This window comes from Bacteriovorax sp. As-1 (assembly GCF_058446905.1).
On record NZ_CP184341.1, the window covers coordinates 851499 to 966841 of the forward strand.

The following is a 115343-nucleotide window of genomic DNA, read 5'->3' on the forward strand; positions in this document are numbered from 1 at the left end:
GAATTTTAAGATGAGGAAACTTTGATTTATCGGCCGAATACTTCTCAAGCATCGTTAAGATGGCCGATGGCACACCCACAATCGTATTGATGTTAAACTCTTCGATGATTTTTAAAATCTGCACATGATCAGTTTGCCCGGCGATCGGGTATTGCGTGATTTTCTTTTTTGCAGAAGGAATAAACTGCAGCGAATCTTTAATAAAAAGAAAAGAAGCGTATAAGTCCCCTACATAAAAAAGATTCCCTACTCTATCTCCATGCTCGAGAATCCCTTCGCTCATTCCATGGCCAAAGGACTCGGTATAAGCGATCCATTCCTGGTGAGTGAAATAGGAGTACTTTGGAGCACCGGTGCTTCCGCCACTCTTAAACACAATCCCATCCGGTTGATCATCAGTCACCACTCTTGTTTTCCAAAACTCGACCTGATCAATGATTGGGAGATCTGATAATTTATCTGAATGAACATTTTTATAGAGTTCCTTATAATAAGGAGAATGTTTTTTAGCATGTTCTACAATTTCTTTTAATGTCCATTTTTGCATATTAAATCCTGTGATCAATTACGCTTCTTAATTTTCCAGTGCTGCTGCTAAAAGTAAGGTCCTTTCGTTCCACGACCTGAACTTCAAAATCTAAAACTAAGTCTTCTTTCACAACAAGTCTTAGATCGCTATACTCGTCCATAAAAGTTTTCAACAAGCTCTCAGGAGTCTGCGATGCTTTAAAAAGGTTTTCAATTTTAATAATGACTTTTTCTTTTTTCAGTCCTTCACCTGCGTGAAGATGAAGTTGGATAGAGCCTTCATAGTCAAACTTATCAATTAAGATCTTTTGAAACTTTTGATAACTTAAAAAAGTTGTCCCGATTCTAAAAACATCTCCATGGCGTCCCATAAGTTCAAAACGAGTTCCCATGCGACCACATTCACAAGGGCCACTTAACTCTCTTCCCACGTCGCCAATGGCATAACGTTCAATTCTTTGCCCATGACGAACTTTTGAAGTGAAAAGAAGTCTTCCAATCTCACCTTTTTTAACCGGAACATCGGCCTCAAGGTCCACGATTTCCATGTCATGAAGTTTTTCATGTAAATGATGAACTCCCCCTGTGGCGAATTCACATTGGTACCCAAGAGGGCCGGCATCAACAGAGCCGTAACTAGCTGAGCGGATAATTTCTACTCCGTATTCACGCTTTAAGTATGTTCTTTGCGCTTCACTAAAATGCTCACCGCCATAAAAAATCTTTTTAATCCCGCGGTATTTTTTTAGCTCTTCATGGTTTTCTTTAAAAAGCTGAATAAAGTACGAAGGCATTCCTAAAAGTGTATCGACTTTATTTCTAATAATCGTTTTTCCAACTAGAGCAAAGTCAGTGCTTGCTCCCATTGGAAAATGAACGGCGTGAAGTTTTTCTAAAATGGTAAAGAAGCTGGTAAAGCCACCATATAAAGACCCGGCATAAAAGAGATTCATGCATCTATCTGTCACTGGGTTTAATCCAGCAGCATAAAGACCTTCGGAAGCAAGCTCCATCTGACGGTGATAATCTTCGTAGGTGAAAACTGAAAGCTTCGGTTCTCCAGAGCTTCCTCCACTATAAAAGAAAAGGTCCGAGTAACGGTCTTCTACTTTTTGGTTTTGGAAATCTGCTTTTTCCATAATTGGAGTTGTTCTAACTGGGTTCATCCCTTTTTGATCTTCAAAAGAGCTCTTATTTTTCATCATGACTGCTTTTTTTGAGTCATGGAAATTAATTCTTTGACAGTAGCGCTCTAGAGCATAAACCCCGTCATGAGGCTCACCAATATAACTGTCAGTCATCTCTCCAATCGCTCTGATTCTTTGAACACCGGCCATATAAAGATCGCGAGAAAGCGCTTCAACTTCAAAGGCATCAGCAGCAATCCCTGCTGTTTGCAAATACATTTTAAGTGGTCTTAAATGACTAATGATTAAATGTCTTGGCATTGGTTTAAGCCAGATCGTTCTAAAAAGTGGCGAGGAGTTGAGAGCGGGAGTGTCTTCAACATAAATACGCCAGTCATGATTTTTTGATTCTACAAGATGACTTCTGCCTTTAATCGACTTAAGTCTCACCTGCTCTTTTGTGACTGTAAGCTCTGCCGTTTCCTGAACTCCAGGAAGAACTCGCTTCATTTTCGGAGACACTTCATTTAAGGCCTTCTCCAGATTTTTTGCCAGCTCTTTTAACTCACTAAAGTCAGCATCTTCTACAAAAACGCACTGAGGACTTGAGCAGGCCATCTGTTCATTGAGACAGATTTCATAAGCTAGGCTTTTATAAACTTCAGAATCTTGTTTTTTTGATTTAGCGATATAAGAAAAAGAAATCTTGTGACCCCATTCAACGATACGGGCACCGCGAGGAGAGATTTCTTTTACACTTTGAACACTCTCCTCTCCTCCCCAAACTGAAATAACATCAGCAAGTGAAAGAACACTTTTCAAGTAATCTTTTTCTTTCGAACTAATTTTAGCGACATAAACATAATCTTTAATCGTGCCAGTCGTATCGAGTTTGCAAAGGGTCTCATAAAAAAGAGCGGCAAAAGCACTATCTCTTCTGGCAAGTTTTAAGATATTAACGTTTCCACTTAGAAGCCCCTCCATGACACCCAAAACACCAAGAAGTGGTGAGTTATTAGGTGTTACATGGACCAATGTTCCCAATGGATACCAGGCCTCAAAATGATTTTCTCTGGCATCCTGTCTTTTTAGTTCGAATGGGTGCTCGCTGCCTAATTCTCTTTTTAGTTTTATGCGAAGCTGGTCGACACTTAAAAAATCAATCAGTCCATCCATTGAAGCTTTCACTTCGTCTTTTGTGATGTCTTCTCTACTTTCTAAATCTTTTAATAATGCCTTATAGAGAGTGCCTTCTGCTTTAAGTTCTTCTTGCATTTTCTTAACCACATCAAACAGCACATAGTGTGACAGCGGTGGTTTTGCCCAAAAAAGTGAATTCTCAAAGTGCTTATTAATCTCATTTTTAAATTGATCGTCGGAAACAATTTGTCCGGCCCAAAGATTTGCACTCATTATGACGCCTTCCCTTTTAAAAGTTCAGAGGCCGCTAGTGCACAACTTTTATTCTTAGACACTCCTGCCCTTCCGTGGATTTTAAAATATGGTGTCTCCATCCCGCACTTGCATTTCTCATGGAGAGAGGCCATATCCCCCATAATCACCGAGTGAGCAGGCATGCTGGTAATGTAAGGAGAAACAAAATGCAGAAACCCTTTTTGGTTAAAACCTAATGGTTTTAGCGTTTCAACATCGCGGATAAAAACACGCGACCATATAGGAACATGGAATTCATGCTGTGAGCATTCTACATAAGGAATACAGTGCTCAACTGAACCAAACCCGTCGCGAAGCCTATCGTTAGGAATGCCCAGCATCTCTTCTGCTAATTCATATAAGTCATTTTTTTCAATTTGCTTATCTGCATTTCCTTTCCAACCTCCTCCCAGAAAGACCATTGAGTCTTTGTGGAACTTTAAAGGCGGAAGCCCTAACTTTTTCATGCGCTCTAAAGCAAAGTAAAAGAAGGCCGGAAAACCAAAAAGCCTGACAGGAAGTCCTTGCTCTGCAAATCTTCTAAAAGCATCAATTGTCCCAAAACAATCAAACTCGTGTCCACCACTTCCTGTTAGTTTTAAAGCAGTAAAAACTTCATTAATCGGAGCGTATTTGCAAAGAAAGTTATCCGTGTAGGCCGTTCCTAGTTTTGAACTTGCTTCTGTCTGATAACTAAAAAGAACGTAATTGCATTTTTGCGTCTCGCTCACCCAACCGTATTTTTCAAAAATCCAGTCTACCATCCTTTGAGCTGAGCGAATCGTCCATTCGTCAAAAAAGATTTGAGACTTCTGCCCTGTCGTTCCCGAAGAAGTCAGGTGTAAAAACACTTCTGAAGGCGGCACTGATAAAATCTCATTTCCTTTAAAGAAATGTGCCCACAGGTGTGGAATCTTCAGACAGTCATCAAGTGTTTTAATATCTTCAGGCCTAAATTTCTGCGAGTGACTTAAGTCGCGGTAGAAATCACTCTTTTCAATATGCCAGGCCGAAATCTCTTTCATGGCCTTGATAAAATCATCATCACTTTTTTTAAATCCACTGTACGGATCACTTTGATCGCACAGGGACTGAACACTTTTTAATTTATCGCTGTTTGGGACTCTAAGTTTATTTTGTTCCATAAATAACCTCGATAGTATCCAGGTTCACCTGCTTCCAGGTATCCACATACTGATCAATAAAAGGTTTAAACTGAGAAATAACGGCCATTCCTCTAAAGTTTAAAGGTTCCATTGTTCTACTTAAAACGATGTAGTCTTCAAACTTGCCGTCTACTTCTCTCATCGCCGGGTACAGGGCACTTGGAACGAACTGACCGGCCAGCAGAGGTTCAATAAATTGTGTGAGTTTTACGTTGATAAGAACTTCAATGTAAGACACCCCGATATCATCGAGCTGCATGTAAAGACTCGTTAAACTCCCCGCAAGTTCAGAAATAGGTTTTGTTGCTTTAATCAAGGTGCAGTAACCATCGCGTTTACTAAAATAAGCAAAAATCTCAATTCTCCCCTTCTTGTCCGCAATCAGCATATTAGGTGTGTGAAAAGGAAAGAAGCGATCCTTTGGATCAGGAAATGTTTCCAGGAATTTTCTATATACATAGTGGGGTGCGCGGATGATTTCAAAGTCCCAGGCTTCTGTTGTCGATGGAACTTCTACTGTTGTTAGTGGTACGCCCGCTGGAATCGATAAATCTGGAACGATATTTTGAAGGATGTTATACATGGGGATCAATGACTGCGAGACTTCTTTTGTTGGTACTCGTTTTTCCAAAAGTCCTTTTCTAAATTTGGCAAAAAGAGTCACTGTTTCATACTGACTCAAACGGTGAGCATTGGGAAAAATCCCTAATGGCAGGTATTGGTTTTTAATAAAGACTCTTTGAGGCCCAACTGTGTTAGTTCTAGTTGTGGCATAAAGAGAATTGAGTTCACTCTCCTTTTCCAGGAAATGCTCTCCTACATAAACCACCAGGTGATTCCCAATCTTATTCTTTTGAAAGTTTGGATGAACGACAAGACCCACAAGCTTTCCAATTTTATTTTCTTTATCAATCTCGGTAATTAGCGCCCCTGTAATCACTTTCTGATTGAGGTCGCGGGCCACAAGCACCATATGAGTGTCGTGGTTTTGAATCGAGCGCGATAAAAGTTCCGGGTCTGTCCCGTAAGAGATAGGATACTTTCTCCCATAAACCGCGCGATAAAGGTTGATGATTTCATCAACATCGCCGATCACTGCTCTTTCAATCACTTCATTGTTTCCAAACGTCATACATTCTCACTTGATGGTTTAGTCTTTAAAAAACTCGGCATAAAAAACGCAATCAGCATGGTCAAGAGACCGCAGATTAAAGCAAACTTTGGAACTTCTACCACTGGGAGTAAAACTCCTGAGATAGCAAAAGAAAGTGGCATAGAAGCGGCAGAAATAATATTGACTGCCACCATAATCGAAGGCACTTCGCTTTCTTTAAGTGATGTCTGGAAATAAGTTAAGACCTGAACGTTTAAGAATGTGCTCAGTACCCCGATTAAAAATAAGAGTAAGGATGCTTCCCCTGTGGTTTTAGAGAATGAGAAGACCTGAAAGAAAAGACCAAATAAGAAACAAATTATCGCAATCATTCCGATACGTTTTTCTTCTCTCACAGTAAAAGCGCTTAGAGATAAGAACATTCCCGTTAAAAAGGCCCCGACTCCCATAGCTCCTTCAATCATGGCCAAGTCACTTCCGTTGCCCTTAAAAACATTCTCAACATACCAAGGGATCATAACCATAATCGGAGTAAAAACGACGTTGATGAAAAGAAAGCTCATCAGCATTTTTGCAATAGCTGGGTATTTTTTTAAGACGACCATTGGCCCCATCACCTCTGCATCCTCCGAGGCCTTCTCTTCTGTCTTGATAAGTTTTACCATTCCTTGCAAAAGCGCTGCTATGATAAAACTCACAGCATTGATAAGAATCAAAACCTTGATATCAAAAATGTTAAGTAAGAAAATGGAACAAGCGGCCCCTAAAATATTTGAAATTGAAAAGCTGGTGTCTAACAAAGCATTGAGTGGAGCAATTTTTTCGTCTTCAACTAAAAGTGGCGGCAGCGATAGAATCGCCGGGTTAAAAACACTCGAGCCTATTCCTACTAAAAAAGAGGCTGCAAATAAAAACATCAAAAAGGCATTACTCTTTTCAGGAACAGTAAACAAGGCGCCGAAAAGCGCGAGTAAAACAGCTCCCCTAAAATATTCAGAGACGATGACTGTTTTTAAAATTCCAAATCGCCCGATGAGCTTGGAAGAATAAAACGACATGAAGATGTGTGGTAAAAAACTCACCGCTAAAAACCATGGAACGATATTGATCGAATACATGGTGGTGAGATACCAGACGAGTCCAATGGACATCATCTTGTCACAGACGGTTGATAAAAGTTGAGAGAGAAAAACGACGAATGCATTCTTTTCTCTAAGGATTCCAAGTTTTTGATTTGTCATAATCCTATTTTAAGTTATCCCTTAAAATCTGCTTGGAAGAGGACAAAAATTCTCTAAAACTAATTTAGTCAATTAAGGCAAGAACCCTCTCGGCCAGATTATGGGCCACAAGGGGTTTAGGAATGAAGCCAGAGACCCTATTATCCAGGGAATTCTCAGAACCAACTGGCCCAGTGGCCACTAGTTTAGTCCCCTGTGAGTACTCATAGAGTCTTTCTAGGTCTGCCGGGTGATTGTCCAGGTCGAAAATGATCAGGTTAGGTTTGAGGTCATCAATCAAGTAAAAGTTCTCGTTCAAGGTTTCAACAGTATAGACTTCTGCCTTTTTAGCTCGCAGTGCCAACTCCATCATTGAACGCAAAAACTTTTCTTTTTCGATATAAAAAACTCTCTTTACCATGGGAGCATTCTCTTGTTAGTCTTGGTAAATGTCAAACCAAGTTCGCGTCATTGATTCATTATCTGGCACCAGCCTCTTCGAAACAACCATCGATAAAATTAACGATGCTTATGCCTTTGCTATGCAAATGGAAGAAGCGGGATTAGATATCGAAGTGGTGGCTCCAGGCCTTGCCGAAACTTTGATCCGCTCACTTGGCGCTGACGACACAGAGATCAAAGCTTATCAGCAGAGCCTGCAAGACGAGATCGATGAACACGAAGACTCGGACTACGGCTGCGCAATTTGCCCTCCGAGCCCCCATAAATGAGCTCCCCTCTAGAAAATAGAGGCGAACAATTTAACCTGGATGATTACCTGCGCGCGCAGGAAAAAACCCGTCAGGTCGTTGCTAGTTTTGCTAAAAAAATCACTCCAGGTATGACTGAAAAAGAAGGTCGCACACTTCTAGAAAGTATGATGGATGATTCAGGCCTTGAAAAAAGATGGCACCCAACAAAATTCCGAGCCGGCCCAAACACCACAAAAAACTTCCGTGATAATTCTGACGACTACACCATTGTCGAAGATGATGTTTTCTTTGCTGATATCGGCCCGGTTTACTACAACCACGAAGGCGATTTCGGAGAGACTTTTACTATTGGACACGATCCAAAGCATAAACACCTTGCTCAGAGTGCAAAGGCCATTTTCTACACCACTCAAAAAGTGTGGAGAGAGCAAAAGTTAACGGGCAAAGAGCTTTATGCTTTCGCTCAAAATGAAGCTAAAAAATTAAACCTGAGACTCAATAGCAATATGTACGGCCATAGACTTGGCGACTTCCCTCACGCTGTCCATTCAAAAGAAAAATTAGGTAATATTGATTTTTCCCCAACACCCACATTATGGGTACTGGAGATTCATGTGATCGATGATGAAATCGGTCGCGGTGCTTTTTTCGAAGATATTTTACTTTAAGAAACAAGAATAAGCGTCTTTCATTTCTTCCATATTTAAATCAACCCAACACTGAATTGTTGAAACGAAAGAAACACACTTCCCCCCCATTGCACAGTCAGTAATTGGTAGGTCTCTTTTTTCTTGAATCGTATTAAAAAGTTCATTCAGGTAACGACCTTCCTGAATTTTTGTTCCTTTCCCGTTCATCTCTAAAACTGCATCAGTGAAACACTTTACACTTGGAAGTCCTGCTGTTGGAAGATCCGGATAAGCTGAATCCCTAGATAAATAGTCGCATCTTACGTTAGAAACTTTTAGTTCAAAAATCCCAGGAGAAATTTCTTTTTGTTTGAATCCTTGGTCAACAAAAGTCGCCATAATTAAACGAGGTAGTCTTGCAACAACAGAGTCTTCATCATTTGACTTAAGCCAAACACCACTCTCTCCTGCCATTACAGTATTTGCCATTAATAAAATACTAAAAAGTAATGCCTTCATGTGTGTGCTCCTAAGCTTTAAATTCAAATAAAAAGATTTCGCGGTCTACTTGTTTCGGAGTGAATTTCGCATTCACTCTCATCGTCTGCATTTCTTCCGGATAGCCAAGCTCTCTCATCGAAGAAACAAATTTCTGGATATAGGCCCTTCCCGGGTCAGAAAGAATAATTTTTCCTCCAGGATTTAAAAAGGCAATCAAGGCCTGGGCCACTTGAAGAGGGTGCTGGCTTTCATAAAGAATGTCAGAGCCCAAAACGAGATCAAATGTGCCGAGGTTATTTTTCGTGCGCTCAATTTCAGAACGCCAGTTCATCTCTTCGTATTGAAACTTAACTTGGTTATCAATTTGGTTTTTTTCTAAGAAAAGTGGCACATCAGCATGAAAATCTGTCGCAATGACATCGGCCCCAAATCTTGAAGCCACAAAGCTTGGCAATGCCAGACCACATCCGATCTCCAGGATTTTTTTCCCTTCACACATCTCTGGTGTTAGAAACTGGCTTAAGCCAATCCCCGCCTCCCAAAGAACTCCAAAATAAGGGCAGTGCTCTTCAGCTAAAGATTGGTCTTGGTCATCTTCACCGAAGTGCGCGCACAAAATATCAATGCTCTCATCCAAATCGCGAATTGTCGTCATATTCAGATCGAGAACTGACATATTTTTTGTTGGATAAATGTAACCGAAGTGACTTTTCATATTTTAGTAGTTCATGAAAAGTTCAGCACGAGAGTCTGCCATTCCCGGGAAACTCACTTTTACGATACACCCAGAAAGATCAGCTCCCGGAGTCCATGTTACCTGGATTTCCCAAGTTCTTTTATAAGTTTTGCTTTCGATATTGTATCCTGAGTGTAGAAGAAGAGTTTGCTTGTATTCACACTCAAAGTTACTCCACTGTTTTACTAATGTGAACTTTGGCTCGGCCTTTCCATCTTTGCTGTTTGTTTCTAAAGTTAAAGAAATAACGTCTTTTTTAGCAACATCTACCAGGATTTCTTTTCCAGGTCTTAATTGTGCGTATTCAGTGTTGTAAGCAAAAGCACTGATAGAGCTTAAGAATAGTGCAGACGCAATCATCTTTTTCATAGATTACCCTTAGTAAATGAAGTCGATTTATTTTGGGCGTTTAAACCATAAATTGCCCGCATTTGTCTGCTCTCCATGAAAAAAATACTCATTCAGAGGCATCCCCCGTGAAAGAATTTCACCCCCTAGGACAAGAATTTTGAATTTTAGTATAAGACCCCCACATTCACACAATGTCAAAAGGGGACTCTCAAATGAAAACAACTTTACTAGCTGCACTTTTTTTAATGTCAGCAAGCGCTTTCGCTGATTTCTCAGGCAAAATCATTGGGCAACAAGATGAAAATGCCCAGGACAAAGTCTTCTCTCAAGGGAACATGGAAAGACTTCACCGCGGTTCAAAGGAAATCATCCTTACTTTCGATGATGGTCCAACTGCTGCTGTTACTCCAAAAATTCTTGATACTCTAAAAGAATATGGCGTAAAAGCGACTTTCTTTGTTATCGCCAACAACGCTAAAGACCACCCAGCTATCATGAAAAGAATCTTAGCTGAAGGCCACATTGTAGCTAACCACTCTCTTGATCACCACGCACTAAAAGACCTTTCATTCTTCTCTTGGAAAAGAACTGTTAAGAAAGAAGTTCTTGATGCCCACACTATCTTAGCTCCATATATGTCTAACGGTAAAAACTTCTATTTCAGAGCGCCGGAAGGAGCATGGGATGATAAGTTTGCTGATCTTCTAAACAAAGAAGAAGTTGGAAGACAATACATTGGACCAATCCTTTGGGACATCGGTGGTGAAGTTGAATTAAAAGACGGACAATATGTGCAAGCGGCTGACTGGGCCTGCTGGAGCAAGAAGATGACAATCGATGAGTGTCTATCTGGATATATGTATGAATCTCGTAAGACAAAAGGTGGAGTTGTGTTGATGCACGATCTTCGTCCTCAATCAGCAGAAATGCTAGCGAAGTACATCCCTCAGTTAATCAGCGAAGGTTTCACTTTTGGAACTCTTGATGATATCAACTGGGATGCTAGAAACGGCAAATAAACTCTCTTGAAGACGTTTATCCTATGCCTCTTATTTTCTTTTAATGTCAAAGCAGAATTGCAGGCCCCAGAATATGGGTCCTGCAATTTTTATCTCTCACTAGAGAAAACTATTCCTTGCGGTCCGGCCGGTTATGCCAAAGATTTTGGTTACTTTTATTGCGAACAATTCTTAAAAGCAAAAGCTTACCGTTTCTCAGTAAGAGGAAAAGATTTTTTAGCCAAAAATGCTTTTTGTCTTCAGGATGAGATCTACCGCTCTTATATGGACAATCCTCATTTAAGCTGCCAGCAAATTGAATCCAGGGCTTTTAAGGATCATGTGAACTGTTACACTGAATCTGACTTTTGTGAATTATCAATCTCCGACAAAGTCATTCTAACTAACATTATAAAAAAACAACTTCCTTTAAAAATCGCAAGAGATCAGATCAAAGAAGTTTTAAAAAGATGTCGTCAGCAATAAAAAAGGCCCTCTAGGGGGCCTTTTGCAACTAAGGGTCTACTGCATTCGAACAATCTTTTGGATCAAATGATGGAACTGGAGGTGCAATAGGAGGTCGGCAAATATTATTCACACATGATCCTTTTACCAAGGTTGGCGGACATCTGAGCACACACATAGGTGAACCATCTGCCCCAACTCCAGTTCTTACAACCTTACAAACGGTCACATACTCCAATTTACAAAATTCATTGGAAATACATGTTTCACCAGCTGGCTTTGAACATGATTGCTGCGAATTATGTTCAGCACAAGTTAAACTGCCTCCACTATTTCCTTTGCAGCATAGAGTTTGTCATTGGTAATCACTTCCGCACTGATCCCCAATTTCAGCATTGCCAAAAATTTCTTCCAGGCCTGCAGATGCTGTTGATATTAATAAAAAACTAAAAAAAATTAATATGAGTACTTTCAACTTGATGTTCCTTAATTTTTACTAAACACGCACCCAAGTTTTTTTGTATAACTGTCAGGATCCGCAAATTTTACAGTCACAATTTTTCTACTTCCTTTTACCAATGGGTCTTGCACATCACTGAATGGGAAGTAGAAGTAAATCGTTTCTGTCTCTATTTGATCTTCATACTCCAGTCTTTTTTTCTGACCGTCTCTAATGTAAAAACCATATTTCATGATATTTTTTTCAGCAACCTGAAGCTTTGCCACAATAGTTCTATTTTCATTTGGTGTGACAAGCCTCTGAGGCTCCATCTCCCCTAAGTACAACCCTTCTGTTTCCCCTGTATACTCTGTAATTATTTTTAACACGGGTGAAATAAAGAAGTTGTTGGTCGAAGGCCAATAGTAGCTATTTGTATAAGTATCCAGAAATGGTCTTACAACGTAACCAAAACTGTTGCCATTGAATCTATATCTAAAAAAGAGGTCTGATTGATAATTCACACCTATCTCCTTTAAGACTCTTTCCTGAATTATTCTATCAATCTGCATTTTACCTGATGAATCGCTCTGGAAGCGCGAATCAAATCTGCTATAGACGGGAAAAATATTAGAAATCAAATCTAAACGTGGAAACTCGATAGAGTCTATTTCTCCATAAAGTTGAGCATCATGACAGAAGTAAAAAGGATTACCCTAAATAGGCTCTGGCATAACTTCATTTAAATAGTAAAAAAATTGTCTCGCGTATGATGTGATTTCCACACCTCCGTTCTCAGGACTATATTTCCCGGCCTTTGATATGCACGAGTACTGCTGAACAGGGAGCATTTAAGTAAACCTGATCCACCATTGCCAGCATCATCACCACCCTTGGCAAATACAGTGGAAGGATTTAAAGCCATTAAGATTAATCCAATATAAATAGACTTCATTAAACATCCCCTTTTGTTGACTTGCTCAAAGGAATTAAATGAACGCCCAGATTGTACACTCTGGTCTTCTCACCTTCTCCTAAAAACTCCGCCATTCTTTTTCTAAACTTCATGATCTCTTTTTTAGCTTCAGGGATACGCTCCTCATTTATCGCGACAGTAATGGAAGTGATATCTCTTTCTAAAAGAGGATCCTTTTCTAAAGACTCAATTGATTTTTCTAAAATTTGTTTTTGAAAATGCCTGATGCCTGCTGAAGCAATATCAGTGCTGGTTGAAAGATGAGTTGAAGTCCTGAATAATTTCCCTTCTTCATCTCTATCTAAAATCCCTAAACGAAGCAGGCGCTCAACCGCCATCTTGGCCTCTAGTTCAGTGATCGAAAGCATTTTCGCAATCCACTTAGGGTCTTCCTGAAATGATTGCATAAAAAGAAGTTGGGTAATACCGTAGTGGTACCACTCCTTCATGGCATTAAAACAATCAATGCTTAGTTCTTTTTCGTGTCTATCAGTCTTCTCTTCATCAGATTGCGGGTCAGTGAAAAAAGAGTAAAGCGTTTCTCTTTCAATCGGCCCCATGTGAAGTGCATCTGCGATTCTCGTTGCCAGATTGAAAGTCATCTTCCTTTTTCCAGAAAGAACTCTTGAAAGAACCGCCGGACTCACATCCACCATCTTGGCAAAAGCGCGAAGAGAGAATTGCGGATTTTTTTTCGTTTTCTCGGCCAGTAAATTTTCTAACCATAATTGTGAGTGGCTAGTCTCAATTGTATTTGTTTCCATGAATCCATTATCGTTGGGTTTGGAAAATTTAAAAGACTTTTGGTAACAAAGTGTTGCTTTGTGGCAACATCCGACAAAGGCAATCTGGAAACAAGGCGACAAAAAAACTTGGGTTACACTGCGTTGCCGCAAAAGATGTCAGTAAAAAAAATTTCCAACACCAAACGCATTATCAGCAAGTTCTAAAGATAAACAAATTTACCCCTAAAGATTTAGGATGCCTTACCACGCTTGTAGTGTTACTAACCTCCCACTGTTTTAATGAACGAGGAGATTCCATTGAAAACGTTATTCGCAATGATTTTCGCACTAAGTGCGCTTACAGTTTCTGCACAAGACATGGCAGGGGCAACTCTGGGAACAACAAGACCAGTTGATGTCGACGTGACATTCACAACAAAAACTTTTGAAACACAACCATGGACGAAAGAATTCCGTTACGTTGTTGTTGTTAACAAGGCCAATACAGGCAAAGACGCCCAGACTATTAAAGTGTTCGAGTATGGCCAGTTAATCAGAGAAGAAAAAATCTCTACAGGTAGAGATGAGTTCGAAAGAAAAGGTGAACACCACTCCAAAGCAGACTCATGGACTGTGACTCCAACTGGATACTACACTCCAACCTTCCTAAGCAAAGACCACAGGTCTTCAGCTTACGGTGGAAGATTCTCATGGCTAACAGGTGGGACTAAAATGCCATTTGCTATCTTCTTTAACGGTGGCATCGCTCTTCACGAAGCTCCAAAAGGAACAGAAGGAATGTTAGGTAAAAAAGCTTCTGGTGGATGTGTTCGTCTTCCAAGCTCACTAGCTTCTGATTTGTTCTACCGCATTCAGGAAACTGAAGGGGCAAAAAACCCTCGCTTCAACGTAAATGGAACTGCGATGCTAGACGCTCAAGGAAACCAAATGTACGCAACGAAGTCAGCGTTTTCTGCTCTGATCGTTGTTCAAAATAAAGTTATCGACTAACAAGCTACAAAACCCTCCAAAGGTTTAGCACACACACTAAAAGGCCCTTATTTTAAGTAGTAAAATAAGGGCTTTTTTTGTCTTTAATATCAATCCCTTACCCACTCCATAATCTTTCAATAGTTCTGCCTTATTCTTGTTTCAACGGAGGATGAGATATGAAATCAACAATGCTCTTTGCTTTAAGTTTATGCCTGTCAATTGCAATCGCCGGTGAACGCGGTCAGAGAGGACCTGGCGGCGGACCACAACTCACAGACGCTCAAAAAAGCTGTTTAGAAGGAAAAATCGGCGCACCTGGAAGCGGAAATAGACCATCACGTGAAGCTATGGAAGCGGCCTTCAGTGCCTGCGGAGTGGAAAAACCTAAGGGGCCACCTCCTGGGGGGCGTGGTCAGGAACAGAAATCTGATAGTGAGTAATTAAATTTTTAAGTACACAGGGGGCCTATGAATGTGAGGTCCTTTGTCTCTTCAATACAAGTAGGGTTGTGTTGGGGGGATTAAGAGGGTCTACTTCTCTAGGCCCTCTTTTTTTATGAGTGGAATCTGCTCGGTTGAACTTATAAAAATTGGTTCAGTGTTTTTAATCTGCAAAAGAAGTAAAAACAGTCCACTGGACTGTTTTTTCAACCGAGTCTACTAGGCCCTCTTTTTTTATGAGTGGAATCTGCTCGGTTCACCCGAGCGATTTACTATTTTTGTTTACTAGCCGATTAGCTGGGAATGAAAACAACACCAGCTTTGCTCGTTTTAACTCTGCTTTTCTCGGCCTGCTCGTCTCCAATACATATGGATCGCGGACCTGCGGCAAAACCAGAAAGCTGCAAAGAAATCCTCACTCCATTTTTAGCTCCTTCCCGCTTCAATGCTGAAACTTTTAATAAGCGGCTTCAACTAGAAACAACGACAGATCAGCTCTCAGATTTTTTCTTCGCTTTTCGTGCCATTGATCTCAACACACTTAACGATGAAGAAATTCGCTCAATGCGTGCGATTTATCTCTTTAGTCAGGATGATAAAGATCTTCGCGATGACTTGATTACAGAGTTTGTAAAAACTGTTAAAGGTGAGCCAGTTGATTTAAAAAATAAAAACTGGGACCGCTTCCTTTCTCATAAAAAGAAAATTGATAAGTACCGTGCTAAGCAAATTGCAGCTTCAAAATCAGCTGCTGAAAAAATGAATCTTGAAAAGAAGATTGCTCTCTATGAGAAGCTTTATATGAGTTGTAAATCTCACTTACAAAAAAAGCCAACTCCGGCCGATCTTCGCCTTTCTAAAAAACTGACCTGGGCATTAACGGCCGGTTCAATGACCTCGACAGCTGTCACTTATGCTTACACTCACAAGGATGAAGAAAAAGATTCAAAGTGGATGAAGGGAATGTATTTCGAACTCGCCCTTTCCGGGATTTTCACTTATGTCGGTGGAACGTTCGTGACTTCTAATCCAAGACTTAATCCATGGACGGTGCGCGCACCACTTACCTACTTCAATGCTGCCGTTGCCGACCTTGGGCCATCTGGAGCTTACTCGTATTTTTTCAATGACGACAATGCAGAAATGCAGAAGAAATTTGAAACAATGAAGAATGATCCAAAACTGGCAGAAGAAGTTGCTGAACTTCTGCACTATGCTCAGGAAAATGGGCTCTTTGAAAAACATCTTGAAGCGACTGAAAAACTCTTCAAACAAAAACCGCATTCAAAAATGACTATGGAAGAAATCAAGGCGTCAATTGATATCGATCAAATTGACCTAGAAGAAAGCCGTGAGCTTCTCTTTGAAGCAATGGCCGAAAAAGAATATCAAGACAATTCCGGAACTCTACAGACAGGAGACTCTGGCCTTGACCGCTACACTTTCCATCGCCTTTGGACTCTGGGAAGCGTGCCTTACAACATCGGATTTGCCCTTTTAATGCACAATCAGATGTGCATGACTCCAAACCCTAAGGTGGGATTTGCCAAGGCCGTAGGGACCTATTTTGCAGGTCAGCTGCTTTCAGATGTGATTTATTATAAGACGAGACAGAAGACGATTAATCAGTAGGCAAAAAAAAGGCCCGGATTGCTCCGGGCCAATTCATTCTCAAAGTTGGGTTAAAACCTTTTCGAATTACATGTCTTTTTTGAACTTATCAGCAAGAGTAGCGGCCTTTACTTTTTCAGTAGACTTGTACTCTCCACCGTGAGCTGCAGCTTTCATTGATAGAGCGATTTTCTTCGCTTCTTTATCAACTGAAATTACCATAGCTTTTGGCTTGTCACCTTTCTTAATTACGTCAGATGGTTTTTCAACTCTTTCTTCAGATAGTTCAGAAATGTGGATTAGACCTTCGATACCAGTTTCTAGTTCTACGAAAGCTCCGAAGTCAGTTACGCGAACAACTTCTGCTTCAACAACTGTTCCAACTGGGAAACGAGATTCAATTTTCTTCCATGGATCTTCCTCTAGTTGTTTAAGACCTAGAGAGAATTTTTGGTTTTCTTTATCAACAGCTAGAACCATTGCTTCTACTTGTTGACCTTCTTTGAACTCTTCACCAAGGTTGATGTTTTTCTTTGTCCAAGAGATATCAGAAACGTGGATTAATGCATCCATTTCTTCACCTAGGTCAACGAATACACCGAAGTCAACGATAGATTTTACTTTACCTTTAACTTTGTCACCTACTTTGAACTTAGCAACTAGAGCATCCCATGGGTTTGCTTGAAGTTGTTTTAGTCCAAGAGAAATTCTCTTGTTCTCAACATCTACGTCTAGAACTTGAGCTTCGATTCTCTCACCAGCATTGAAGTGCTTAGTTGGGTTTTTAATTTTGTTTGTCCAAGACATTTCTGATACGTGGATTAATCCTTCGATACCATCGTCTAGTTCAATGAATACACCGTAGTCTTTAACAGATACGATTTCACCAGCAACCTTAGTTCCTGGGATGTATTTTGTTCTAGCTTCTTCCCATGGGTTAGCTTGAACTTGTTTTAGACCAAGAGATACTCTTTCCTTATCTGTATCGAACTTAAGAATCTTAACTTCGATTTCATCCCCGATATTAAGGATGTTAGATGGGTGCTTAACTCTTCCCCATGACATATCTGTAATGTGAAGAAGTCCGTCAATACCACCAAGATCGATGAATGCACCGTAATCAGTGATGTTCTTAACGATACCTTTAACAACCATTCCTTCTTCGATTTGAGAAAGAATTTCACCGCGCATTTTTCCACGCTCTTCAGCAAGGATTGCACGACGAGAAAGAACAATGTTCCCTCTTTTCTTGTTGAACTTGATAACTTTGAATTCCATTGTTTTACCAATGTACTTATCAAGGTAACGAGTTGGACGGATGTCAATTTGTGATCCTGGAAGGAACGCCTTAACACCGATATCAACAGATAGACCGCCTTTTACTTTTGCGATTACTGTACCAGTTAATGGTTCACCAGATTCGCAAGCAGCAGAAATGCGATCCCATGCTTTTAGGATTTCTGCTTTGTCTTTAGAAAGAATTAGGTTCCCCATGTGAGATTCTAATTTTTCTAGGTAAACTTCGATTTTATCACCTGATTTAATTTTCAGTGATCCATCGTAGTTTTGGAATTCTTTCACCGATACAAGACCTTCTTGCTTGTAACCGATGTCGACAGTAACGTAATCTTGACCGATGTTGATGATTGTTCCCATGAACACTTCACCTTCTTCAAAATTTTTCGTTGTTGCCGTGTCTAGTAGCTTACTAAAATCAGTTTCTTTCTTTGTTTCGATGTCTTCACCAATGACGACGTCGTAACCTTTCATCCAACTTGCTTTTAGTTCCTGTTTTTGAGCCATAAATACCTCGAGAGAGTTTTTTTACCTATTAAAAATAGGCCCCAGCTTCTGCTTTAAAAAAGAGTTACTAGATTTGAAGGGCAAATATACTAGGTTTCCCTATGTAAGTCGAATGAATTATTGAATTTCACCGAAGAGGGTGCGGTGAGTCTAACCCCCACCGCAGATGAGTGAAGTAACTTATTGAAATTAAAACCTATTTTTTCTTATTTTGAGTGAAGATAAACCACTTTGGACGATTCCACGTCGTCTTAAGCATTTCGATATCAGAGAAAACGGCCTCGCGTTTTTTGTCGTTACCATCTAAGAATACCACCAAGTCGTACTGTTGTTTATCTGTTCCATACGTTTCAGTGAATTCCTTAATAATGTTATTCGGAGTCACCACTGGTCTTCCCATGGTCGTTGTCACTGGGAAGTAGAGCCCATTTTTTTCTTTTGTCGGCTGATATGTATAGTAGATCAGTTCCGAACAAACGACTGTTGAGTCTGTTCTGAAGTCGAAGTTAAAATCGTAAGGACGGCCCTGGTATTTCAGCGACGTCAAAAGTCCTTTGGCCATATCTAAATTTGAAAGTCGCGGGCGGATGACGGCAAGCGAGTCCGCATTTGCAGAATGCTCTAGACTGGTGAAAACCACCCCTTCACTCATCGCTTCCAGGACACGGTAGTCGTGTTTTGTTTCGTCCTTACCTAAACTTTCTTGATAAGCTTCTTTATGTCGATTAGCTAAAAGCTCTTCAAAACTTCCACTTTCAATTCCTTCAGCTTTTACCCATTCGATAACTTCCGGGTCTTGCTCTAGGTAAGCGCGCTCTTCCGGACGCCCAATATAAAGAGCAGCGTGCGGCCAGAATCCAGGTAGACCGATATTTGATAAATACCATTCACGTCGTTCAATCAGGACATCTCCCGCTCTTAATTTAGCGTGGATGATTTTAATTTGTTCCTGGTTGATTAAGAATTCATTCCCGCGAGCGACTCGTTCATCACCCATCCATTCAGAGATATTCTTCTGAAGAGGAAAATAGACTTTAAAGAGTAAGTGGGCCGTAATTCTACCGGCATTTTTCATTGTATATAGGAAGCCTTTATAGCGGTTGAATTTTCCAATGTACTCTTCGTCTTTTTCAATTCCTAAACTCAGAGGAGAAACACTCACTTTATTTGTTAATCCCTGAATTCTGTAATCTGAATACTCTGTGAATTTTTTAATATTGAGGTATTCAAACTTAAAGCGGGCAAAAGTTCTCGATTCAAGTCCTAATTCTGCAAAGGATTCATTCAAAACTTTGTCAGTTGTTGGGATTGTTCTCATCGCACGGATAAAGGCAATCGCACTTCTGTATTGGGCCAGGTAAGCCGCGTACTGAATTGTGAAGTAATCATCTTTTAAGAACTCATCATCTTTGATTTCTTTTTCATAAGAAGATAATTTATCGATAATCAGGTTTAGTTGTAAGTGCGAATAAAGCAATTGCCCCCATGCTTCGCGAAGCATCTGGCGTTCATCATTGGTTAATGAAGAAATGCGGGCCTTCTGGCGCATTTTCTGGAAAAGCTCTCCGTTTTGAACATTGTCAGTTAACGTCACAAGACGATCGCGGTTTTCCATAGTCAGTTTTGTGTAGTGATCAATAAAGGTGCGTTCTCTAAACTCATCCGCACTGGCCATAAAAGGCAGTGCCAATACTGTTAAAAGAATAAATGAACAGATGTTTTTAAGAGACATAACAACCTCTAAGGAAAACCTATTTCCAGAGGAGAAATGCAAAAAAAAGGCCTGCTAAATAGGGTTTACTTTCAAGAGTTTAGGAAGATAGGAGTGTCTATTTTTTAGACAGTGTTTACTCTTCGCTCTACTTCTTCCTGAAAAGACGAACCCTTCTCTGTACCGATTTTGAATAGAGACTCATTAGTTGGGATTTATAACTCTTGTACGAATGTTCGCGCTCGATGAAATATTTGTAGAGTCTGGTTTTCTCTCTATAAACTGCACGACCGAGAATCATCTTCTCCCATTTATCGCGCAGCTCTCGTGCATCGAAGAGCTTATAAGTCTCTCCGACGCCTTCATACTCTTCGATTAAGTCTTTGCTACAAAAGTTGCGAGTCAAGACTGCCGGCACTTCGTGAATAAGAGCAGAAATTGCATGGTCTTCAATCAATTCGTCCGGTGAATTGCTCACCCATAAATCAAGGCGTGAGATGACTCCCACAATATCCTGAGTTGTAACGAAAAGAACATCTTCCTGCAGATCTTGCTCCTGAATGTCTCTCATTAAATTAGGTAGCAGAGACATACTTTGGAAATCCACCGGTGAAATCAACACCAGCTTACTTCTTTTTCCACCCGGCTCTTTTTGGTTAATAACTTTTAAGGCCGCTAGGATTGGAGTGATGTGTTTATGGTCATTCAGTCCCGGAGAAACATAAGTTCCGGCGAGGAAATAGTCTTTATAAAGTTCGAAGTTTACCGCGATTTGGAGGGGGTTAATCGCCTCTTCATACTTGATCCCCAATCCAAAATACTCGATCTTCTTTAAAGGAAGGCCCAGGTTTCCAAGGGCATCTTGCAATAGGTTTTTATTGGCAAGAATCAATGAATCAATGCGCGAGATTAGAGGTCTGTACCAAAAACGCTGAAGAGGTTTGTCGATACTATGATCCTGAGTCACAACAAGCGCTGTGATGTTTTGTCTTTTAAGCTGGAAAGAAAGTGAACATAAAACTGTGAAGTCGTAACAGTGAACGATATCAATGTGACTTTTCTTAAAGGCCTGGCCCAAAGTTAAATGCTTATGAAAGCGCAGGAAGCGATTAATAAAATGTGGTTTATAAGGAATAATTTCGATCTCTAAATGCTTTGCCACTTTTGCCGCAAAAGAGTCTTCGTACGTGTAGAGATAAACGTTATACCCATGCCCTTTTGCTTGAATGATATCGCGAAAAGCGAAGCGCTCCTTCGTATTCCAGGCCTTGCTGGGCAGGACGTAAAGAATATTTCTGGAGTACTTATTCTTCAATTACTGAACCTTGATTCCCGGTTTGTATTCTACCAGTTCCCCATAGACTGATCCAATTTTGATCTTGGCCTGGAACTTTAGCAGTTTTCTTTCAGGATCATTTCCATACCAGAAGATAATGTCACCGCTCTTTTTAAGAACCCCTGGAAAGTTTGTTTCTGCTCTTATCTTAATGGCCCTCACTTCTTTGTCTGCGACATTGATAGTGTCTTCACCCATAACTTCAACTTTTAAAAGCCAGAATTTCCCACGCGTCACCACAGGGAATTCATAGATGTCACCTTTGTTTAAAGGAAGACCTCTTACAAGCTGGAGTGCAGAGAAAGAATCCTGAGATAGGCTTGGAATAGGTGCATTGATCTTCTCATCTTTATTTGATCCTTCCTTTACACGTTTATACCAGTGGTACGTCATCATCTTTTGGAAATCAAAGAGCTGAAGGTCATCAACATTTTGTTTTTTCTCTCTTTGAATCAGTGAATATTTCATTGGAAGAAAAGATTCTTTTTCAACATAGCTGTCTAGTCTATCGTCCAGCCAGTAGAAGTAGCGATAAGAATCACTTGATTTAAAGCGAGCGTAAAAATGGAAAGCTTGTTTATTATTAAGCGAGACAACTTCCTTAGAAAGAATCGTAATATAACCAGCAGTCACCCCAAGGTAGCTGATGGCCATAATGGATTGTTCCCCTTGATAGAATACAGGTTTAAATTTGCTCCACACGCTTCTCGCTTTCGCATCATAGGCCTTATATTCTTCCGGGTAATCAACAGGTAGCACTGGATTTAGGTAATTGCTCGAAGCTACTTGAGTGGCCGGTTTCGCCACTGCTTTGACTTCTTTAGTTGCAGTTGATTCTTTTGAGTCAGATTCTTTGGCAACAGGAGTTTTAGTCTTTGAAGTTTTCCCTTTCGCTTTCTTTTGAGCTGCAGCCAGAGCTTCTGCTGCGACTCTTTCTTCTTCCGCTCTTTTTTGTTCTTCAAGTGATTGAGTTTTATAACTTTCGGCCTGTTCTATTTCTACATCAAATGCAGTCACCAGGTCTGAACCTTCAGGTTTTTGCAAAAGAACTGATTTCTCTTCTTCATAATTAGTCGCACAGCTGGTTACGGCCAGGCAACAAAGGAAAAATAAAGCTGATTTAAAATTCTTCATAACATTTACCCTAGTATAAATTTTGAAAGCACGAATCGATAACCTTTGTCGTTGCTTCCTCTCCACTTAAGAATTGGATATCAACTTCCAAAAATACAATCGTATCGTCCTCAATAATCTTTTTAATTCTCACCATGTCTTTTTCAGTCGTCACTAAAAGTGCATCTTCTGATTTAGCGTAAGATAAAAGAGCGTTGATCTCATCTGGCTTGAAGTAATGATGATCCGGGAACGATTCAGTCACAATAACTTCGGCCCCTAGTTCTTCAAGCAATTTATAAAATGATTGTGGATTGGCGACACCAGCGACACAAATCACTTTGCGTCCTTTAATGTCTTCAGCCTTTAACACCAACTCATTGGCCGCATTGTAAAAGCCGTTTGGCCTGAAGCCAACTTCTGCAAACTCAACTCCCACTGGAAGATGAGGCTGAAGGAATTTTTTCAGAGTTTTAATTTTTTCAGCAGAAACAACATCAGCTTTCCCAATGACAACCAGGTCAGCGTCTTTTAGACCTTGAAAACCTTCGCGCATATAACCTAACGGTGCGACACGGTAACGGAACATCGGCATTGTCGCATCAAAGAGAACAATGTTGAGTTTACGCTTAATCTTAATGTGTTGGTGACCGTCATCTAAAAGAACAACATCGGGTTCAACTTTTGGGAAATAAAAACTTAAGTTCTCACTACGCCTCTTCCCTACAACAATCGTAGCGTCTTCCAGTCTCCTCGCAAATAAAAGCGCTTCATCACCGTAATCCACAGGGTCTGGCGCCATCATTTTTCCTGACGTGATAAGCCCGCTGGAATTTTCCAGTTTGCCTTTATAACCACGCATAAGGATCATGACTCTTTTATTTCTCTTGTGAAGATACTCAGCAAGCCAAAGAGTGAAAGGAGTCTTCCCCGTTCCACCAAACGTCAGGTTGCCGATTGAAATGATAGGAACTTGAAATGATCTTTGTCTGAAAATTCCGTAGTCGTAACAAGCTCTACGAAAAAAATAAACCGATTCCCAAATCCAAGACAATGGAGATAACAAAAGTCTTTTAATGAGAGGTATCGATTTTTTTTCCATAAGAATTGTCTATTACATCGGCCATGTATTGTGGGACGCTCATGGGCTCACCACGGACTTGGTCTTTCGTTTGTTGAAGCCAGCTTAAAAGCTGCATATACTCGGTTTTATTATAATACCAAAACCTTAAATACGACACGATATTATAGGCGCTCACCTGATCCTGAAGGAACTCTGGAAAAACCGAACGATTCTGTACGATATTGGCAAGGCTGATAAACCAACGATAGCTCACCAGGTTCTCAAAAATAAATTGATTTAAGAGCGATGTTTTATAACAAACAATAGTCGGAAGTTCGTACAATGCACATGTCAATGTCACTGTCCCACTCGCGGCCAGAGAGAAATCGGCCTTTTTCAGAGCGACAGTCAGCTCTTCATTGCTAAACTCTTCATCAATAAATTCAGCATAAGGTTCAAAAAGCTCATTGGGCACAGAACTCGATTTTACAATCGAGACATGCAGAGGAATCTCCTTCTTTAAATGCCTGATAGATTCAATAAAGATAGGGAGTAGCTTTTCCACTTCAAACTTGCGCGACCCTGGTAAAAGAAGCAGGCGCACCGGAGAATGAAGCTCACTTTGTTTCTTAAAACTCAACAAGTCATTTTTATAAGTTGTCCACAGCGGGTGATCAACACTGATTACTCTCTGAACTCCCCTGTCTTGAAACCATTTTTTCTCAAAAGGGATGATGGTAAAAAGAGTATGAACCGAACGGGCAATCTTTTTAACTCTATACTCTTTCCAGGCCCAGGCCTGCGGGGCCACATAATATAAAACTTCTACGCCCAGCTTTTTGAGTTTGCCGGCAAGTTTCATATTGAATGACTGGAAATCAACCAAAATAGCGGTCTTGGTATTTCTTCTCTTAACTTCTTCAACGATGTGATTCATCGCCTTGTAGTAAAAAGGAATTTTCGTGATGACTTCACTGTAGCCCCACGAAGAAAAGTCATTTAAATGATAAAGAAGCTCTAAACCTTCGCGTTTTAATTCATCTCCCCCGACACCATAAAACCTGGTGCCAGGAGAAGACTTTTTTAACTCAGTAAAAAAACTTAGAGTATGCTCTTCGCCGGATTTTTCTCCAGCGATAATCAGGCACGACTTCTCACTCATTAAAGCATGACCTCAATATTTTTGCGGGCACTTTCTAAAACTTTATCAATGAGCCTTACAGCAGTCAGACCGTCTTCTAAAGAGATGATCGGAGCTTTTTTATTGGCAATTGAGTTGTAGAAATTCTTGTGCTCAAGAAGTAAGTGATCGCGTTTTTCATAGTTAGCTGTGTTGACGAATTCAGGTCCCACTTCTTTTCCAAGGGCCTCTGAAATTTCGTTTCTCATCAAGTCGACAAGAAGAGTCCCAGCGTGATTTGAAATCTCCAGCTCGCGCACTTCTTTGGTCTGATTACGACCTACAGTAATTGTGGCACGGTTTCCTGACTTGAATTTGAAGTTAGCTGTTACATAATCGTAGTGTGAAGTTCTCATTTTAAAGCCCATCGCCTCTACACTTACTGGCGTTTCACCAAAGAGGTAAACCAGAAGATCCAGGTCGTGGATCATTAAATCTTGAACAACATCTACGTCTGTCGCGCGGCCTTTAAAAGGGGCCACACGCTTTAAAGTGATGTGTGCTGGAGCATCGAAGAAATGTTTGTACTCGTTTTTTCTCTCCCACGCCTGGTGGAATCTCTCAGAGTGACCAACCTGTAGAATCACAGGGTGCGCCTTTAAAAGCTCCTGCAGTCTTAAGGCCTGTTCAGTTGTTTCCGTTACTGGTTTCTCACAGAAAACGTGTTTATTGTGATTTAAAAGATATTCAACGATTTCATAGTGAAATGATGTTGGCGTGACAACCACTCCGGCATCAATGTCGTTAATACATTTAGAAATATCGTCAACGATCGTCGCATTCGGGTGCGCTTTTTTAGCAGCTTCCTGCCCTGCCGGGAATTTTTCAACGATGTATTTTAATTCTGCGACCTCTGGAAAACTCTCCGCTTTTTGAGCGTGCCATTTTCCCAGGTGGCCATATCCAATTACTGCAATTCTAATTTTGCTCACAAAAATCCTTATGGGTTAAATGGCGCAATTCCGATTTCAGATTTTTTAATCTGATCAACCATCTCAATAACGACACGGTTGTCTTTGTATTCGGCCATTAATTCTGCATTTTCCACGAATGAACGAGGAGAAAGGTTTGAAGACTCAATTGTTCTTAGGAAATCGACAACTTCTGAAATTTCTTGTTTGCTGTATCCCTGGCGTTTCATACCAATGATGTTGATTCCTTTTAGGTGGGCGCGGTTCCCCATTGCCGTACAAAAAGAAGGAATATCGCGATCAAGTGCAGAAGCTCCACCGATGTAAGCTCCACGTCCTAATGAAACGAACTGCTGGATTTGAGTTCCACCGCCAATGATCACACGGTCTCCGATTTTTACGTGGCCTGCGAAGTTGGTCGAGTTAGCGATTGTACAGTTGTTTCCAACCACGACATCGTGACCTGCGTGAACGTAGGCCATGAAAAGGCAGTTATCGCCAATCTTAGTGATTTGGTTTTCTTTTAAAGTCCCGCGGTGAATTGAGCAGTACTCTCTAAAAGTATTGTTGTTTCCAATCACTGTGCGAGTTGGTTCACCTTTGTAAGAGTTATCCTGTGGAGGTGCTCCAATTGAACAGCCTTGAAAGAATTTATTGTTTTCTCCAATCGTTGTATGTCCATCAACCACAACATGAGAAAAAAGAACTGTATTAGCTCCGATTTCTACATTTGGTCCAACGATACAGAAAGGTCCGACCTGAACTGTCTCGTGAAGTTTTGCGTTTTTGTCTACGATTGCACTTGGGTGGATATTGCTCATAAACTATTCCTTGTTATTTATGCTTAAAGCATTTTGAGTGAAGCAAGAACCGTCGCTTCACTCATTAATTGGTCATTGTGATAAAGTTTACATTCGCTGGTGATCATCGGCCCTCTGATCTTCAGAGTTTTTGTCACTAGCTTTAAATCCATTTCAGGAAGAACTGGTTTTCTAAAACGTGCTTCATTGATTCCCAGAAGGGCCACATCCATTTTCATGTTGAATGGGTTTTCATTAACTAATAAAACTATGAAGCTCGTCGCTTGCGCCATCATTTCAACCTGAACAACTCCCGGAAGAATCGGGTAATCAGGAAAATGCCCGGCAAAAATCGCATGGTCTTTTTTCGTTCTGTAATGAGCGACAACTTCTGCATCCTGGATTTCTTTAATATCAAAAATCTTTCCTTGAATGATTTCTTTTCCTGGAACAACTACCGATTCAACAGAATCGATAAACAGGAATGGGTCTCTATGGGGAAGGATTTGTTTAACTTGTTCAGTAGTCAGTAACATTGAGCGTTCTCCTAATAACTATTCACTTTTATCTTTTGAGGAAGAAAGTGAGTGCTTTCTAATATAAGCGACACCTTTCATCCATTCTTTAATATTTCTCGCTGGGAATCCTCCCAGAACTTCTCCGTCTTCAACATTGTTGATGACACCAGCGCCTCCGGCAATTTGTACACCTTTACCAATCTTAAGACCATTGGCCGCTTTAGCGTCTCCACCAAAGACAGTATAGTCACCAATCGTTGTACTTCCACCAAGACCAGCTTGTCCACAAAGGATGACACCAGTTCCAAGCTTGCAGTTGTGTCCGATTTGAACCTGGTTATCAATCTTAGAGCCTTTTCCAATTTTTGTTGGAGAAAAAGTTCCTGAATCAATGCAAGTCGCTGCTCCAATCTCAACATCATCTTCGATAATCACACTTCCCATGTGCCACACTTTATGGTGAACACCTTTTGAGAAGTTGTATCCAAAACCATCCGCACCGATCACACAGTTAGCGTGAATGCGAACATTGTTGCCGATTTTTACATTTCTATAAACGGTCGTACCCGGGAATATTTCTGTTCCTTCTCCGATTGTCACACCAGACATCAAAGTAACACCTGAATGAATTTTTGCATTCTCAGCAATCGTCACGTTCTCGCCGAGAAAGGCCCCTTGAGCAATCCATACACTTGGGTGAATGGAAGCTGTTCCCATCTGACGGCCATCAACCATGTCGTTTGGATTTCCGATTTTTTCATCGTAAAAAGGCTTCGATAAAAAAGACATCGCCAGGTTTACATCAACAACAGTGGCCACCCACCATGCTTTTTGTTTGATAAGTTCTAATTGGTCCGGGCTGACTAAATCAAAAAATTTCTTCTCGATAATCACGCCAATGTGAAGAGCGTCTTCACTTTGAAGAAAGTCGGCCATGAAATTTTTATTTTTAATAAAATAGATATGACGAGGCAGATATTCTGTGGAATCGGTAATCCCTTCAACCGCGAGCGAGTCGTCGGATTGGGTGATTAATTGAAAGCTTTGCTCGAACTTAATTAGGTTTCCTAGTTTCATTAGGGACCCCTTACATAGTGAAGGGACCCGACAGTCAAATTTGCTATCGGGTCCCTTTCTTTATTTAAAAAAATTTACTTCTGACTATTTTGGGAATTTTTTGTTGTATGCTTTTACAACTTCATCAGTCAGGTCTTTTTCAGACTTAGCGTATAGGATTGGAGCAGTTGCTGCTTCATAAACCAGGTCTACGTCTGATGCTTTAGAAACTTCATCAACCACAGTCTTAACTCTTTCTAAGATTGGAGTTTTAAGTTTTTGCTCCATATCCTGGATTTCTTTTTGGAAACCAGCAGTTTTTTGTTGGATCGCGATGATCTTTTCCTGGATTTCTCTTTCTTTCTTAGCTTTTTCTTTATCGTTGATTACAGATGCCTTCTTTGAGTAGTCATCTTGTAGTTTTTTGATTGAATCTTCTTCTTTCTTTAAGATAGCTTGCTTCTCATCGAAAGATTTTTTTAGTTGGTCGCGTACAGCAACACCTTGGTTAACTGTGATTAGAACTTTTTGTACGTCAACTTTACCTACTGTAACTGCTGAAAAAGCAGAAGTTGTCATTACAAGGGCCAAAGTAGCAATAAGTGCTTTCATCGAATACTCCTTCATATTTTAGAATAATTGTCCTATATCAAAGTGGAATTGAGAACCTTGTTCTTTGAATTTTCCTGTTAATGGATAACCGAATTCAAAGCGCAGAACTCCGATTGGCGAGAACCATCTAAATCCAAATCCATAATCAGTATAAACCTTAACGTTTTTCAAGTCACCTGCATGCCCAGCATCAAAGAAAAGAACCCATTTTAGTCCGGCTTCTCTTGAAAGTGGATGCTGCAACTCGAAATTGGTAAACGACATGAACTGTCCACCCAGGTTGAAGTCTTGGACAACTCCATCTGTTCCTTTCATGCGTGCCGTTGGTCCGATATCTTCATATGAGTAACCGCGAAGGTTTCTCGATCCCCCAAGTGTGAACTTTTCAGTTCTTGGGATTTTTCTTGAATCAACCTGGTCGATTTTCCCCGCGTAGAAGCGCGTTCTGAAAATCAAATCACCAATAACTGGATAATAACCGCGGCCTTCAGCTTCGTTCTTTAACCATTTTTTGTCACCACCAACACCAGTGTATTCTGTTGAATAACTCAGGTAATACCCTTTTCTCGGGTCAGACCTGTCGTCGCGCTTGTCGTGTACAATAGATGTTTGGATAGAAGAGGCCAGACCATTTTCAAGTGCTTTATCAATTGTCGGGTCATCAACAGATTTAATTGTTGTGTCTTCCAATTTATATGTCACATAAAGGTTGGTAAACGTCATGATCGGGTAACCCACGCGAACGTTTAAGCCTTTTCTTCTTTCACTATATGAAGAAGATGTATCGTTATTAGAAACGAAAACCCCTCCACCAAGAAGCCATTTTGTATCTAAGAAATAAGGCTCAGTGAAATCGACACTGAAAGTGTTTGAAGACTTCGCCAGGTTTAAGCTAAAAGACAGGTTCTGCCCCATCCCTCTAAAGTTAGACTGAGTCACTGATGCCTGGAAGAATCCACCAGTTGCTGTTGAGTAACCAGCACCAAGAGAGATTTGCCCAGTGTTCTTTTCTTTTACAGAAACCTCTACATCGAGAACGTCTTCTTTATCTTTAGGAGAAACAGTGTTGAATACGATTGAATCCGGCTCGTAGAAACCTAAACGCTGAACATTTTCTCTCGATTGACGAAGAGCTGTTCCATTGAATTTCTGGCCTTCTTTAATTGTGATCTCGCGACGGATAACTTTATCGCGCGATTTTGGGTTCCCTTTAATTTTTACGCGTCCAAAGTAAGCGATCTTCCCTTTTTCGAATGAGAACTCAACGTCTACTTTATTTTCGCCCGGAACAACATTCAGGTTGCGGATTACGTTGGCAAACGCGTATCCTTCATCCTGGTACATTTCCGTTAGCATCTGAATATCTTTTCTTAGCGATTCTTCAGAGTAAGTTTCCTGCTCTTTTAGAACCATTTTCTCGTGAAGTTCATTCTCCGGGAAAAGTACTTCGCCCTGGAAAGTAATCTTATTAACAGTAAACTGAGGACCCTCAGTCATCTTCATCGTAATGAAGACCCATTTTTTATCTTCAGAGACAGTAATCTCAGGAGTTCCAATATTGATCTGAAGGTAACCTTTCATGCGATAGAAATACTTCAGGCGCTCAATATCGTTTTGAAAATTGATCTCTTTGAAATTCCCTGTTCCCGACATAAAAGAAAACAAGCTGTCTTCTTGAGTCTGAAGAATGCTCTTTAGCTCTTCGTCTTTAAAAGCAACGTTCCCAAGGAAGTTGATCTTTTTAACTTTAACTTTGTCGTATTCTTTAATGTTGAAAGTAAGCTCAGTGTTTTCATCGTTAATTTTCTTTTCCTGAAAATCAACTGAGGCCAGGAAATACCCTTTTTCTTCGTAGAATTTTAAAAGGCCCTGAACGTCACTCTTAATTGTCGTCGTATCAAGAATCGAGAAAACTTTTGATTTAACTTGTCCCTTCAGATCGTCGTCTGAAAGCCCGTCATTACCTTCGAAAGTGATTTTTGTAATGATTGGTTTTTCTTTTAGAACAAAACGAAGAACGTTTTGTCCGTTGTCGTTATCCTGATGAGCTTCAACGCTCTCAAAATATTTCATTGAATAGATTTTTTCTAAATCTTTTTTAAGTAGGTAATTGTCGAGAGTCATCCCCGGACGAGAACCAATTTTTTCTAAAACTGCTTCCTTTTCTACTTTTTTGATACCTTGAACGTCGATGCGATCAATCTTAAAAAGATCGATACGGGCGCCTAGGTCTTCGGCTGCATAAGAATGACCGATGAGTGAAAGGGTTAAAAAAAAGAATAACGAGATAAATCTCAGAGACATCAAATCTCCACTGTCCGATTAAAAAACTAAGTTATTAAAAGTAACAAGAAAAGCCGGTGGTGGAAAGTTCTTTTACTCTAAAAAGCGAGAGGGAGAAACTCATTGCGTTACAAGAACTCCATCCTTCATAAGAAGCTGATTGGAAAAGCTTTGTGCGATTTGTGGATCGTGAGTGACGACAACAAGTGTGGCCCCGAATTCACGCGCTAATGATCTCAATAGTTGGATAACCTTTTGCGAATTCTCCGAATCTAAATTTCCTGTTGGCTCGTCGCAAAGAAGTAGCTTTGGTTTTAATGACAATGCGCGAATGATATTGATTCGCTGTTGCTCTCCTCCCGAGAGTTCGTACGGGTATTTTTCCAAGCAGTGCTCAACTTGTAAAAGCTTTGCTAGCGAGATCGCTCTTTCTTTCACTTCATCCGTGTACACTCCACCAAGTCTTGCCGGCAGAAGGATGTTTTCTAAACAGTTCATTGAAGAAAGCAGAAAGTGAAACTGGAAAACAAATCCCACATAACGGTTGCGGTATAACGCCAGGTCTTCGTCGCTTAGTTCACTTAAGTTTTTCTGGTTAACAATCACCTTCCCTTCAGTCGGACGATCAAGTCCACCTAAAAGATATAGCAGTGTCGATTTTCCGGAACCAGAAGCTCCACGGATTAAATACTCTTCCCCGGCATTCATCGTCACAGTCACGTTATTTAAAGCATGAGACTTCGTATAGAATTTCTTCACGTTTTCAATTTTAATCATGATGTTTGAGCTCATACAAATTCCTGACGAAGACCTTCTAAGAGACTCTTTTTTCTTAGTTTGCGAAGAAGGTAGTATGTAATTAAAAGAATCCAGACCAAGGCCAGAGTAAAAACTAAGGCGTAGTCCTGCCACGATAAAAAGAGGTCAATTCTCGGCATGTGATAGACTTCTGCCGGAAGCTTAAAGAGTGGGACATTGAGAAGAAGAAACCTAAAGACCTGAACAAATACCATCGACAGAAGTGATGAGGCCACCCAAATAGCAAAGACAAACTTGAGCCATAAGTTATTCATCGCTTTTCTTGAAAGACCCAGGGCCTTAAATAAAAAAAGCTCTTTTGATTTTTTCTCATTGATAAAATAAATAAAGGCCAAAACGTTAAAAACAGAAATCACGACAATCAATTGCAGAATCAGGCTGATTAAAACCTTCTCCGCCTGAACAGCTTCAATTAAAGAAGAGAACTCTCTCCAATAAGGTTTAAAATAAAAATCCGGCTCAAACTTAAGTCTTAGGTCTGTGATTTTATCTTCAATTAATTTTAAATCGTTGTCCCCTACTTTGGGTGGGTGCTCTACATTAAGAGCAATGGTATTAACTTTTGAACCCAACCCTTGAATGCGTTGGATATCTTCCAGTCGCATATAAATCATGCGGGCGTCTTTTTGATAAACCCCATGAGTGATAATGCGCTCAACTTTAAAGCGCGAAAGGGCCGGCATATTTTTAAATTCAGTTCCACCTTTGCCGAAGGCCAGGACGATTTCATCCCCGATTGCAACGTGGTTGATGCGGGCAATTTCTGAACCAATAATGACTGACATAGGAGAGAGGTCAAGGGGAAGACCCACGACTTTACCATAAGAGGAATCGATCCCTTTAATTAAAACTCCACGCGACTCATCGTTAAAAACCATGAAGCTTTCAGTTTGCACTAAGGGAGAAAATTTTTTGATATCTTCTTCGTCGAGTTTTTCTTTAAGTCTATCTGTCACTAAGAAAAAACCATAGCGTGACTGCATCGTCACATCGCCGGCCGAGTTTCTCAGACCATGTCGAAGAGCGCGCTCAAATCCATCCATAATTCCGACAGTAGAAAGAATAACAGCAATAGAAAATGCCAACCCAATCCAAACTCCAATCAGGAATTTTTTGGTGGTTGGATGATCCAAAAAGAGCATCAAAAAAAGGCGAAAATTAGTGGACTTCACTCTTTGTCCCTTCTTCGACCGTCCATCTTAAAAACGCGTCGATGAAATCATCTAAGTCGCCTTCCAGGACTTTTTCCGCCTGAGAAGATTCAAAGTCTGTGCGGTGGTCTTTAACCAGCTTATAAGGGTGAAGAACGTAAGATCTGATCTGTGCTCCCCATGCGATATCTTTTTTATTGGCCTCAGCTTCTGCTTCTTTAATTCTTCTTTTTTCCATCTCTAGTTCATATAAACGAGAACGGAGTACTTTCATCGCCTGCGCTTTGTTTTGCAACTGTGATCTTTCGTTCTGACAAACAACGACGATGTTGGTTGGCAAGTGGGTAATACGAACAGCAGAGTCTGTCGTGTTTACACCCTGACCGCCCGATCCACCGGCACGGTAAACGTCGATACGTAAATCCTTATCCAGGATTTCAATTTCAATCGTGTCATCAATTTCCGCTGAAACGAAAAGTGAAGCAAACGATGTATGTCTTCTTCCTGCTGAATCAAATGGAGAGAGACGAACAAGCCTATGAACTCCGGATTCAGATTTTAAAAGACCAAAAGCGTATGGACCGGTAATTGTCACTGTCGCCGACTTGATCCCTGCAGAATCCCCTTCTTGTGTATCAAGGATTTGCACTTTGAATTTTTTTGATTCTGCCCAGCGGATAATCATACGCAGAAGCATATAGGCCCAGTCACACGACTCCGTCCCTCCGGCACCAGCGTTTACAGTTACGATAGCGTTGTTTGGGTCAAGTTCATGCGAGAGGAGAACTTTTTGTTCCGCGTGAGTGAATTCGATTAAAAAGTTTTTGTAACCTTCGATCGCTTCTACTGCTGAAGACTCATCATTTTCAGTGGTAGCAAATTCCCAAAGAACATCAAAGTCATCGTAGAGTTGTTTCAAGTGGGTGTATGTAGTGGTGACTTCTTCCAGAACTGATTTTTCTTTCTGGATTTTAGCAGCATTGGGAGCGTCATCCCAAAAACCGTCCATCGCTTCTATGCGAGAGATTTCCTCAAGGCGATTAAGCTTTTTCTCAATCTCAAAGCGACCTCCGCAGAAGATCTAATTTCTCCGCGTAGGTTTTGATGTCGAGACGTTTTTCATTGAGTTCAATTTTGATTTGTTCATTCATATTTATTTCTTTGCCTTAAGTTTTTTATAAATTTGTCCAACCAGTGCACTCTCGTGAGTTTCCATGATCTTTTCTTCTTTATCAGAAATCTCATGGTCAAAACCTAGAAGGTGTAAAAACCCGTGCACGGCCAGGTGAACCACTTCCTGCTCATAGGTTATCTCAAATTCGCGGGCCTGAGATAGGGCCTTTTCTCTACAAATGACCAAGTCCCCTAAATCCATTTGAGAAAGGTTTTTCTCGCGGGGCTTTTTGTCTGGTCGTAAGTTTTCATAAACTGGAAAAGAAAGGACATCTGTTACATAGTCTTTTTGTCGATAATCGCGGTTAAGCGTTTTGATTTTTGTTTTTCCACAAAGAGTCATAGTCATGGTCACTTCTTTGACACCTGCGAAATGAGGGTTTTTTTTAAGATTAGCGCTGAGGACAGCTTCTAAGGCAGAAATCACGTGGTCCATGCCAAGACTGTTATTTCTTTTTGACCCACTATTCTGGTAAAATATCTCAAACTTCATCAATCTTTCCTGATACCCTAAAAGGTAACAAATATTAGCAGGTGCCGCAAATGAATAAAAGCAATTTTGAGAAACTAAAAGATGTCATCGCCGACCTACGCCATCCGACTGAAGGATGCCCTTGGGACTTAAAACAAACGCACGAGTCTCTTCTAAAATATCTTCTGGAAGAGTCGTACGAATTTGTTGAAGCGGTTGAAGAAAAAGACCCGAAAAAAATGGAAGAAGAAATTGGCGACGTTCTGATGCAAGTTCTGCTTCACGCTCAAATGGGTTCAGAAAAAGGACTCTTTGATATTGAATCGGTTTCGGCACGCTTAAGTGAAAAACTTATCCGCCGTCACCCGCACGTTTTCGAAAAGAAAGACACTTCGATTTCTGCTGACCAGGTTTTAATTAACTGGGAAAAAATCAAAGCGGAAGAAAAACTTCGCGAAGAAGGTGAAAAAAATCATCACCGTATTAAGTCTTCTGTTTTAAATGCACCTCCTTTAATGTCAGCGGTAAAAATCGGTAAAAAAACAAACGATATTAAGTTCGACTGGGATGACTACACTCAAGTGGCCTACAAAGTTGAAGAAGAATGGCAGGAACTAAAAGAAGAGCTAACTCCACACCGCGAACTAAACCGCGCAGCTGTGTTTGAAGAATTAGGCGATCTTCTTTTCTCTGTGGCCCAACTGGCAAGACACCTGGATATGGACCCACACGATGCTCTTCGCAATGCCAATAAAAAATTCCTTCGTCGCTTCCACGCTATGGAAGACCTGATGGAAGCAAAAGGTGTTAAACTTGAGAATATGAACCAGGAACAAATGGACGTTTACTGGAACCAAGCTAAGGTTAATGAAAAAGCTAAAAAGTAAGTGGATTACTAAAGACCAGAGCTCTCGCCTCTACAATATCCCGGTGCCGATTGTGGCGCTGACAGGTGGTATTGCAACTGGAAAGAGCACTGTGGCCCAAATGTTCCGCGATGAAAACATCCCGGTCATTGATGCAGACAGGCTAGTCAAAGGAATTTACGGGCAGAAAGAATCTTTTGATTTTGTTTTTAAAAATTTCACTGCCGCTATCATCGATGATGCCATTCATTTTAAAACTCTAAGAGAGCTGGCCTTTAAAACCCCTGAGAATCAACTCTTGCTTGAAACCTATATTTACTCGCGTATGCCTGATGCTTTTTCGAGCGCCTATAGTGCATTTGAACCCCATGGTTTTATTGTCTATGACGTTCCTCTTTTATTTGAAAAAAAACTCAATGAGAAAACAGACCTTGCAGTCTGCACTTATGCTCCACGCTCTATTCAACTTGAGCGGCTGGTAAAACGTGATAATATCACCACTGAACTTGCGGAAAATATTCTTTCGAAACAAATGGATATTGAAGAAAAGAAAAAAAGATCTGACCTCTTCATTGAAAATACGGCAGACTTTTTGACGTTAGAGAGAAACTTTCGTCAACTCTTAACCACTCTTTGCGAATGAAAGAGTTATCCCTTAAAGATTTTTTTGCGCAGTATCCGCATATCTCACAGGCGACAGAGGCCGACAACCAGGACATCCTTGATTTCTACCACCAGACATCGCTGAGTTCGGCAGAGTCTGAAATCATCTACACCAGAGGAAATGATTTTTTTGCTTTCCTCAAAGAAAGAAGTGATTCATCCATCATCATCTTATTAAAAGATGACCAGGGTATGATTTACGGCATGGGTGTTATCACCTACCGCCCGGGTTATATCAATGGAGAATTGCAGACCGTTGGATACCTGGGAGACTTGCGTATCAAGATGAACCGCAAGCTCATCCGTGAGTGGCGCCTGATGTACGCGAACCTCATCAAACTCTCTCCACAGATCAAAGAAATGCATCACTGCCGTTTTTACCAGACGGTCTTGATTGATGAAAATAAAGAATCTAAAAACAACCTGGCCGAAACCAAAATTGCTAACCTCTATTATCAGCAGCTGCAAAAATACAAAATGGTCAATGTCATTGGCCGAGTGAAATTAAGAACGTCTTCAACCTATGTCCGCATAGCAACCAATGAAGATAAACAACTTGTTGTTAATTTTCTTTCACTCAATAATCCCAAAGATCTTTTTTCCCATGACTGGGAAAAAGAACTGGATCACCGTTTAAGAAAATGGAACGATTTCTCAATGGAGAACTTGCTTTTATCTTTTAATAAAAGTGGCGAACTCCTGGCGCTGGCGATGGTATGGAACCCAATTAAAACAAAACAGATTCGCATCACTAAAATCCCAGAGGCACTTAAATTGATTCATGCCATGGGAAACAATATTCCCTTCTTTGAATTTAAGAAATTCCCAAAAGAAAACACGCCGCTGGATATTCTTTATCTTTCTCAAGTTGTTTATGAAAAAAATCTCGCAAAGAGTGATCGACAAAAAATCCTTCACGACTTTATCCACCTGGCCTTTGAAAAAGATTTTCACATGCTCGCCTACGCTGACTTTGAGAATGAAGATTATCTGGAAAAGACCCTCTCCCTTTTTATGCAGAAAATGCCAATGGCCGTTTTTAGCGTTCATAACAAAGATGATCACGGGCAAATTCAAGACCCACTTCATTGGGACTCAACAAGGCCGACAGTCAGTTTTGATATGTGCTTGGTTTAAGACTTGTGTGCGTCTTTAATATCTGAAACCCATCCCAGTTTTTCAAAACCTTTGAGCACCCAGAAATGCGGGTCTATATCAATGCTCTTTTGAGCATTATTAGCACTGGTTTGTGAGCCATGGTGGTTGTTGTGCCATGCTTCGCCAAGAATAAAAGGAAACAACAATGGATTGTTAGTGCTCTGGTCGCTTGTTTCATTTCTTCTATAACCAATACCGCGGTGGCAGCCCCATGAATTAATCAAGAAGACAGCATTGTGTAAAAGCATGACTCTAAAAAGCCCGCCCCAGAAAACCCCACGAAGGATATTATCTACTGAAAACTCTCCGAGCATCGCCGCTTCGATAAAACCCGGAATGATAAGAAATGAAATCCCAATCAACATGTGAAAGCGATGCCATCTAACCAGTCTTTCGCTGTGATAAAGATCCTGAGTGTATTTTTTAATAATACCTAAAGTGTCCAATCCAAAAATCCACATAACGTGTGCGTGCCAGAAACCCTCCCAAAAACTCAATGGCCTTCCCTCTTTAAAATAAGGAGAATGAGGATCATCACCTTTGTCGCTATGATGGTGGTGTTTTCTATGAACTGCCGCCCAACAAATGGCCGGAGTTTGAAAAGCGACTGCAGATGAGAAGAAAAGAAGGAATTCAAAAAAAGGCGTTGCTTTAAATGACTTGTGAGAAAAGTAGCGGTGATTTCCAACTGAAACTCCAAAAAGGGCCACTTGGTAAAAAACGAAGAAAATAAAGAAGTCCTGCCAGACAAATGGAAGTCTCCAAATATAGATGCCAAGAGCGATACAAAGAGCAAAAGGAAGCATGATCGCAAAAAAGAAGCGAGGTTTAATTCCTAAAAGTTTGTCTTTTTGTTCTACTGTTAACGACATCAGAAAAATTTTATCATAGACCCCTATCTTTTTACACCTGTTGTAGCTTAACATTGACACAAACAAGAGGTTTTTATGTTAACAAAAGTCCTGCTGGTCATATGGCCGCTTTTAGTGAGCGCATGTGCCTATCTTTACAAGAAAAAACAAAATGGTCCGAATCCAATGACTGGTGGGCTTATTTCAAAACCCAAAGCATTCTGGCTTGCCTACACTGTGACGACGTGGTTTTTTCTGCCCTTTCTTTTTATCTTTAGCCCGGATGTTATCGTCCCGATTAAATATGTTATCGCTTTCCACCTTTTAAGCTGGTGGGCACGCGGGCCTTTAGAATTGGTGATGATTTACAAATGGTTTAACTGGACTCCGCGCTACGGAATCAGCCACGACATCTTCCATATTGTAGGGCTTGTCTCTCTCTACTATATCAACCGCGAAAACTTCATAAACCTAACGCCCATGAGTAACATGGCCCTGGCATTTATCTTTGTTACAACCTTAGCGACTGTGGCCGAAATCTCATTTGCTTATTTATTTCTTAAAGCAAGAAGTGAAGCAGAAGAAAAAGACAACATCTACTTTGCCTCAGATGACCCGAAGTGGATTTTCATCAACAGATTGACATTAACTGTTGTCTGCGGAGTGATGGCCCACCTGATTTGCCAGGCGGTTTACGCTCTCTTAGTGTTGTGAATTTTTTCGTAGACTAATTTATAAATCACCAGCGCCAGGATAAATCCTGTCACAATATCAAAAAGATGGTGCTGGTGAACAAAAACGACAGAAGCTGAAATTAAAACCAACCACACCCACATAAAAGCATGAAAGATTTTATTCGTCGTTTGCTCGATCATAGCGAAAATCGCTAGAGTTGAGTATGTAACGTGAAGGCTAGGAAACAAGTTATGTGGATGATCAATTGAAAACATAAAATCAAAATACTGCTCGTACCCTGGAACTGTTTCGCGTACAAATCCTAGTTGCCCAGGGAAGAAGTAGAAAACAAAACCAGCAACGATCGCTCCCACAATCAGTGAAGTGCAAAATCCTTTAACTGATGAGACCTCTTTTAAAACAAAGGCCGCCACCACAAATAGCAGGTTTAAAGAAATGTATGGGTAAATCATCCATGGGATAAGAGGAATTGAAAGCTCCCATTGAGTATACATTGAGTATCTAACCGGGTTAAGCGCAGCCTGTTGATTACACCATCCATAAATAACAGCGAAAGCAATTGTTGAAAGAGTGACATAAAGGCAGATGACTTTAAATCTTTCAAGGTCCGGCATCGTGGCGATTTTATCTCTGCTCATAATCAATCAATCCTTCTTGAGCGTATTGTCTTGGAACATATTTCGGCCAGTAACCATAAAGGCCCATTCTTGGTAAAAGTTTTGCTTCCACTAAAAGTTTCGTCATCAGGCTTACGCAGTTATTATAAAAAAATGAATAGCCCCCTGGAAGTGTAGGGTCTTTAATCCAGTTTCTTAATGTCATTAAAAGGAGTTGTTCTTTTTCTTTGGTCGCATGGATTGGGTGAAAGAAAATCGTTCGTCCCTCTCCTTGAATGTACTCCGTTTTGTACTGGGCCACTGTTCCGATTTTTGGCATAACCACGTAACCACCAGTAGAAGCTTTCCAGTCATCAACTGGAAAATCATTAAAGTCTGCAAGAAAACTAAGAATCAAATCCTGGTCTGGGTCTGCCCCGCCCGATCCTGCAAAACGCAGCATCATGTGCCCCCAAAGACTGAAGTATCTTTTTCCCGGGGCCACTTCGACTAACTCTAAATGATCAAAATGAAAGTTGGGGCTAAGAATCGCTTCCTGATGAAGACGATTGATCGCCAACTCATGCTCGTGCTGGGATCTCCATGCAAAATACGCATCGGATTTGCGATCCTGAGTCGGGCCCTTGATCATTAACCCCACCATTAGGATTAGGGCACCGAACAAGGTGATTTTTAGCAGTTTTTTCATGCTTTAATCTTACTCAAAAATGGACAAAAGTGGCGATCTTTTTAAGAGGGAAATGCTAGAGAGCGAACTTTTCCTCGGTTGACGTTACCCCCTCTTAAATGTGAGAATAATTCCATGAAAAAGACGTTAATGTACAATAACAAAAATATTTCCATTCCAGCGAATTTGAATATTTTTTTAGCAGTTGGCTCAATTGCACTATTGATGTTCCTACTCTACACCTGTGCTCACACGGATAACTGGTGGCTTAAGATCGCTTGCGTAATGCTATTTGCTTACACAGGCAATACGACTTTTTCACTTCTTCACGAAGCAGTTCACTCAAATTTTCACTATAATCGTAAAATCAATTACATCTTTGGAAATATCACGGCGGCCATGTTCCCGACGGCCTACTCTTTCCAAAAGAGATGTCACTTGAATCACCACCGCAACAATCGTACTCAATATGAACTTTTTGAAATGTACGACGACCGAGACAACAAGCTGGTAAAAAACATTACTCTTTACGGTGTATTAACTGGAGTCTATTGGGCCGTTCCTTTTATTGGTTCAATCTGGTTATTAGTAAACCCAAACAGTCTACTTTCTTCACGTTTTTCTGGTAAAGATAACTATGAAGTCGGAAGAATGGGTGGAGCAAGTATGCTTCGCAGTTTTGAAAACCTTTCAAACAGAGAAATCACTCGCATGAGAGTGGAAGTGCTCTTCACACTTGCTGTTCAGTTCGGACTATTCTTTTTACTAGGACTGGACCTGACGACCTACTTCATGTGTTACTTTGCTTTTGGTTTTACCTGGTCAGCTCTTCAATACGCCGACCACGCTTACAGTGTTCGCGATATTAGAAACGGGGCCTGGAACCTAAAAGTTCACCCGATTACAAAAGCTTTCTTTTTAAATTACCACGACCACCTTGCTCACCACCAACACCCGAACGTTCCATGGATTCACCTACCAAAATTTGTGGACCCAAATGTAGAAAAACCAGCATTCCTGGCCATTTATTTAAGAATGTGGAAAGGCCTGGTGAAGTTGGATCAAAACGAACCAGCTCCTATCGACGCTGAACTCGACAACTTAATTGAAAGAGAAAATTTCACAAACTAAGCAAGCTGCTTATCAGGAGTCGCTGTTGTAGTGACCTTAAGTTTATTGATGTCTCTTTGGATTCTCTTTTCAATAAAACTCACAACTAGTTTAAAGAACTTTGGAAGCGTTTGAAAACGCTCCACTGATGCCGCCTGGAAGTCTAAAAGAGCTTCGCGGTTTTCTGGTTTATACCCCAGCATTCCTGAATAGAAGGCAAAGGCATTAAGCGAATGTTTTTCTCTCATTAATCTCAACTGAAGCTTTCTCACATTCTTTCCAACTTCACTGGCACTCATGGTTGCATGCTCCCAATAAGGTGAAACAGAAAAAACATTCTCATCAATCCAGATACCAAACTTCTTTCTATTTTCATCTGAAAGAATCGGAACACCGGACGCGCGCGTACTGAAAGTTGCTACAAAGAAAAAGTCTGGCTTCGTTTTTTTAATCAGCTTATACGTCTCTTCGATTGTGCTCTCCGTTTCTCCAGGGAAACCGACAATTAATGAGACAACGGATGTGATGCCGTATTTGCGGCAATTCTCTACAGCTTTAATATTTTCTTCCAACGTACAGTGCTTTTTCATATTGTCTAAAATCTGAGGGCTCCCCGATTCTAAACCGATCTGCACTTGAAGAATATTGGCCGCTTTCATCGCTTTACAAACTTCTTCATCCGCTAAGTCTTCAGCTCTGGCATAACAAACCCAACGGCTCTTAAGCCCGCGCTTTTGAATTTCTTCACAAAGTTCAAAAAGCCTTTTTCTTGGCATAGTAAAGAGTGAGTCGAGACAATTGATAATCTTGGGACCCATATTTTTTTCATAAGTCTCCCAGTCGTTAACAATTTTTTGGGCCGAACGATAACGGAAGCTGTTCTCATTAAAAAGAAATGGGTAATTACAAAATGAACAACGGTATGGGCATCCACGCACGCTTTCATAATGAATAACGGGGAATGTTTTTTGGTGATATGTCTCTGCGAGTTTCCAGTCTGCCGCTGGAAACATATCGAGATTGCTTGATTCCGGATGACCACTGTAAAGGACTTGAATGTTATTGAGCTTCTCAATCTTACTTCCACTCGCTGTCGGATGTGGTTTTAATTCTTTAAAATCCGTTTTAATCCACTCACAAAGAATTGGAACAAGATACTCCCCATGGCCTATTGCAACCACTTCAACATTGTTCATGTATTTAATATTTTCTTTTAAAAGCTGAGTTAAAGGTCCTCCAACGACCAGATGATTTTCAGGAGTCTTGAGTAAATTGAGAATCGGAAACATCTCACTTAAATCGCGCAGAAGTGTCGTTGAAATAAAAACACAATCACACTCTTTTAAGAGTCTTTCACGGAGTTTTTTATTGGAAAAAAGATCGTTCACCGAAGCCACTTCAAAATCCATTGACTCTTGTTTTAAAAGAGTAGCAATTAGTGTTTCAGTTAATTCTGGTGTGGAATTTAAATCATTGAACTTAAAAAAATCCAAAACTCTTTCATCTTTCGTTTTTTTCACTGAACTTTGCACATACACGATCGGCTCAATAGACGTAACCTTCACCATGGCCTCAAGCCATGAGAACTTCGAAAATTGCCACTGGAGAACCTGTCTTTTTAAGACTTCAAAAAAACTTCCTTCTTTTCCCGAAAGAAAGCCTCCAGTAACCACCAATACTTTATGTTGTGAAAGCAAAAAACACCCTTGGTAAGAGATGTCGAATCTTTGAATATAGTATCAGAAATCGAGAAAATTCTGTATGCTTTATAAATGGAAAGAACGCTTCAATCATTCAAGCGACAAGATGTTCCCAGCGAACTTCTTTTGGGTCCCAGTATTTCAAGGCTTTATTTGGACTTGCTCTGCGACTGGATCGTGGTTATTGCCGCTTGCTATCTGATGTATAATACCAGTGCCTATTTGTATCCCATTTGGGCGATCATTATTGCCGGACGCCTGCATGCTTTTGGTGTGATTCTTCACGACGTCTGCCATATGAATTTGCACAACAAAACAATCCATATGAGGATCCTGGAAATCTTTTCAGGATACATCATTGGGAAAAGTGCTAATGCCATGGCCTACCACCATATCCGCCATCATCGCGACACGCTTAAAGATAACGACCCTTATTACAACATTAACAAAAAGTGTATCGGCGTCGTGCGCTTCTGGCTCACAATGAAAAAGGGACTCTTCTTTGTTCCTTTCTGGATCGCGAGAACTTTTTTTGCTCCTTTTGCTCTAGTCTTCCCAAAGCTGCGCAATCCTTACGGGCGCATCTTCTTACAAGATGTTTCGGGAAAAGACCTTTCTAAAGACAGGGAAATTTTAACTTGTATTTACGAAGACCTTCCGATCATGGCCTTCCACTGCGCTCTTTATTACCTGGCCTTGACTCGCTTTGAATTTTTAATTTATTGTTACTACCTGGTCATCCCTGCTGGTGGCGTTTTCTGTATCTACCGCCTTTTGATTGAACACGAATACAATATTGTTCAGGATCGCTCAGTTTACACCATGATTGAGTCGACCTTTGATCACCATATGAATTTCTTTGAAAGGTTCTTTATAGGGCCACATAATATCGGCTACCACTGCCTGCACCATATCCATCCCCACGTCGGGCTTCACAACCTGCCAAAGCTGAGACAATGGTATTTAGATAATTCAAAACAGTACCAAGAAAAGTATCTCAACCCTGTTAAGCTAACCTGGAGACAGGATCTGTTTAGTGGGATTCATCAAGAAAAATAAAAAAGAGTACAAATAAAAAAGGCCCGGTTTCCCGGGCTTTTTTGTTATTTATTATCTGATTGCTAGCCAGTTACCTTGGATGTGATTTAACACTCTCACTGTACGGTAAACATCGTCGTTAGCTTTGATTGATGGGAAATACGCTTCGTATTGTTTTACATCCCATCCTGTTGCACTTCCTTCCAGGTAGTTTCTGTAAGTCAGAGTCTTTTTTGTTCCGTTTGCCAGAGTCACTTCACGAGTGGCCTTCGGGTTTTTATCAAATTGAGTTGGCAGGAACACTTTTAAATCTTTTGGTGGGTTTGTGAAAAGCTTCGCGTAATTAAACTGAACGACTTCTCCCGTTACCGCAGATCTTAGAGTCTCTGTTTCTTTCGACATAACAACGCGGTTAAGAATGCGAAGGTTCTCTTCGATCTCATCGCGGTTAACACTGATGTAGTTTGTGTTGAAAGCATATAGATTTTCATCTTTTCTTTCACTTGATGAAAGCTCCCACGCCATGCTTAGACGCTTAAGTGATTTCTGACTAGCTTTGTAAGCGTAGTCCATCCACTTCGCTCCGTCCGGCATTAGAGTACCAGTTGAAGCAAAAGCAGGTTTTCTCATCACTTTTGAAATCTTTTCTGCAGAAACACCATCGATTCTGTTGAATAGACCAAATCCATCAAATCCATAAAGGAATCCGATTTCTTTATATAGAGCAACCGTGTTTTGAACACTGTAAGCTCTCATTGTCGCCATTGCCGTGATTGCACTGTAGCTTGCTGAAAGTGCCAGGTTCTTTTCGAATTCACCAATAAGTTTAAAACGGTTTATTCCATCAGCAAATGACTGAGAACCAAAAACCATTTTCTGGTCCCAAACAATTGGCTCAACCAAACTTAGTTTTTCAAGTCTTTGTGCTGCTGTATTAACGAGTGGAAGAAGTTCGTTAACAACCCATAGTTGAACGTCTGCTTCTTCTTTAAATCCTTCTACCATTGTTCCTTTTGAATCAACATATGGAGAAGAAACATACTCATATCCTGCTTGAACATGTTCGTATGGAAGGAACACTTTCACTCTTGTGGCCATAGACTTTGCAGTCGTTATGATTTGAGAGTGAACGTAGTTTGATTTTCCATCAAACAGTGGCTTTAAACGGTAGAAGAATCCTCTGAAAGCTTTTGTTGGCATTACTTGTGTAATGTAGAACTTTACGTCAGTTGGATAAGACTCGTAATTCTTATCAAGTTCATCTAAGAAAGCTTCCATTGCTTCAGAAGTTTTAATTCCATGAAGACGTGTCTGAATCGCTTTTAATTCTTTCGACATCATTGAATCATCAATCATTGAAGAGTTCGCTGGCCTTCTCTTCTTTTCAGATGATTTCATTTTTACTGCCGCATCTTCCTCACTCCATGCCTGGAAAGTGAATTTTTCAGGTGTAAAAGGTGAGTTTTTTACGATGTCACCATTCGTTTTGGCAAAAAGTGATGTAGCCTGGCACATGCTCAGAGCTAAAACTAAAATACGTATAGACATTGACCGCCTCCTCTATGAAAATCAGTAAATATCATAACGTAAATGTATATTATTTTAAATAGACAATCTTGGAATGACTGAGCAAAACCATCAGCTAAATAAATCACTTTGGCGCTATAAATTACTACGCCTCTTGCATTATTACTTATATAGGACTCATTGCGCGTTTATAAGGTACAAAAAGCTGGTGTCTGTCGCCTTGCTTTCACTCATTATTTTCTCAATGGCTTTGGGTACCAAGACAAAAATTGCCGTACGAACAGAGGACTTTAGCGACCAAAAACTGCCATCATATCAGGCCATGCGTGAGTTGAAGGAGGAGTACTCCTTTGAAGACAAGCTTACTCTTATCATCAACAAAAGAACTCCTCTCAACAATCTGGACCTCTGCCAGATTCAAAACTGGCTAAGAAAAGAAGTCAACACCAATCCAGACATTGGTGGATTCAATAGTCTTTTTAATCTGCGTGTTCCTGAGTATTCAAATGGACTTCTCTTCTATCCACAAATTGTCGAATCACCCTGTGAAGACAAGGTGGATTATGTAACCTTGAAAAAACATCCGCTTCTCACAATGTTCAGCACTCCTGAACTCACCGACTTTGTGATTCATTTTGAAATCAATCCCGCACAAAAAGAATTTCGTCACGGGATTTATGACTACAAAGCTCTCGATCGCATTATTGAGAGTGCAAAGAAGTCTCTTCCTTTTGAAATCATTCCTGGTGGAACTCTCTTTTTTCAGTCATCGGTTCTTTCAGGAATTGAGTATTCAAATGTCATCAATTTTATAGCGAGTGTCCTGCTCTTTGGCGGATACTATCTTTTTTACCGCTCACTTATGGGCGCTTTTGCACTCTTAGCTGTTATCTTAATTACAAACTCCATGATTAAGGCAGGCATGGCCTACTTCGGCCACATGATTGATCCGCTTTCGTCATGTATCTTCTTAATGATCACGGTTTCTTCTATTGAAGATTACATTCTTTTTAGCTTTTTAGTTTTTAAACAAAAGACTCCTTTTAATCTAGCGGCCAAAAAACTTCTGCTCCCAAGTTTTTTAACATCACTGACAACAGCGATTGGGTTTGGGTCTCTGGCCGTTTCCAGTAACCCAAGCATTGTTCACTTCTCTATCTGGACAGCGCTCGGAGCAATGTTTGAATGGGCGGCGATGTTCTTAATCATCCCTGTCTTTGTAAATATGTTTCCTAAGATAAGAAAGCGCATTGATGCTCACCCGAAACCAAAGCGTATCGTGCCAGTAAAGCTGATTACCTACACCCCACCAAAAGTGATTGCTGTCATTATTGCTTTAATCCCACTTGTGATCGTCTTTATGTACGACAAAGCGAACTTAAGCTACAGCCCTTACGATATGTTTACTAAAACTCACCAAGTTTCTAAGTTTAGAGAGCACTTGCTTGAAACCCGTCAAAGTGAAGGTGAATTGAGTATTGTCTTTAAGAATATGGACGAAGATATTTCTTCTTATGTTGAGGCGATCAAAAAAGACCCTGCTGTTGCCGGCGTTTTTTCTGAGATGGATATCAAAAAAGAAGTGGTGCTCTTCCCTGAATTTCTACAAAAATTAATTTTTGAAGACTTTAAGCGCACTGATCTAGGAAAGCTTTTTATCGCTCGCGACTCAAAAAGAATCATTGCCTACATTAAGTCTTACGACACCAAAGATGTGCCGGTCGTTGTTTCCCGTATCCAAAATATCTGCGGAGACAAATGTTCGATCAAGTCTGAGATCATTGTTTCAAAAGATTATGCGGTTGGGATTCTTCAAACTCTTTACGATAGTGCAATCTCTGGCTTCTTCTCTATTATAGTACTGATTAGCTGGCTGGTCTTCACAATCAGCAGAAAGCACACTGTGCCTGTTTTGCTTTCGACTCTTTGGGCATCGTTCATGCTTTTAATTCTGGTTGTTATCTTCCAGTTTAAAATCAATGTCGTTACCTGCGTGGCCCTTTCTGTCTTAATTGGTCTTGCCGGCGATAACGCTATTCAATTTCTTTTACTGCAAAAAGATTCACTTAGTGAATCAGTTGAAGAAGTTGGCGAGGCCAGTACTGAGAACTTTTTTCTAATGTTACTTCTTTCGAGTACGCTATTTTTCTCTTATTTCCAAACGCCAAGAACCCTGGCCCTTCTGATGATTATTGGAATCATTTTAATGTTTATTGGGGATCTCTGGGTGCTCAATGGTCTGACGGCCATCAGTGATGGAAAATCTAAACCTAAATCCAAATCGTAGCGTCGCTATTTTTCTCTACTGTATAAACGCGCGGGTCTCCTGAGCGTCCCAAGCTTCTTAAGCGTTCAATTTGTAAATGAGGTTCATCGGCCGGAGTTGATTGGAAATTCCAGTTTTCGTTCGGGTTTAAGTTTCTCCCCTGCACATCCATAATCCACACATCTTGCTCAATAACTTGTCTGGTGTAGTAATGAATAAAAGGCTTGATAAACTTTCCGATAAACGGGATTTTATAGGCGATATAAGTGTAAACACGTGTCTTCATACTTCCCACTGGAGTGCATGAAGAATTGATAATGTATTTGTAGTTTGATCCAAATGAGTAATCGACTCTTGTCGTATTAGGGAAAATAAAATGATCAGTATGCTCCATTGGATCGTTTTTAGGATTTAAAAGTGGTCTGATTAAAACGCCGATGTTGTCGTCTTTTTGATGGTAAGTCACCAAGACTCCTCCATCCTTAGTTTCAACTGTGATGGGAACTTTTTTTAATCCTTTATTTCTAAACCACCCTTTATGAACATACACAGTGTGAGGAACATCCATAAAGTTTTCGACCAGGTTAGTGACCTCATTATTAAAGTCAGTCACCATAAAATAATGAGACCAGCTTGAGTCCTGAGCATGAGGGAAAACCCACGGCTTAACAGAACCAGCTTTTTCACTGTTACCAAAAAAGACCCAAATCACTCCATCTTGTTCGATAACAGGATAAGATTTCTGGCAGCGCTTTCCTTTGACCTGAGAGTCTCCTTCAGAAGGCACACTCGTCACCAAACCTTGATTGTTATAAGTCCATCCGTGATAAGGACAATGAAGCTCGCCTTTAACCACTTCACCTTTACCAAGTTCAGCGTGGCGATGCAGGCATTTATTTAAGAGGCAAACGGCCTTTTTATTTTCATCGCGAAATAAAACGATTTTAGTATCGTAGATAACAGTTTCAAAAGGCCTGTCAGTCAATTCACTTGAAAGACACGCAATATACCAGTGATGAATCAATTCACCATCGCGCTCAGCAAGTGTTTTTAATGTTTCAGTCATCTCTGGTCCTGACAAGGGGTTCGACCTTTATGTTGCCTTTTAAGGCAATCATCTTTTCTCTATAACTCACATAGGCCTGATAAGCGTCTTCTTTCATTTCAACCTGAACATGCGATAATTGTCCTAGTTCGCGGGCCAGCTTGTAATGAAAATGCCCCAGGAGTTCTTTCTCCAAAAAGTCACTGATCTCATCAAGTCTTTCAAGTTTACCTACACCGTCCACCAATAGTCTATAGTGAGGTTTATGACCTTCCACAGCTAAAAGAGAAAGGGTGCTGATTTCATATTTATTTGCAATATTAGAGATTAATTTTTGGGCCAGGTCACTAGAGATTTTTTCACCGACGAGGTCTGTTTCACCGATTCTTCCCAAAAAAGTCAGGCATGGAGTCTGGTCAAAAAAGTCACTCACTAAAAGCAGGTCGTTTAAACGATAGCGGAAAAAAAGTGATCCCGTCGTTAAAAGTGGCGTTACTTTCATTCCTTTTTTTAGGGCCCATCCGGGATGAATTTCCTTTGTCTCAACGTCTTCAAATTCATAAAAATGAGAATTCACCGCCAGCGGAAATTTTCCTTGAAAAGGAATCGTCACCACACCTTCAGTCGCCCACAAACCTTTGGCCTCAAAAGGAACATGAGGGAAAAGATCTTTCACTTTTTGAGCATAATACTCTGAGCTCGATGTGGCCCAAGCACTGATCAGGGCCAATTGAGGAAAGAGTATCTTGCAAAGTTCGGGTGAAACTTTATCTGCATATTTAAGGGCCTCTTTTTTTCTGAAATCCAGGATTCGGTCTGCAAAAAAAAATTTATCTGCAATAACTAAATCTAATAGCTCCAATAAAAATGTCGGGCTCCAGACGGAAATTAAAGTGACGTCTTTTTCAATGAGCGACACTGCATTTTCACGCATTGATTCTTTAAGTGTTGGTAGAGTTGAAACACTTTCATCAACAGTCATTGTCTGCTCAAGCAAGTATTTTTCGAGTCCTGCAAAAAAATCCAGGTCATTTGAGCGATGCTCTTTTCTCAAATCTTCTGGAATCCATGATAGGGACCAATAGTGTGTTCCCTTAGCAATATCGGGAAAACGAAGATAGAGGTCATGAATCCATGCTCCCGAAGCTCTCCACAATTCATCTTTAAATTTTTTGGTATAAGGAATCCATTTGATCGCGTGAGTTGAACCGCTTGTTGGAACAAAATGATCTTGTGGTCTTTCTACTTTTCTCTTCTCTATGCCTTCTTTCCAGTCAGCATAATTTGTTATCGGAAAGTGATTCTTAAAATCTTTGTAATCAGAGATACCTGTAAGATTTGTGAGGACTGCGATCTGCGCCTTTTTTGGATTCTTAAGTGATTCGCAAAACTGTTCGTAGTTTTTTTTCGAGTACCACTTAATCAACTGGTGACTGATGGTGCGAATCATTTTTTAAGTCTTAGAAGTTTTCGCATGATTTTAAAAGGGTGAACAACACCAAGAAGTGGGTCGACTTCGCCAATACAGGCAAGCTCATCACCTTTTTTCCATCCGGGATTATGGTCATTGAAAAATTTAATTTTCGGGTAACGCGACAGCAGGTCATCAGTAATGGGAGCAATAGACTCTCTTAAGTGTTCGTGCTCATTGGCCTCAAATTCAATAACACCAGTCTCAGCATTGAATTTCCCTGGATAAAACTTTTCTGACAAAGCAGAAATCAGAGTGCTTTGTTCTACTGGAGTTTGTTTGTCATAACGAGGATAATACTGAATGAAATTGTTCGCGAGTAGTAAGTAAGTCTTATAGCCCTTCGAGATTAAAAACCACCAAACAGGGCGTGTTGGGTATTTAAGCTTGAGCAAAATCATGTTTTTTAGGAATTCCATCGTCAAGGCCGATGTTCCCCAGTAAGTTGGAGCAATGATCGTGTCCCCACTAAAAAGAACGCGGTAATTCTTTTGGTGATGAGGGAAATCGAAGTCGTAAAAAGTTGAGAACCCCTGAATCCTTTTTTCAGTATCCAGAAGAATAATAACCTTTGTTTTAGCAAAAAGGTCACTTTTAAAGCGCAGGAAGGAAACGTTCTCATAGAAGATTTCAAACAGCTTAAACATCTCATCAATTTGAGACTCCCTAAGCGACTGAACCTTAATCGTTTTTGCTATGAGCTTTTTTTTCATTTAACTATTGTAAATAATAGAATGAAGCTAAGTAAACAAAGTTTTACAAAGAGACCTCTTTTTGATGTAATTTTACCATGACAGCAATAGCAGAAAGGTTTAAGACAATTTACTTTAAAATTGACGCTCGCTACATCGTAACATTCATCCTGTTTATTTATAACGTTCTAGGGATGACTATCCTGGGATTCAACCGCAGCTGGATGCAGGTTCTGCTCACAATCTGTGTGGGGATTCTTTTACATATCTTTTACGATGTTCTTTTCAATAAAAAGTTCTACTTCCCTCTAAGTGCGCTGACCACGAGTTTGGGTCTATGTATCCTGGTCAACTATGGCCACAGTATGCTCTACCCGCTGGTTCCAATCTTTTTTGCCATCTCATCGAAATTCTTTTTTAACTTCCGTGGCAGACATACTTTTAACCCGGCCATGATGGGGGTTGCCCTTTCACTTTTAATGGCCAGTGAATTCATCTCTTCATCACCGGCCTATCAATGGAATGGTGTCGGCGCCATGGCGATTGTCATCGTTATGTCGGCCCTGCTTTTTTTCATGCCAAAGATTAACCGCGGATGGTTAGTTGGATCATTCCTTTTTGTTTTTACTCTACAAATTGTCCTGCGCTCAATTTTAATCCGCCATTATCTGCCTTTTAATACGCTCTTTTTTGGGACCATCACTTCACCGTCATTTTTCCTTTTCACTTTCTTTATGATCACTGACCCGATGACTAGTCCATCGGACAGAAACCAGCAGATCATTGTCGGTTCTTCCCTCGCGATACTCGACTTACTATTCCATCTTTTTTCAAGTTATCATACGTTCTTCTATGCTGCCTTCACTCTGGGAAGTATTCGTTTAACATGGTTTCACTTCAAAGAGGCCCGCACAGTTGGCTTCGGAAAGTATTTCGTTTCCCGCTTTTATGAAAGTGGTTATTACAAACGTTTCTTTACGATCCTGGCCATTGGTTTTGGTGGGTACTTCACTTATCAATACGTTTTGAGAGACACGCTTAACAAACCAGATGTTGGATTTGTGTTTGAACTCCAAGGACCAGAAAAAACAGGTATGCATTTCTCTAAAGGAGAAGTTCTCGACCTGGTGGATCCTCGCGTTCAGCATATGGGCAAATGGATTCTGGGGATAACGGATGGTATTGCTGTCGGCGATTTTGACAATGATGGACTAATCGATGTGTTTTTTACCAGCGGGCACAAATCTCCTGCTGATAGAAACTCTTTCTTTAAAAATAAAGGTGATTTCCATTTTGAACGTTTTCCATCTGAAGAGCTAAGTTTCTATGCTTCAGACATTAAGCGCTTTGGGATTCCATCAAACGCGATGTTTGTAGATTTCGACAATGATGGCGATCTTGATCTTTATGTCACTTATGCTTTCGGGCGCGAAGGAACATCGAGAATGTTTAAAAACATGCTCAAAGAAACCGGCAAAGTGTCTTTTAAAAATGTGACTGATGAAATCGGATTAAATATCTATTCAAACTCGGCCACAGCAAACTTTTTTGATATGAATAATGACGGCAAGCTCGATGTGATTATTGGAAACACTATTGCCACTCACCTTCCAGATTACAAAACGCCAACCCGTTTGGATTTCTTTGAACTGCCAAAAGCGGAATATGAAGGAGACAAGCGTCCATTTAATTTTATGCACGAGAGCTGGCACCGCTCTGAGAACGGATCAGTAAATTATATTTTCACACAAAATGATAACAAGACTTTTTCTCAGCTAGACTCTAAATCGATTGGAATGCCTGAGACAAAATGGACAATGGCCATTGGAACTGCTGATTTTAATCAAGATGGCTTCATTGATATTTATGCTGCCAATGATTTTGGTGCTGATGACTTCTATTACAACCGCGGCGGAAAGAGCTTTGAGAGTTACCGCGGACCATATTTCGGGACAATTGGTAAAGATACTTATAAAGGGATGAATGCGACAGTTGCTGATTTTGATAACAACGGAATGACTGACATTCAAATTTCCAATGTTCACCACCAGCTCCAGGCCGAAGGTAATTTACTTTTCTATTTTTATCCTGGAAAAGACCCTTTTTATCCAGAGATCAAAGACCAGGCAACCTATGCAGGAGCTCTGAACGAAAACCGCTTTGGATGGGGAGCAAATGCTGCTGACTTCAACAACGACGGATGGATCGATCTTCCACAGGCCAATGGAATGGTTGATGACATGTACGATAAAAAATTCGAAAAGTGCCCAGACTACTGGTACATCAATGAAAAGATCGCCCGCTCTTCTCCAGATATTCACCGTTACATTAATAACTGGGGTGATATCCGCGGGACTTGTATTCACGGCAAAGAGAAAAATCGCTTGTACGTTAACCGTGGAATGACTAAAAAACCTCAGTTCATGGATGCAGCTGAGTTTATCGGAATGAATCAAGTTGGAAACTGGCGTGGGATGGCGACGGCCGACTTTGATAATGATGGGCATATGGATTTGATTGCCTCGTCACTTTATCGTGATCCATTGGTGTTTAAAAATATTCCAGATAAGGATCAGAAGAATCACTGGCTAGGATTAAGACTTGAATCAGTCAATCCAGAATGTAATCGCATGGCGATTGGGACCAAGATTTACTTAACGATTAGCGAGGCTAAAGAGCCGACAAAAAGAACGAAACTTTACTTCGAAACAACGCTTGTAAATGGATTCTCTGCTCAGCATGACCCGAGAGTGCATATTGGGCTTGGGAAAAATGAAATCATTGAAGAACTTAAGATTTCATGGTGTGGACAGAAGGAAAAGACGATGACTTATTCGGATGTGAAGATTGATCAGTACAATGATTTATTTTACGATAAACAGAAGGTTGAAAAGTTCTAAATAAAATTTAAAGGAGGGCAAAAAGCCCTCCTCTCAATCTGACCTTGCTTTTGTGTTAAACTACTAAGCTATGCACACAAAAATTCTCTTTTTTACTTTATCAATCCTTGCCCTTCAAAACACTTACGCCAACACTTGTAAATCCTTAAACAACGATCCATTTTTTAAAGAATTACTAAGTGAATTAAAAAATCAAAATGTCAGCTGTGATGGTATTAAAACTCACCTTAGTTTTGATGACGGCCCTAACGAAAAAGCAAGCGGGCTTATTTTAGATGAATTAAATAAGCGCAATATTAAAGCTACATTTTTTATTACCACAACTAATCTTCTTCCGGGCACTCCCGGTCTCAAAGAAAAACAGGCGATCCTGGCGCGTGAATTAGCGACAGGACATACTGTTGCCAGCCACGGACATGAACATAATGCATACGATATGCGCATTACAACCTCGCAAGAACCAGGCTACACCAACACTCAACGACAAGAGCAGATAAAAAAGAGCATGCAGCTTCTGGATGGTGCAACCAATGGCCAGTTCTCTAAGCAGGAGTTTAGGCTCTTTAGATTCCCCTATGGAAGAGGCGCCATGCCTTCTCAAAAAGAAATCGAAGAGATGGAGAGGACAAAAAAGATGGTCTTTTCTGGAGACACCTACGCAGAAAAGTTAAAAGAATACCGTCGCATGAGTCCAGCGCTTCAACAAATTGGTGAACACGGTTTTTCTCACATTGGTTGGAACCACGATTCAAATGATTCAAGCCTTCCTTTTACAATGCCTGCGGAAAATGTTTTTAAAAGCTATGTTTTAAATAACCTTAAAAATATGTGCTCTCCTTCCGTTAAAACCAAAATCAGTTTGTTCCACGATATTAAAGAAGTTAACACGAGGGCGATTCCTCTGATTGCGGATTTAGGGCAATGCCTGGGAGTGGATTTTATTTCGCCGAAAGAAATGATGAGCACGGCTTCTTTAACCAATAATGATGTCGTGATTAAGAGTAAGGCCATTGCTCAAGCGCCAGTGCAGATGGCCGATGACCTGGGAAAATTGATTAATCAGCTTTCGAATCCGGGAAAACAATGTGCAGGGGCTGCGATAGAAAAAAAGGTTCATGCGCAGGCGGAGAAAGGCTGCTATAGCAAGTATCTCAATAAGACGTTTGGGAATTGTGAAGGCGAAAGCTCTAAGTGTTTTGAAGGTAAATGGTATGGGGCGGATGATCCGTTTATTATGCTAAATTGCTCTTGAAATAGTTTTTCAAAAAAAAAGCCCCTCATCGAGGGGCCTTCTATTTAAACCGTCGTTTCTCTATTATTCGTGATCACTTCCAAATGCTCTGAACTCATCCCCGCCATTCTGCACATATCATTGATACGCTTCATTTCTGACTTCATATTCGAGATAAGGATCTTAAGCGTGTTGATCATCTCATCGTCTTTAGAGTGCGAAGCCTGAGCGATCTTAGAAGCTGAGAACTGAACGTTCTCCAGGTTGTTTTTAATCGATTCCATTCTGTAGCGGATGCCATCCAGGTCTACTTTTTCTCTTGATTCAACCATCATATCAACTTTCGTCACTGTTACATCTAGTTGAGTGACAACCTCACCGAAACTCTGAAGAACTTTTTCAAATCCCTTCATCTCGATTTTGATTTTCCCTAGGAACTGATCCACTCTCTGAGTATCGTTTTCGTGGCTTTGGAAAATCAGAAGCTGGTCAAGGACTTGAACGATGCGTCCTTTGAAGTCATCTACGCTGACTTTAAGGTCTTTAAACTCGCTCTTAAGTGTCGTGATTGTCTTTAAGCTCTTGATATAGTCATCAACATTCTTCTCTGCTTTTTCAGCGACAGAGAAGATGCGGTTTTGGTCTTTGAAAAGTTCACGAGAAGAGTTCATCGCGTATTTGAATTGCTCTTCTAGCTGGTCTCTTGAATCAATAACAGTGGCAACTGCCGTTTTAAACTGCCCGTAACGGTCCATAGAAGCTCTTTGTGTTTCAAATGAAGCCACTAAAGATTTTCTCATTTCTCCAGCAGTATTTCTGTGCTCTGCTGTCAATGTTTCTAAAGCTTCGATCTCACGATTTAGTTCGTCGTGGATTGATTCTGCTTTTTCAATGTATTGGTTAAGCTTTGAATAAAGTTCTGATACGCCGGCCTTTTCAGCTGCCACTCTTAGCTCGTTTCTTGCTTCAGTCGTCATCTTCTCTTCAATCTGAAGCTCAAGGGCTTTCATGATAGGAGCAGTAATCGCCGATTTCTGAGCATCGAGATTTTGCTGAGCTTCAACCATTGGATAGAAGATCACCATGATACGTTTTTGGCTTGAGTACTCTACCGGTGAAACGTGCATTTCATACGGCATTGCTTTGGCCATCGTGTTTGACTTAACCTGGATCTTGTATTTACCAGGAGTGCTCATTCTTAGCGCGCTTAAAATTGAACTGTTGTCTTCAAGGTTCGTGAAGCGCTGTAGGAAGTCCCATGTTAGTGAGTCTTCATCTTCTTTAAAGTTTTGTAGCTGCCATTCTTCATAAAAGTGAGAGTTTCCCCACACCATGTTCAGGTTTGAATCTAAAAGAATTGTGGCAAAAGGAACGGCTTCCTGGAAGATTGACCCAAAGGCCATTCTCTTATGAGCGTAGTCTCTGTATTTATCAAACTCAAGATTGAATTCTGGTGAAAACTCAGCAATCTGCTTAGACTCTACCGGAAGAAGACCATCTTTAATTGTATCGATAACAAGTTTTTCAGTTTTCCCTGAAGCATGTTTTGCTGAGAAGTTGTAGATTGCAAAACCTAAAACAACTGAGGCCACAAGACCTGCAAACACTGCGATCAGAGAATAGAATACCGTTTGAGAGCTCTTTTCAAACTGGATTTTCTTTAAAGCGATTTCTGGTTCAACCATTTTAAACCAAGCTGCATATGAGCCTGAGAATTCTTTATAAAGACGGTTAAACTTAGTGTGGGACTCTACATAGGCATCAAGGTTAGCAGCTTCGTTTTTAAGTGTTTTAATTCTGTTAACGATAGCGGCTTTGATATCCACTGGAAGCCCTGAAGCTTCAGTGAAATTTGTCATTGCTTCAAGGTCATTGTTTACTGACTGAGCAAGGTTTTGAGTACGGTCAAAGTTATAAAGCCCACCATTCATCAGGCGGCTTGGACTCAGTCTCATACGAAGATTGATCGACATTCTTGTCAGAGTCGGCCACTTCTTTTCTGTGACAAAGTTTTCAAAGTTAGAAACTTTTGAATTTAAGTTTGTAAGGATTGTTGTTAATTCAGGGGCGGATTGAAAGGCCACAAGAGAAGACTTCACTTGTCTTAAATGTTCATCAAAGTTGCTTTTATCATCTGTTGATTTAATCGACTTCAGGTCTTTAACATCTATTTCAAGACGAGAGAAAACTTTATTGGCATCTTTGATGCGGTCACCGTCGACGAACTTCTTAAGTTCTTCAACATCGTTTCTTTCTTTAACGGCCTTAACTTTACTTGTTCCATCATAAAGATTGCTGACGTAATCAATATTGAGAAGTCCAGTGTCCCAATAGTGCTTTACTCCGTAAGCAAATAGAGCAGTAATAGCAACCAACACCGTTACGTAATAAAAGTGTACGGCACGTCCTAGAGTGAAACGCATAGCGACTCCTGAAACTTAAAAATGTTAGAGATTAAATAGCGAGAAAAAATCGATCGTACGATAGTATTTAGAAACATCCTGTTTTCTCTTGTTTTCGTCATCCAGACTGCGTGAAAAGGCGGTAGTCCCAAGATTCCCCTTCACTGGTAGTATGATTGAAAGTGGACGAAATAAAAAGGGAAAGTGCAAAATTTCTTTGTTGGCCGATTCTAAACGAGTTAACTCAGGTAATCCGATATAATGCTTTACAGAGAGGTCGTGACCGATCTCTACAACATTATGCTCACCTACTAAATTAACGTCCTGAAGATTCGAACGATACTGGCAAAAGACGTTCGAAAAACCAACCATATACTGTTCATGTTTATTCACTTTAAAGTGAACGCGGTAGACTAGGTTTTCATCGTGAGAAAGATCGGCCTTTAAAACCAACTTAAATAGTCCGGCCCTCGCCGTCTTCTCTAGGTTGAAAGTTAAAAGGACTTTAGCGCGCAGAAGTTTTCTAGTGATAACGTAAATAAGCTTTCTGCTTCTCTCCAGGTTCCCATCTTCCAGGATAAGGCCTGAGATCATAAGCCTGCTGTCATCAAAGCGCACATCAACTGAACCGTGGTAATTAAACAGGGTCACTAGCGAGAGGATCTCAGGGATCGTCTCTAAAACCAGGTTCCATTTTTTCAGGTCAATTTTTTTAGTATTTTTATAGAATTCGTATCCCTTAAAGCGGGACTTGTTACCGAAAAAATCATCAATAATCATGCTGATTTTTTCATCCAGAACTTTCCCCACCATATCGTAGTGAGAAACCTGTCCGCTGGAAATAGCGTCGGCCTTTCTCTTCATTTCTGAAAGGTGGAAATACGCGTGACTCACAATTGGAGACACAGAAAACTCAGAAAGGAGCTGAATGTCCTCTAGAGCTTCCAGACCTTTTTCAAAGTCTGATTGATAGTTCATGGTTTCTTGTTTATCGGCCATTATCCTGCAAGGTCCTCAGAAGATTCAAATAACGTGCGTAGTTTTGCTTTTAACTTCAGGATGGCCTGAGTGTGAAGCTGAGACACGCGCGATTCAGTTACGTCCAGAACCTGTCCGATTTCTTTCAGGTTAAGGTCTTCGTAGTAATAAAGAGAAAGCACCAGTCTTTGCTTTTCAGGCAGAGTCATGATCCCCTCTTTAATTTTTTCGCGAGAGTCTTTTTGCGAAACTGTCGTGTATGGGTTAAGCGCCTTATGGTCTTCCATCACTTCAGAAATTAGCTTTTTATCGCCTTTATTGAAACTTGCTGAGTCGTCGATATTCAGAAGAGAGATCGACTTTGCTTTGTTTAATAAATCGTGGAATTCTTCCTGGTTCATCCCCAGCTCTGAACACATTTCTTCGTCAGTCGCAGGACGGCCTAGGTTAGCTTCTAGTTTTGAATAAGCGCGCTCAACAGTCTTAGCTTTTTCACGAATTGACCTTGGCACCCAGTCTTGAGCACGAAGTTCATCCAGGATCGCTCCACGGATTCGGAATTCAGCGTATGTTTTAAACTTGTTGTCGCGGTTTGGATCGAATTTTTCAATTGCGTCCATTAGTCCGATGACCCCGCATGAAATCAGGTCATCCAGTTCGATATTCGAGGGAAGACGAGAAGCAATTTTCTGCGCGATATACTTAACTAATGGTGCGTATTCAACGATGATTTCATCTTTAACTTTCGGCTCAACAGTTGAACGGTAGTCTTTAAGATTTTTTAATTTTTTTGATAGAGTTGACATCTAAAGTGCTCCCTTAATTATACTGTTAAACGAACGTCTTGTTGGAACTGCGCCGAATAATGTAAGTCGTGCAGACCACTAGCGCCCTCTATCTCATCGGTGAATCTTGTTACAATATTCACGAAATTTTTATGAAGGGAATTATTTGCCTGGTGAAGTAGAACAGTATCGAAATGATCGTCAGGTAACTCTTCTTTCTTCACTCCTCCAAGAATGTGTAGACGACACTTTAAGAAAGTCTCGACTGTTTCACTCAGGGTTTTGATCATTCTTTGGTATTGAGACTCAGAAGAAATTTTATTGATCAGAAGATGGTTATCGTTAACACCAAACTCTTTATTTAAAATTTTGATTAACGAGTATGAATCCGTCACTGAAGACTTATCAGGCGTCACCACCACAAAACGGTAGTCGCTGTAAGCGTTCAGAGTAAGGGTTTCTTTTGTAATCCCGGCCGGGCAATCAAGAATGATATAATCGTAATCTTTTTCATGGTTGACCAGAATATCGATGATCACGCGGTCAATTTCCAGACTCTTATTAAAAAGATCGATGCTTCCGTTACAGCCTGATAGCAGGTGCAAGTTTCCGTCCTTATGAAGACAGTCATCGAACTCTCTTTGAGCAGAGACTAGTTCGTAAAAATAATTGGTAATTGGAAGACCAAGCTTCACCACTGTATTTGACAGATTGGTGTCGCAGTCTAAAAGAAGGACTTTATATCCTGACTCTGCCAGAAGTTTTGCCATTTTCACGGCAACTGAAGTTTTTCCAACTCCACCTTTCCCAGCAGTTACTGAGATCGTTTTAGCTTTAAGAGACGTTTTTTTCGACTGGTACTTATTCTGTGAAACTAGCCAATCCGTTGGATTGGGCTTTTTTAAACTAAGCATGGACTTCCTGTCTCCCCTTTAGCTTATCTTCTAGTGAATTCCCTCATGGTCTTCACTTTTCTTAAATGTTAAAAAACGTTTACGATAACTTAAAAATTCCGGCCATTAAGCGCTCAACTGTTGCTGGCTCAATATCATCCGGACATACTTCTCCTGTTCCGAAAAACTTGTATGGAAGATCTTTAATATCTTGTGTGATGTTAAAGAGTGATCCAAAGTTTAAACACGCATCAACGTGCGAAACAACAGCTCCATCAGAAAGTCTTCTGTAGCTGCCAAGGACTTTTCTATTGTACAATTCTGTGTGGATTGCTGAAAGAGTGATCAATACTTCCACTTTCGAAAATGCACGTCTTAAACCATCGATAAATTTTTTCGTTTCGTTTGTTTCAGATTCGCTGCATTTGTAATCGATGAAAACTGATTTTCCGCTTTCCAGGGCCTTACGGCACTCTGCAACGATTTCTGCAATTGAATTAGTTTTAACAACATTTAGACCAAAAATTTTCTCTGCAAACGGAGTTGATGGAGTTGTTTTTGGATTGATCGTTGTCACAGAATTTTTAATGATAACTGAATCAGGCTTCATTGCTCCGATTTTTTGTACCATCGACGTTTGACCACATGACATTTCCGAAAGGAAAACTGTGATCACCGGTTGTTTTTTACTATCAGTATTCGAAAAAAGCGGCATTGCCGTGCTAACAGTGTTCATCATTTCGCGAAGAGCGAATTCAAAAACCACGTCAGCATTTTCTACATCTGTATCTGTTAGTTCAAACAGACCCTTTTTAATTAAAGTCTGGATATAAGTTTCGTTGATATCCAGGCTTCTTAGAGTTGTTCTTAACTGGTAAATTCCAATTGGTTCTTTTTTGTGAATTCGTTCGAAATTTCTTGTTAGTTCAAAAAGTTTTTTCTCTAGTTCATCAATCTTGTTTTTTTGTTTTTCATAGTGCTCATCAGACACAGCTGATCTAACTGGAGCTGCTTGCTGAACTGGAGCGGCCTGCATTTGTGGCTGAGCTTGCATTTGCGCTCTCGCCTGAGGAGCTGCTTGTCTTTGTGGCGCTTGAGGAACAGGTCTCACCGATTCAATTTCATCATCAAAATTAAATTCCTGCGCTCCCCTTCTCGGCTGGCGCTCTTCTCTTTCTCCAAGGCTTAGGAAATCATCCAGACCTTCTTTGATTGATGAAGCGATATTTTTTGTCGTGCTCACAGGACGGTTAAGTCCGGCACTTCCATATCCTGAACCATTTCTTTGAGATTGATTGTTCGTTTGCACTGCACGTTTCTCCTGAGACTGATCGTGCTGGTCGATCATATTGGCAATATAGCTTGCGCTGCCATTGTAAAATTCTTCTTTTTGATTGTCGTTTAAGATGGTGTCGACTGACGCCTTTCTGACGTAATTTTTTTCAGAGATCGCGGCGGTGATTTCGATTTTTTTCTTTTTGAATGCGCCCTTAAGACCCTTATTAGTTATCGTTTTTAAGATAACTGCATCAGGACCTAATTCACGCTTAATGTCTTTTAAAGCTTCTTCAATGCTGTCGGCTTCAAATTTTCTAACGTACATCTCTTACAACCTCACCGTTCCTAGTGATCTGATATTAGCGTCTGGGCTTAATTCATTGTGGCTTACTACCACAAGGTTAGGGATAAACTTTTCAGTTAAGCGCTTGAAGTGCGAGCGAATAACTGGCGAACACAATACAACCATCTTTTCACCCATGCTTGTTGCCTCTTCAATTTTTTCGTTGAGAGAAGCAAGGATGATCTGAGTAACTTTCGGATCAAGAGACAATTGGTGTCCCTGATCCGTCTGGATAATATTTTGAGCGATAGACTCTTCAATATTACGATCTAGAGTGAACAACGGAATATCTCCTGAATCACTTTTAATCTTCTCAGTAATGGTTCTAAACAGGGCCTGACGAGAGTGTTCTGTCAGTGCCTCAGTGTCTTTTATTGTAGAGCCATACTCTGATAAAGTCTCTAAAATTGTGCGTAGATCACGCACTGAAACTCCCTCGCGAAGTAAATTTTTCATGACTCTTAAAACGATCCCTAAATTTACGATCTCCGGAATTAAATCGTTGACTAATTTTGGGTTTGTCTCTTTAAAATTGTCCAGAACGCGTACTAATTCCTGGCGTCCGAACAGCTCATGAAGGTTTGATTTCAGGATTTCTGTTAAGTGAGTCGCTACAATAGTTGAGCAATCCACTACGGTGTATCCGTTATACTGAGCATCTTCTTTTTGATCTTCAGAAATCCAAACAGCTCTTAAACCAAAGACCGGCTCTGTAGTTTCTACACCGTCCATCTTCTCAATAACTGTTCCCGGGTCCATAGCTAAGAAGTAATCAGACATTAACTCCCCTTTCGCTACCTGCACCCCTTTAATTTTTACAGAGTATCCACCAGGCTTTAACTCCAGGTTGTCCTTGATCTTAACCGAAGGAATAATAACCCCCCAGTCTAAAGCAAAGATTTTTCTCATGTGAGTGATACGCTCCAGAAGGTCTCCGTTTTGTTCCGTGTCCACCAAGTGAACAAGACCATAACCAACTTCCAGCTCGACCAGTTCCATATTGAGAAGTTCTTCCAGGTTTTGTGGGTTGGCCTTTTTGGTAACTTCCACCGCTTTTGCCTTTTCTGCCACTTCTTCCTGAGTATTAGATTTTTCAATTCTGTTAGCGACGTATGCCAGGGCCCCACCCATCATAAAAAATGGAAGTTTTGGAAGTCCCGGAATTAAACCAAAGAATACAAGTACCGCTGCTGCGATATAGATGGCCTTTGGGTGAACCTTAAATTGTTTTGAAACCTGAGTTCCGATGTTTTCATCGTTAGTTGAACGAGTAACGATAATACCGGCAGCCGTAGAAATAATCAGGGCCGGGATCTGAGTCACAAGACCATCACCCACTGTTAAAAGGGTAAAAGTTTGAGCTGCAGTTGAAAAATCCATCCCACTTTGAGCAACACCGATGATGATACCACCAATGATGTTTACCGCTGTAATTAAGATACCTGCAATTGCATCTCCGCGTACGAACTTCGAAGCACCGTCCATAGACCCGTAAAAGTCAGCTTCTTCAGCAACTTCTTTACGGCGTCTTTTTGCTTCAACATCGTTGATTAGACCAGCGTTCAAGTCGGCGTCGATCGCCATCTGCTTACCTGGCATCGCATCGAGTGTAAATCTTGCAGCAACTTCAGCTACGCGACCAGCACCCTTTGTTACTACCATGAAGTTGATGATAACTAAGATGATGAAGACAATAATACCTACAACGAAGTTCCCTTCTACTACGAACTCTCCGAAAGACTTGATGAGTTCCCCTGCTGCCGCCGTTCCGTCACTAGCTCCGTGAATCAGAATGTTTCTGGTTGAAGCTACGTTCAAGGCCAGACGAAATAATGTTGAGATCAGCAGGACTGAAGGAAATGTAGAGAAGTCTAATGGCTTCTTTGAATAAAGAGCAACCAGCATGATCATGACTGAAGTTGCCAGAGATAAGGCCAGTAATAAATCCAGGATGAATGGATGAATCGGAACGATCATCACCACCAGGATCATCAGGATACCCACGGCCGCTAAAACATCCGGCCCTTGGGAGAAGATTTTCATTTTCTTTAAAAAATCATTCATTCGCTACCTACTCTCACTATTTTAAGAAAGCGCTTTGCGCTTCTTTTTAAGCTTGTAAACAAAGGCCAGTACTTCGGCGACCGCTTTATACATATTGCGCGGAACCGGGTGACCTACTTTAACTGTTTTATAAAGTGTTCTTGCCAGAAGAACGTTTTCTACGATTGGAATGTTGTGCTCTTTAGCCACTTCCCTGATTCTCATTGCCAGGTGATCCTGACCTTTACCAACGACTATCGGAGAAACCATTGTTTCTGAATCATATTTCAAAACGATACTAATGTGAGTTGGGTTGGTGACAATAACGTCGGCCGTCTTCACATCCTGAATCATACGTTTTCTAGACATCTCACGCTGAATCTGACGGATTCTCTGCTTAACTTCAGGGTTACCATCTTGCTCTTTACTTTCTTGCTTTAATTGTTGCTTCGTTTGCATCAACTTCTGCTTGTAAGTAAACTTCTGCCAGGCAAAGTCTAAGACTGCAATCACGGCAAGAGAGAGAATAATGGCAAAAGAAACTCTAAGTAGTAGGTCTTTTGCGTGGAAGAACGTTTGAGAGATTTCCAGGTGCATGAAACCGTTGTAGCGGGCCACATCGTCTTTTAAGTAAGTGTAGACAACAGCTAAAACAACAACAAACTTAAATACACCTTTTACCGCTTCAAACAGAGCTTGCTTTGAAAAAAGTTTTTTCACTCCGTTGATTGGATTTACGCGATCGAAGTTCAGCTCCAGAATGTCCGGAGAATAAAGGATTCCAATTTGGGCCACTTGAGCAAGAACCCCCACACACAATGCTACAAATAAAACTGGGGCCGCACATTTGGCAGCAACCACAAACGTTTTTGTTGTAATTGTATTTAGGGCCTGTGGCGAATAAGCAGAAGCGATATCAAGAGTGTAAAGCCACTCAATATAAGCAGTCATTTGCTCAAAAATAAAAACTAATGAAAGAGAAAGAGTTAAAAGACATGCGGCCAGGACGAGAACAGACGTAAGTTCTCGTGAAGAGGCGACATCCCCTTTCTTCCTAAACTCATCAATTCTGTGTTGGGACGGCTCTTCGGTTTTTTCGCCTTCGTCCATTTCTTCGGCCATTCTACTGCCCTCAAAACTGCTTCAATCCTTGAAACAGTGTGTACTATAGTCTTACGACATTAACTGGAACCAATCTCCCAGTCTTTCAGTGTAAATTCTAAAACATGTTGCAAAGAACTCATCTGAGCCTACTGCAAACACTAAAAGCCCCAGTCCAATGTTAACCGCAAAACTTACAGCGATAACGTTCATCTGAGGAACTGCACGGGAAATGATTCCCATGACAGCGTTAATAATCAAGTTCACGAAAATCATCGGCGTTGCCAGCATGATTGACGAGATGAAGATCGACTTAAACATGATCATGAAAAAATCAATCGAGTGCGCAAGTTTTCCAATGTTGTAAACATGGATCGTTGAAAACGATGAGATCACACCTTTAAACATCGGAAGCAGGGCCCCCGAAGTGATGATCATCATAAGCACTGTCCACTCAATTAGTTTTTCAAATGGACCGATCGGAGAACCTGCTAAAGGATCGAAGTAACTTAGAGCGTTTAATCCGATCTGCTGAGTGATGATCGCACCAGTTGAAATGAAGATACTCATGATTGCTTTTACAAAAAAGCCAATCACTAGTCCTACTAGAGTGTTAAAAATTGTTAAGTACCAGAAGCTCTCTGGCCCAACGTGCTTGATATCTAAAAGAAGCTGATCCTGAATTAAAGGGAAAAAAGCAAAAGTCAGCATCAGAGTTGTCAGGACTTTTACCACAACCGGAATCGTTACACTTTCAAATAACGGCAGTTGGAAAATGATAGCAAGCCATCTGGTAAATGCTAACCAGAATGCTGTGATCATTGCCATGTCTGTTATTTGAATATTCAACATTCCTATTATCTCTCAGCTACAATGTTAGGAATCTGTAAAATTAAATCTTTCGTAAACGTCGTTAGTGAATCAGACATCCATGGTCCAAAGAACATAAGAGCTGCTACGATAACGATGATCTTTGGGATAAACGTTAACGTCTGCTCGTTGATCTGAGTCACCGCCTGAAAAAGCGATACTAAAATACCTACAATCAATGCTCCAACCAGCATTGGAGCTGAAACCATAAGAGCAACTTTAATTGCCTGATGAGTAATGTCTGTGTATGAATCAAATTGCATACGCCGCCTATTGGTTGAACGATCTTAAGATCGATCCTGTTACAAGTTGCCATCCATCTACCAGTACAAAAAGTAAAAGCTTAAATGGAAGAGACACAACGACTGGAGGAAGCATCATCATCCCCATCGCCATTAGAACCGAAGCTACGACCATATCCAGGATTAAAAACGGGATATAAAGCAGGAACCCGATTTGAAATGACGTCTTTAACTCAGAAATAATGAAGGCCGGAATCAAGTAATGAATCGGAACATCATCAATTGTCTGAGGAGCCGTTTTTCCTGTTACGTCGTAGAAAAGACCAATATCAGCTTTTCTTACCTGCTTTTGCATAAAACCACGAAGACCTAAAACGATTTCATCAATCGCCACAGTCGTTGTGATTTGTTTTGCCATATAAGGTTGGATTGCTTTGTTGTAAATTCTCTCCCCTGTCGGCTGCATTACAAACAGTGAAAGAAAAAGTGCAAAACCTACAAGAAGTTGGTTAGGAGGCATGTTCTGAGTACCGATTGCCTGTCTCATGAAAGAAAGAACAATCAAGATTCTTGTAAAGCTTGTACAAAGAATAAGAATTGATGGAGCTAATGTGATGATCGTGAAAAGAAGAAGAACTTCAATTGAGTCTACCAGGTTTACACCTTGACCGAAGTTGATCGACATCCCTGGAAGGGCCACGTTATTGGCTCCCGGAGCGGCCTGAGCAAAAGCCAGGGCCGGAAGAACAAGCGGCACTACTATGAGTGCCAGCATTTTTAAAAGTTTTTTCATTCGAGCATCCATGCTCACCAATCCTATTAAAGTTGTTTTAGATTTTTTACTTTCGTCTTAATCTGATCAGAGAATCTCACCTGGTCTTTAACCGGTGATTTTTCAATGGCCTTCGAAGCATTCGTTGCTCCGTAAGCGTTTGCCAGACCAGAAGCGCCTGCGTTCTTTCTTTCGTTTTTCGCCGCAGGAACAGAATCGTTTAACATGTCATCCAATGAGTCCATCTCATAATCGTCTTGAATGTCTGCGTATCTTGTTTCTTCTTTTAACTTGAACTCTTTATCTGTCTTGTTTGCCGAGTAAAGGTTTGTATCAAAGTTTGATCCTGTGATTTCTTCTTCGCCTGTTTTGATCAGACCTGCAACATCGTTGATCTCTGAAAGGAACTGAACACCAGTTTCAGAGCTCGAGATCAGGAAAACTTGTTTGTGGGCCTTAACCATCATCAATGTTCTCTTTGGAGCAATGTGAGTTGTGCTTAACACCTCAACAAGCTTTGTACTGTGTAAAAATCCTAGTTTTCCCTTCTTAATGATCCCTTTCTTAAACAAGGTTAGCACCCCGTAGAATCCAGCGATCATAATAGCTAAGAAAGCAACGAACTTGCCAATATAGCCAGCAACCGAAAATCTTGATTCCCCGTTACCTTCAGTTTGAGTCGTGCCTTTTTCAGTAGTATTTACAGACTTGGCAACACCTGACTGAGTCAGATTGACTCTATCGGTACCAGTTTGGGTAGTATCATCTTGGGCCACTTTTTTATCTTCTGCGTGTTTTTCGTCCGCTAGCTTCTCCTGCTTTTTAACCAGAGTTGATAAATAGTTTTCATCTAACTTCTCTGCTTCTGCATTGTTAGCTTCTGTATCCAGGACGATTGCTTTATCAGTGATACTTGGAGCTCTTGAAGCCTGTGTTTCAGCTGTTTTCTGGGCCTGTAGGCGTGGATAGTGTACGTCGATAGCACCATCTCTCAGGGCGATCGTTACGTCTGATTCTCTACCTTTAAGTGAGTATGGAAGAATGACATTAACTGCAACCGTTTCTTCTCCAGTCATCGTCGCCGATAGAGCTGAACCGTTTACTTTCTTATTAATCTTTGCACCTAATCCTGAATTCGGGATGGAAATGCTTAAAACTTTGTCTGAAACACTGATTTTTGGATTGTCGTTTAACGCTCCCGCGTGTCTGATGACTAGTTTTGATTCGCTTCCTTTCGCATTAACTAAGTCAGCACCTTTGATCGTGACATCAGCAGCTGAGATGTTTAAGGAAATTAAGCTTGCGATTAATAGTACTAATGTTTTCACTGTCTTCTCCAATCCTTGGAAATGTTTATTTTAAAGTTTCAATGCGTTCAATCGGGCTGATAATATCTGTTAAACGAATACCAAATTTTTCGTTAACAACTACTACTTCACCTTTTGCAACCAGCTTGCCATTTACCAGGATCTCAAGCGGCTCTCCGGCCAGCTTATCTAGTTCCAAAACCGAACCCTGACCAAGTTGTAGTAAATCTTTCACGATGATCTGAGTTCTTCCCAGCTCTACTGAAACTTTTAGCGGGATATCTAAGATAAAATCCAGGTTCTGGACTTTTAGCTTATTGAGAGAGTCATCCCCCGCCTTTACCGAATCTGCCATTCTATCAACTGTCACCTTATTCATATCTTTATCTCCTCTCCTACCCTTATTTAATCTTCTGCTTCTTCATCATACGTTACTGGTGTATCCACGTGAGTGATCTGTACAGCGCGACTTCCCTTGTAAGTCCCCATCAGACACTTCATTTTATCCACACCTTCAATTGCCACAGTGACTTCTCCCGAAGCATCCTGATTGAGTGGAATAATATCTCCCGGCTCCAATGTTAGAAGATCTCCCAGAGTCATCTCAGTTTCACCTAGGCGAACAACCATTGTCGCTTTTGTGTTCTTGATGTGCTCATTCATGGCCTGAGTCCAGATGGAATCTGCCATTTCGTTATCAGTCTGGAAGCTAGAAGAAAGCTTTTGCTTAATTGGTTCAATCGTCGAATACGGAACGACGATCATGATTGTTCCTGAAGCTGATTCGAATTCAACTTCAAGAGTTGTTGCGATAATTACATCTGAAGGAGGTACAACCCCTACGAACTGAGGGTTAATTTCCGTTCTTAAATACTGAGCATCGATACGGTGAACTGGTGCCCATGCTTCTTCAAGATCGTTGATCGCCATATCCATGATCTTTCTCATGAACGATAGTTCGATCATCGTGAATTCTTTCCCTTCAATCTTTGTGAATGGGCGGTCTGTTCCACCGAAGTATGAATCGATGATAGCGTAAGCAAGTTTTGATTCGAACACCAGAAGAGCTGGTCCTCTGAGTTCGTTATATCTCATAATACACATGCACGATGGGATCGGAAGTGTATTGACGAATTCACCGAACTTTAAAAGGTCGGTAGAAATAATTGAAATTGTCGAAATCTTTCTAAGGGAGTTAGAAAGCGATACACGAAAGCTTCTGATGAATCTTTCATAGATAATTTCCAGGATGGGCATTCTTCCGCGGATAACGCGGTCCTGGTTGGTGAGGTCGTAGGTCTGAATGTTTTCATCAGAGTCATCTGATGATCCACCACCAGTGTCACCACCACCTGAAAACGAGTCTGTTCCACCATCGTTAACAGCGTTCAATAATGCATCTACTTCATCTTGACTTAGTACTTGTGCCATAATTCTCCCCTCCTGGGATTCTTAAAGCTTGTGCTTGCTGACATCATGTCAGCCCATGTTTCTCGGTCTAGTTAATTTGAAATCCTACGTAATAAATATCTTCCAAGTGACCATCAATAAGAAAGTTATTGATTGCCGTCTTAATTTCTTCTTTTAAGTACTCTTTTCCTTCACGCTTTAGAAGCTCTTCAGGTTTTTTCGCATTCAACATACTGATGATAGCGTCCGAAATCTGTGGCTTTCTTGCATCTACTTCTTCTTTCTTTGTATCTTTCGTGAACTTTAATACTAATGAAATACGAATGTATCTCTTTGGTCCATCGCCTTGAGCAAGGTTTGCTGTGAACGGATCAATTGGATACATTAGACCATCAGTCTTAACTTCTTTTGCAGCTCCACCTGCAGCAGGAGCTCCGTGCTCTCCACCACCTTCAGCAGCACCACCTTCTGCAGCAGCACCACTACCGTGTTCGCCTTCAGCTAATTGCTGTTGCATAACATCTGCAGCTGTTGTTACTGAGTTTAATTTCTTGTGATTTTGAAATTGGAAAAAGCCGATTGCACATACCGCAAGAGTATTCACTAATACTAAAACGACTAATAACGGATTTTTTCCAGACGGGGCGCTCGATCCTTCCTGATCAGCGGTCTTATTCTCTTCGGCCAACTTTTCACCTTCCATGGTTTATTGGGTACCTGTCAAAAATTATACATAGGAAGGCAAAATGGTTCAAGTGCGGACATTAAAAAATGGAAGAAAGTTCCCTTTTGAGAGAAAAAGTTGGGAATTTTGACAGTCTGTCTTTTGACATGGGAAAAATTTACCCGACTGATCAGATCAAATTACAAGCTTTCTTTCCAGGGCTTACCTGGTTTGAACTTTGGAACGACACGAGCACGGATTCTGATACGCTCGCCAGTTGACGGATTCACTCCAAGTCTTGAAGCTTTTCTCGATTTAGTAAAAGTGCCGAATCCAACCAGAGTTACATCCTCACCTTTTTTAACTGTTCTCTTTATAGTGTCTAACATGACATCAATGAACTGATTGGCCTGCTTCTTAGTCATCGTCGATAGGTCGCGGTCTTTTAAAAGCACTTCAATTAATTCTTTACGATTCATATTAACCCTCGATATCTTCTAGCTGCACCAACTCTTCCTCAAGAGCGATACGCAGGGCCTCTTTAATAGATTTTAAAATCATAACAGCATTGTCTGGCTGAGTTGAGTTTTCTAAAAGCGCTCTCATTAAGACCGGAGAAAGATTTTTATAAAACTCGTCGAAATTTACCTGAGTAATTTCGAAGTCCAGTCTTTCATAAGCATTATTCAAATCTGTTTCTAGATCAAAGAATCCCTGAATCAAATCAAAAAGGTTCTCCTTTTGCAAAATCCCCTTCAGGTCTTTGATAAAAATCTTTTTAAGCTCATCCTGATTATGAATGATGAACTTGTGTTCAAGGAAATCTTTTAATGAAAGCAATTCCCCCTGCTTTTCGCGGAATGTGCGATTCATTCGAAGACCTAAAGAACTGTAAACAGATCCTTCCATAGACGACTCATTTGTTTAATTGTTGAAAATAAAAAGGGCCACTATTACGTGACCCTTTGAATGATATTATAAACGGACTTTTTAAAAAGACAATTTAACTAAAGCTAAAGACTAAAGCTTTACCTTTCCACGTTTCACTAGTTCATCAACTAGAGTAACAAAGTATTCGGCCGGGTAAGCACCACGAACAGGAACACCGTTTAGAAGGAAACCAGGAGTTCCTTGCATTCCGAAATCTGCAGCTTCTTTCATATCAGCAGCGATTCTGTTTTTAACTGCATCTGAGTTCAGGTCTTTTTTTAGTTTTGCCATGTCAGCACCAACTTTTTTAGCAGAAGCATCTAGGAACGCAGCTCCGTTTTTAAGTTTTGCTTGGTTCATGAAAATTTCATCATGGAATTGCCATGCTTTTTGCTCATTTTGAAGACGAATCGCTTCGTAGTATTGAGCAGAGATCATCGCTTGCTCGTGGAAGCTAAGTGGAAGGTGCTTGTAGATGAAACGGATTTTTCCGTTGTACTTCTTCATTAGGTCGTTAACTGTTGCGTATCCACGTGAACAGAATGGACATTCAAAGTCAGAGTACTCTACAAGTGTAAGAGGAGCATCTTTTGGCCCACGGATAGCTTCGTCACTTCTGATTTCTGCCACAAGTGGCTTATCAAATGACTCTTCAAGTTTCTTTTTTTCGTCTTCTTCACGCTTCTTACCCATTTCTTCCTGAGCATTCTTAGCAGCGTTTTGAAGAGCAGTGATAAATTCAGCTGGATGTTTTTCAATTGCCTCTGTTAGGATTTTTGGATCTTCCTGTAGAAGTTTAGTCATTTGTTGTTTCATTTTTTCATCAGACGTACAGCTCGCAAGAAGCACTGTACCTAGGCAGAGAACTAGCAATTTTGAAAATTTCATATCCATCCTTTGGTTTGGTAACAAGAGTAACTAATTTTTAGTTCTCATAGTTTCTCAAACCTTGGGACTTTTTTCAAAGGGAAATTTCGTGTAGAGCGTTTAAGTCAGGTTTTTTTGAACATGCTCAAGATATTTGTTAATTTTCCTGCAATCGTTGCGCAGATAATAATAACCGATTAAATGCACTCGATTGTGGTAATTCCCCTTCAGAAATGAGCGCATTGTTGCAAATACGGCAAAGGCCGGAGTCGCCACCTTGGCGTACATGTGCACTCCCAAAAGAAAATAAAGAAACAGATGTAAGATTACGAAGAAATAGACGGCGATATCTGCAATGACAAACTGCTCATCCAAAAAATAATTCACTTGATGGTTATTGGCGAGGAACTTACGGGCCAGCTCAAAGATCTGGTCGCGAATCTCAATATTAATGGCCACGATCCCTACTGATGACATTAAAGCAAAAATAATAATGATAAGAACATAGTTAGAAAAGAAGCTGGTCTCAAAAATTGGTTTATGGATACGCGTAAAATGCACGGGAACTTCACTAGGTGTCACCTTCCCTTTAATAACCCCTTCATCAATCTTGGAAAAAAAGAAAACCGAAAAAGACGTAAGCAATTTCAGGTCAGAGAAGAAATCCGGTGTGTAATAATTCTTCTTATCACTCATCTTGTCTTCACAATACTGACCGATAACCTTAAAAGGTCTCAGCATAATACCCGAAAGATAATAACCTAAAACAAAAATAAAAAGTCCTGAGAAAAAAAGCCATCCCAGCTTTTCATAAAGCGAAGAGTAAACGAACTCAAAAAAGGCATCTTGAAAGTCCAGAGCTCCGGGAAATCCATTGGCCACAAAAAAGATCAAATCAATTCTTATAAGAAGATAAGTAAAAAGTAGTACTGAGAGCGTGCAGAACAAGGAAACGCCAAGGAACTTCAGCCCCATGCCCACCTTAAACTGTTGCTCCTCATCCGATAGGAGCTTTAAATATTTGTCTTTGAGTTCGATCAATCCCATAAACGTCTCTTTAAATGAATTTAATCTATTTTAAACCGTATCGTCTAAATCTTGAAAATTCTTCAATTAACCTGAGTTTTTTTGGCGGTCTTAGGTTTTTAATTAAAGTCTTTTGTTAAAGTACCCGAATAGTCAGAAGACATATAATCCTACCCGTGGAGACGGATATGAAATCGAGATTAAAATACTCCTTAAACCTTTGCCTGATCGCCACAGCGCTTGTGCTTGTGTCGTGTGGAAAGAAGGAAAATAAAGTAAACAGTAGTATATCGGGGTCTTCTCCTTTTTATACTGGTAACTCTGCGCTAAATACATCGGTGGGAAGTACAATTATCAATCAGGTACAAAGCATTAAAGCAAACGTATCGTGCATGAACGGTTACCGTCTAACTAACGATGTTAGCTTTTACGTTCAAGGTGGAGTCGTTGCTTCAAATAAAATCGGTGGTAACTGGCAGTCAGGTTTCTTAACAAACGGGACTATTAATAAACTTTGGATCGGGGTAAGTGCTTACCGCGACCTGATGTTCGTTACTCAAGTTGTAAGCGGTTCACAAGTTGTCGGGTTCAACGTAACTCTATCATTCTGTGAATTAAAGAACTCTTACTCTACACTTCCATCAATCATCTCTAACGAGCGCGCACTTAGAAACTTCGCTGCTCCATATGGGATCGTACTTGATAGCAATACTTACTGTGGATACAGCGTTGTTGATTTAGCGATGAACACTGTGATTACTTCGGAGAGAAATCTAAGCAATCCATACTCTCCACCTACTGTTCAAATTCCTACATCATTTACAAAACCGACTTGTAACGGTCAGTTCTAAAATAAAAAGGCCCTCGAAAGAGGGCTTTTTTTATCTCTTCTTTTTGAGAACGTTATACCTGGTTTTCGCTTGCTGCTTTCTAATGTAACTCTCAATACCATTCACTACAGCTCTTGCATAATCATCCTGAAACTTCGGGTCCATCATTCTCACTCTTTCTTTGTATGTGGAGATGAATCCGACTTCAAGTAAAACACCCGGACGTTTTGAAAGTGCCAGAACATAAAAGAGCCCCGGCTTTACACCACGACTTGGGATTTTATACTTGCGCCCTACTGTCTGCTTTAAAACACCGTGGATACTCTCTGCCAACGGTTTTGACGTGCTCACTGTCTGCTCAACAACTAAATCCACCAGGATTTGCTGAACGACAACATTATCACCTGAGGCCTGGACGTTTTCTGTTTTTTCTACTTTCTTAATGGCCACATCATCATGGTTATCAAGATAGTAAGTTTCAAAACCGACGGCGCCCGACTCTGGGCTAGAGTTGATGTGAACAGAAATAAAAAGATCGGCCTTCGTTTTCTCGGCAATCGCCGCACGCTCCGGAAGAGTCACTGTGCGATCAAAACTGCGGGTCAAGTACACACTGTAATTTTTCTGACGAAGAAGTTCGTGAATTCTTTTAGCGATCTCTAAAGCAATGTCTTTTTCTTTGATTGTCCGTGGAGGATTTTCTCCCTGAGTTTTCGCTACCGCACCATCCTCTTCACCGCCATGACCTGGATCGATAAGAATCGTCAGGGCTTCGGCACGCGCGAGCATGAAGCAGCAAAAACTAAAAATAAACAGGGATTTAAAAATAGTCATCAGACCTATAGTCTAATACATCTTTTTCAGAACGTGACCAGGAAAGTAGTGAGCGAGGATTTTTTTATATGACCAGCCCTGTTTTGCCAGAGCAAAAGCACCCATTTGGCAGAGTCCTACACCGTGGCCCAGACCTTCACCGTAAATAACAAAGCCACCTCTCTTCATTTCCAGAGAAAAAGAGTTTGATGGAAAAACGACGTTTCCAAAATATCTACGAAGGACAGCCTTCTCCACAATATAAGGGCGGTCGTTGATATAAAAATTCACTGTGAAGCGGTCGATATTATCCGGCACCATCACCAGAGAATTAAAATTTGGTTCTAATTTTTCCTGAAGGAGCTTTTGATTGCTCGCCCAGCGGAAAAAATCTTTGATTCTTTCATTGCTGATAACCTTGGCCCAGCTTTTTGGACCAATGTTGTGACAGAAAGGGCAATTCACCGATTGATAGCTCGGCTCTTTATTATGCCAAACCTGATCTGGCCTTAATGTTTTCCCTCCGCATTTTGCGTGAAAGAAAATCGGACGAACTTTCCCATCTTCTGAAAGTAGAACTTCGCCTTTTGTTGAATAAGCTGCACTGATAGTTGAATCAGTAGCATCAAAGAAAGCGCCCCCGACCTGGTGCTTTTCAGAGCTTTCCAAATCATAAAAAGCTTCGCTTCCCAACTCCTTACTGACTTGCTGGCTTTGCATCTTATGGAGAGCATAACTTCTGGCCGCAACGGCCTGTGCCTTCAGTGCTTCTGCCGGCCATTTTGAATTCATCTCTTTAGTTAAGAGAGAACTGATATAAGCTTCCATTGGGATATCATTAATAATGTCACAGCTATCTCCTTTTGAATTGGTTATAACTTTAAACATTCCCTGATACTTTACGTTTTCATAAGAAAGAAGGCCTGTCGGCGACTCAAGTGTGGCCAGCAAGATCGGTTTATTTTTTTGCCTATTGAGAGTCGTGAAAGTTTCACAATTAAACTTCACCGTTTTTTTTCCAGTGTAGTTTTTATAATCATCATTAAAGAGAAGGTGTCTCTTTAAATCAAGGCCCGTGACGTGGATATTTTTTAGAGACTTGCCGATTCTTACGCTGACAACAGGGGCCGCTGAAACACGGTCCATCAAAGTCAAAAATGATAATAAGGAAAGAACTGTTAGCTTGAGCATCCTACTCGACTTCATCCAAAAATGTTTGGTTGAATCACTTCCATCCTAGAAGCGATTATTCTCATTAATTGTATCGAAAAAGAATGAGACTCGCCTAGGCGATCAAATTTTCCCTACGCGCTCCATAACCTTCTGAAGATCAATCCAAGCTGTGCGTTTCATATTGGGATTGATGACTAAAAAGTCTGGATGAAAGAGTGGCATAAGATGGTAATGATAAGATCCTGCAGACTTGTCAAAAAATTGCCCGTGAATACCTGACAATTTCTCTCTCTTACCAAGAAGAATATTGGTGACAGTGGCCCCAAGGCTCACCACGATTTCTGGTTTAAATTTTTCAATTTGTTCGATTAAATTTGTTGTTTCTGCACTTGGCGTCGTTAAATTTCCGGCCAGGTCATTGATGTCTTCTAATTTTTCATCAAATTGGATGCGGTTAAACTCACCAGGTTTTAACTTCATCGCCTGGATCATCTTACCTAAAAGGTCTTCCCCTTTTCCTTCAGCATAGGTATCCCCAACAAAAAGAACTAATGAAAGAGCGCCAGTTTTCGGCCTCTCTGGTGCTTCTTTTTTCACTGGTGCGGTCGCGGCCAATGGGGCGGCCCTCATTGGAGCAGGGGCAAGAGCACTTTCCACCTGCACTGACTCATCAAATGAAAACACCCATGAAGAGTCCTTAAAAAGGGCACCTTCAAACGTCTTTGCCAGAGGATCTAAGTCTTCTTTTAAAGCTTTAGTTTTTTGAATAATTTTTTTAAATTGTTGGTCCATAAGCAAAATTATCCCTAAGTTCCCATTTTTAAAGCCGGGTGTAAAGACGCGTAAAAATAAATCCGAAAAAGATTGTGTAACGTGAAAACAGGAGCACCTGCATGTCAATGGAAACAGACTACAAATTCGAAAACTTTCAAGAATATTACGGCGATATCAAGAACGTAAAAAAGATCATCAATGACTGCCAGATCTGTGGCGCAAAACTAGTGCTGACTCACCTATCTGATTACAAAAATCTTTTAATGCAGGAATCGGCGAGATGCCCGGACTGTGGACAAGGCAACAGAAAAATCATTCATGTTATAAATTGATTTTATAAAATTAAGTCATTTCTTTTCGTAAGGCCCGTACTCAATAATATGGAAAGCCAATCGAATAGACATAAGAGCTCCCCTTCGGGGAGCTTTTTTATTTTAGAATTTAGAAGTCTGAAGGTAGACGCGTCCATGATTTCCAATAGAGCATTGGAAAATAGTTTTCTCTTTTAAATACTCTCCCTCATCTCCATTCACATTCACATAAGTAATATACCCGTCTGGTTTGTAGATCATCTTCAGGTTTAAGTATGTTGGCCACATGATATTATTTTCATAACGAAGAAGAATTTCAAAGTTGTTTCCATTTCTTTTTGCCAAGGCCACGATCGGTTTTTCTTCAATAGGATCCCACTCCATTGCTTTTTTAATCTCTCCACCGATAGTTGCGTCAGTGATCTGATTAATCCCACCAAGAGAGTCGCTTGATATGCTGAATTGAAACGAGGACTTTTCATTATGGCAATCCATCATTAACCAGCGGTGCTCATCAAGAACTGATTTAGCAGAGGCTACATTAACAAGAAACAAGAATCCAAGTGCAAGGTACTTCATAGATATCTCCTTTTTATTTTTGCACTATGTACAATAAAAAGATTTGAGATTAAAATAATATAAAAATATAAATTAAATATTAAAAAGGTATAAATGAAGTCGATGAATTTAAACCACTTGGAAGCCTTCTGTGTCCTTTCTGACACCTTAAGCTTTTCACAGGCTGCTAAAATCCTTCACACTTCCCAACCGGCAATTTCCCTGAAGATTAAACTGCTGGAAGAAAGCCTTGGATATGAGCTCTTCATCAGAGATAAGAAAAACATCGCACTTTCAAATAAAGGCCAGGTGCTTCGGGATAAAATTTATCAAAGTTACCTGAACCTGGTGTCCGTTTCGGCCACAACCACAGGTGAAGCTCCTTTGAAAATTGGCAGCGTCTATGAGGCAGGAGAGAAAATCCTGATTCCAGCATTAACCAAACTCAACAAAAAGGGGCAACTCTCAAAATTCCAGCTGTCTCTGCGCTCAACGGATGAGCTGATAGATAGACTTTTAACAGGCGAACTGGATTTCATCCTGATTCACAAAGTCCCGGAAAACAAATCACTCCACTGCGTTGGAGTTTACGAGGACAAGGCCATCTTGATTTCATCACTCAAGTCACAACCAAAAGACCTGGAACATAATCAAGTGTTGCCCCTTGCGACCTATCGCCCTGATGACGCCTTTACAACCAATTTCTTAAAAAACAATTTAACGAAGCTGCAATTAAAAAAAATTGAAATAAAATTTTCAATCAACTCACATCGCTCGATGATAAAAATGGTTTCAGAGCTTGGCTGCTACGCTGTCATTCCACAATCCAGCCTTGGTAAAAAGTCTGCTTTGAAAGTTAAAGTATTGATGGGAGATAAAAAATCTTACAAGCTTTACCTGTGCACTCGTTCGAACTTCTTATCCAATAAAGACAATGAAAGGGTGTTTGAATCTATTGTAAAAGAAATTAAGAATCGCTAGAGGCCTTGTCCGCTTTTTTGGCTTTTCGCGGCTTCTTTGTTCCGAGCACCCTTTTTGTTTCTTCTTTATGGTGAAGCTTTCGTGAGAACCTGTGGGCCTCATCCCTCATCTGGACAATAATTTTAAAAAGTGAGCGGTTTTGATTTAAGAAATAAGGATTGGCCCTGCCCGGGATAATCAGGCGCTCTTCAGATTTTTTAATATCTTCGCTTCTAAATCCTTCTTTAGTACGAACGTTTTTAGATTTGGCGATCCCGACAACTGGAACTTTAATCTCCAGCTCTTTAAGTGCCTCTTTAAAAACATTCACCTGCCCCCAGCCCCCATCGACAATAAAGACATCAGGGAGACTTCCATTATCAGATCTTCTGATAATAAGTTCTCTCATCATGGCAAAGTCGTTATTGCCTTCCGGACGCTCTTCAAGATGGTAATAGCGATAGTTTTTCTTATCGGGCTTGCCGTCGTGGAAAACTATCTGGGAAGCCGTCGGGCTCGATCCCTGGAAAATGGCAACGTCATAACACTCAAGCACCACCGGTCTTTCTTTAAGAGAAAGAAGATCTTTAAGCTTATTAAGCCCTACATAAACTGAGTCTTCATGAAGCAGGCGCACGCGCTGTTGTTCAAAAGCATGATCGCGAGTGAGGTTAAGAAATGAATCGTATTTCTTTTGTGGAGGTCGAACACGGATGGTCTTTCCAAGGGTATTGACTCCAGCCTCTAGCATTTCATTATTCTCCTGATCCATTTGCGTAATAATCAAATCAGGCAACGAATCATAAGTCGTCGAATAATATTGAAATAAAAAGTTAAGCACTGACTCTTCCAAAGACTCCACAATATCGAGATTGGAAAAGTTAAAATTTTTATGTCCAAGAAGAACACCGTTTCTCATCATGTAGACAGAAATATCAACTTCAATCTCCCCCTGATAAAAGGCCACGATATCCAGATTCTTCTCGTCTCCATGCTCAGCATTTTCTTGCTTAAAATTATTGGCAAAATCAGAAAGCACGCGAAGGTTATCGCGGATAAGAGCGGCCTTTTCAAACTCCTCATTCTCCGAGGCTTCATACATGCGCCTTTCTAATTCTTTAATCGTTTTACTCCCGCTTCCTGAAAACATATCGCGGGCATAATCGAGATCTTTTTCATAATTTTCTGCGCTGATCTTTCCTACACAAGGAGCACTACACTGATGCATTTGGAACAAAAGACATGGCTCTTTTCTTTTCCTGAATTCCGAGAGCGTGCAGTCGCGCAGACAAAAACTTTGCGTGAGGATGCGAATGATATCCCAGACGTTACTTCCCGTGACAAAAGGGCCATAGACCTCGACACCTTTAGCACGCTTCACCCTTCTGACAAATTCCAGTCTAGGGAAAGGTTCATTGTGATTGATCACCACATAGGGGTATGACTTATCATCTTTTAGGCGGATATTATATTTGGGAGTGTGCTTCTTAATGAGAGTGTTTTCTAAAACAAAGCTCTCCGCATCCGAAGTCGTCATAATAAAATCGAAGTCAGTAATATGACTGACCAAGATATCAGTTTTGGCGTTTTTTGCTGAGTTATTGAAGTACGAAGAGACACGCGAACGCAAATTCTTGGCCTTGCCAACGTAAATTATTTGATCGTCTTTGTTCTTCATCAAATAACAACCTGGTTTAGTCGGAAGTAGTTTGGCCTTATCTTCCATTTTCACTGTCACCAGAGTTGCTTTTGTCTTATTGTCCTTTACAGATTCGTCCACTTCTAATACTCTTTTTAAATTCCTTTTACTTCAAAATAGGTTCAAAAATTATGTCTTCAATCGGCGTTGGAAAAGAAATCCTCTCTCACTGCTCTAAATGTAAATTGATTCTAGCACACATCATCGTGACTATGAAATCAGCAACTGAAGCTGATAAAGTTCAGTGTAAAACTTGTAAAGCGACTCACTCGTTTAAAGATCCGAGCGCAACAAAGAAAAAAACTTCAATTGATAGAGTCATTAAGAACGCACGTTCTGCTTCTGGTAAAAAAACATCTGAGTCTGTAACAGACCTATGGACTAAAGCAATGAACAAAACGACGTCTCAAGGAAAAGAATACTCAACAAGAGAGTCTTTCCAAATGGGAGATGTGATTAATCACCCTACTTTCGGACAAGGTGTTGTTGAGAAGCTAATCGACAACAATAAGATCGAAGTTCTTTTTAAAGACGATTACAGAACGCTAATGCACAAGAAATAAAAAAGGCTCCCATTGGGAGCCTTTCTTTTTTTATCTGATCTAATGTTCTAATTACATTCCAAAGCTTGCTGAAATTCCACCTTGCACTCCAAAGACTCCGCCTAGGTTTCCTGCAGAGTATGGAACTCCACCGTAGTACCCAGCTCCACCCATTGAGTATAGGTCGTTATAAGCTGTTTGATAATTTTGTTGAAGCGCTTGCATCCCCATTTGGTTTGTCATCGCGTTTCCTTGCATACGGTTAGCAATCGCTTGGTTTTGTCCCATGATTCCGTACTGCATTTGCATTTGGGCCTGATACTGATCATAGTATCCACCGTTCATGCCACCAGTTCCGTAACCACCTGAACCGTTCCATCCGCCAGTTCCTCCCCAGTATCCACCATTGTTTGGTCCACCAACGCCGACACCGACACCAGCTCCACCACCAATAGTTCCTGGCCCGTAAACACCACCGCCACCTGGGTAGTATCCACCGTTTCCACCTGCTCCTGGATAGTATCCGCCGTTGCCAGCAACGCCACCTGGATAATATCCACCGTTACCACCGACGCCGCCTGGATAGTAACCACCGTTACCACCTACACCGCCTGGATAATAACCACCGTTACCACCGACGCCGCCTGGATAATAACCACCATTACCACCTACACCACCAGGATAGTATCCACCGTTACCACCAACACCTGGATAGTAACCGCCAGTTCCACCACCTGGATAATATCCTCCGCCACCGATTGGATATCCACCAACGCCACCGCCGATGCCTCCACCGATACCGCCGCCAACACATAGGATTCCACATCCACCATTGTTGCCGATACCAATTCCAATTCCGCCTGGGTAGTTAACACCTGGGCCACCTACACCAATAGATCCCCCGATACCAATTCCCGGCCCATAAATTCCACCGGCCCCTGGGTAACCAATTCCGCCACCCATTCCTGGATAACCACCAATTCCGCCCATTCCTGGGTATCCACCGCCAATACCGCCTCCGATACCACCGCCGATTCCAATATTAATTCCACCACCGATACCAGCTCCAGGGTATCCACCCATACCGCCGCCGATACCACCAATTCCCCCGATCCCAGGGTATCCACCGATTCCGATGCCACCGCCGATACCAATTCCACCCATACCAGGGTAGCCGCCAATGCCACCGATTCCGCCCATTCCTGGGTATCCACCGATGCCACCGCCAATTCCGCCCATGCCAGGGTATCCGCCGATTCCACCACCGATACCGATGCTTCCACCGATTCCACCGATTCCACCCATTCCTGGGTATCCACCAATACCACCGTATCCGCCCATTCCTGGATATCCTCCAAGTCCGCCACCGATACCGATGTTAATTCCACCACTGATTCCAAGTCCTGGGTAACCACCGTATCCCATCATTCCTGCTAGACCGCTACCAAGTCCTAAACCAAGACCTGCACCAAATCCACCAGTTCCAATTCCTGTTCCGTAACCACCATAACCACCACCGTAGTATGGCCCCATCATTCCGCCAAGGAATCCTGATGAGTAACCTGCACCTAAGAATGGATTGCCGTAACCGCCGTAGCCGTTACCAGATAGTCCGCCGTATCCAGCGTACATTCCCATTCCCATCCCGTTACATGAAGCTGCTAAACCCTGAGCTTCATCAGGAAGAATTGGGTTTGCTCCGCGCTCTACGTTGTAATTTAAGTAAGAGTTAAATCTGTTTGTACATTGTGTGTGACCAGCTTCATAAGCATTGGCCCACGCTTGTTGTGATTTATAAGCGTATTTTGCTCCAAGGTATGTTGCTCCCACGTATGCTAGTGGCTGAGCTACGATTCCCAGTGCTTCTACCCATGGATTTGATTCTTGCTTTTGAGCAAAAAGACAGTCGATACAATCCACACCTGCGGCACTCGCTGAAGCTGCGATATCCACTCTTAAACAAGCGCGGTATTCATCTTGATAGGCCGGGTGATTCATCCCCTCACAATCTGTTGATGATGCTGCCAGTGCCGGCGTCTGAAAGTTCATGAGCAATGTCAGTGACATCACACTTGTGAGAACTTTCCCTTTGATACCAGGGCCCTGTTTGTTGTAAAATCGCTTCATAAACGCGTCTCCGAAAAGGATAGAGAGTTCAACTCAATATCTATTTTCGGTAATTACCTGAGAAAAGTTTAGTGAGATCTTTCTGCCTAGTTAGGTTTCTTCTAACCCTAAGGAATTGCGTTTCAAAATACTGGACCTTTCCCCTCTTTTAAATAAAAACCGAGGACCTCTCATGGTTATTGCAAATATCGGACTCGCTTTTGAATGGATCGCCTTCTTCCTTTTAATGGGCCTTGGGATCTACACCATGCGAGTGATTAAAAACGAAAAAAAGAACTACCTGGAAAATGCACAGGACATTCTCTTCAAAGAATTTAAACTCATCACTCCACGCTGGTGGAGCGTGGTGGATTCGGGTTCCGAAGAAGAACTTCTCTTTAAACGCCTCGACACTCGTTATGAATGGGAAGCGCGTTTTATCTGGAGTACAATTCCCGATCAAAAAAACATCATCGAACTCTTCAAAGAAAAAATCCACGCACGCAACATCCTCTTCGATGAAGAAAACAGTGTGATTCACAATCCGAGTGACTTCAGAGAGAAAGATTTAATTAAGTCCGGCCTCTACGAGATGGTTCGTCTCGAAGGAACGGCAACTGAAGATAGATCTGAAAGACTTTACTACGATGCTTTTCTCATCAGGAATTTAAAGAGCGGACAATATATGTACGCTGAAAGTAAAAGCTCTATCCTCAATGGTTTAGTCGAAGGACCCTACTTTGAAGAGGTCATGTTAAGACTAACCCTCGTTGATCATCCCGCTTAAAAATTCTTATTTAAGTGCCATATTTTATTGGATGCTTCCTATGCCTAACTAGTGGATACCCATGAAATATTGGAGAAAATCCTAAATCATCCGATACTACTAGTATGGAAGACTATCGCATTTCAAAAAACCGCGAAGAAATTATTAAGCTAGTTCAAAAGAAGTTTGAATCAGAGACCTCTATGACCATCTGGCAAAAGGACCCGGTGTCAGGAGAGCGTACTTTTAAATGTGAAGTGAAATTTGCTTCACTTGATTCTTACAATGGAACATTCACTGTCGCTATTGCTGAAGAACAAAAAGCAACATTCAATCCAAAGCTTGAAACTTATTTTCTGCTTCAAGTACAGGACTTCGTTTTTAAGACAAAAGCTTCGGTTTCAATTTCTTCAAAAAAGGGCTCACTAGCTTTTCAAGTCCCTCACGATGTAAGACTTAAAGAGCTGCGCATTCATCCGCGCTTTTACATTCCTCAGGAAGAAAAACGTTTTGTCTCGGCTAAATTTGAAAGCCGCGACAACAACATTCCAACTGTGGATGTCGCCTGCCCTATCTACAATATTTCTAAAACCGGAATCTGTATCATTATCAGCAAAGAAACTTTAAGCAACATTAAACTCACTGAGACGATTGAGCTTGAAGGGCTGAGTTTTTTTGAATCACTGACAAACGAAGCAAAAGCCATTGTGAGAAATGCCCGCATCTACACTAAGAAAGGGTATTTAAATGATGACTACTATGCTCTTGGTTTGGAATTTCAATTCTAAGGATTAATCACACTTCATTTTAGTGACCAGGCCCAGTCCATCCGCTGTCGATTCGGCAAGAGGATTGGGAAAACGTTCGTTGATCTCTTCGACATTTGTCAGAACACCTTTTGTTGCATCCATCCTGCGACCAATCTTCCCCTTAAGAGATGACGGCTTATTTAAAAGAGGCAGCATTGCCCCCAGGTCTTTACTGTCTTTAAATTCAAAAGTCATTTGAGATTTAGTGTGCTCATTGACGACGTAATGAAATTTCAGCTCTGACGTCTTACTCTCCCTTAAAACACCTTTAAAAGTATAAATTCCACAGTCAACTGCAAAGACACCTGAAGTATAGAAAGCAAAAAAAACCAATATCATTTTCAAAGGACAAACTCCCTGCATGGATTGCTCTGCTTGGAAGATTTCTGCATTGATTTATAAATCGTATCGTAAACTTTTCGGGCTTCACTCGTCACTTGTTTTGCCAGAGGGTATGTTTTAACGGAGTCAGACATGGCCTTATCTGCATCCGCTAAGGCCTTCTTTGATTTTTCACTCATCTTCGCTTTAACGGCTTCAATGATTTCTTTTTGTCTTTGTGAATCTTTTAAAGTGTTAGACCATATTTGCTTCATATTTTCATTTTTCTCTTTATCAACAAGCTCTTGCATCGTTTTAATTGTGTAATTGAAATCCAGGCCGATGAAAGCTTCCGGATAATATTTTCTCCACAATTCTCGATCCCCGGCAAAATCTGTTTCAAGAATTTGCTTTACTTCTGCTCCGACCTGAAACTTCGCCCTTAAAGCTTCTTCATATCCTCTTTGATACTCACGGTACTGCTCAAGAGCAGATCTCAGAGATTTGAATTCATTGTTCATTGATTCTTTACTAATTTTTTCCATTTCTTCTGCTTGCTGAAGAATATCCATCAATGAGTTGTGCTGTTGATTTAAGGAACAAACATGTCGCTCGAAATCCTGATAGTTGAAATCATAAGATTCTCTAAAATCAGTAAACTTGTGTTCACCACTTTTATCATAACGCATGTAAGGTAAGAGCATGTTATAGAGGACCTGATGAATGATATCGCCTTCCATACTTGAGATCATAGGAAATTCAGGAGACCTGTCTTGTAGCCTGGCCTTTAAAAAAATCTCTTCTAAATTTCTGCCTTTTTTAAGCTGATCATAGAATTGTCCACTGAAAGTATTGGTCAATGTAAAAAGCCACATGTCCACAGTGCCCGAATAACTATATTGCTCTGACCCCGTAGCAGAGATGAAGCAAACCTTGTCGTTTTTAATATTGTGAAGGTTCCCAGAAAAACAGCTCATATCAATCAAAGCAAGCTTCACACCCTTTTCGGCCGCAAGATTAGCAAGCTTCTCTAGTCTGTCGAGATCAACAGTCTCTGCTCCACTTAGAGTCTTAAGATCCGACAAAGGACTTCCTGCAAGGGCGATACTGTGAGTTTTTTCATTTCTCTTGCGGGAGCCGTGGGTATCAATATTAACCATTAATTGATCTCCGGCCGTTAATTCTCCGGTTTCAATTTTTTTAATCATCTCATCAATAAGTTCATTATAATTGCTCTCAGTAAAAGGACCTTTATTTTTTACATTCCCCATTTTCTTGGCGAGAATCTCTTCTGTTTTTTTATGGCCGCCATTAAAGCTGACAGTCGTTTCCCAACCGTTTTTACTTGAACGGGTAAAGCTTCCAATTTGTTTTAAATCATTATCGAACATGGTGCTCTCACCATGAGGTTCACCACCACCGCCAAGCAGATAGAATTGTTTTTTGACTTCGGCCGAATAACCGACAGATACACTCAGAAAAAGAACAATGAATAGAATGAATCTTTTAAGAATACTCATACCGAACCAGATCGGCTAAATAGTAAGGTTTTTTAGTTTTTAGGCAAAAAAAAGGGACCCGAAGGTCCCTTTAGGATTAGTTCTTTTTAGGAGAGAAGAGCCTGATCTTAGCAACTAAGAAAGAAATCAGGTCTTCATCAGAACCGAACACGTCGTCGATCAGGTCGCACTCAAGAACGAAGTCTTTCATTCTCACTGCAATCTGATGTAAAGACTCAACTAAATAAAGACCACCGATATTTTCGCCGTTAAACGACTTAATGATCTCTTTTCTAGCATGGTTGAACATTTCTGATTCAGTAACGTCTTCAGGAAGGTTATCAACCCCCATTTTTTCTTCTACTTCTTCAATTGCTTGATCACGTACGTCTTCATCAGTTGCGAAACTAACGCCGTATTCCGTTGCCATCGCTTCGATTAGCTCTTCACGCTTAGAAGGGTGAAATTCAATCAACTTTTTCTCTTTGAGATTGTTGATCGTATAGCTAGCGAGTGCACGCAATGTATCAAAATCTGTTTTCATTGAAACCTCAATTAGTGAATATTCTCTTAAAGTGTAACGACTTAAATAAGATGATACAAGAAACTTTTTAATTTTCTTGACTAAAAGGGCCCTAAAATTGGATTTTAATACCACTATGACAGACACAACAGACCCAAAAATTAACTTTATTCCCTCGAAATCTGCGCTTTCTTGGGATGAATACTTTATGCTTCAGGCGATGATCGCTGCTTTTAAGTCGAAAGATCCCTCGACAAAAGTGGGCTCAGTCTTCGTCGACAAGAGCAATCACCAGATCACCATGGGCTACAACGGGTTTGTGGCAGGAATCGACGAATCAAAAGTTCCGTGGGGAAAAGACAAGTCAGCTCCCTTGGAGTTTCAAAAATACGGCTACGTTGTTCACTCTGAAGCCAATGCTATTTTACATGCCACGCGTTCTTTAGAAGGCTCTCGCGCCTATGTCACTCATTTCCCGTGTAATGAATGCGCAAAATTGATCGCCTCGTCTAAAGTAAAAGAAGTTATTTATCTTTCTGATAAGCATCATGAACAGGAAACAAATAGAATTGCGAAGAAGATCTTCGATCTTTCAGGGATCACTTACCGTCAGATGAGTTTTCCGGCCGAATCTCTACACAAACTAACAGACCATCTTCAAAACCTTTTGACTGACATTTAGTTGAAACTTTCTCCTAGCGGTCCTATAATGGGGCGAATCCCAAACCATTCACCCGCTACCCTAAATTCTATAGGAGAAAGATCGCATGAAACCTTTTATTGTCGTTCCAGACGGCTTTGATAAGTCTCTATTTGAAGAACTAAAGAAGAATTCAAATCTTGAAGTTCACCCTACTTCTAAAGTTTCTCAAGACGAATTAAAAACTCTTCTTCCGAAAGTGAATGGATTAATCATCAGGTCAGCAACAACTGTAAACGCTGAACTTCTAGCTCTTGCTCCAAATTTAAAAATCGTTATCCGCGCCGGAGAAGGCACGGACAACATTGATAAAACTCTTTGCGCAGAAAAAGGTGTAAAAGTGGCCAACACTCCAGGAGCTAACAACAACTCTGCTGCTGAACAAGCTGTCGCTCTTATGATGTCATGCCTAAGAAACACTCCGTTTGCCAACAAGACTATGCACGAAGGAAAGTGGGAGAAAAACGCTCTTACAGGACTTGAGCTATGGAAGAAAAAAGTTGGTATCGTTGGTTTCGGCCGCATCGGACAAATCGTAGCAAAAAGAATTTCTGGATTTGAGCCAGAAGTTCTATTTTTCGATCCAGTCATGGAAAAATCAGATCTACCTAACACAAGAAAAGTGACTGACCTAAAAGAAATCTTTTCAACTTGTGACATCGTTACAATCCACACTCCACTTCTTCCTCAAACAAAAGGAATGGTGACAGGTGAACTTCTAAACCTTATGAAAAAAGACGCTATCTTAGTCAACGCCGCTCGCGGTGGAATCGTTGATGAAGAAGCTCTTTACACTCTTCTTAAAGAGAAAAAAATCAGATGCGCTGGTTTCGACGTTTTTGCAACTGAGCCTCTTCCGGCCGATTCAAAACTTATCGAACTAGACAACCTGATCATGTCTCCACACGTTGGTGCTTCAACAGAAGAAGCGCAATTCAGAGTGGGAGAAATGGCCGTTCACCAGATTAATGAGTTCTTCGTAAACAATAACCTACTAAACGAAGTCAAAGGAAAGTAATGAAAACACTAGCGATTATCGGTGCTCAATGGGGTGATGAAGGCAAAGGCAAAATCACCGACCTCTTAAGCGAAAAATGTGATGTGGTAGTTCGCTACCAAGGCGGGAACAACGCCGGTCACACCATCATCGTCGACGGAAAGAAAATTGTTCTTCACTTAATCCCTTCAGGAATCCTCCACCCTCACTGTGCTTCAGTGGTTGGGCACGGAGTGGTTTTTGAACCGGAAGCATTCCAGAAGGAGCTCCAAAACGTAGCTGACGCTGGAATTAAAGTGACTTCAGAAAATTTAAAAATCTCTGAGAACGCGACTATCATCACAAGCTACAACAAGCTTTTAGATGCTGCCCGCGAATCTCAAGGTTCTGTGAAAATCGGAACAACAGGAAAAGGAATCGGACCTGCTTATGAAGATAAAGTAGGAAGACGTGCCGTAAAACTTAAGGATCTTTTCGACATGGAAAACCTTAAGAAGAAGCTGGCAAGAAACCTTGGTGAAAAAGAAATCCTTTTCAAGCACCGCTACAACATCGACTTCCCTTCAATCGAAGAAGAAGCAGCAAGACTTTTTGAACTTGGGAAAAAAGTACAGCCATTCGTGTGCGACACTTTCTCTTTCCTTGATCAAGCAGTTCAAGCTAAGAAAAAAATCCTTTTCGAAGGAGCTCAAGGGATTCTTCTTGATGTGGACTACGGAACTTATCCGTTTGTTACATCATCTTCGACTTCTCTTGGTGGAATCTACACTGGTGCCGGAATTCCAGAATCATCTGTTCAGGAAGTCCTGGCCATCACGAAAGCTTACACAACCAGAGTTGGAGAAGGACCTTTCCCTACTGAACTATTTGATGAAGTCGGAGAAAAAATCCAGACAATCGGAAAAGAGTTTGGGGCAACAACTGGTAGAAAGCGCCGTTGTGGATGGTTAGACCTTCCACTTCTAAAATACTCAGTAAAAGCTTCTAACCTAACTTCAATCGCATTAACAAAACTAGATATCCTATGTGCCGTTGATGAACTTAAAGTTTGTGTGGCCTACGAGTACGAAGGAAAGAGGATTGAATGTGCTTACCCGGGAATTGATCTTTATAAGGCTAAGCCGGTTTATAAAACGCTTAAGCCATTTAAAGATGATTTCGCTAACAAGACAGACAAAGACCTTTCTCCTGAACTAAACGCTTACATCAAGGAAATTGAAACATTCCTGGGAATTCCTGTAGGGATTCTAGCGTTTGGACCAGAAAGAAAAGAAATCCTTTTTAGAAAAAATTACTTCTAGTTATTATGCAATTACGACTTGCCCTTGAATCCGACATTGACGCTCTTATTGACCACAATAGGAGACATATCAAAGAACCTGGATTCGAGGGCAAACTCGCTCACCCTTTCTCCCCTAATCACGAATTCGACTGGGAAAAAAGAAAGACCGACAAACTTGCGGCCCTGAAAAAATCCGTCACTGAAGAGGGATGGCTTAGAAGTTTTGTACTGGTCGATTCAGATGGAACAATCTTAGGCGAAGCTAATATCAAAAACATTTTTAGTGGAGCCCTTCACCGCTGCCAGCTCGGCATGGGAATGGAAGAATCAGTGCGTGGTCAGGGTTATGGAAAAAGACTTCTAAGAATGGCCATTGAATGGGCCCGCGATCAAGACAGCCTTTACTGGATGGATCTTTCTTATTTTGCTTTTAACCTGCCAGCTAAAAAGCTCTACACATCTTTAGGCTTTATTGAACTATTCACCTATGAAGACCGCATTCGTGTTGATGGTGTCTCCATAGATGATGTTCAAATGGTTTTAAAACTTAAGTAAGCACTAAGCAGCTGCAGCGATGTTAAGTGCGACAGCTGAAAAAATAGACCCAATCACACCCAGACCAATCATGACGTAAAAGAAAACACTCTGAAGCTTTTCTTTTTTCACAACCAAACTAATCGCTCCCATAACCAGACATAATTGGAAAAATAGATTCGAGAGATCAAACTGATCCCCTGCTTTGCCTAGGATCTCAATTTTCTCTTCATATTCTTTGGCGCCAATAACCTGACCTAATTTTCCGTCTACGTCTTGTACCCAGTTGGCCTCACCAACTTTACTTGAGCCAAGTAGGATTTCTTTTTTCTCTTTTTCATAACGCTCAATTTTTTGCGTTAATTTATTCGTATGCTCTTTTAATTTTGCCACCGCTGGGTCATTGGCATTTTTTCCTTCGATCATCGTGTTAATCAGGTCGCGTTGACCTTCTACATTTGTTTCACGAATACTCTTTGCCTGGTACCACATATACGAACTGGACTTCTCATTGATGAATTTAATTTCATCTTCTCCGTATTTTCCGGCAAACATATCAGACAAAGCCATGACAGCTGCAAAAATGGCAATGAGAACTCCGCACTTAATTTCAAAACTATGATCTTCTTTTACTTCTTCAGTCATACAACCCTCAGTTGATTTTTTTGGAATCTATTTTAGATTTTGCGAACACAAACATTCAAGTAAAAATTATGAAAGCTTTAGGAAAAAAACTCTGCTAGCGTTTAGTTATGAAAAAGATAATGACAACACTCATGGCCCTTTTCATTACTACTCTAACAACTGCGGAAGCCTATCAAGTCGATGAAGTCCGTGTCTATAAAACCAGACACAGGATGGAGATGCTTTATCAGGGAGAAATCACCAAAGTCTATACTGTCATGCTCTCTCGCGGAGGCATGGCCCCTAAAAGGCGCGAAGGAGATAAACTAGTTCCCGAAGGCGAATACCGCATGGATTATAAAAACCCCTATTCTAGTTTTTATAAATCCATTCACATTAGTTACCCGGCCCCTGAAGATGTGGCCCGCGGTCGCGAGAATAAATACAACCCAGGTTTTGATATTTTCTTGCACGGAATGCCCAACTACTTAAGTGAGCTTTCAATTATTTTAGATGATGGAAGTTTAGAAATTCTCTATCCCGAAGTGGCCCGCGATTGGACGGCAGGATGTATTGCGCTTTCAAATAGCGAAATGCAAGAAGTGTGGGATAATTTAGAGACACCGGTCTCAATTACGATATATCACTAAACTATTGGTCGCGGCATTTAATTAATTGAGCTGCAATTGAAAGCGCGATTTCCACTGGTGTGTTATTCCCAAATGGCTCGCCGATTGGGCAATGAAGTTTTTCAATCAGCGCAGGATTTGCACCGGAAGCTTTTAAATCAGATTTTAATACAGCTGCCTTAGATTCACTTCCGATCACTCCAATATAAGGAAATACATTTCTTTCCATGGCCGAAAGAAGAATTGGTAAATCAAAAGCATGTCCCATGGTCATGGAAGCAATAAAAGTTTTAGGATCAAGTGTTGCCACGACATCTTTCATGGAATCAGTTTGAATCTTTTTTAGTTTATGGTGCTCTGGAAGTTTATTAAGCCACTCAAGACGAGGATCAACACAGGTAATTGAGCACTCCAATTTTAAGAGAAGTCTCACTAATTCCTGGGCCACGTGACCTGCTCCAAAAACGGCGACCTCCCAAGATGGTTTTTTTTCTACTCGCTCAAAGAAAAAACTCACCACTCCACCACAGGTCATTTTGATGTCTGTTTGCAGGTTCCACTCGGTGTAATCGGTTAAGGCATTTGTTTTTAACATATCTTTTGAGTGCGCAATCACGCGCTCTTCAACTTTTCCACCGCCGATGGTCCCGTCGATATAACCATTTTCCCCGACTAAAATCTTAGCTCCAACTTCTTGTGGGGCACTTCCTCTCGTATTTACCAGTGTGGCCACGATAAAAGTTTCCCCGCGCTCTCTTAGTTCTAAAATTTTCTCGAGAATCGGTTTACTCATAACGATTTAGCTCCATCAAAATCACTTCGTTAGTCGCGGGACTAATAATATTTGGAACGGCCCCCTTACTTCTAAAGTGCAGAGCATTTTTAACCGCTGTCCACACACATGATCCTAAAAGAAGAGGTGGCTCACCGACTGCTTTTGATCTCATCACGTTTCTAGTGTTGGTGTGATTTTCTAAAAGCTCAATGTTAAAGACGCGTGGTGTGTCCTGGATGTTTGGAATTTTATAAGTTGTCGGGCTATGGGCCAGAAGCTTTCCTGATTCGTGGTAATAAAGATTTTCACTTGTCACCCATCCCATCCCTTGAACGAAAGCTCCGCTCACTTGCCCAATATCTATTCCCGGGTTAATCGGGCGACCTAAATCCATTAAGATGTCTGCGCGAAGAACTTTTAACTCTCCGGTGTACTCGTCAATTTCAACTTCACTGACAGCTGCACCATTAGTGAAATAATTAAAAGCGCGCCCCTGTCCGGTGTTTTTATCAAACCCAAGATCAGGTGTTTTATAAAAAGCGTATCCCGCAAGCGAGAATTGATTTAAGTAAGCTAGCTTTACTAAATCTTTAAAGGCCATGCTCTTTTTGGTTTTTGTATCAACAATATTTCCATCAACAAACTGGATATGGGATAAATCAACTGAGAGATCAACTGGCGGCATCGTCTTAATGGTATCGTAGGCAATCCCAGAATTATGAAGTTCGTTAAACACCCAACGAAGTCTTGATAAAAGATCTTCACAAGCTTTTAAAACCGCTCCCCCATTGATATCCGCTCCACTTGAAGCAGCAGTTGGAGATGTATTGTGATTTTTTTCTGTTGATGTCGGCATCATCACAACCTTGGTGTGAGAAATCCCAAAACAAGTCGCAGCGATTTGCTGCATTTTTGTATTTACCCCTTGGCCCATTTCTGTGGCCCCGGTTGAAACCTGAACTGTTCCATCAACGTGAATATTAACTAGAGCGTTCCCTTGATTTAAAAACTTCGTGGTAAAGGCAATCCCAAACTTTGCTCCCGTCATCGAGAGACCGCGAAGCTTTCCAGTTTTTTTACTATTAAAGGCAATGATTTCTTGTCTCCTTTTTTCGTACTCAGAATCTTTATGAAGTTTATCAAAAATTTCTGGCAGTACATTGTGCTCAACAACTTGATTATAAGGAGTCACATTGCGCGAATCTTTTCCATAAAGGTTTAATCTTCTGATTTCAAATGAATCTTTTTTTAGATAGTGAGCGATGTCTTCAAGAATACTCTCCATCGTCATATTCCCTTGAGGTCCACCGAATCCTCTAAAGGCCGTATTCGAATGCTGATGAGTGCGAACAGCTCTCCCCTTAATGTAGCAATTTTCCAGATAGTAACACCCATCTGCGTGAAACATCGCTCGGTCTAGAATCGATGGAGTTAAATCAACATAAGCTCCACCGTTGGCATAGATATCCACCTTAAGTCCGGTGATTAAACCATTGTCATCAAATCCCACTTCATAAAAATTCTTAAATGGATGACGTTTTCCTGTCATCATCATGTCGTCATCTTTAGTCAGAGCAAGTCTGGCCGGACGATTTAATTTATAAGCAACAAGTCCTGCCATTGCAGCAAAGTGTGCGGCCTGTGATTCTTTACCACCAAAACCGCCGCCCATTCTTTTAACAACACAAACGACTTGTGAATAATCCAATCCAAGAGCATGGGCCACCACGTGCTGAGTTTCAGTCGGGTGCTGAGAAGAAGAGTGAACTTCAATCTGTCCATTTTCTAATGGATAAGCAATCGTCGCCTGGCTCTCCATATAGAAGTGCTCTTGACCACCACACTCGAAAGCACCTTTTAATGTGTGAGGTGATCTCTTTAGAATCTCATCCACATCTCCTCTGACAAAGGCCTTTGCTTCACAAAGAATTGATTTCTTCTCGATAGCATCATCAATCGTGAGAATCGGTTTTTCTTCAACAACTTCAATTTTAATTAATTTTTTAACTTTATTAAAAGTCTCTTCGTCTTTACAAGCAACCACACAAACCGGCTCGTCGATATAGCCAATTTTTTCAAATGCCAGAATCGGTTGCTCCGGAACGATCGTTCCCCAATTGTTGTGAGGAATATCATGGGCCGTAAAAACGCCATAAACGCCGTCTACTTTAAGCGCCAGCGATCCATCGATCTTAGTAATTTTTCCGGCGCAAACAGGAGCACCGATAACTCCAGCGAACACTTCATTTTTTAATCTCGGGCGATCGTCGATAAAAACGCTCGTTCCTGTTACGTGACCTACGGCCGAATCGTGGTGAACACTTTTTCCAACACTCACAGTTCACCCCCTATTTCCGCTGCGAACTTTTTGAAATAGTTCCCCGCTACTAGCATTCTGTACTCTTTTGAAGCACGAAGGTCTGAAAGAGGTTTAATGTATTGATCAAGAGAAGCCCCAGCATCGTGGAAAATCTTCTCTGAAAAATCTTGTCCGGTAAGTTTCGCTTCAATATCCGAAAGCCTCACGACTGTCGCGGCCACTCCACCAAGAGCGATCGCCACTTTCGTCATTTTCTTTCCATCAAAAACAATACGAGCTGCAAATGTCACTGCTGAAATATCTAAGTCTTTTCTCATCGAGACTTTATAGAGCCTGGTTTTTTCATTTTTCGCCAGGACTGGGATTTTAATTTTAGTGACGATTTCATCTGCATTGATATCGAGTTTTTTATAACCAATATAAAACTTCGAAAGCACCACTTCGCGTGTGCCACTAGTACTTTGAAGTTCAACAATCGCATCACTCACCATTAAAAAGGGAATCGTATCGGCAATTGGAGAAGCATTGACAACATTTCCAACTACTGTCCCCTGATTTTTGATCTGAGGAGAAGCAAAAATGCGTAGCATGCGCGACATCTCAGAGAAATGTTTTTCAACATATTCTTCAAACTCTGTCAGCGTAACTGTCGCTCCTACTGTAATAAACTTATCATCGTGAGAGATCGTCTTTAGATCTTTGATGTGATAAAGCGCCATCGTATCCGGCGTTTCTAATTTTCCTTTATTGACGACAACGCCAATATCAGTTGATCCGGCAATTAAGCGCACATCATTTTTTTCTGATTTTTTCTTAAGCGCTTCATTGAGTGTCGCTGGAAGAAAAATACTCTTATCAGTAAATTTCATTTCCACCGTCTGCGACTTAATCGCCTTCATTTCAGAAATCCACTCTGCACTATGATAACGGTCTTTTAAAAGCTCCACTTTATTTAAATCAATCGACGTCGCCGCATCGATGATGGGCTGATAACCTGTACAGCGACAAAGATTTCCAGTTAAGAAGTTCTTTGCCTTTTTTTCTGTCAGTGTTCCACCACACGACTTCACTTTTTCAACAGCTCCGGCCATGGCACAAATAAAACCAGGCGTGCAGTAACCACACTGAGCTCCGTTGTGATCAATCATCTTCTGCTGAACTTCGTGCAGGTCAATGTTCATTCCAGAATTTTTTCCAATCCCTTCAACAGTTACAACCTGAGCTCCATCAATCAGATAAAGAGGCAGGATGCATGAGTTGACCGATTTGAATTCCAGCTTGCCGGAAGCATCTACATCTTTAGCGATTAAAACGGTACAGGCCCCGCAATCGCCTTCAGCGCAGACAATTTTTGTCCCGGTTAAAGACTCTTCATTTCGAAGATAGTTTCCAAGAGTCATAAAGGCATTGTCGCCCTTAATTTCAACTCGTTGGTCGTTGATTTTTGTGGTGATGGTATTTGTGGTTTTCATCCTAACAATTTAGGGTGATTGCCTCTAAAAATCTATATTTTTTTCACTCTCCCTTGGCATTCTCCATTGACGATCCTAGTATCAGGGCACTTTGGGAGAAGAGCATGAAATCAGTATTACTGGCACTTGTATTATCTATTACTACGTCTAATGTATTTGCTAAAAGTGAGGTTGCCTTAGTTCGCGTTTTTAAGAGCGAGCGCCGCCTTGAACTAGTAAATAAAAATGACCAGGTCATTAAGACATACAAAATCATGCTGGGAAGAAACCCTGTGGGGCACAAAGTTCAAGAAGGCGACAACAGGACGCCAGAGGGAACTTATGAGCTGGATATGAGAAATCCCCAGTCAAAATTTCACAAGTCACTACACATCTCTTATCCAAATTTAAAAGATAAATTAAAAGCACGCGCCCTAGGTGTAAAACCAGGCGGCGATATCATGCTTCACGGTTTTCCAAATGACTTTAAAGACATGACTGAATGGCTAGATACGGTAGGACTTGGAGACATGTCGGACTTTTTGATCCGCGCAGCACTTCCCTACATCGACTGGACTAACGGTTGTATCGCTGTGAAAGATGCTGAAATTGATGAAATCTACGGTATGGTTGATGTACCTACGAAGATCGTTATCAGACCTTAGTTTAGACCATAGCGCATCATCTGTTTATTAGATAGCCGCTCACTAAACAATATATTTCTCCAGAATGAGCAAGAGGCCTATGGTGGTTTCAAGGAGCTTATTTATGAAAACATTATTGTTATCTTCTCTCCTATTACTTTCAGCCGCTTCTTACGCCCAATCGACTGAACAAAGAAACTTCCACTGTGAAGCACGCTACTTGTTCGGCCAAAAGGCCAGCGCATCACTTTCCGGCTCAATCACTAGCAACACAAGCCTTGCTGACGTTGCCTACTCTATTGATGACCAACCGGAATTTAATGCCGGACTTTTAACAATTGATAAAAAGGCCGTTAAAAAATTTGCCTTCTATCAAAAGTTCAATGTGGATGATGGAGCGTACGCGCTTTACATGCCCGACAGAATGGACAGCGCCATTCGCTTCACTGCGATTGTTGAAAGTGGCAAAACTTCTGAAAAGCTAGAATGTATTGTAGAAAGTAATTAAGAGACTACTGGAGAAGTTCTCCGACCAGCTTGCCATTTTCCATGCGGGTTACGAGAACTTCTCTCTCCACATTAGACAATTCCTGATCTGTTGAAACTTGAACCCTTACATAATTTGAAGAATACCCCTCGAAAAGTCCCGCCTTGTTTCTTCTTTCGAATAACACTTTAGTTCTCTTTCCGATTTGATCTTCACTTAGAAGGTTTAATTTTGCGTCCCCGAACATCATAAGCGTTTTTACGCGCTCTTTTTTAACGGCCGAGTGAATATGATTTTCCATCTTCGCAGCTGTCGTATTTTTTCTCTTAGAGTAAGGGAATACGTGGAAGTGCGTGATAGGAAGTTCTTTTAATAAACTGAATGTATTTTCAAACTGCTCTTTCGTTTCACCTGGGAAGCCGACGATAATGTCAGCACCAATCCCTGCGTTCGGGAAAGCGGCCATGATTTTTCCGATGATTCTTTTGTAATCAGCGACAGTATATTTTCTTCTCATCGCCTTTAGGATCTCATCATCACCACTTTGAAGCGGGATATGGAAGTGATCCATGACTTTTGGAGAAGATTTTAAAACTTCTAATAATTCATCTGTAATCGTGTTGGGCTCAACGCTTGAAAGCCTGAATCTCTCTAGTCCCTCTACCGCTAAAACTTCCGCCACTAAGTGGTGCAGTTTTTCGCCTGAAGACTGTTCGTACTCACCGATATTAACTCCGGTAAGGACAATCTCTTTAAAACCCTGAGAAACGAGCTTTTTAGCTTCTGAGACAGCGTCTGCCACCGAGATCGCTCTTGAGCGTCCACGGGCAAAAGGAATGATACAGAACGAGCATACATAGTTGCAGCCATCCTGAATCTTTAAAAACGCTCTTGTATGAGAATCCGCTGATGTCGTTGCAGCTCCGTAGAACTCCCAAGACTTATCAACGTGAATTGAATTTTCTTTTTCCTCATCTAGATATTCGAAAACTTTGTATTTTTCCGAATTACCAAGAACGAGATCCACTCCTTGCATACCAGCGATTTTTTCTGGCTCCATCTGAGCATAACAGCCAGCTACAACGATCTTTCCCTCTGGGGAAGAACCGTGTGCTTTTCTAATCAGGTTTCTGCAAGTTGAATCGGCCGCATCTGTGACCGTACAAGTGTTAATGAAAACAACATCAGCAGGCTCACCAAACTCAACGATATCGTATCCGCGGTCCTTAAAACCTTGAGCGATTGATCCCGTCTCAGACAGGTTCAAACGACAGCCCAAAGTGTGGAGCGCTACACGTTTATTGTTTAAATTTACCTCTGTATTTTCCATAGATGAGGAACATAGTCCTCGTTACGCTAGAGATCAAGGTGTATGAAAAATAATTCATTAAAAAAGTTGAAAAAAAGTTTGACAAAAAAGCACGGTGACACTATTTTTAATCTCACTTTCGAAAACAAAATGGTCTCTTAGCTCAGTTGGTTAGAGCATCTCCCTTTTAAGGAGAGGGTCCTGCGTTCGAGTCGCAGAGAGATCACCATTTTCGAAAACACCGGTAAAATCAAAGATGTAGCAGTTTTTGCACCCATCGTCTAGCCCGGTCTAGGACATCGCCTTTTCACGGCGGTAACCGGGGTTCGAATCCCCGTGGGTGTACCAAGTTTATAAAAAAAGCCTCGATTTATTCGAGGCTTTTTTTTTGCCTAAAATCGTCATTGAAGTGCTAATTCTTATTCCATGAGAATCGAAACCTATCACAAAGGCTCTTGCCACTGTAAAGCTGTCCAATTTGAACTCCATCTCCCAATGGGCCGGAAAACCCCAGAAGATGTGATTGTTCCTTCTGCCGAATGAGAGGAGCTATTGTTGCCAATGTTGAACTGGATGGAATTAAAATTCTAAAAGGTGCAGACAAGCTCACACTTTATCAATTCAACACAATGACAGCTAAACACTACTTCTGCTCAATCTGTGGAATTTATACTCACCATCAGCGCCGTTCAAATCCTAAGCAATGCGGATTCAATGTGGCCTGTCTTGAAGGAGTAAACCCCTTTGAACTGGGAGAGGTTCCAACAATGGATGGAATTAACCATCCCTCGGATCGCGAGTGATTTTTCAACTCTAATGCACAGTCAGTACTTTTTAAAAATCGAAATTAGCAGCAAGTCATTAAATAAAAAGAGCAAGAAATCAGATTTTTTAAGGTATTTCCTATCGCGCTATTGTGTAAATTGCTGAATAATATTTCCACAACACACAATTACACTTTAACAAGGATGAAAAAACATGTCAGAAGTCGGGTTAAATAAACCAGTTAAGTTAAACACAACTCTTGCTGCTTTCTGTGGAGCAACAGAACTTCCAAGAACTGCGATCACTCAAAAATTCTGGGATTACATTAAGGCAAACAATCTTCAAGCTAAAACAGAAAACGGAAAAGCAGAAGGCGCTGGAAAGTTCATCGTTGCAGACGCAACTCTTCTACCACTTTTCAAAGCTACTAAAGTAACTAGCAAATCAACTGGAAAAGTAACAGACTTTACAGGTTTAGAGCTTGGACAAACAATCAGCATGCTTCAACTAGCATCTGTTGTTGGTGCAAACGTAGAAGGTTAATTTTTAAAATTAAATTCAAAAAGAAAAGGCCTCTGTTTACCAGAGGCCTTTTTTTATTATGACAGTCTTAATTCGCTTTCTAGTCTTTTCGCTAGTGGTGCAATTACATCTTCTCCAAAACTCAACTTCGTCCCAAACTCTTCATAAATCCCAGCCAATTGTTCTTAATTGCCTACTCCGGTGCAGACATTAAATAAGCATGAAACTTTTGGCGGCATAACGTAATCGCATAATCCAGCAAAACCCGCCAGGTCTTTCTGAAATTCACCATCAAGCTTGGTATAGTTTTCTAGCTTTTCAACAATCGAGCTATATTGTGAATCCAATTTGGAAACAATCAGGTAGCTCACCGGTCCTCCACACATTTTTTGACCAAAAGCTAATCGGTCACAATCATTGTCGCTGCCACATTTCAAGTTTAATGTTTTAATATCAAGACTCGTTTGCATAGTTTGCAAATCTTTAAATTTTTTTCTCAGTTGAGAGACATCTTTATTTCCATACTGCTTTAATTTCTCATCAGAATACATTTCGATTACGGGAGAACCGTGAGGAAGTAATTGAGGTACGCCTACGTATTTATCCACAGGCATAATTTCCTTGGCTTTTTTCTCTTTCTCTATTTCTTCGTTTTCCTGCTGTATGGACTCTTTGTTTTTATTCGCGTAATCGGCCATTTTACTTACCTGTAAGGCCACTTGAATATATTGCTCTTTCCACGTAAACTGCTTGGTCTTCAGCATGCAGACTTATTGAGAATAAAAATAATCCTAAAAGCACTCCGCAACTCTTCATCAAAAACCCCTTTTAAGGATTATAGGCCGACTTGAAACTTTAATGAGAAAGAAAGTATCGAGCTCCCAAATTCAAAACGTAAGTAAGCCTCTAATGACTTAACTAGCACCTTCTTATCATGGCATCCTACAACCTCTGAAATTACGCCTAGTCTATAAGTCCAATGGGCTAGTCGTTTCGCCTAATCCCCCTAGATAAATCCACATTATTTAGCAATTCTTGAAGATTAATTTATCTTATTCTAAAAAAAACGACCGAAGAGTCTCCCATGATTCACAAAATTGGTGTCATTTCTAGAAACTTAAGCTTTTTCAATTTAATCAATCAGCAAAAGCGCGCTGATACGGAAATTGAAATTGAATTCCTGCGCGACATTGATTCACTTAAAAAACTGAGGAATTCAGGGAAATTTATTTCAAGTTTTGTTTTTGATAGCACTCATACCAATGAATCTATTATAGAGTTTGGTAAATACATCAGAGGAAGCGGGCAAAAAAATGCGCTGATCTTTTTGGCCTTGGAAGACTTTGAAACTTTTCAGGTCATCACTGCGGACGAAAACTTCACGGATGCCAAGATCATCAATATGCCTTCATCTGCAGCGGATATCTACCACCGCTTAGTCAACGACACTCGTCAGGCGGAAAATCAAGCAAATCAAAAAAGCAAAGCAGAAGGGACTATCAGCAATGCTAGCTTTCTCAATATCTTCGTCGAATCCACTATGAGCACGATTAAAGAGATGGCCCAATGTGAAGAGATCTCTCATGCGGCTCCCTTTTTACTCGACTATAAAAAGATGGAAAACGCCATCACCATTCGCGGAAAACTTGCTATCAAGTCTCCTTACTTCACTGGAAGTTTCTTCATCTCGTTTCCCGAAGAGACTTATTTGAAAGTTTGCAGTCGCGTTTTATATGAAGAAGTCACTGCGATCACCAAGGAAAACGAAGACCTCGTGTCTGAATTTTGTAACATTGTTTACGGTAAGAGCAAGGTTGCAATCGCCAAGCTCAATATGAAGCTCGATATGGTTATCCCTACCTACAACCGCGATTCGAGCATTCAATCCACTTCCAGCGTTCTAGTTGTTAAATTTATTACGGAACTTGGGCCTTTCTACATCAAGGTCGCCCCAGGTCTCGTCTAGGAACATTCACCTCTTATTTTAACTTTGTCAGAACATAGCTGTATTCTTCGGCCACTTCCTTTAGACTGTCAAAACGCCCGCTTTTTCCGAAATGCCCTTCTCCCATATTAATCTTTAAGAGGACATCATTAGTTCCGCTGTTAAAATCGCGAAGCTTTAATGCCCATTTCGTTGGCTCCCAATAAGTCACTCGCTGGTCATTAAGGCCGCCAGTGATGTACATATGTGGGTAAACCTGCTCTGTCACATTGTCATAAGGTGAGTATGATTTCATATAACGATAGTATTTCTTATCATGAGGATTTCCCCACTCTTTATACTCTGTTTTTGTAAGGGGAAGAGAGTCATCAAACATCGTATTGATTAAATCGACGAAAGGAACATGAGCACAAATGACTTTATAAAGATCCGGGCGCATATTAGAAATCGCTCCCATTAAAAGCCCTCCGGCACTTGCACCTTTAGCCGCTAAACGATCAGCTCTCGTGTATTTCTTTTTAACTAGGTACTCAGAACAGCTGATGAAATCTTTGAATGTATTTTTCTTTTTCAGGTACTTTCCATCTTCATACCATTTTCTACCCAACTCTGTTCCTCCACGGATTCCGGCATAGGCATAAACCATACCGCGATCTAATAAACTCACAATAGATGGAGAGAAATTATAGCCGATTGTTGAACCGTAAGAACCGTATCCATAAATCATGGCCGGTGCCTGTCCGTTTTTCTTTAATCCCTTTTTGTAAATGATACAAAGAGGAATCTTTACTTTGTCATGCCCCGGAACCATGACATATTCCACTTGATAATTTTTTGAATGGAATTTCTTTACTTCATCTACTTTCAGCACTGTCTGCTTTTTTGTAACAAGATCATGCTCAATCGTTGTTTTTGGTGTGATGGGTGAAGAGTAGTTTATGCGAATCTTGTTATCGCCATATTCGTAATAGTCGCTGGAAAAAGACATATTGTAAGCTGCTTCAGGAAATTTGATAAAATAAACTTTGCCTGTTTCTCTATTGATAATACGGGCCTTTGGAAGTCCTTGCGATCTTTCATAAACGCATAAGAACTTGCTTGTATTATCCATCCCTAAAAGATTGATATCTTTTGAGTGTGGGATAATCACTTTCCAATGCTTTTTATCAATTTTGTTATCCGGGCAAAAAAGCAATTTGAAGTTTAGAGCCTTTTCGTTTGTCCTGATATAAAAACCATTATGGGCATGATCAAGACTGTAAAGGACGTCATTTTTTAGTTTGCTGAAAACTTTAGGTCTTGCTGAGCCTTTATCATCTAAAGGAAGATAGGCCACATAAGAAGAAACTTTCTCTGCCGAACGAATCATCAAATACTTCTTCGAGCTACTAGCATAACAGCCAATAAAGAACTTTTGATCCGGTTCATGGAAAATACATTGATCCTTTTTTTGACTGTCCCCTAAAATATGGCGCCAGACTTTATCATTACGAATGTGCCCATCAAGCGTGAGGTAATAAATCATGTCGGTATTGGACCAAGTGAAGCTTCCACCAGTATTCTTTAAATGCGAAATGACTTTTTTAGTATCGGTGCTAATGATCACTATATCGCAAACTTCATCACCTTTGGTATCTACTGAATAAGCAAAGTATCGCCCGTCGTAAGAAACTCCCATATCGTGGATCGAAAGATACCCATCTTTCTTTACCATCTTATTGAAGTCCACTAGAACGGAAACTTTTTTACCAACCTTTTTACAATACTGAATATATTGCTTTCCTTTTACATAGCGATGAAAAAATTCAGCTTCTCCTCTTCTAAAAGGAACTGCTGCATCTTCTTTGGGCAGACGGTCTTTTAACTCTTTAAAAATTTTTGACGTAAGTCCCGAAATCGGCGAAAGCATTTTCTTAAAATACTCATTTTCTTTTTTTAAATGTGCAATGACTTCCGGGTTCTGTTTTTCTTTTAACCAGAAATAAGGGTCGAGTACTTTTTCTTTGTGGTAATTGGTATAAAATTCTTTTGCTGGAGCACTTGGGGCAGTCAATTTCATAATGAGTCCTCTAAGATTTTAATTCCTAGTAGGATACCACATTTTTCTTTTCACGCCTTGAAATCTCTTCAATCTTACTTATAACAGACGAAGCAATGACGTCACAACCTTTTGGCGTGCAATGTTCCCAATCTCCAATCAGCTCATCTTGAGGAACACCACTCTTAATGAGTTCATTAAAAACGCTCGTTACATTCACTACATGCACATTATCCTTTTGTCCCAACTTGAGAATGGCAGCATTAACATTCTTGTAATCAACAGGGTAGGTCAGAAAGATTATCTCTCCTCTTTCCTTTTGAACCAGGTTAATGATTTTTTCATGGTATTGGCCCTGGATCTTTCTCGCCTCGGCCCCATAAGAGCTCCAGCTTTCAATTGACTTAAGCATGGCAGAACTTTTATTGATTTGGTCTTGCTCCTTTTCCATTTCGTGAAAGAAATTACGTTCATCCATTATGATGTGTCTTACCAACGGAATAATATCGAGTTCCAGTGAGTAATGGCTTTGAAGAGTTGTATACGAAGCAAGATTGTATAAAACACTTGGAGCAGCCAGCATACGCGGGAAAACATGGATCGCTGTTAACAAGTCCTCCACAATGCGCTCCTCACTTCCATCTTTATCTCTCAAGTTAACGCTAATAATAGTGTCCTGGAGTTTTTTAAAGAAGATTTTACTGTAGCCATCTTTAAAAGCTGTTTTAATTTTGCTTAGGTGTTTGACAAAACACTCTCTGCGAACTGCTCCTGTCGAGTCAAAACAGTATTGGAGTCTTTCAGCCAGGGTATTTTTTACCGCCTTATTTTTATCATCGAAAAATTTGTTTTGGGCCCAGTTAAAAACGAACTTTGTCATTTTAACAGTCTTAAGTTTTGAGAAAAAAGAAAGTTCATCCTCGATTTTAAAAGAGATAGATTGAGAAGTAATATGATTACCGCTGACATACTCTTTATAAAAAGATTCAAATTCTTTACCCGTCTCATAAAACATGTCGGCTGCCCCGACTAAAACCACGACGATTGACTTGCGAGAGAGGTCCTTTTTATTTTCAAAATAATGGGAAAGGCGCATGTAAGTGCCTTTTGTTGTATCTTCACAAATCCCCATGTTGGAAACAGGAAATCGTTTATCGAGCTTTTCAAAAAGACGGAAGGGATAACTTTGCTCCCATTCGACATTTCCTCCATTGGTAAACGAATCTCCAATAGTGATAATTTCCAAATTGCTTGGCAAGGAATTGTACATTTCATAGATGTCCTCATGCCTTCTCATTCTTTCTTCATTAAAACCCTTATGGTGGGTGTTTGAAACTGAGGCATAGGTATAGGGCATCTGGTATTTTTTAAGGAGAAAATTAAGAGCGACTTCGCAGGCCGCGACCGATACGATCAGTGACAAGCAAAAAAAGGTCATTTTTATCAGGAAAGATTTTATATTTTTTCTCATTTCATTTTCATTATACCGGTTTTTACTAATCCGCGTTTTAAGACAACCTTATTTTTTAAACTCAAGGCGATAAGGGTACTCAAACTAATTTTTCACAAACCTGATGACATTACCGTTATTGTTTAATTCCTGCCAAATTTAAATAAAAAACATATTGGAGAGCTTCATCTCTGAGGTATTCAAAGCGTCCACTTTTTCCACCGTGGCCAACATCCATTTCAATTTTCATCATCAAGATTTTTGATTTATCTGTCCTCATATCACGGATTTTTGAAACCCACTTCGTCGGCTCCCAGAAAGGAACTTGACTGTCATTTAATCCTGTTGTGACAAAAAGATTTGGATAATCCATCGGTTTAACATTATCATAAGGAGAATAGCTCTTCATGTATTCATAATATTTTTTATCGTTAGGATTTCCCCACTCTTCATACTCACCAGTCGTGAGAGGAAGTGAGCTATCAAGCATAGTCGTTACCACATCAACAAATGGCACTTCGGCCACGATTCCAGTGTAGAGATCCGGACGAAGATTAATAACAGCTCCCATTAAAAGACCTCCGGCACTTCCACCGTTAGCAAAAACCTTTTTAGGATTGCCGTATTTTTCATTTAATAAATACTCAGTTCCAGCGATGAAATCGGTGAAAGTGTTTTTCTTTTTTAAGAATTTTCCGTCTTCATACCACGCTCTTCCCATCTCTGCTCCTCCGCGTATATGAATAATCGCGTAGACAAAACCGCGGTCAAGCAAACTCACACGTCCTGAAGCAAAATAGGGATCAGAGCTCATTCCATATGAACCGTATCCATAAACTAGCAATGGATTTGTTCCGTCTTTTTTGAAGCCTTTTTTATAGACTAGAGAAATAGGAATTCTCACTCCATCTTTAGCCGTAGCAAAAACTCTTTCTGAAACATATTGGGAAGAATCGTACTTCGGCACTTCTTTTTCTTTTAAAAGCTTCGACTGTTTTGTCTCGCAGTTAAAGTCATAGAAAGAAGTTGGCCTGTTCATGGAAATAAATCCATAACGGAAAATATTTGAGTCGTATTCTGGATTCATCGCAGAGTAAACACTGTAGGCCGGGTCAGGGAAATTAATATAAGTCCCCTTGTTTTCTCCGCGCTTAATAACATTTATCTGAGTTAGACCATTAGAGCGTTCACTTAGAACGATATAATTTTTAAAAACAGAAGCCTCTTCAATAAAAACATCTGGTCTATGTGCAATGACATCTTTCCAATTCTTTTGGGCCGTCTCTTTTACTGCAGTTTCCATCAAACGGAAATTTTTGGCCTTCCAGTTTGTTAAAATGTAAAAGCGGTCCCCTCCGTCCAGAACAGAGTAAAGCTGATCTTTTTTACGTGGAGAGAACAATTTAAATTTCCCGAATGGATCTTTTGAAGAAAGAAGCATTACCTCAGAAGAAAGCGTGCTTCCATTATAAATGTAAACATAATCACGGCTCAGAGTCTTTCCGATGCTAGCTTCAAATTTCTCATCTTTTTCTGTATAGACAAGTGTGCTTTTATTAGATTCAAGTTCATAGCGGTACACTTTATCTGAACGAAGTGTTACCGGGTCATGTTTTGTATAGAAAAGAACTTTTCCAGTCTCTGCCCAGACATAATTCCCAGTCACGCCTTCAATCTTTTGCGAAAGAAGATTTCCAGTTTCTGCATCTTTAAAATAAATGGTGAAAACTCGGTCGCCCTTTGTGTCTACGGCATAGGCATAAGTCTTTTCATCATTGTAAAAATCAGGAAAACTTACATAAATAGAGTCCAGTCCTTTGGCCATCTCATTGACATCAAGGAGTTGTTCTTCTTTTGCACCTAGAGCATTTTTCTGACGGTAGTAAACCGGATACTCTTTTCCTTGAAAGTTTCTAGTGAAGTAAAAGTAATTTCTTTCAAGATAAGGAACCGACTGATCGTCCTCTTTCACGCGAGAGCGCATTTCTGTGTAAAGTTTATCCTGAAGGTCTTTGGAATCCTTCATGACATCTTCGGTATAAGCATTCTCTGCTTTAAGATGTTCAATAACCTTTGGATTCTTTTTGTCTTTCATCCAAAAATAATTGTCGATTCTGGTGTCTTTGTGTTTGGTTAACTTGGTTGGAATTTTCTCTGCGATCGGTGCGTTTACTTCAGCGGCCTGAACCTGCATGAAGACCAGCGATAAAAAGAGCATTGCCTGCCTGAACATATTTTTCATCCATTGAAAAAGAAATAATGGATGTATTCTGCTTGAGAAGCTCAGTTTTTTCCAGTAATTCTTTGGGGCCTGAGAGCTTTCATTTTGCAATCTTTGCATTAAGCAACCTCTACTCCTCTGGCATGAATCAGCGCCTTATCAAGTGACTACTTTTTTGATGGCCCCAGGTATTTTTTACATGGTGACCAGAGGACACCAATACCTGAGTTTTTCGGTGCTAGAATAACACCGAATTCAACCTTTTTTTTGGCACTGCCCGTGCAAAGACGGGAGCATCAAAATTCTTTTTTGAAAGGGGAAAAACAATGAACTTAAAATCAATCATTTCTTCAACTGCGATCTGTACAGTAGCAATTATGATTTCAATCTTTAATGTGGCGAAAGCTTCTGAGAAGGTATTAGCGACTGTCTCTCAAGATGAAAGCAAATCGACTACATATAAGTTAATCGTTGATTCTCCAAACGGAAGAACAATCCGTGCATTCTATAAAGACGTTTATGAGAATGGTGCAAAAGTTCGCCGAGACCTTCTTGATCCAGCAGTCATCATGAGAAGCGGTATGATTTTAGAACAAAGAGATAAGCACGTTCTAATGAGACTAAAAAGCAGTAACTTTGATAGAGAACAAGGTGGAATGGTTATTGTCGACACTCTTTACAATGGTGCAACAGGTGAAAGAAGATCATACGAAGTTCAACTTGCTCAAGACAACAAGTCAGGATGGACTCTCTTTAAACAAGGAAAAGGAATTAACTCAATTCAAATTCAAACGAACCGCGTAAAGGTGCTTGGCGCAGTAGGAATTAAAAATCTAGTTATGAAGTAAAAATTGAGGTACACTATGCCTCATGTTGTTCAATAGACTTATTTCAATCTTTAAAAAATACAAGCAATACGAGGTCGATGAAAATAAAAAAACTTCACTCGACCTCATCTTAAGCGAAGCCAATCCTCACACCACTCTTGAAAATCGCATTGAATGGTTACAAAAGTTGGTCAAATGGATCAGAGGCACTGGTTTATTTGAGGACGCTCCTGAAAAAGCGGCTGCAACAAAAATCAAGTACCTCTTCATGGTTCTCGAACGCAATCCTGACAAAAAAGAAAAAATTCAAAAATCATTGACTCTGACACTGCAAGAGCTTTCCTCTATTGAATTCTTCTGTGAAGTCGGTCTGCCGTCTCAAATTGGTCTGATTGGCGAACTTGTAGATAAGCTCACGGAAAAAATACTTCCTAAAAAACCCATCGGTCACCAGCTCAGCGAATTGATGATCACACTTTTTCCAGATGAAGAAGATGTTCAATGGTTAAAATCACTGGATGAACAAACATTAGAAAAACTCACGACTTTATTTGATACGAATCATGAAACTTACCCGCACTTAAAAAGTGATATCGAAGAAGCGCTGATATATTTGATCTCTCAAATCGTCGCAATAGGCTTAAGCCCAGGAATCAGAAAGCGCATCCCTCATAAAAGAATGAAGTCACTCCCCTTCTTTTATCTTTCAGGGAAACTAAACCTTTATTTAAAAACCAAAAGCGAAAACAACAACTCTGCGCTGGCTCAACAGCTGCATGAGGAATTGCTTGATCTTCTCATGGAATCTCAAGCGGCCATTAGTGAAGTTTACCATCACTTGGATCGTTTTGGAGTAAGCACTCATCTGGTATTCCAACTAGAGAGAATGAAACTCTTCTTAAAAAGAACGCATACACTCCTAGACATTGTCAGCACTGGACATTTAACCAGAACGAAAATTTCTCACTTTGTCGCAGAATTAGTTGAACAAAACCTGTTGCAAAGAAATGCGATGGGGATTTACTCCAACAACGCCACTCTCCTTGCTCAGAAAATTATTGAAAACAACTCTCAGGCCGGCGAACACTATATTGCCAAGGATAAAAAAGAGTATGTAAAAATGGTTAAGAGTGCGATGGGCGGTGGGGTTCTAACTGCACTGACAGTCTTACTTAAAAACCTTTTAGGAATGATTGGTCTCAACAAGTTCTTCTATGGGGCTTTTTCCACAATTAATTACGCGGGAAGTTTTCTCTTTATTCAAATGTGTGGTTTCACTCTGGCAACCAAACAACCTGCAGCTACGGCTCCTGCACTTGCTAAAAAACTTGAATTGGCCGAAAACCGCGAAGGTATTGAAGCTGTAACGGATGAGATTGTTTATATTACCAGGACACAAATTGCAGCCGTTTTTGGAAACCTGGCCGCAGTTATTCCGGCCATTTTAATCATCAACTATATTTGCATGTCTATGACTGGGCACTGGTTATTTTCTCCTGATACTGCCTACTACACTCTGCACTCAACAGACATTCTTGGCCCGACTATTATTTACGGAGCTTTCACTGGAATCCTTCTTTGGTCATCAAGTGTTATCGCGGGTTGGACGACAAACTGGTATAGTTTTCACCAGTTAAATTACCTGATCACGAATAATAAAAAAATTAAAACAGTCCTGACTGCTGACGGCGCTAAAAAAGTGGCCCATTTTTTTGATCACGAAATTACCGGCATTGCCGGAAGTGTGTCACTGGGATTTTTGCTCGGATTAATGCCTGAAATTTTAAAATTTATCGGAATCCCGCTTGAAGTTCGCCATGTCACCCTCTCAACGGGGGCCCTGACGGCTGCTGTTTCCTCATTAGGAGTTGAATCCCTTAAAAGTCCAGAGTTCATCAGAGCTGCCTTAGGAATTATCCTGATAGGTTTCCTGAACCTGTCGGTTAGTTTCCTCCTCGCATTGTTTGTAGCTTTTAGAGCGAAAAAGATTTCAACGCATAGAAAAGCACTGATCTTTCAATCAGTGCTCAAACGTTTTTATCAGAAACCGTTTTCGTTCTTCATACCGAAGTCCTCTACGTAAGGAGGCCCCAGTAGTGATTCGTAAAAATGAGGGGGAGACATTTTTCCGAACACAGCTTGTGTCAGTTCATTAATATTTTCGATAAAGATAAATTCCATCTCCTGTTTTACAATCGCTGGAACTTCTCTTAAATCTTTTTCATTTCTCTTCGACAGGATCACGCGCTTGATGCCCGCTCTGTGAGCTGCAATCAGCTTTTCTTTGATCCCACCAACCGGCATCACCGCTCCTCTCAATGTGATTTCACCGGTCATTGCCAGTTTTGGGTCCACCACTTTGCCAAGCACTAATGAACACAATGCTGTGAAGATTGTGATCCCAGCACTCGGTCCATCCTTAGGAATCGATCCTGATGGAACGTGAATGTGAAAATCAGTTTTAGAAAAATCAAACCCTGGCACTAGTTTAGAAAGTTTTGATCGCACGAGGCTTAAACCAATGTGGGCCGACTCACTCATGACTTCACCCAATTTACCTGTGAGCTGGATTTTTCCAGTTCCCGGCATCATGGCACTTTCTATAAAGAGAATGTCACCACCAACAGGTGTCCATGCAAGGCCTGTGACAACTCCCGCGGTAGCACTAGACTGTGCCAGCTCGTAAGAGTTTTTATCGAGACCTAGAACATCTTCCACCATGGCATTATCGACAATAAACTTTTCCTGATCGGCATGTTTCACCACTTTTTCACTCACTGAGCGTAGGATGCGGGCGATCTTTCTTTGTAAGTCGCGCACTCCGGCCTCGCGGGTGTAATCAGCGATCACTCCTGTTAGAACTTCGTCTGAGATTTGAACTTTCTCAGGAGTCATTCCATGCTCCTTTAATTGCTTTGGAAGCAAGTGGCTTTTTGCGATATGCAGCTTCTCATCTGTCGTGTAACCAGAAAGCTGGATAATTTCCATTCTATCTAGTAACGGAGCTGGGATAGTGTCCAGCGAGTTTGCCGTCGCAATGAAAAACACTTTTGATAAATCAAAAGGTAAATCTAAATACTGATCGGTAAACGTAGAGTTCTGTTCCGGGTCCAGGACTTCAAGAAGTGCGGAGGCCGGATCTCCTCCGTATCCACGACCAAGTTTATCGATCTCATCCAGCATAAAAACTGGATTTTTTTCTTTCGCTCGTCTGATTCCTTCAATAATTCGACCAGGCATTGCTCCAACATAAGTTCTTCTATGTCCTCTGACATCAGAGTCATCTCTCACACCACCGAGAGCGGCGCGGACAAATTTTCTGCCCAGAGCTTTAGCAATACTTTGCCCCAGTGAAGTTTTACCAACACCAGGAGGACCGACGAAAAGAAGGATTGAACCTTTTTTATTCGGCGAAAGCTTCATCACAGCTAAGTGCTGTACGATATGTTTTTTAATTTTCTCTAAACCAAAGTGCTCTTCATCTAAAATCTTTTGAGCAAGATCTAAATCAAGTTCACCCTTCGCTTCTTCGTTCCATGGAAGAGCTAAAATAAGTTCAAGATAGTTTCTGATAACATGGGATTCAGCATTTTGCTGTCCCATATTTTCATAGCGGTTCACCTGCTCCAGTGCGACTTTCTCGACGTCTTTAGGCAAATTCGCTTCTTTGATTCTATCTTTTAATGATTTCTTTTCACCAGATTCGTCCGCCGAGTCTCCTTCTCCTAGTTCTTCCTTAATAGTGCGAAGTTGTTCGCGCAGGATGGATTCACGGTAGGCTTTGCTGGTTTTTTCAGAAATCTTTAAACCCATTTCGTTGTTAACTTTAATCATCTCGCGTTGTTCAACTAAAAGTTCCAGGACTTTTAATGAACGGTTTTTCACTGAAGCTAGCTCCAGGATTTCCTGTTTTTTAGCAATAATCAACGGTAGATGTTGGGCCACAACATTAGTAAAAAGACCGGCATCCTTAAAATCATCAAGGGTGCGTTTAAAATTTTCGGTCGCATTGATTGAAGTTAAGATTTCTCTTGAGACTTCTTTTAAACTTGTAAGCAAGGCCTTTTCCGTAGCCGCATCGAGATCCTTATGATCTGGGACGAGCTCTCCTTGCGCCGCCCATGAATTAAAGGCCGATTCAAACTGAATCGTCTTGGCCTCAAATCTCTCGATTGATCTAACGTAGGCAATGGACTCGCCTCTCTCGTTCTTCTCTATGCGCTCCACAATACAAAGGGTTCCGACTGTATAGAAGTCAGAAGACTTAATATTGTCGATTTCGGCGCCCTCTTTAAGAGTCAGAGCGACGAAACGTCTCTCTTTATCCGTATCGATGGCGCGATGTAGTGCGTTTAAACTAACCGACTTTGAGACGAGAACCGGCAGGGTCACGTCCGGGAAAAGTACGGTGTTTTTAAGCACTAAGGTTGGTAAAAATTCTGAAGACTGTATTGTATGTGTTGTTTTCATATTTATTAAGTTGTGGGCAGGTTAATTTTCGTCAAGGGTAAGCCTCTTTTTAATTTCTTATCGCCATGTGTTTTGGTAGAGTATTGCCTATGAAAACCTTATTTAAAATTGCCATTATTTTCCTCGCCATCACCGGCGCTTCTACACTTTTGTATAATTTCACGGACGTAGAATTTGGGAAAATTGATTACTTTAGCAAACACGGATGGTTCTTTCTTTTCTCGATTGCACTCTTCCCACGTCTAACTCTCTTAGTATCAGGACTGTTAGTAGGTTCAGTTGAGTTTGGTGGTTTTTTATGGTGGCTAGGATTTTTCTTTGCACCAAGAATCTTAGTCGCAACTCTTGCAACTGTTGCCTACTGGAACACGAATCAAGTCCTGGTCATCATCAGCTGGCTTGTTGCCCTTAGTGGTGAATCATCAGAAAAATTTGTCATCACAAATAAGATCAGGCATCCAAAAAGATACGACCAAGGATTTAGTGGTACGACTGTTGAAGCTGAGTACAAGGTAAAAGAATAATGAGTCAGTATATTATCAACTTGAACTGGAAAAAAGAAAGCGCGGAGTTTACGTACGAGAAACTTAACCGCGATCACGTTCTGCATTTTTCAGGAAACCAGACTTTAAAAAACTCTGCTTCGGTTGAGTACTTTGGCAACGCCAATATGACCAACCCGGAAGAGCTTCTCGCGGGAGCAACAGCAAGCTGTCACATGATGACCTTCTTAGCTATCGCGGCTAAGATGGGTTTTGTAATTGAAAGTTACGACTGTAAAGCCGAAGCGATTATGGGCAAAAATGCCGAAGGACGATTTTCAGTTACTGAAATCAACCTGACGCCTAAAATTGTTTTTTCTGGAGATAAGACTCCAACAGAAGAACAAATGAAAGGATTACACGAGAAAGCTCACCGGAACTGCTTTATCGCCCAGTCACTGCAATCAAAAGTAAATGTTTTATAATACCGTTAGGAGATACGATTTTGAATCAGTTAGAAAACTTTAATTACGATCCTGCAAAATGCTCTCTGGCCACATCACTGTTTAAGGCCTTGGGGAAAATTGAAGCAAACCTTCCAGCTGAACTGACGGTAGTTGATTTCTTCAGGACACTAGAGCAGCCACCTGAAAAAGCATTAGGTGACTACGCTCTTCCATGTTTTCGTTTTGCTAAGGCCATTAAAAAAAATCCTAACGAGGTGGCAACAGAATTAAAAAGACTTTTGGAAGAAGAAAAGAACCCATGGGTTGAGAGCGTCGTTTTAAAAGGTGCTTTCTTAAACATCTTCACCAACCAAAAAGAAGTGGCAAAGAACCTTATTCCTACGCTCGTAAACGGCTCTGGCTTTAAAGTTTTAAAGTCCAATAAAGATCACAACAATACAAAAGTAATGATCGAGTTCTCTCAACCAAACACTCATAAAGAGTTCCACGTAGGTCACGGAAGAAACGTATGTCTTGGAGACAGTATCTGCCGTATCTTCAAATACAATGGTTATAACGTTGTTCCGGTTAACTATATCGGCGACGAAGGGACTCACATTGCGAAATGTCTATGGGCCGTTGATAATTACACAGGAAGCGAGAAACTTGAAAACGTCGAAAACAAAGCCGAATGGCTGGGTCAGCGTTATGTTGAAGCTAACAACAAGCTTAAAGATGCTCCAGATGAAGCAACAAAAACTCAATACAACAAAGAGATTTCTGAAATCTTAAAACAAATCGAAAACAAATCTGGAAAGTATTACGATATCTGGAAAGTGACTCGTCAGTATTGTCTTGATGATTTCGACAGAATCTATAAGTGGCTAGATGTTCACTTTGATCATTTTTTCTATGAGTCACAGGTAAGTGAAGACTCTCAGGCCATCGTTGATGAATACATCAAAAAAGGCCTGTTTGTAGAAGACCAAGGAGCAATTGGTTTTGATATGTCTGATAAAAAACTAGGTTTCTTCCTGGCAAGAAAATCAGACGGGACAACTCTTTACATCACAAAAGACTTAGCTTTAGCGAAAGTTAAATTTAACGAGTACGCTATTGATAGATCCATTTACGTTGTAGGAAGTGAGCAAAACTTCCACTTCAAGCAACTCTTCTACGCCTTAGAAAAAATGGGATTCCCTCAAGCAACGAAGTGTTACCACTTATCTTACGGAATGGTTGTTCGTCCGGACGGAAAAATGTCTTCGCGTGCCGGAAACTCTTTCACATTCCTTCAACTCATTAACCTAGTTATCGAAGAGATCAACACGTACCTTGAGAAGTACTCTGCCGAGTGGACCAAAGAGCAAAAAGAAGACACTGCTCACAAGCTTGCAGTTGGAGCGATTAAATACGGAATGCTTCAAGCAGACCCGAATAAAGAAATCGTTTTTGACCCGAAGGAGTGGGTTTCATTTGAAGGAAACTCTGGCCCGTACTTAATGTACTCTTACGCCAGAACTCAATCGATCCTAAGAAAGGCCCAGGAGCAAGGATTAAAAGGAAGCCTAGCTCACCTTGATCTTCTGACTCATGAATCTGAAAGAGACCTGATGAGACACTTATACGATTTTAACCAAGTGACAATCAATGCTTGCGACAACTACCGTCCATCAACGATTGCCAACCACCTCTTCTTTACATGTAAAGCGTACAACCGTTTCTACACTGAGGTTTCTGTTATGAAGGCCGAGACTGAAGACTTAAGAGCGGCTCGTTTAAGCCTACTAGAGGCCTTTGCAGACACCCTTAAAACAGGGCTTTATCTGCTTGGAATCACACCTCCAGAAAAGATGTAACAATCACTTAGGGCCTGCTTCTGCAGGCCTTTTTTGTGATATTTTTGTCTACTTATTTAGACACAATTCAATCCCCTTAAAACTTTTTTTCAATCGCCCAGAAAATAAAATTCTTTCTGTCATAATGACCTCATTAAACAATTATCGTTCGAGGAGATTTTATGAAAGCATTTCTTTCATCCCGATGATGACCTCGCAGGATAAGATGAGATGTTTCAATCATCGGTATGTTAATCATTATTAAGCGTCGATTGAAATGACTTCAATATTTTTCTTTTTAAGTGAAGTCAGGCTCTCTGGAAGATT

General features: G+C 40.7%; 108 protein-coding genes, 2 tRNA genes and 2 pseudogenes (2 of these 112 cut by a window edge). 39 read left to right on the top strand and 73 right to left on the bottom strand.

From position 1 onward, the window contains the following. From ACN20O_RS04305 to ACN20O_RS04330, 6 genes are all read right to left on the bottom strand, one after another. Positions 1-547, bottom strand: partial view of a phenylacetate--CoA ligase family protein gene (locus ACN20O_RS04305; protein WP_491637542.1) — the start only. Its footprint begins 707 nt before the window's first position; only the first 547 of its 1254 coding nucleotides appear in the window; it begins with the start codon at positions 545-547; the stop codon falls past the left edge of the window. 1 nt (position 548) lies between these two features. Beyond that, the gene (locus ACN20O_RS04310) at positions 549-3068 is read right to left on the bottom strand and encodes an acyl-CoA reductase (RefSeq protein WP_491637544.1); all 2520 of its coding nucleotides are present in this window, start codon (positions 3066-3068) and stop codon (positions 549-551) included. Next, positions 3068-4234: a LuxE/PaaK family acyltransferase gene (locus ACN20O_RS04315; protein WP_491637546.1), complete on the bottom strand. Its 1167-nt coding sequence runs from the start codon at positions 4232-4234 to the stop codon at positions 3068-3070. The genes ACN20O_RS04310 and ACN20O_RS04315 overlap by 1 nt, the downstream gene beginning before the upstream one ends. Next, the gene (locus tag ACN20O_RS04320; protein WP_491637548.1) at positions 4221-5387 is read right to left on the bottom strand and encodes a GNAT family N-acetyltransferase; all 1167 of its coding nucleotides are present in this window, start codon (positions 5385-5387) and stop codon (positions 4221-4223) included. Before ACN20O_RS04320 ends, ACN20O_RS04315 begins: the two co-directional genes overlap by 14 nt. Further along, positions 5384-6610, bottom strand: a complete 1227-nt coding sequence (locus ACN20O_RS04325; protein WP_491637550.1) for an MFS transporter — start codon at positions 6608-6610, stop codon at positions 5384-5386. Before ACN20O_RS04325 ends, ACN20O_RS04320 begins: the two co-directional genes overlap by 4 nt. Positions 6611-6674: 64 nt before the next feature. Beyond that, positions 6675-7010 (bottom strand): hypothetical protein, encoded by a 336-nt coding sequence (locus ACN20O_RS04330; RefSeq protein WP_491637552.1) that lies wholly within the window; start codon positions 7008-7010, stop codon positions 6675-6677. Between the two features lie 28 nt (positions 7011-7038). On the opposite strand from ACN20O_RS04330, the gene ACN20O_RS04335 reads away from it, so the two are divergent. Both ACN20O_RS04335 and ACN20O_RS04340 read left to right on the top strand, forming a co-directional pair. Beyond that, positions 7039-7320: a hypothetical protein gene (locus ACN20O_RS04335; RefSeq protein WP_491637554.1), complete on the top strand. Its 282-nt coding sequence runs from the start codon at positions 7039-7041 to the stop codon at positions 7318-7320. Then, a complete protein-coding gene (locus ACN20O_RS04340; protein ID WP_491637556.1) occupies positions 7317-7970 on the top strand; it encodes a M24 family metallopeptidase in 654 nt (217 codons plus the stop codon). The genes ACN20O_RS04335 and ACN20O_RS04340 overlap by 4 nt, the downstream gene beginning before the upstream one ends. Here ACN20O_RS04340 and ACN20O_RS04345 read toward each other — a convergent pair. From ACN20O_RS04345 to ACN20O_RS04355, 3 genes are read right to left on the bottom strand one after another with little or no spacing between them, the layout of a single operon-like run. Beyond that, positions 7962-8450: a hypothetical protein gene (locus ACN20O_RS04345; protein WP_491637558.1), complete on the bottom strand. Its 489-nt coding sequence runs from the start codon at positions 8448-8450 to the stop codon at positions 7962-7964. The two genes, ACN20O_RS04340 and ACN20O_RS04345, sit on opposite strands and share 9 nt — an antisense overlap. 10 nt (positions 8451-8460) lie before the next feature. Then, the gene (locus ACN20O_RS04350; protein ID WP_491637560.1) at positions 8461-9147 is read right to left on the bottom strand and encodes a class I SAM-dependent methyltransferase; all 687 of its coding nucleotides are present in this window, start codon (positions 9145-9147) and stop codon (positions 8461-8463) included. Positions 9148-9150: 3 nt separating this feature from the next. Beyond that, positions 9151-9537: a hypothetical protein gene (locus ACN20O_RS04355; RefSeq protein ID WP_491637562.1), complete on the bottom strand. Its 387-nt coding sequence runs from the start codon at positions 9535-9537 to the stop codon at positions 9151-9153. Between the two features lie 194 nt (positions 9538-9731). Between ACN20O_RS04355 and ACN20O_RS04360 the strand changes: the two genes are divergently transcribed. Both ACN20O_RS04360 and ACN20O_RS04365 read left to right on the top strand, forming a co-directional pair. Further along, positions 9732-10538, top strand: a complete 807-nt coding sequence (locus tag ACN20O_RS04360; RefSeq protein WP_491637564.1) for a polysaccharide deacetylase family protein — start codon at positions 9732-9734, stop codon at positions 10536-10538. 6 nt (positions 10539-10544) lie between these two features. Continuing rightward, positions 10545-11003, top strand: a complete 459-nt coding sequence (locus ACN20O_RS04365; protein WP_491637566.1) for a hypothetical protein — start codon at positions 10545-10547, stop codon at positions 11001-11003. A 465-nt stretch (positions 11004-11468) separates the two neighbouring features. Here the strand turns inward: ACN20O_RS04365 and ACN20O_RS04370 are convergent, their stop codons facing one another. Then, positions 11469-11945: a hypothetical protein gene (locus ACN20O_RS04370; RefSeq protein WP_491637568.1), complete on the bottom strand. Its 477-nt coding sequence runs from the start codon at positions 11943-11945 to the stop codon at positions 11469-11471. A 430-nt stretch (positions 11946-12375) separates the two neighbouring features. Next, positions 12376-13161 carry a TIGR02147 family protein gene (locus ACN20O_RS04375; RefSeq protein ID WP_491637570.1) on the bottom strand — a complete coding sequence of 262 codons (786 nt, stop codon included), beginning with the start codon at positions 13159-13161 and terminating at the stop codon, positions 12376-12378. A 279-nt stretch (positions 13162-13440) separates the two neighbouring features. Between ACN20O_RS04375 and ACN20O_RS04380 the strand changes: the two genes are divergently transcribed. The 3 genes from ACN20O_RS04380 (at position 13441) to ACN20O_RS04390 (ending at position 16187) form a co-directional block, all read left to right on the top strand. After that, positions 13441-14133, top strand: coding sequence for a L,D-transpeptidase (locus tag ACN20O_RS04380; RefSeq protein ID WP_491637572.1), 693 nt, complete (start codon positions 13441-13443; stop codon positions 14131-14133). A 158-nt stretch (positions 14134-14291) separates the two neighbouring features. Continuing rightward, a complete protein-coding gene (locus ACN20O_RS04385) occupies positions 14292-14555 on the top strand; it encodes a hypothetical protein (protein ID WP_491637574.1) in 264 nt (87 codons plus the stop codon). 303 nt (positions 14556-14858) lie between these two features. Then, positions 14859-16187 (top strand): hypothetical protein, encoded by a 1329-nt coding sequence (locus tag ACN20O_RS04390; RefSeq protein ID WP_491637576.1) that lies wholly within the window; start codon positions 14859-14861, stop codon positions 16185-16187. A gap of 66 nt (positions 16188-16253) precedes the next feature. Here the strand turns inward: ACN20O_RS04390 and ACN20O_RS04395 are convergent, their stop codons facing one another. The 16 genes from ACN20O_RS04395 to ybeY form a co-directional block, all read right to left on the bottom strand. Beyond that, positions 16254-17936, bottom strand: a complete 1683-nt coding sequence (locus ACN20O_RS04395; RefSeq protein WP_491639258.1) for a 30S ribosomal protein S1 — start codon at positions 17934-17936, stop codon at positions 16254-16256. Positions 17937-18165: 229 nt separating this feature from the next. After that, positions 18166-19701 (bottom strand): YiiX/YebB-like N1pC/P60 family cysteine hydrolase, encoded by a 1536-nt coding sequence (locus ACN20O_RS04400; protein ID WP_491637578.1) that lies wholly within the window; start codon positions 19699-19701, stop codon positions 18166-18168. A gap of 127 nt (positions 19702-19828) precedes the next feature. Continuing rightward, positions 19829-20995, bottom strand: a complete 1167-nt coding sequence (locus ACN20O_RS04405) for a glycosyltransferase (RefSeq protein ID WP_491637580.1) — start codon at positions 20993-20995, stop codon at positions 19829-19831. Then, positions 20996-22150 carry a DUF3108 domain-containing protein gene (locus ACN20O_RS04410; RefSeq protein ID WP_491637582.1) on the bottom strand — a complete coding sequence of 385 codons (1155 nt, stop codon included), beginning with the start codon at positions 22148-22150 and terminating at the stop codon, positions 20996-20998. 10 nt (positions 22151-22160) lie between these two features. Then, complete coding sequence (gene lpxK / locus ACN20O_RS04415) at positions 22161-23231, bottom strand: tetraacyldisaccharide 4'-kinase (RefSeq protein ID WP_491637584.1); 1071 nt, start codon at positions 23229-23231, stop codon at positions 22161-22163. Further along, complete coding sequence (gene lpxB / locus ACN20O_RS04420) at positions 23203-24354, bottom strand: lipid-A-disaccharide synthase (RefSeq protein ID WP_491637586.1); 1152 nt, start codon at positions 24352-24354, stop codon at positions 23203-23205. The genes lpxK and lpxB overlap by 29 nt, the downstream gene beginning before the upstream one ends. Continuing rightward, a complete protein-coding gene (locus tag ACN20O_RS04425; protein ID WP_491637588.1) occupies positions 24354-25304 on the bottom strand; it encodes a Gfo/Idh/MocA family protein in 951 nt (316 codons plus the stop codon). The genes lpxB and ACN20O_RS04425 overlap by 1 nt, the downstream gene beginning before the upstream one ends. Before the next feature lie 8 nt (positions 25305-25312). Next, the gene (gene lpxA, locus ACN20O_RS04430; RefSeq protein WP_102244707.1) at positions 25313-26104 is read right to left on the bottom strand and encodes an acyl-ACP--UDP-N-acetylglucosamine O-acyltransferase; all 792 of its coding nucleotides are present in this window, start codon (positions 26102-26104) and stop codon (positions 25313-25315) included. 23 nt (positions 26105-26127) lie between these two features. Continuing rightward, positions 26128-26619 (bottom strand): 3-hydroxyacyl-ACP dehydratase FabZ family protein, encoded by a 492-nt coding sequence (locus ACN20O_RS04435; RefSeq protein WP_102244708.1) that lies wholly within the window; start codon positions 26617-26619, stop codon positions 26128-26130. A gap of 18 nt (positions 26620-26637) precedes the next feature. Then, entirely contained in the window at positions 26638-27678 is a 1041-nt protein-coding gene (gene lpxD, locus ACN20O_RS04440; protein ID WP_491637591.1) for a UDP-3-O-(3-hydroxymyristoyl)glucosamine N-acyltransferase, read from the bottom strand. 84 nt (positions 27679-27762) lie between these two features. Next, entirely contained in the window at positions 27763-28269 is a 507-nt protein-coding gene (locus ACN20O_RS04445; protein ID WP_491637593.1) for an OmpH/Skp family outer membrane protein, read from the bottom strand. An 18-nt stretch (positions 28270-28287) separates the two neighbouring features. Next, positions 28288-30573, bottom strand: a complete 2286-nt coding sequence (gene bamA / locus ACN20O_RS04450; protein ID WP_491637595.1) for an outer membrane protein assembly factor BamA — start codon at positions 30571-30573, stop codon at positions 28288-28290. A 99-nt stretch (positions 30574-30672) separates the two neighbouring features. After that, positions 30673-31344, bottom strand: a complete 672-nt coding sequence (locus ACN20O_RS04455) for an ABC transporter ATP-binding protein (RefSeq protein WP_491637597.1) — start codon at positions 31342-31344, stop codon at positions 30673-30675. Then, the gene (locus ACN20O_RS04460; protein ID WP_491637599.1) at positions 31341-32543 is read right to left on the bottom strand and encodes an ABC transporter permease; all 1203 of its coding nucleotides are present in this window, start codon (positions 32541-32543) and stop codon (positions 31341-31343) included. The genes ACN20O_RS04455 and ACN20O_RS04460 overlap by 4 nt, the downstream gene beginning before the upstream one ends. Then, positions 32530-33655, bottom strand: a protein-coding gene (gene prfB / locus ACN20O_RS04465) for a peptide chain release factor 2 (protein ID WP_491639260.1) whose coding sequence is annotated in 2 segments (ribosomal slippage) — positions 32530-33582 and positions 33584-33655 — 1125 coding nt in all. Because the reading frame shifts where the segments join, the coding sequence is not laid out codon by codon here. The genes ACN20O_RS04460 and prfB overlap by 14 nt, the downstream gene beginning before the upstream one ends. 20 nt (positions 33656-33675) lie before the next feature. Continuing rightward, positions 33676-34188 carry an rRNA maturation RNase YbeY gene (gene ybeY, locus ACN20O_RS04470; protein WP_491637601.1) on the bottom strand — a complete coding sequence of 171 codons (513 nt, stop codon included), beginning with the start codon at positions 34186-34188 and terminating at the stop codon, positions 33676-33678. A gap of 50 nt (positions 34189-34238) precedes the next feature. Between ybeY and mazG the strand changes: the two genes are divergently transcribed. Genes mazG through ACN20O_RS04485 form a run of 3 tightly spaced genes read left to right on the top strand, consistent with a single transcriptional unit; the run spans position 34239 to position 36833 of the window. Then, on the top strand, positions 34239-35054 hold the full coding sequence (gene mazG, locus ACN20O_RS04475) for a nucleoside triphosphate pyrophosphohydrolase (protein ID WP_102244716.1): 816 nt from the start codon (positions 34239-34241) through the stop codon (positions 35052-35054). Further along, the gene (gene coaE, locus ACN20O_RS04480; RefSeq protein WP_491637603.1) at positions 35035-35676 is read left to right on the top strand and encodes a dephospho-CoA kinase; all 642 of its coding nucleotides are present in this window, start codon (positions 35035-35037) and stop codon (positions 35674-35676) included. The genes mazG and coaE overlap by 20 nt, the downstream gene beginning before the upstream one ends. Further along, the gene (locus ACN20O_RS04485) at positions 35673-36833 is read left to right on the top strand and encodes a hypothetical protein (protein WP_491637605.1); all 1161 of its coding nucleotides are present in this window, start codon (positions 35673-35675) and stop codon (positions 36831-36833) included. The genes coaE and ACN20O_RS04485 overlap by 4 nt, the downstream gene beginning before the upstream one ends. Here ACN20O_RS04485 and ACN20O_RS04490 read toward each other — a convergent pair. After that, complete coding sequence (locus tag ACN20O_RS04490; protein WP_491637607.1) at positions 36830-37726, bottom strand: acyl-CoA desaturase; 897 nt, start codon at positions 37724-37726, stop codon at positions 36830-36832. The two genes, ACN20O_RS04485 and ACN20O_RS04490, sit on opposite strands and share 4 nt — an antisense overlap. A 75-nt stretch (positions 37727-37801) precedes the next feature. Here ACN20O_RS04490 and ACN20O_RS04495 point away from each other — a divergent pair, with 75 nt between their 5' ends. After that, positions 37802-38419, top strand: a complete 618-nt coding sequence (locus tag ACN20O_RS04495) for a hypothetical protein (protein ID WP_491637609.1) — start codon at positions 37802-37804, stop codon at positions 38417-38419. Here ACN20O_RS04495 and ACN20O_RS04500 read toward each other — a convergent pair. Together ACN20O_RS04500 and ACN20O_RS04505 are read right to left on the bottom strand one after the other, a co-directional pair. Continuing rightward, a complete protein-coding gene (locus ACN20O_RS04500) occupies positions 38398-39039 on the bottom strand; it encodes a phosphatase PAP2 family protein (protein ID WP_491637611.1) in 642 nt (213 codons plus the stop codon). The two genes, ACN20O_RS04495 and ACN20O_RS04500, sit on opposite strands and share 22 nt — an antisense overlap. Beyond that, positions 39026-39706, bottom strand: coding sequence for a lipoprotein N-acyltransferase Lnb domain-containing protein (locus ACN20O_RS04505; protein WP_491637613.1), 681 nt, complete (start codon positions 39704-39706; stop codon positions 39026-39028). The genes ACN20O_RS04500 and ACN20O_RS04505 overlap by 14 nt, the downstream gene beginning before the upstream one ends. A 114-nt stretch (positions 39707-39820) precedes the next feature. Here ACN20O_RS04505 and ACN20O_RS04510 point away from each other — a divergent pair, with 114 nt between their 5' ends. Then, on the top strand, positions 39821-40816 hold the full coding sequence (locus ACN20O_RS04510) for a fatty acid desaturase family protein (RefSeq protein WP_491637615.1): 996 nt from the start codon (positions 39821-39823) through the stop codon (positions 40814-40816). Here ACN20O_RS04510 and ACN20O_RS04515 read toward each other — a convergent pair. Next, positions 40813-42492 carry a B12-binding domain-containing radical SAM protein gene (locus tag ACN20O_RS04515; RefSeq protein WP_491637617.1) on the bottom strand — a complete coding sequence of 560 codons (1680 nt, stop codon included), beginning with the start codon at positions 42490-42492 and terminating at the stop codon, positions 40813-40815. The two genes, ACN20O_RS04510 and ACN20O_RS04515, sit on opposite strands and share 4 nt — an antisense overlap. Before the next feature lie 75 nt (positions 42493-42567). Between ACN20O_RS04515 and ACN20O_RS04520 the strand changes: the two genes are divergently transcribed. Further along, the gene (locus ACN20O_RS04520; protein ID WP_491637619.1) at positions 42568-43554 is read left to right on the top strand and encodes a fatty acid desaturase; all 987 of its coding nucleotides are present in this window, start codon (positions 42568-42570) and stop codon (positions 43552-43554) included. Between the two features lie 51 nt (positions 43555-43605). On the opposite strand, the gene ACN20O_RS04525 is transcribed toward ACN20O_RS04520, so the two are convergent. Next, positions 43606-45081 carry a hypothetical protein gene (locus tag ACN20O_RS04525; protein WP_491637621.1) on the bottom strand — a complete coding sequence of 492 codons (1476 nt, stop codon included), beginning with the start codon at positions 45079-45081 and terminating at the stop codon, positions 43606-43608. 301 nt (positions 45082-45382) lie between these two features. Between ACN20O_RS04525 and ACN20O_RS04530 the strand changes: the two genes are divergently transcribed. Beyond that, positions 45383-47347, top strand: coding sequence for an RND transporter family protein (locus tag ACN20O_RS04530; protein WP_491637623.1), 1965 nt, complete (start codon positions 45383-45385; stop codon positions 47345-47347). Here ACN20O_RS04530 and ACN20O_RS04535 read toward each other — a convergent pair. Genes ACN20O_RS04535 through ACN20O_RS04545 form a run of 3 tightly spaced genes read right to left on the bottom strand, consistent with a single transcriptional unit; the run spans position 47331 to position 50555 of the window. Beyond that, positions 47331-48392 (bottom strand): aromatic ring-hydroxylating dioxygenase subunit alpha, encoded by a 1062-nt coding sequence (locus ACN20O_RS04535; protein WP_491637625.1) that lies wholly within the window; start codon positions 48390-48392, stop codon positions 47331-47333. The two genes, ACN20O_RS04530 and ACN20O_RS04535, sit on opposite strands and share 17 nt — an antisense overlap. After that, positions 48385-49821 carry a GH3 family acyl-acid amido synthetase gene (locus ACN20O_RS04540; RefSeq protein ID WP_491637627.1) on the bottom strand — a complete coding sequence of 479 codons (1437 nt, stop codon included), beginning with the start codon at positions 49819-49821 and terminating at the stop codon, positions 48385-48387. The genes ACN20O_RS04535 and ACN20O_RS04540 overlap by 8 nt, the downstream gene beginning before the upstream one ends. After that, positions 49818-50555, bottom strand: coding sequence for a hypothetical protein (locus ACN20O_RS04545; protein WP_491637629.1), 738 nt, complete (start codon positions 50553-50555; stop codon positions 49818-49820). Before ACN20O_RS04545 ends, ACN20O_RS04540 begins: the two co-directional genes overlap by 4 nt. Positions 50556-50632: 77 nt before the next feature. Between ACN20O_RS04545 and ACN20O_RS04550 the strand changes: the two genes are divergently transcribed. Together ACN20O_RS04550 and ACN20O_RS04555 are read left to right on the top strand one after the other, a co-directional pair. Next, positions 50633-53434 carry an FG-GAP-like repeat-containing protein gene (locus ACN20O_RS04550; protein WP_491637631.1) on the top strand — a complete coding sequence of 934 codons (2802 nt, stop codon included), beginning with the start codon at positions 50633-50635 and terminating at the stop codon, positions 53432-53434. Between the two features lie 70 nt (positions 53435-53504). Further along, entirely contained in the window at positions 53505-54686 is a 1182-nt protein-coding gene (locus tag ACN20O_RS04555; protein WP_491637633.1) for a polysaccharide deacetylase family protein, read from the top strand. Between the two features lie 44 nt (positions 54687-54730). Here ACN20O_RS04555 and ACN20O_RS04560 read toward each other — a convergent pair whose 3' ends face one another. The 18 genes and pseudogenes from ACN20O_RS04560 to ACN20O_RS04645 form a co-directional block, all read right to left on the bottom strand. Further along, complete coding sequence (locus tag ACN20O_RS04560) at positions 54731-57088, bottom strand: hypothetical protein (RefSeq protein ID WP_491637635.1); 2358 nt, start codon at positions 57086-57088, stop codon at positions 54731-54733. Positions 57089-57112: 24 nt separating this feature from the next. Continuing rightward, positions 57113-58066 (bottom strand): hypothetical protein, encoded by a 954-nt coding sequence (locus tag ACN20O_RS04565; protein WP_491637637.1) that lies wholly within the window; start codon positions 58064-58066, stop codon positions 57113-57115. Further along, positions 58066-58851 carry a FliA/WhiG family RNA polymerase sigma factor gene (locus ACN20O_RS04570; protein WP_102244737.1) on the bottom strand — a complete coding sequence of 262 codons (786 nt, stop codon included), beginning with the start codon at positions 58849-58851 and terminating at the stop codon, positions 58066-58068. Before ACN20O_RS04570 ends, ACN20O_RS04565 begins: the two co-directional genes overlap by 1 nt. Before the next feature lie 17 nt (positions 58852-58868). Next, positions 58869-59744, bottom strand: a complete 876-nt coding sequence (locus ACN20O_RS04575; RefSeq protein WP_102244738.1) for an AAA family ATPase — start codon at positions 59742-59744, stop codon at positions 58869-58871. Between the two features lie 79 nt (positions 59745-59823). Further along, positions 59824-61326 (bottom strand): hypothetical protein, encoded by a 1503-nt coding sequence (locus tag ACN20O_RS04580; protein ID WP_491637640.1) that lies wholly within the window; start codon positions 61324-61326, stop codon positions 59824-59826. 3 nt (positions 61327-61329) lie between these two features. Further along, positions 61330-63408, bottom strand: coding sequence for a flagellar biosynthesis protein FlhA (gene flhA, locus ACN20O_RS04585; RefSeq protein ID WP_491637642.1), 2079 nt, complete (start codon positions 63406-63408; stop codon positions 61330-61332). A 21-nt stretch (positions 63409-63429) separates the two neighbouring features. Further along, positions 63430-64509, bottom strand: a complete 1080-nt coding sequence (flhB, locus tag ACN20O_RS04590) for a flagellar biosynthesis protein FlhB (protein WP_491637644.1) — start codon at positions 64507-64509, stop codon at positions 63430-63432. Between the two features lie 51 nt (positions 64510-64560). Continuing rightward, complete coding sequence (locus tag ACN20O_RS04595; protein ID WP_491637646.1) at positions 64561-65340, bottom strand: flagellar biosynthetic protein FliR; 780 nt, start codon at positions 65338-65340, stop codon at positions 64561-64563. Positions 65341-65345: 5 nt separating this feature from the next. Then, on the bottom strand, positions 65346-65621 hold the full coding sequence (gene fliQ / locus ACN20O_RS04600; RefSeq protein ID WP_102244743.1) for a flagellar biosynthesis protein FliQ: 276 nt from the start codon (positions 65619-65621) through the stop codon (positions 65346-65348). A 7-nt stretch (positions 65622-65628) separates the two neighbouring features. After that, positions 65629-66393: a flagellar type III secretion system pore protein FliP gene (gene fliP / locus ACN20O_RS04605; protein WP_491637648.1), complete on the bottom strand. Its 765-nt coding sequence runs from the start codon at positions 66391-66393 to the stop codon at positions 65629-65631. A 26-nt stretch (positions 66394-66419) separates the two neighbouring features. Further along, a complete protein-coding gene (locus ACN20O_RS04610) occupies positions 66420-67700 on the bottom strand; it encodes a flagellar biosynthetic protein FliO (protein WP_491637650.1) in 1281 nt (426 codons plus the stop codon). A 25-nt stretch (positions 67701-67725) separates the two neighbouring features. After that, positions 67726-67998: pseudogene (fliN, locus tag ACN20O_RS04615) on the bottom strand (flagellar motor switch protein FliN); the annotation flags it as partial. A gap of 86 nt (positions 67999-68084) precedes the next feature. Further along, a complete protein-coding gene (gene fliM / locus ACN20O_RS04620) occupies positions 68085-69110 on the bottom strand; it encodes a flagellar motor switch protein FliM (RefSeq protein ID WP_491637652.1) in 1026 nt (341 codons plus the stop codon). Between the two features lie 67 nt (positions 69111-69177). After that, positions 69178-69792, bottom strand: coding sequence for a flagellar basal body-associated FliL family protein (locus ACN20O_RS04625; RefSeq protein ID WP_491637654.1), 615 nt, complete (start codon positions 69790-69792; stop codon positions 69178-69180). Positions 69793-69953: 161 nt separating this feature from the next. Beyond that, a complete protein-coding gene (locus tag ACN20O_RS04630; protein WP_102244749.1) occupies positions 69954-70232 on the bottom strand; it encodes an HU family DNA-binding protein in 279 nt (92 codons plus the stop codon). A 1-nt stretch (position 70233) separates the two neighbouring features. Beyond that, entirely contained in the window at positions 70234-70662 is a 429-nt protein-coding gene (locus ACN20O_RS04635; protein ID WP_491637657.1) for a hypothetical protein, read from the bottom strand. Between the two features lie 111 nt (positions 70663-70773). Next, positions 70774-71571 carry a DsbA family protein gene (locus tag ACN20O_RS04640; protein ID WP_491637659.1) on the bottom strand — a complete coding sequence of 266 codons (798 nt, stop codon included), beginning with the start codon at positions 71569-71571 and terminating at the stop codon, positions 70774-70776. A gap of 99 nt (positions 71572-71670) precedes the next feature. After that, positions 71671-72597: a hypothetical protein gene (locus tag ACN20O_RS04645; protein WP_491637661.1), complete on the bottom strand. Its 927-nt coding sequence runs from the start codon at positions 72595-72597 to the stop codon at positions 71671-71673. 167 nt (positions 72598-72764) lie between these two features. Between ACN20O_RS04645 and ACN20O_RS04650 the strand changes: the two genes are divergently transcribed. After that, positions 72765-73427 carry a hypothetical protein gene (locus tag ACN20O_RS04650; RefSeq protein WP_491637663.1) on the top strand — a complete coding sequence of 221 codons (663 nt, stop codon included), beginning with the start codon at positions 72765-72767 and terminating at the stop codon, positions 73425-73427. A 30-nt stretch (positions 73428-73457) separates the two neighbouring features. On the opposite strand, the gene ACN20O_RS04655 is transcribed toward ACN20O_RS04650, so the two are convergent. The 3 genes from ACN20O_RS04655 to ACN20O_RS04665 all read right to left on the bottom strand — a co-directional run bounded on the left by ACN20O_RS04655 (position 73458) and on the right by ACN20O_RS04665 (position 76184). Beyond that, the gene (locus tag ACN20O_RS04655; protein WP_491637665.1) at positions 73458-74240 is read right to left on the bottom strand and encodes an N-acetylmuramoyl-L-alanine amidase family protein; all 783 of its coding nucleotides are present in this window, start codon (positions 74238-74240) and stop codon (positions 73458-73460) included. 12 nt (positions 74241-74252) lie between these two features. Next, positions 74253-75410 carry a SpoIID/LytB domain-containing protein gene (locus tag ACN20O_RS04660; protein ID WP_491637667.1) on the bottom strand — a complete coding sequence of 386 codons (1158 nt, stop codon included), beginning with the start codon at positions 75408-75410 and terminating at the stop codon, positions 74253-74255. Between the two features lie 102 nt (positions 75411-75512). Beyond that, positions 75513-76184, bottom strand: coding sequence for a uracil-DNA glycosylase family protein (locus ACN20O_RS04665; protein WP_491637668.1), 672 nt, complete (start codon positions 76182-76184; stop codon positions 75513-75515). Positions 76185-76285: 101 nt separating this feature from the next. Between ACN20O_RS04665 and ACN20O_RS04670 the strand changes: the two genes are divergently transcribed. Then, a complete protein-coding gene (locus ACN20O_RS04670; RefSeq protein ID WP_102244756.1) occupies positions 76286-76498 on the top strand; it encodes a hypothetical protein in 213 nt (70 codons plus the stop codon). Between the two features lie 102 nt (positions 76499-76600). Here the strand turns inward: ACN20O_RS04670 and ACN20O_RS04675 are convergent, their stop codons facing one another. Then, on the bottom strand, positions 76601-77056 hold the full coding sequence (locus ACN20O_RS04675) for a hypothetical protein (protein ID WP_491637670.1): 456 nt from the start codon (positions 77054-77056) through the stop codon (positions 76601-76603). Positions 77057-77149: 93 nt separating this feature from the next. Here ACN20O_RS04675 and ACN20O_RS04680 point away from each other — a divergent pair, with 93 nt between their 5' ends. Then, positions 77150-78016, top strand: coding sequence for a LysR family transcriptional regulator (locus ACN20O_RS04680; protein ID WP_491637672.1), 867 nt, complete (start codon positions 77150-77152; stop codon positions 78014-78016). Here ACN20O_RS04680 and uvrC read toward each other — a convergent pair. Further along, the gene (gene uvrC, locus ACN20O_RS04685) at positions 78003-79775 is read right to left on the bottom strand and encodes an excinuclease ABC subunit UvrC (RefSeq protein WP_491637674.1); all 1773 of its coding nucleotides are present in this window, start codon (positions 79773-79775) and stop codon (positions 78003-78005) included. The genes ACN20O_RS04680 and uvrC overlap by 14 nt on opposite strands. A gap of 50 nt (positions 79776-79825) precedes the next feature. Between uvrC and ACN20O_RS04690 the strand changes: the two genes are divergently transcribed. Then, positions 79826-80257, top strand: coding sequence for a hypothetical protein (locus ACN20O_RS04690; RefSeq protein WP_491637676.1), 432 nt, complete (start codon positions 79826-79828; stop codon positions 80255-80257). A gap of 51 nt (positions 80258-80308) precedes the next feature. Here ACN20O_RS04690 and ACN20O_RS04695 read toward each other — a convergent pair whose 3' ends face one another. Further along, positions 80309-82363 (bottom strand): hypothetical protein, encoded by a 2055-nt coding sequence (locus tag ACN20O_RS04695; protein WP_491637678.1) that lies wholly within the window; start codon positions 82361-82363, stop codon positions 80309-80311. A 172-nt stretch (positions 82364-82535) separates the two neighbouring features. Between ACN20O_RS04695 and ACN20O_RS04700 the strand changes: the two genes are divergently transcribed. Next, a complete protein-coding gene (locus ACN20O_RS04700; RefSeq protein WP_491637680.1) occupies positions 82536-83129 on the top strand; it encodes a hypothetical protein in 594 nt (197 codons plus the stop codon). Between the two features lie 104 nt (positions 83130-83233). Then, a complete protein-coding gene (locus tag ACN20O_RS04705) occupies positions 83234-83896 on the top strand; it encodes a PilZ domain-containing protein (protein WP_491637682.1) in 663 nt (220 codons plus the stop codon). Positions 83897-83899: 3 nt separating this feature from the next. Here the strand turns inward: ACN20O_RS04705 and ACN20O_RS04710 are convergent, their stop codons facing one another. The 3 genes from ACN20O_RS04710 to ACN20O_RS04720 all read right to left on the bottom strand — a co-directional run bounded on the left by ACN20O_RS04710 (position 83900) and on the right by ACN20O_RS04720 (position 86281). Further along, positions 83900-84262, bottom strand: coding sequence for a hypothetical protein (locus ACN20O_RS04710; protein WP_491637684.1), 363 nt, complete (start codon positions 84260-84262; stop codon positions 83900-83902). Beyond that, entirely contained in the window at positions 84259-85758 is a 1500-nt protein-coding gene (locus ACN20O_RS04715; RefSeq protein WP_491637686.1) for a hypothetical protein, read from the bottom strand. Before ACN20O_RS04715 ends, ACN20O_RS04710 begins: the two co-directional genes overlap by 4 nt. Positions 85759-85834: 76 nt before the next feature. Continuing rightward, the gene (locus tag ACN20O_RS04720) at positions 85835-86281 is read right to left on the bottom strand and encodes a hypothetical protein (protein WP_102244765.1); all 447 of its coding nucleotides are present in this window, start codon (positions 86279-86281) and stop codon (positions 85835-85837) included. 115 nt (positions 86282-86396) lie between these two features. Between ACN20O_RS04720 and ACN20O_RS04725 the strand changes: the two genes are divergently transcribed. The 4 genes from ACN20O_RS04725 to ACN20O_RS04740 all read left to right on the top strand — a co-directional run bounded on the left by ACN20O_RS04725 (position 86397) and on the right by ACN20O_RS04740 (position 89794). After that, positions 86397-86942, top strand: coding sequence for a deoxycytidylate deaminase (locus ACN20O_RS04725; protein ID WP_491637689.1), 546 nt, complete (start codon positions 86397-86399; stop codon positions 86940-86942). An 85-nt stretch (positions 86943-87027) separates the two neighbouring features. After that, positions 87028-87978, top strand: coding sequence for an NAD(P)-dependent oxidoreductase (locus tag ACN20O_RS04730; protein WP_491637691.1), 951 nt, complete (start codon positions 87028-87030; stop codon positions 87976-87978). Further along, complete coding sequence (locus tag ACN20O_RS04735; protein ID WP_491637693.1) at positions 87978-89258, top strand: adenylosuccinate synthase; 1281 nt, start codon at positions 87978-87980, stop codon at positions 89256-89258. The genes ACN20O_RS04730 and ACN20O_RS04735 overlap by 1 nt, the downstream gene beginning before the upstream one ends. A gap of 5 nt (positions 89259-89263) precedes the next feature. Continuing rightward, the gene (locus tag ACN20O_RS04740) at positions 89264-89794 is read left to right on the top strand and encodes a GNAT family N-acetyltransferase (protein ID WP_491637695.1); all 531 of its coding nucleotides are present in this window, start codon (positions 89264-89266) and stop codon (positions 89792-89794) included. A 3-nt stretch (positions 89795-89797) separates the two neighbouring features. Here ACN20O_RS04740 and ACN20O_RS04745 read toward each other — a convergent pair whose 3' ends face one another. Next, complete coding sequence (locus tag ACN20O_RS04745; RefSeq protein WP_491637697.1) at positions 89798-90418, bottom strand: DUF4337 domain-containing protein; 621 nt, start codon at positions 90416-90418, stop codon at positions 89798-89800. Positions 90419-90525: 107 nt separating this feature from the next. Here ACN20O_RS04745 and ACN20O_RS04750 point away from each other — a divergent pair, with 107 nt between their 5' ends. Beyond that, entirely contained in the window at positions 90526-91047 is a 522-nt protein-coding gene (locus ACN20O_RS04750) for a L,D-transpeptidase family protein (protein WP_491637699.1), read from the top strand. Between the two features lies 1 nt (position 91048). On the opposite strand, the gene xdhC is transcribed toward ACN20O_RS04750, so the two are convergent. Genes xdhC through xdhA form a run of 3 tightly spaced genes read right to left on the bottom strand, consistent with a single transcriptional unit; the run spans position 91049 to position 95593 of the window. Beyond that, on the bottom strand, positions 91049-91819 hold the full coding sequence (gene xdhC / locus ACN20O_RS04755; RefSeq protein ID WP_491637701.1) for a xanthine dehydrogenase accessory protein XdhC: 771 nt from the start codon (positions 91817-91819) through the stop codon (positions 91049-91051). Beyond that, a complete protein-coding gene (gene xdhB, locus ACN20O_RS04760; RefSeq protein WP_491637703.1) occupies positions 91812-94139 on the bottom strand; it encodes a xanthine dehydrogenase molybdopterin binding subunit in 2328 nt (775 codons plus the stop codon). Before xdhB ends, xdhC begins: the two co-directional genes overlap by 8 nt. Beyond that, positions 94136-95593 carry a xanthine dehydrogenase small subunit gene (xdhA, locus tag ACN20O_RS04765; protein WP_491637705.1) on the bottom strand — a complete coding sequence of 486 codons (1458 nt, stop codon included), beginning with the start codon at positions 95591-95593 and terminating at the stop codon, positions 94136-94138. Before xdhA ends, xdhB begins: the two co-directional genes overlap by 4 nt. A gap of 104 nt (positions 95594-95697) precedes the next feature. Between xdhA and ACN20O_RS04770 the strand changes: the two genes are divergently transcribed. After that, positions 95698-96237, top strand: coding sequence for a L,D-transpeptidase family protein (locus tag ACN20O_RS04770; RefSeq protein ID WP_491637707.1), 540 nt, complete (start codon positions 95698-95700; stop codon positions 96235-96237). A gap of 103 nt (positions 96238-96340) precedes the next feature. Then, the gene (locus ACN20O_RS04775; RefSeq protein ID WP_491637709.1) at positions 96341-96724 is read left to right on the top strand and encodes a hypothetical protein; all 384 of its coding nucleotides are present in this window, start codon (positions 96341-96343) and stop codon (positions 96722-96724) included. A 4-nt stretch (positions 96725-96728) separates the two neighbouring features. Here the strand turns inward: ACN20O_RS04775 and mtaB are convergent, their stop codons facing one another. Next, positions 96729-98033: a tRNA (N(6)-L-threonylcarbamoyladenosine(37)-C(2))-methylthiotransferase MtaB gene (gene mtaB, locus ACN20O_RS04780; RefSeq protein WP_491637711.1), complete on the bottom strand. Its 1305-nt coding sequence runs from the start codon at positions 98031-98033 to the stop codon at positions 96729-96731. Positions 98034-98164: 131 nt separating this feature from the next. On the opposite strand from mtaB, the gene ACN20O_RS04785 reads away from it, so the two are divergent. From ACN20O_RS04785 to ACN20O_RS04800, 4 genes and pseudogenes are all read left to right on the top strand, one after another. Further along, positions 98165-98241: transfer RNA gene (locus ACN20O_RS04785), tRNA-Lys, on the top strand. Between the two features lie 41 nt (positions 98242-98282). Further along, positions 98283-98360, top strand: a tRNA-Glu gene (locus ACN20O_RS04790). A gap of 78 nt (positions 98361-98438) precedes the next feature. Beyond that, positions 98439-98815 (top strand): annotated as a pseudogene (locus ACN20O_RS04795) (GFA family protein). A gap of 175 nt (positions 98816-98990) precedes the next feature. After that, a complete protein-coding gene (locus ACN20O_RS04800) occupies positions 98991-99320 on the top strand; it encodes an SWIB/MDM2 domain-containing protein (RefSeq protein ID WP_491637713.1) in 330 nt (109 codons plus the stop codon). A 164-nt stretch (positions 99321-99484) separates the two neighbouring features. Here ACN20O_RS04800 and ACN20O_RS04805 read toward each other — a convergent pair whose 3' ends face one another. Continuing rightward, entirely contained in the window at positions 99485-100063 is a 579-nt protein-coding gene (locus ACN20O_RS04805; protein WP_491637715.1) for a hypothetical protein, read from the bottom strand. A gap of 320 nt (positions 100064-100383) precedes the next feature. Between ACN20O_RS04805 and ACN20O_RS04810 the strand changes: the two genes are divergently transcribed. Beyond that, positions 100384-101265, top strand: a complete 882-nt coding sequence (locus tag ACN20O_RS04810; protein ID WP_491637717.1) for a chemotaxis protein CheX — start codon at positions 100384-100386, stop codon at positions 101263-101265. A 13-nt stretch (positions 101266-101278) separates the two neighbouring features. Here ACN20O_RS04810 and ACN20O_RS04815 read toward each other — a convergent pair whose 3' ends face one another. The 3 genes from ACN20O_RS04815 to ACN20O_RS04825 form a co-directional block, all read right to left on the bottom strand. After that, positions 101279-103303 carry a S9 family peptidase gene (locus tag ACN20O_RS04815; protein ID WP_491637719.1) on the bottom strand — a complete coding sequence of 675 codons (2025 nt, stop codon included), beginning with the start codon at positions 103301-103303 and terminating at the stop codon, positions 101279-101281. Positions 103304-103328: 25 nt separating this feature from the next. Continuing rightward, on the bottom strand, positions 103329-104720 hold the full coding sequence (locus tag ACN20O_RS04820; RefSeq protein WP_491637721.1) for an SGNH/GDSL hydrolase family protein: 1392 nt from the start codon (positions 104718-104720) through the stop codon (positions 103329-103331). Positions 104721-104868: 148 nt separating this feature from the next. Next, positions 104869-107073, bottom strand: a complete 2205-nt coding sequence (locus ACN20O_RS04825) for a S9 family peptidase (RefSeq protein WP_491637723.1) — start codon at positions 107071-107073, stop codon at positions 104869-104871. Between the two features lie 206 nt (positions 107074-107279). Here ACN20O_RS04825 and ACN20O_RS04830 point away from each other — a divergent pair, with 206 nt between their 5' ends. Continuing rightward, entirely contained in the window at positions 107280-107801 is a 522-nt protein-coding gene (locus ACN20O_RS04830) for a hypothetical protein (RefSeq protein ID WP_491637725.1), read from the top strand. A gap of 22 nt (positions 107802-107823) precedes the next feature. Further along, complete coding sequence (locus tag ACN20O_RS04835; protein ID WP_491637727.1) at positions 107824-109863, top strand: site-specific recombinase; 2040 nt, start codon at positions 107824-107826, stop codon at positions 109861-109863. Here the strand turns inward: ACN20O_RS04835 and lon are convergent. Beyond that, on the bottom strand, positions 109821-112250 hold the full coding sequence (lon, locus tag ACN20O_RS04840) for an endopeptidase La (RefSeq protein WP_491637729.1): 2430 nt from the start codon (positions 112248-112250) through the stop codon (positions 109821-109823). The two genes, ACN20O_RS04835 and lon, sit on opposite strands and share 43 nt — an antisense overlap. A gap of 89 nt (positions 112251-112339) precedes the next feature. On the opposite strand from lon, the gene ACN20O_RS04845 reads away from it, so the two are divergent. Genes ACN20O_RS04845 through argS form a run of 3 tightly spaced genes read left to right on the top strand, consistent with a single transcriptional unit; the run spans position 112340 to position 115037 of the window. Next, positions 112340-112774, top strand: a complete 435-nt coding sequence (locus ACN20O_RS04845) for a hypothetical protein (protein ID WP_491637731.1) — start codon at positions 112340-112342, stop codon at positions 112772-112774. Continuing rightward, on the top strand, positions 112774-113217 hold the full coding sequence (locus ACN20O_RS04850) for an OsmC family protein (RefSeq protein ID WP_491637733.1): 444 nt from the start codon (positions 112774-112776) through the stop codon (positions 113215-113217). The genes ACN20O_RS04845 and ACN20O_RS04850 overlap by 1 nt, the downstream gene beginning before the upstream one ends. A gap of 20 nt (positions 113218-113237) precedes the next feature. Beyond that, positions 113238-115037: an arginine--tRNA ligase gene (argS, locus tag ACN20O_RS04855; RefSeq protein ID WP_491637735.1), complete on the top strand. Its 1800-nt coding sequence runs from the start codon at positions 113238-113240 to the stop codon at positions 115035-115037. Positions 115038-115277: 240 nt separating this feature from the next. Here argS and ACN20O_RS04860 read toward each other — a convergent pair whose 3' ends face one another. Further along, on the bottom strand, positions 115278-115343 hold the 3' portion of the coding sequence (locus ACN20O_RS04860) for a hydrogen peroxide-inducible genes activator (RefSeq protein ID WP_491637737.1). The gene runs 882 nt beyond the window's last position; the window shows 66 of its 948 coding nt (coding positions 883-948); its start codon lies off the right edge, out of view — the gene reads right to left on this strand; it ends in the stop codon at positions 115278-115280.

What these genes read in the sequence shown, in the direction of transcription:
- ACN20O_RS04335 (WP_491637554.1), top strand. Translation starts at nt 7,039, where the DNA reads ATGTCAAACCAAGTTCGCGTCATTGATTCATTATCTGGCACCAGCCTC.
- ACN20O_RS04655 (WP_491637665.1), bottom strand. Translation starts at nt 74,240, where the DNA reads ATGACTATTTTTAAATCCCTGTTTATTTTTAGTTTTTGCTGCTTCATG.
- ACN20O_RS04805 (WP_491637715.1), bottom strand. Translation starts at nt 100,063, where the DNA reads ATGCTGAAGACCAAGCAGTTTACGTGGAAAGAGCAATATATTCAAGTG.
- ACN20O_RS04815 (WP_491637719.1), bottom strand. Translation starts at nt 103,303, where the DNA reads ATGAAATTGACTGCCCCAAGTGCTCCAGCAAAAGAATTTTATACCAAT.
- ACN20O_RS04375 (WP_491637570.1), bottom strand. Translation starts at nt 13,161, where the DNA reads ATGGAAACAAATACAATTGAGACTAGCCACTCACAATTATGGTTAGAA.
- lpxK (WP_491637584.1), bottom strand. Translation starts at nt 23,231, where the DNA reads ATGGAAAAAAAATCGATACCTCTCATTAAAAGACTTTTGTTATCTCCA.
- fliQ (WP_102244743.1), bottom strand. Translation starts at nt 65,621, where the DNA reads ATGCAATTTGATTCATACACAGACATTACTCATCAGGCAATTAAAGTT.
- ACN20O_RS04635 (WP_491637657.1), bottom strand. Translation starts at nt 70,662, where the DNA reads ATGGAAGGATCTGTTTACAGTTCTTTAGGTCTTCGAATGAATCGCACA.
- ACN20O_RS04770 (WP_491637707.1), top strand. Translation starts at nt 95,698, where the DNA reads ATGAAATCAGTATTACTGGCACTTGTATTATCTATTACTACGTCTAAT.
- lpxA (WP_102244707.1), bottom strand. Translation starts at nt 26,104, where the DNA reads ATGAGCAATATCCACCCAAGTGCAATCGTAGACAAAAACGCAAAACTT.
- xdhA (WP_491637705.1), bottom strand. Translation starts at nt 95,593, where the DNA reads ATGAAAACCACAAATACCATCACCACAAAAATCAACGACCAACGAGTT.
- flhA (WP_491637642.1), bottom strand. Translation starts at nt 63,408, where the DNA reads ATGAATGATTTTTTAAAGAAAATGAAAATCTTCTCCCAAGGGCCGGAT.
- ACN20O_RS04445 (WP_491637593.1), bottom strand. Translation starts at nt 28,269, where the DNA reads ATGAAAGCACTTATTGCTACTTTGGCCCTTGTAATGACAACTTCTGCT.
- ACN20O_RS04325 (WP_491637550.1), bottom strand. Translation starts at nt 6,610, where the DNA reads ATGACAAATCAAAAACTTGGAATCCTTAGAGAAAAGAATGCATTCGTC.
- coaE (WP_491637603.1), top strand. Translation starts at nt 35,035, where the DNA reads ATGAAAAAGCTAAAAAGTAAGTGGATTACTAAAGACCAGAGCTCTCGC.
- ACN20O_RS04690 (WP_491637676.1), top strand. Translation starts at nt 79,826, where the DNA reads ATGTCTTCAATCGGCGTTGGAAAAGAAATCCTCTCTCACTGCTCTAAA.
- mtaB (WP_491637711.1), bottom strand. Translation starts at nt 98,033, where the DNA reads ATGGAAAATACAGAGGTAAATTTAAACAATAAACGTGTAGCGCTCCAC.
- ACN20O_RS04595 (WP_491637646.1), bottom strand. Translation starts at nt 65,340, where the DNA reads ATGTTGAATATTCAAATAACAGACATGGCAATGATCACAGCATTCTGG.
- ACN20O_RS04835 (WP_491637727.1), top strand. Translation starts at nt 107,824, where the DNA reads ATGTTGTTCAATAGACTTATTTCAATCTTTAAAAAATACAAGCAATAC.
- ACN20O_RS04410 (WP_491637582.1), bottom strand. Translation starts at nt 22,150, where the DNA reads ATGAAGAATTTTAAATCAGCTTTATTTTTCCTTTGTTGCCTGGCCGTA.
- ybeY (WP_491637601.1), bottom strand. Translation starts at nt 34,188, where the DNA reads ATGAAGTTTGAGATATTTTACCAGAATAGTGGGTCAAAAAGAAATAAC.
- ACN20O_RS04580 (WP_491637640.1), bottom strand. Translation starts at nt 61,326, where the DNA reads ATGTACGTTAGAAAATTTGAAGCCGACAGCATTGAAGAAGCTTTAAAA.
- lpxD (WP_491637591.1), bottom strand. Translation starts at nt 27,678, where the DNA reads ATGAAACTAGGAAACCTAATTAAGTTCGAGCAAAGCTTTCAATTAATC.
- ACN20O_RS04700 (WP_491637680.1), top strand. Translation starts at nt 82,536, where the DNA reads ATGGTTATTGCAAATATCGGACTCGCTTTTGAATGGATCGCCTTCTTC.
- ACN20O_RS04830 (WP_491637725.1), top strand. Translation starts at nt 107,280, where the DNA reads ATGAACTTAAAATCAATCATTTCTTCAACTGCGATCTGTACAGTAGCA.
- ACN20O_RS04570 (WP_102244737.1), bottom strand. Translation starts at nt 58,851, where the DNA reads ATGTCAACTCTATCAAAAAAATTAAAAAATCTTAAAGACTACCGTTCA.
- fliP (WP_491637648.1), bottom strand. Translation starts at nt 66,393, where the DNA reads ATGAAAAAACTTTTAAAAATGCTGGCACTCATAGTAGTGCCGCTTGTT.
- ACN20O_RS04355 (WP_491637562.1), bottom strand. Translation starts at nt 9,537, where the DNA reads ATGAAAAAGATGATTGCGTCTGCACTATTCTTAAGCTCTATCAGTGCT.
- ACN20O_RS04660 (WP_491637667.1), bottom strand. Translation starts at nt 75,410, where the DNA reads ATGCTCAAGCTAACAGTTCTTTCCTTATTATCATTTTTGACTTTGATG.
- ACN20O_RS04750 (WP_491637699.1), top strand. Translation starts at nt 90,526, where the DNA reads ATGAAAAAGATAATGACAACACTCATGGCCCTTTTCATTACTACTCTA.
- ACN20O_RS04705 (WP_491637682.1), top strand. Translation starts at nt 83,234, where the DNA reads ATGGAAGACTATCGCATTTCAAAAAACCGCGAAGAAATTATTAAGCTA.
- ACN20O_RS04675 (WP_491637670.1), bottom strand. Translation starts at nt 77,056, where the DNA reads ATGAAGTACCTTGCACTTGGATTCTTGTTTCTTGTTAATGTAGCCTCT.
- ACN20O_RS04315 (WP_491637546.1), bottom strand. Translation starts at nt 4,234, where the DNA reads ATGGAACAAAATAAACTTAGAGTCCCAAACAGCGATAAATTAAAAAGT.
- ACN20O_RS04360 (WP_491637564.1), top strand. Translation starts at nt 9,732, where the DNA reads ATGAAAACAACTTTACTAGCTGCACTTTTTTTAATGTCAGCAAGCGCT.
- ACN20O_RS04630 (WP_102244749.1), bottom strand. Translation starts at nt 70,232, where the DNA reads ATGAATCGTAAAGAATTAATTGAAGTGCTTTTAAAAGACCGCGACCTA.
- ACN20O_RS04560 (WP_491637635.1), bottom strand. Translation starts at nt 57,088, where the DNA reads ATGCGTTTCACTCTAGGACGTGCCGTACACTTTTATTACGTAACGGTG.
- ACN20O_RS04545 (WP_491637629.1), bottom strand. Translation starts at nt 50,555, where the DNA reads ATGAAAAAAAAGCTCATAGCAAAAACGATTAAGGTTCAGTCGCTTAGG.
- ACN20O_RS04525 (WP_491637621.1), bottom strand. Translation starts at nt 45,081, where the DNA reads ATGTCTATACGTATTTTAGTTTTAGCTCTGAGCATGTGCCAGGCTACA.
- ACN20O_RS04390 (WP_491637576.1), top strand. Translation starts at nt 14,859, where the DNA reads ATGAAAACAACACCAGCTTTGCTCGTTTTAACTCTGCTTTTCTCGGCC.
- xdhC (WP_491637701.1), bottom strand. Translation starts at nt 91,819, where the DNA reads ATGAGTAAACCGATTCTCGAGAAAATTTTAGAACTAAGAGAGCGCGGG.
- ACN20O_RS04565 (WP_491637637.1), bottom strand. Translation starts at nt 58,066, where the DNA reads ATGGCCGATAAACAAGAAACCATGAACTATCAATCAGACTTTGAAAAA.
- ACN20O_RS04400 (WP_491637578.1), bottom strand. Translation starts at nt 19,701, where the DNA reads ATGTCTCTTAAAAACATCTGTTCATTTATTCTTTTAACAGTATTGGCA.
- ACN20O_RS04520 (WP_491637619.1), top strand. Translation starts at nt 42,568, where the DNA reads ATGGAAAGAACGCTTCAATCATTCAAGCGACAAGATGTTCCCAGCGAA.
- ACN20O_RS04385 (WP_491637574.1), top strand. Translation starts at nt 14,292, where the DNA reads ATGAAATCAACAATGCTCTTTGCTTTAAGTTTATGCCTGTCAATTGCA.
- ACN20O_RS04435 (WP_102244708.1), bottom strand. Translation starts at nt 26,619, where the DNA reads ATGTTACTGACTACTGAACAAGTTAAACAAATCCTTCCCCATAGAGAC.
- ACN20O_RS04350 (WP_491637560.1), bottom strand. Translation starts at nt 9,147, where the DNA reads ATGAAAAGTCACTTCGGTTACATTTATCCAACAAAAAATATGTCAGTT.
- ACN20O_RS04500 (WP_491637611.1), bottom strand. Translation starts at nt 39,039, where the DNA reads ATGAGCAGAGATAAAATCGCCACGATGCCGGACCTTGAAAGATTTAAA.
- ACN20O_RS04310 (WP_491637544.1), bottom strand. Translation starts at nt 3,068, where the DNA reads ATGAGTGCAAATCTTTGGGCCGGACAAATTGTTTCCGACGATCAATTT.
- ACN20O_RS04695 (WP_491637678.1), bottom strand. Translation starts at nt 82,363, where the DNA reads ATGAAGCGATTTTACAACAAACAGGGCCCTGGTATCAAAGGGAAAGTT.
- ACN20O_RS04340 (WP_491637556.1), top strand. Translation starts at nt 7,317, where the DNA reads ATGAGCTCCCCTCTAGAAAATAGAGGCGAACAATTTAACCTGGATGAT.
- ACN20O_RS04730 (WP_491637691.1), top strand. Translation starts at nt 87,028, where the DNA reads ATGAAACCTTTTATTGTCGTTCCAGACGGCTTTGATAAGTCTCTATTT.
- ACN20O_RS04800 (WP_491637713.1), top strand. Translation starts at nt 98,991, where the DNA reads ATGTCAGAAGTCGGGTTAAATAAACCAGTTAAGTTAAACACAACTCTT.
- ACN20O_RS04825 (WP_491637723.1), bottom strand. Translation starts at nt 107,073, where the DNA reads ATGCAAAGATTGCAAAATGAAAGCTCTCAGGCCCCAAAGAATTACTGG.
- ACN20O_RS04330 (WP_491637552.1), bottom strand. Translation starts at nt 7,010, where the DNA reads ATGGTAAAGAGAGTTTTTTATATCGAAAAAGAAAAGTTTTTGCGTTCA.
- ACN20O_RS04345 (WP_491637558.1), bottom strand. Translation starts at nt 8,450, where the DNA reads ATGAAGGCATTACTTTTTAGTATTTTATTAATGGCAAATACTGTAATG.
- ACN20O_RS04550 (WP_491637631.1), top strand. Translation starts at nt 50,633, where the DNA reads ATGACAGCAATAGCAGAAAGGTTTAAGACAATTTACTTTAAAATTGAC.
- ACN20O_RS04845 (WP_491637731.1), top strand. Translation starts at nt 112,340, where the DNA reads ATGAAAACCTTATTTAAAATTGCCATTATTTTCCTCGCCATCACCGGC.
- ACN20O_RS04680 (WP_491637672.1), top strand. Translation starts at nt 77,150, where the DNA reads ATGAAGTCGATGAATTTAAACCACTTGGAAGCCTTCTGTGTCCTTTCT.
- ACN20O_RS04645 (WP_491637661.1), bottom strand. Translation starts at nt 72,597, where the DNA reads ATGGGATTGATCGAACTCAAAGACAAATATTTAAAGCTCCTATCGGAT.
- ACN20O_RS04775 (WP_491637709.1), top strand. Translation starts at nt 96,341, where the DNA reads ATGAAAACATTATTGTTATCTTCTCTCCTATTACTTTCAGCCGCTTCT.
- ACN20O_RS04320 (WP_491637548.1), bottom strand. Translation starts at nt 5,387, where the DNA reads ATGACGTTTGGAAACAATGAAGTGATTGAAAGAGCAGTGATCGGCGAT.
- ACN20O_RS04535 (WP_491637625.1), bottom strand. Translation starts at nt 48,392, where the DNA reads ATGACTGAAACATTAAAAACACTTGCTGAGCGCGATGGTGAATTGATT.
- ACN20O_RS04820 (WP_491637721.1), bottom strand. Translation starts at nt 104,720, where the DNA reads ATGACCTTTTTTTGCTTGTCACTGATCGTATCGGTCGCGGCCTGCGAA.
- ACN20O_RS04745 (WP_491637697.1), bottom strand. Translation starts at nt 90,418, where the DNA reads ATGACTGAAGAAGTAAAAGAAGATCATAGTTTTGAAATTAAGTGCGGA.
- mazG (WP_102244716.1), top strand. Translation starts at nt 34,239, where the DNA reads ATGAATAAAAGCAATTTTGAGAAACTAAAAGATGTCATCGCCGACCTA.
- ACN20O_RS04540 (WP_491637627.1), bottom strand. Translation starts at nt 49,821, where the DNA reads ATGATTCGCACCATCAGTCACCAGTTGATTAAGTGGTACTCGAAAAAA.
- ACN20O_RS04735 (WP_491637693.1), top strand. Translation starts at nt 87,978, where the DNA reads ATGAAAACACTAGCGATTATCGGTGCTCAATGGGGTGATGAAGGCAAA.
- ACN20O_RS04725 (WP_491637689.1), top strand. Translation starts at nt 86,397, where the DNA reads ATGACAGACACAACAGACCCAAAAATTAACTTTATTCCCTCGAAATCT.
- bamA (WP_491637595.1), bottom strand. Translation starts at nt 30,573, where the DNA reads ATGTCTCTGAGATTTATCTCGTTATTCTTTTTTTTAACCCTTTCACTC.
- ACN20O_RS04395 (WP_491639258.1), bottom strand. Translation starts at nt 17,936, where the DNA reads ATGAAAGGTTACGACGTCGTCATTGGTGAAGACATCGAAACAAAGAAA.
- ACN20O_RS04810 (WP_491637717.1), top strand. Translation starts at nt 100,384, where the DNA reads ATGATTCACAAAATTGGTGTCATTTCTAGAAACTTAAGCTTTTTCAAT.
- ACN20O_RS04490 (WP_491637607.1), bottom strand. Translation starts at nt 37,726, where the DNA reads ATGTCGTTAACAGTAGAACAAAAAGACAAACTTTTAGGAATTAAACCT.
- ACN20O_RS04625 (WP_491637654.1), bottom strand. Translation starts at nt 69,792, where the DNA reads ATGGAAGGTGAAAAGTTGGCCGAAGAGAATAAGACCGCTGATCAGGAA.
- ACN20O_RS04670 (WP_102244756.1), top strand. Translation starts at nt 76,286, where the DNA reads ATGTCAATGGAAACAGACTACAAATTCGAAAACTTTCAAGAATATTAC.
- ACN20O_RS04740 (WP_491637695.1), top strand. Translation starts at nt 89,264, where the DNA reads ATGCAATTACGACTTGCCCTTGAATCCGACATTGACGCTCTTATTGAC.
- ACN20O_RS04505 (WP_491637613.1), bottom strand. Translation starts at nt 39,706, where the DNA reads ATGAAAAAACTGCTAAAAATCACCTTGTTCGGTGCCCTAATCCTAATG.
- ACN20O_RS04665 (WP_491637668.1), bottom strand. Translation starts at nt 76,184, where the DNA reads ATGGACCAACAATTTAAAAAAATTATTCAAAAAACTAAAGCTTTAAAA.
- ACN20O_RS04485 (WP_491637605.1), top strand. Translation starts at nt 35,673, where the DNA reads ATGAAAGAGTTATCCCTTAAAGATTTTTTTGCGCAGTATCCGCATATC.
- ACN20O_RS04650 (WP_491637663.1), top strand. Translation starts at nt 72,765, where the DNA reads ATGAAATCGAGATTAAAATACTCCTTAAACCTTTGCCTGATCGCCACA.
- lpxB (WP_491637586.1), bottom strand. Translation starts at nt 24,354, where the DNA reads ATGAGTGAGAAGTCGTGCCTGATTATCGCTGGAGAAAAATCCGGCGAA.
- ACN20O_RS04575 (WP_102244738.1), bottom strand. Translation starts at nt 59,744, where the DNA reads ATGCTTAGTTTAAAAAAGCCCAATCCAACGGATTGGCTAGTTTCACAG.
- ACN20O_RS04455 (WP_491637597.1), bottom strand. Translation starts at nt 31,344, where the DNA reads ATGAGCTCAAACATCATGATTAAAATTGAAAACGTGAAGAAATTCTAT.
- ACN20O_RS04530 (WP_491637623.1), top strand. Translation starts at nt 45,383, where the DNA reads ATGCGTGAGTTGAAGGAGGAGTACTCCTTTGAAGACAAGCTTACTCTT.
- fliM (WP_491637652.1), bottom strand. Translation starts at nt 69,110, where the DNA reads ATGGCACAAGTACTAAGTCAAGATGAAGTAGATGCATTATTGAACGCT.
- ACN20O_RS04640 (WP_491637659.1), bottom strand. Translation starts at nt 71,571, where the DNA reads ATGAAATTTTCAAAATTGCTAGTTCTCTGCCTAGGTACAGTGCTTCTT.
- ACN20O_RS04720 (WP_102244765.1), bottom strand. Translation starts at nt 86,281, where the DNA reads ATGAAAACAGATTTTGATACATTGCGTGCACTCGCTAGCTATACGATC.
- ACN20O_RS04555 (WP_491637633.1), top strand. Translation starts at nt 53,505, where the DNA reads ATGCACACAAAAATTCTCTTTTTTACTTTATCAATCCTTGCCCTTCAA.
- flhB (WP_491637644.1), bottom strand. Translation starts at nt 64,509, where the DNA reads ATGGCCGAAGAAATGGACGAAGGCGAAAAAACCGAAGAGCCGTCCCAA.
- ACN20O_RS04510 (WP_491637615.1), top strand. Translation starts at nt 39,821, where the DNA reads ATGAAAAAGACGTTAATGTACAATAACAAAAATATTTCCATTCCAGCG.
- lon (WP_491637729.1), bottom strand. Translation starts at nt 112,250, where the DNA reads ATGAAAACAACACATACAATACAGTCTTCAGAATTTTTACCAACCTTA.
- ACN20O_RS04715 (WP_491637686.1), bottom strand. Translation starts at nt 85,758, where the DNA reads ATGAGTATTCTTAAAAGATTCATTCTATTCATTGTTCTTTTTCTGAGT.
- ACN20O_RS04495 (WP_491637609.1), top strand. Translation starts at nt 37,802, where the DNA reads ATGTTAACAAAAGTCCTGCTGGTCATATGGCCGCTTTTAGTGAGCGCA.
- ACN20O_RS04850 (WP_491637733.1), top strand. Translation starts at nt 112,774, where the DNA reads ATGAGTCAGTATATTATCAACTTGAACTGGAAAAAAGAAAGCGCGGAG.